Origin of the sequence: Microbulbifer sp. TYP-18, assembly GCF_040932045.1 — a bacterium.
Classification (GTDB): Bacteria; Pseudomonadota; Gammaproteobacteria; order Pseudomonadales; family Cellvibrionaceae; genus Microbulbifer.
On the sequence record NZ_JBFRBC010000016.1, the window covers coordinates 1 to 115343 of the forward strand.

The window sequence follows — 115343 nt, forward strand, 5'->3', positions numbered from 1 at the left end:
TGATCCCTTGCCGAACTCAGCAGTGAAACGCAACATCGCCGATGGTAGTGTGGGGTCTCCCCATGTGAGAGTAGGTCATCGTCAGGCTTCTAAACAGAAAGGGTCACCCAACAAGGTGGCCCTTTTTTATTGCAGCTTTACAGCTGCTTTATTGGGGTCATTCCCCTTCGAGTTCTTTTTCCAAAGGGAAAATACACTCACTGTCGGTAAGCGTCCGGCAAACTCATCTACCAAGCCAAATTCTGCGCTGTAATTTAGGTGTCCAGCTATCAACAAGTGGACACCTAAGTTGAATGAAATCTTCATAAGATGCCCAGTGAGCGCCACTACACTGATGGAGGTCATGTGTCGATCCAGAGGCGCTTACTGGGCCAGCTTTAATTGACTTGTTATACGCCCCACTAAGATGGAAAGAATATTGCTCTTCCAACCTCTGTTGATGGCAAAATTGCTATAAAAGCAATTTGCGTAACGATATATATCGGAATGGAAAATTTTAAAACTGGGTGCACGCGCCCAAACTTAAAACGGTCAATAATCAGTGGAACAAGTAGCAAACCATAGGTGCATAGAATAGTAACTGCCGTGCCATCGATAGGGATTATGGGATAATAGGCGACTCGAGTTATAGAAGCGGAAATCATACTTAAAGACGCTAAAAGCATAAAGCGTTTATGCGCATGCAAGTTACCCCTGGAGAACACCCCTAATATATAAAAGGCAGCAAAGAAAATAACCGTATGCAAAACGCCCCAAAATAAACTTTGTTTTACTGGATCCTGACTACCCATAATTCCGACCATCATCTCAATACCACTGATGATTAATAGAACAAAAAAGAAAATACTTGCGTACCCCAGCTTCCTATGAACAGAGCGCTTTCCTGAACTTATCAAATGGATTTGAAAGCAAAACAAAATGTACCAGCCTAAATACAAAACTCCATGAACAATAAGCTCGATAGGTACGCGGCTCGAAGAGCTTGCGATTTGTGAGTAGTGAGGGATCAGTGAGATAAGGATCACACCAAGCAGAACGATAGAGAATTTTCCATAAAGGGGTCTGCGTGTGGACGCCGCAAATTTGTTTGATACTGCTACCTCTTGATACTGCGACTGGCCTGCCTGTTCCATATTATTATCCTTTTTACGGGTTGGGCGCATAACAGTTTATAAAAGAGCCAGTGGCTCACTATCTATATGGCTATCTTTTCCAAAGCGCTATACGCAAATTCTCTATAAAAATCATTATTGCTAATAGTTTAAAGATTTGTATTTATTTTGCAACTCGTGATAGTAAGCTATTGGCTAAAATCACTTGGTTTAACCAATAGCCCTTGAGAGCTTTTCGACCCCAATGAAATCAATAACTTGGAAAAAATTTTCTGTGGATGTAAGCTATGGCTCATTAATTCTGGCCTTGGTAAAACGATTTGCTGTCAATTCTGGTGTTCAATAAACCTGATTAAGCAGCGCTATGGCTGGCTGTTGTCACTTCCTCCCCATCCTTGAATTTCACTCTGGTCATGATCTTGGCAAGGTAGTCAAAGCCCCGGAGCTTTCTCCATTTTCCTGATAAGCAGCCTTTTGAGCGCTTAATCCGGTGCCGTATAGCCCCGAACGTCGACTCGATTGGGTTCCTTGTCCGGATGCTCTGCCAGAGTGCTTTGCCGGGAAGTCGTAAAAGCTCATCAGCTCTTCGTGGTCTTTAAATAGACACCCGGTAGCTTTCGGGTATTTCGCTTCGTGCGTCATTATGAAGCTGTCGAATACCTTCTCCGCATCCGCCCCCTGTCTTTACTTAGCTTCTGATTGGGTTTGTACGACGACTATCCTGACATAAAGAGGCGGTCTTCTCAAAATATACGGAGCCCGCCGCATAAAAGGGAAAGTACAAGTGCGATAGTACCAACCGTTTTCGCTCATATGCCTTTCTCAGATTTTCGATCGGCGGGTGGCGTGCGATAAGAATATAAGGGCCGTGCCTGCGGCGAGAGAAACAAAGCTATGCGCTTAGTTGGCGGCTTTCCGCCACAGGCGATTCGAGGAGCCTATAAAGATGCCTGTCTTTCCCTGTCGACTGTCTCAGCCACTACAACTGGAAGGTTTTTATATCATTGTGGCGGTAGCCATCCACGACGACATCGTGGAGTTGGAAATTGCGCCATACGAAGGCGGCCGGCCCCTATCAGGTTGTTGAAAAAGCCCTCCCTGGCTTTCCTCAACCCGGGTTTGCGGCGCATATCCGCAAACCTTCCACGAAAAATCAAGCAGTTACATGCTTGATTTGCGACCCGACCATCCCTGTTCGGGACAGTAGGCTGCTGAAAAACACGTATTCAACAGCCTGCTATGGCTCAAACGCTTATTTGAGCTGCAGGAGGAGGCCTGGACGCTTGCGGACCACCAGGCCATATTCCCTTCCTCCCACACACCAGCCCAACCCAGACCGACCAGGCGAAAGCGATCCTGATTCCAGGGGCAGGGCGCCTCGAAATACCGGGCGCCCTGAGCTGCACCGAGTGCGATTACCTGCTCCTATAGGCACTGTGGGTGTAGTGGTCTCTATCAAACCTCTTTCCTTAAATGCCTTTGGCCAGCGTTTTGCCTTCCTGTCGATGAATTTTGCAGGTGCACTGTGACTTCTATGTGCTGCCACAGGGGCGCCGGGGCTTTCTGGCGGCCCTTGGCCGCTGGTTGAAAGCTGAGCGTTCTGATCGTTAGACCGGCGGTTTGAGGAGTGCGAAGGCAAATAAGAATTTCCCTCTTACCGCGAGGTTCCCTTCAAAGTGTGAGGTGAGTCACATGGTCGCCAAAAAAGTCCCCGCCCAGGTGAAAAAAAGACTTTTGCGACATGCGGACTGTTTCTCTCACCTTTATTATTCATAGGCTTTATCGCCGCACAGACGGTGAAGCTAGATCTGCCCTTGGTATAGCAAATGGGGCACTCGACCGGCTACCCCCAATACTAATAAGGAGTACAACATGGCAAATGAAGAGCAGGCACCATACGGGGATGAGAATTCCAGCAGCTTTCTCGATGGTTTTATGGACCAAAAAGACTCGGCCAAGCAGGATTCACGTACCAGTGATGACCAGGACAAGTCCGTGATTGGAAAAAACATCAAATTCCGCGGTGAGCTGATTGGTAACGAGAGCCTGCATATTGAAGGTACTATCGAGGGTACTGTAATCATGGAAGGCCACAACCTTTCCATAGGCGCCGGTGGTGAACTCAATGCAAACATTCACGCAAAAAACATCACTGTGGAAGGCGCCCTCACCGGTGACGCACTGGCGGAAGAGTTGATTGAAATCCGCAATACAGCGGTTGTGAAGGGCAATTTGACCGCACCCCGTATTCAACTGGACGACGGCGGTAAGTTCCGGGGCTCCATGGACATGGTAGATACAGATGCGGAGATGAAAGAGCGCGTAACCGAGTTCAAGGAAAAACTGGTTCATCCAAGCCTGCCTCCCCGCGATGCCGCAAGTGAAGAAAAATCCACTAATGGAATGTTCTCTTCTGCCGCCGCAAGCGACTATACCGACAACGCCTTCGAGGCTGAAAATACCTGATCGCGACTTTCCTTGGTGGATTAATTTCGGCGAGTGGCTGTGATGAACAGGCCGCTCCGCCGGGAAGTTGCTGTGGGGTTTGGAGTCGGGATGTATGCAGCATCACTCGTTCGGCCTGGCGGCGCTGAGTCAGGAAATCATTCAGCCGGGGTACCGTATTCTGGACTTGGGGCCGCTGTCCGTGGGAACGACCCAGGCTTTTCTGCAAAGGAACTGCCCCTGTTATATAGAAGACCTGATCGAATTTTTTGCCGACAACCAACAGGCGCCCGACCTTAAAAAAGCGCTCGCCGGGCACCTGGTGCCAAAGCCGGAAAAAATAAAATTAGATGTAATACTCTGCTGGGATTTACTGAATTTTCTCAATAAGGAGTTGATTGCTTACCTGCTGGAATTGTTGGCGCCAAATCTCAAGCGGGGAACCTTGCTGCACGCCATGATGTATACCGGTGCCAATGCGCCGGCGCGCCCGGCAAGGTTCCGCCTGTTGCGGGATTTTACCTACGAGACGGCCGATGACCCAGGGTACCCAAAGGTGGTGTATCAAAAACATGCCACCGTGACTTTGATGGAGAGCCTTGGCCGCTTCAGTCTCAGTAATTCCCTGGTGCAGCGCCAGGGAATGCGCAAGGATATGATCGAGTATTTCTTTGAATATGAAAGCGGGAACTCGCTGGGCAAGGTGCGCCCAGGCGGTGCTTCCGGTGTGGCAACCCATTTCCCGGGGGAGGCGTCTGCTGCGGCCTTGACTCTAAAAGGTCTGGACTCGGCGATGGTCCAGGCGCGGAAGTCTCCGGTGAGCAAAGTCATCGACTGTGGTTCCAGAACAGGCAGGAACATCGGTGCGCTGGAAAAGCAGGCGGGTGAGCTGTTTGTCCTGGATCTTCACGCGGTTATTCAGTGGCACAAGAAGCGGGGAAAGGATGGGGAGAAAGCCATAGGGGATGCCTTCAGCAAGTTTTCCCAGCTGGGCCTGTGCGATGCGATTCTCAGCTGGGACCTACTCAGCTTTTACCGCCCTCAGGAGGCATTGGCTCTGTGCCGGCTGCTGATTTCCAAACTAAAACCAAGCGGGCATTTGCATCTGATATTCTGCAAGCGGGAAAGGTTGCCTAAGCGCCCGGCCACATTTGAGATTCAGGCCAATAACCGGGTTCAGGTGAAAGAGTTCCCCCTGTCGGGAGAAGGCAATTTTTACAATAACCTCACTGAGCTGATCAGGGCTCTGCCCCGTATGCAACTGACTGGTCAGGGGCATGGAAAGCTGCCGGGTGGTGTTTTTTACCACGAGCTGGCTCTGCGAAAATTTTCTGAGGCTTAAACGATGTCAGGGTTGCTTAACCAGATATTTTTGTCACTGTCACCCGCTATGGTTACCGATGCGTTCCTGGTAGTCATGTTGGCTATCTTTGCAATGGCGGTGATATTTCGTTTTGTCGGTGTCGGGCGCAGCTTCCTGGAACAAGCTGCAGGCTTTCTGACTTCCCTGGGTATCCTGGGTACCTTTGTCGGCATCATTATTGGCCTGTACGGATTTTCTCTCGACGACATAGACCGCAGTATCGCCGACCTGATGGCGGGGCTGAAAACGGCATTTATCACCAGCGTCATCGGGCTGGCGCTCTCCCTGCTACTGCGTGCCTTTACCACAATGCTGCGCCTGCCTTCCGATCCGGCACATGAAACAGCCACAATTGACGATCTGAACCGGAACCTGGTCGCCCTGCAGGAAAGTCTCGCAAGCTTTTCCAGGAGCGCCGGTGAGGAGATGGTATCCAGTCTTGAGCGTGTGGTCGATGGGTTCAACCTGCGGCTTCAGGCCCAGTTTGGTGACAACCTGCGGGACTTTTGCGCGCAACTGGAAGGGCTGCGGCCAGCCTTGAATGCAGTGGCGTCGGAGTATATGGCGCACGCCAAAAGGGTGGAATCCTGGAGCCGGAGCTGTGACAGAAGCCAGCGCGCGCTCACCAAACAGCAGGATACACTGGCGCAGATGTTCGACAGGGTTGCACAGTTACCGCAGGTCTACCGTGGACTTGATCAGTTGTTGGCCAGGCAGGCGCAGCAGACAGAACGGCTGGAGCGCCTGTTGCGCGGGCAGAGTGAAGCGGTAGGGCAGCTGGCGGAATTGTTGCCGCAGTTGCCGCAAAATCTTGAATTGTTGTCGCGGGGTCTGGTGTCGGCACAGGGGAGTGTTGACGATAACCTCGCGGCCATCAACAGTTTGCTGGGCGAGCACTCCCGCGCTTTGACCGAACAGTTCCGGCAGCTTTCAGTCACGCTTGGCGATCTGCAGGCCCTGAATCCCGAAATGCTGCACAACCTGGTGGGTGATTCAGTACAGGTGCACCGGGACTCCATGCGTGAACTGGCGCAGGTGATGGCAACCAATCATCGCGAAATGTCACAGGCGTTGACGGAGGTGATTCGCAAAGAGCTGCGCGAGGCCGATATTTCCATCCGCCGGCAGTATGAGCAGATGGATCGGGTGATGGCTCACCAGGTGGATCAGGTGTTGTCCGCCATGGGGGAGGCTCTGGCGACCCTCAGTGGTAGCTTTACCCGGGACTACCGGCAGCTGGTGACGCAGATGCAGCGCCTGAAAGCCCGGGAGCCGGAATATGCCGACTAATCTCTCCCGGCGGCGGAGAGCCTCGGAGGATGGCGAGTGGCTCAGTGTCTCGGACCTGATGGCCGGGCTGATGATGGTATTCCTTTGCATTGCCATAGTGATGATGCGTTCTGTCATGGAGGAGCGGGAAAAGATACGGGCGCTGGCGCAGTCTTTTCGCGATAACCAGCTGGCGATTTACCAGTCGTTGGAGAGAGAGTTTGGTCCGGATCTGCCGCTTTGGGGGGCGACCCTTGACAAGGACCGGCTGACCATCGCATTCAATAATTCCGATGCGATGTTTCAAACCGGCAAGGCAGAGATGAATCTGCAGGCACGGCAAATTATGGAGGACTTCTTCCCGCGCTATATCGCTGTGCTGAAGCCCTACCTGGGTTCTATTCTGGCGATTCACATAGAGGGACATACCAGCTCGGAGTGGGCCGGTGGCAGCGGGCCCAGGGAGAATTACTTTAACAACTTGCGCCTTTCACAGAATCGTTCGCGGGAGGTTTTGCGCTTTGTACAGGGGCAGATGCCGAGAGAGGAGGTTCCCGGCATGCTGGCGCTGGTGGCGGCGGTGGGTTATTCATCCGCCCGTCCCGTCCTGCGCGCTGACGGTACTGAGGACCCCGAAAAATCCAAGCGGGTGGCGTTTCGGGTGATCACCAACTCGGAGGCGCAAATCCACCGAATACTAGAGGAGGCCTTGTAGTGGCACTGTGGAAACAGGCTCTGGCAAAATTGCGCGGCCCGGCCGCGGCCAAATCGTCCGGAGAGACGGCGGCAATTGCGAATAGCGACGGGACGGGGTCGCCGGAAGGCACTGATGGAGCCGGTGTGGCCGGCGAAACACCAATACCGGGGGACGGTCAGGTGGCCCTGGCGCAGGAGCTGCGGGTCGGCATTGAGGTGAGCATCGGCGACCTGGAGCCGCACCCTGCGGGTTGGCGCTATAGGGGGCACCCGGTGATGGTTTTCGGCGTCGATGGGCCGGAACTCACCGATGGAGACAAGCGCCGTGAATTTTTTTCCCTGGTGCACCTTCACCCCTGCTGCGCCGCGCTCAGGAGTGACGGGCGCAGCGCCTGGGTGGGCACGGACCTGGCCGCCATAGACAGTTCCCACGGTGCCGGCCCCTTCAAACTTTGCCGGGCCTGTCTCGAGGCGGCTGGGGGGCGCGGTGCCGATCCGGACGTTTTTGATTTTTCCACCCATGTCAGCAGCCAGGGTGACAGCTATTTCGCCGAGAACGCCTGTTTCTGGCAGTCCGGGCACAAGGTCCGGCCGCTCCAAGCGCCGCCTGCGGCAGCAACGGGTGCGTGTCCTGACTGTGGTTGCGGTTCCGCAGCGCCCGGCTGGCAACTGGACGCCGAAGACGCCCGCCACCTGGAACTGCCCGAAGGGATCTGCGTGCTGTGTGCAGAGCGCAAGGGAGAGGGCTGCCTGCATCTGGGCGGCCAGCTCGCCCTAGAGGCGGCATCGGCCCGCTACCGCGATCTTGTAGACCGGGCTGCAAAAGCGCCGGTGTCATCCTGGAAACTGGTGGAGGCGGTATTGCCCCTGGGGTGGCGGCCGTTGTTGCGCAGCCTCCAGCGGCAACTCCCCCCGCCGGAGCCTTTCTATCAATATGCGGAGTCTGCGCCGCCGGCGATACTGGCCTGGCCATCCCTGCGCCGGGGTATAGTGGCAAAGCCGCAGGGGCCAGATGCGAGCGGCGGGGACTGGCGTCTCTGGACCCGCTCCCAGATTGAAGCGGAGTTGGGATTCAGGCCCCGCTGACAGCGAATTTCGCTGTAGGCGTCATGGCAAGGTTTGTACGCTGAATTACTCTAAGGACGTAATTTGGCTCGATATCTGGTCAAGATGCCCACCGTTAAGAGTAACTAACGCTGCGGTTTGAGGCTGCTTATAGTTGTGGACATTGTGCAATTATGGCGAAGCCATGCACAAAAGGCCACAGCTGCAAGCTGTCCTAGCCACGTAGTGGCGACCAACACCTCCTTGTTAGGTTTGTACTATTTGTCTTGCCCTCGTTTATCAAAGACTGACAATAAAGCAGCACATGCGATAGCAAGTATATGTGCCACCATGAAGCCTATGGCAACGTATAAGAATACTATTATTTCGCCTTTTTCAAGACCCTTTATATATAGGGCGCCGAACAACAAGCCCGCACAGATTAAAGTTATTGGAACAGCGGTGGAATCGGCACTGAAAGAGCAATGGCCTCCGCAAGTATTTTCATAGTAGTGACAGCAAACGTAGCAAATAGCTAACGGCAATGAAATATACCAATATTCGTATGAAGTGTTGAGCAATGGGAACGTCAGCCATGACATGAAATAGACGAACAGCGCCACTATTTCAACATAATCTTCTTTGAGGGAAAGTCTCTGGTATTTCATGGGTAACTCGGACTGCTACCGCCTTGCTTAGTGGCCGTAGTGTAGCGACAGCGAAACGGAGGTCCGAACGCAGAGACTACAGCAATTTGTCAGATTTGGTCTGAACTAATGCAATTTAGACACATTAAGTGGGTATTGTCCATTTTCGTGCCAAGTCAAAATATATCTTGCACAATTACCCAATGTAAACTCACTTGGCTTTATATAATGTGATGATATTACATTTCTAAGTGGTGCCACAGGAAGCTCGCTACTTGCCAACTCTTGTAAAATTACAACTTCAGATACCTTAAGTGGTTCAATTGTATAGCCATGCTTGCCACTGCTATCAATAATCACTTCTTTGTTTTGGATGAGCAATTGCAAAAGTTCTAACGCATTGATTTCTTCTGCGCTTGAGTTTAGTGATAATGTTGCAAGAACCACAAATAACAATCTCATTTGAATATATTCATCCTACTCTTAACACATGGTGAAATTCATAACGTCCCGCACAGGGGCAGACAAATAAGCGCAGTATTTGGCTGTTTCAGCGACCAACGGGAGCGATTGCTGCGGCTTGTTATGTGTTTGACTACAAAGCAGCTTCATATTCTTTTATGTGGTGGTCAATATCGTGGGTTGTTCCCGTGTGGGAAAGTTCACCGGTTTTACGATTAACAATTATTGGAGAATTACCTCCAAGCATTTCTCGGAAATCGCCAGTTTCACCGTAATATTTGCTTTGGTAGAAAAACACCCAGCCCCACGATTTTTCTATAGTTTCTTCAGTAAGAACGACACAATCAATCGGATTGTATTTGTTCTTTTTTCTTTCTAGTTCGGCTTCAACCAAATTTTGTGCTTCTTACTTATTCATATTGGTAAGACATAACGCTTCAACCAGGGACGGCCGGTAGGTCGTCCTCGCTGCCTTGGCTTGTTATATCTTGATGCTGGTACTGCTCCAAAGGTAGCAGTCTGGAGTCCTCCAGCGAAGCGGTACGATGCCCAATTCCAGCGAGGTAAGCTTCATTTGTGGCGAATGCAATGAAGCTATTGAGCGAATCTTGCCGAATCAGCATCACGAGATCCCACCGCTCGTCTTGCGGACCGACAAAAAATTTGCCGCCTTCGCCTAGAAACTCAATACCCCCGCCTGTGTCATTCAAAAAAGGTAGCGTATGATCTATGTACTTTTGGAATGCTTCACGGCCGGATATATGCTGTTCTGGGGCCAGGTCCGGAAAGGCAGAGTAATCTGCCACCTCACGAAACCTAAGCAGGTTTAGCATCACTACCTGACCTGTGATGTTTCTGGAAAAAAACTGCACTGCGGATTCATCCGTCGCGTCAATATAACTCTCTCTCATAATGAGCCAACTCTCTTAAAAACTGATTGATCCTACCCACGAAAAGTAGACACGATTTTATGCGTACTTCGCGTAGTAATTCTGTTCATACTGCTCCGGGCTGATATTCCCACTTGCATACTTTTTGCACTTAATTGCGCGAAAATGTGAGCGCAGAAACCGCGCAATTAAGTGCACAAAGTAAGCCGTCGCCTTGCAGCGCATTGTTATGGCCTGCTCTGTCGCTCAGGTACAGAGTATGCAACACCTCGACACTCCATGTGCTGATTGCATATTCCACTGGCAGTTTTAGCACAGGCCTCTACAACGACACCATTGCCTCCCAAGCTGTGAGTTCTTACTTTTAGCTTGTTTACCAAAGCACGCTTGTTCGGTTTTGGTTCATCTATACGCTCTTGGCAATATGAAGCCTCAACAAAACCCAATGTCATAGCATCATACTTAGAAATTTCAATGGGCGAGTACTCTTTTACGGCAGTGGTTATCACTTTATTTTTTGCGTACGGTCCTAAGTTTGTATTGAGCGTCATTCCGCTGCATGCAGCTACGAGCGCAGTAAAAATTATTAGAACTATCTTCATTCTTGGCTCCTGCCATAAACGCCCCACACAGGGGCAGAAAAATAAGCGCAGCGTTTGGCTGTCCCAGCGACCCACTGGAGTGATTGCCGCGGCTTGTTAAATATTGTTGCGTTATTTAACAACTTCATATTTCCAACGATAAGAGCTGTATAAGTATTCGCCGCCACCTTCTCGATCAGTGAGTTTGGTTTGCAGCATGAACTTTGTGTCTACGGGATAATCTCGACTTAGCTTTTTGACACACTCGACTGCTAATTTTGGCGGAATATTTTCCGCCAGCAACTGGTCGAATGTCAACCTTACCATGCTTGCCAGATGGGTCACTGGGGATAAAGCTCACCACCAATACCATTTCATATGGATTATTTTGACCCATGCGTTGAATCCTCCATAATATTTAACGCCCGCAGCAGGGGCGCCTTTGGAGAAGCGAAGTTTCGGAAAAGGCGTCCAGCGCACGTAGTGTGCGTGCCTGCCTGCGTTGGTTATGCGCTACTGCCGATGTCACTATCGATCACCCTTTTAACCTTTTGTTTTGATTACTATTTTTCACTCTTCTTGCTTCCAGCTTTTCCTTACGCCGCTTCAATATCGCTCGTTTTCTTCGGTAGTAATCTCGGTCGATATTTCGGATCAAGAGATACAGTATAAACGCCAAACCGATTCCGTAAATGTACCAGCGTCCGTAGTTCATAGAGCAATAGCCTAAAGTTCCTTAGTCGCATAACGCCAAGCGAATGGGCAGGCGCTGCGTAGCAGTGGCTGTCCAGGCCAAGGTTCCCTTGGTCAAGCATTGCGCGCCTTGTTAAGTGTTTTCATTGTTCGAACCCTGGCTAATTATTAGCTTGCTACCGGCAATGCCAGTTAAACCTGCGCTAAACATATAGAATATATTTGCCGATTCGTTAGACGCAATAAAGGGCAAAATAAACATAGAACAGCTAAGGCAAAAAAGTACGTAGCCAGTATACCTAATTGCTTTTGGAGTTAGCTTCTTTCGCTTTAAAAACGCTGAGCGAACAAATAAAACTAACGCCCCCATAAACAAAATTAGAACAACAATAAATGATGAAAACGAAGCTTCGCCTTCAAGTAGCATAGAGATGTTTACGTACAGGCCTAACGATGTAAACATCAATAGGATAAAGGAAATTATGGCCGCTGAGATTTTTTCTCGTTTGGTTGGCTTTCTGCTGAGATCCCACTTATCCATGTTGCTCATTTGGTAGTAGTGAGGTGTCTACTTTTCATGGGTAACTCGGTCGCATAACGCCGCCATTAAAGGCGAGCAACTTGTTGCGAGTCCAGTGCGCTTGCACACGATTTACATGGCTTTGTTAGCTATTAATAGCTCTAATTTATTTCATCTATAATAAATAACTGGAAATTATTTTTGATATTTCCACCATGGATGACTTACCGGTAAACTCAAATTTAACTTTGCCGACCGCCGAAAAGTATATCTCTAATTCAGAATCGAGATCAAAAGTGCCTGATGTTTCGATCGAATAGGCAACGATATTTTTGTAGGGTAAAGATGTAAAATCCTTTTTGCTTCCAGTAAGGCCTTGAACATTAACTGCAATTATTCTTTTACTTGTGAATACAACTCCGTCTCGCATTGATTTGTATGAATCAATTATGTGCTCGTCACTTAAAAGTAAATCACTTACTTTTTCTGAAAAATTAGAATTCTGTTTTAACTTGAAAAAACCTTTATTATTGAAATCTATCATTGAATATCCTTTTATAGCTAACAGTTTATTGTGCGGAATTCCGTCTATACCGCCCGGTTCGTCGGAATTGATCGAATAAAAAACCTATAAAAATCATAAGGTTACAACTTGGTAGTGGTCGCGGCATGCCGCGGATAGCAAGCCGCGGTACTCATGAGACCTCCGGGGGGTCTTCTATAGCATCCGTTATCTCTGCAACTATCCTATAAAATCAGCCAGATAGCCAATATAAATTGGGCTTTTCGAGCCTCGGGTATATCGGTACTCGTGAGGCCCGCTACTGGGAAATGGCGTTAACTTACGTATAAATAGATATATACAGCATTCAATGAGATGAGCTCGTGTCCCGATCTCCATTTCCTGAGTCAGTCCGCTGTGAGCCTCGTTCGCGCCACTACAGTCTGCGAAGCGAAAAAACCTGCCTCTATACACTCACGTAGTCGGTCAGCGTCGGGCGGGAACCCATAGCCCCGTGGATTCAATTCTGCTGCCAATGTCTTCGGCGTGAACGCCACCAGAGCCCAGGGAATCGACTGCGCCAGGCGCTCACAAAAGAGCGATTTAGGCGAAAAGGTGAATAGAGGAGACGGCCTTCATGCTGTTTTGCAATTAGATTGCTGTAGTATTTCCCTTAGCAGGCTGTTGAAATTCGAAGAATTTCGACGCCTGCTACCGGAATATGGAGGTTCCGGCAAAATCGGCGACGACTGAGTCGTTGATTTTGGGAGAAAAGTGAAAATCACATTTTTCGCTTTTCGTGTGTTGAAAAAGGCAGGATGCCTTTTTCAACAACCTGTTAGAGCGTACAAACCTTGCGATGACGCTTGTAGGTGTTGAAGATACCCCGCGGTGGTGGGGTATCTTCTAAGAGCTTTTAGACCTTGACGGTGCTGGCACCATCATCGGCGTTGCGCCCGCGCCGCCACAGCCAAAAGGCGGCCACCAGGATGGCGAACTGCAGCCCCACACCCTGCCAGGTGGGATAAATACCGAGCCAGTCGAAAGAGAAGGCCACAGGCAGCGGGCTAATATTCAGCAGCGCCGCCTCCTGCAGCGCGGCCACCGCCTTGCCCGCCAGGACGAAGGACAGGCCCAGTAGGAAATAGGTTGTGATGGTGAAGAATTTGCCAATCGGCAGTCGCGCCGAGTAGCGCACCATGGCCCAGCCGGTCAGCAACAGCAGGCCGGCCGCGGCGAGGGTGCCGGACCAGAGGGCGCCGTAACCAGCCCCGGATGTCTGTGTCATCAAGGCCTGATAAAACAGGATGGTTTCGAAAATCTCCCGATAAACCGCTAGAAATGCCAGTGCCGCTATACCCCATAGTGTCCCTTTGCCGAGGCTGCGGTCGATATTGCTCTGGATATATTTCTGCCATTCCTGAGCGTCGGTTTTGCTGTGCATCCAGTAGCCCACATAAAACAGTACGGCGGCCGCCAGCGCAGCCGCTACACCCTCCATGACTTCGCGGCTGGCGCCACTGATGGTGATCAGTTGCTGTGCCGCCAGCCAGGTGGCGGTGCCGGCTGCCAGCGCGGTGACCCACCCCAGGTGCACATATTTGATGGCGTCGTTGCGCTTGGATTTGATCAGTATGGTTACCAGCGCAATGACGATCAGCAGTGCCTCCAGCCCCTCCCGCAGTAAAATGAGCAGGCTGGCAAAAAATACCGCGGTGCCCGAGAGGGTGTTTTCCTGCATCAGTGATTCCGCGGTTTCCAGGCTCGTCAGCAGCTGCTGAACCTGCTCCTGCACCGCCTGGGGATCGCCGGATGCGTTCAGCTTTGCGCGCAGGGCCAACAATTCGCGCTCTATGCTCAGTCGCAGCGCCTTGTCGTGGGAATCGAGCGAAGTTTCGGCCAGTTCAAATCCATCCAGGTAGGCGCTGATGGCCAGGCTCTGGGCGTGGCTATAGTCGCCGCGCTGGTAGGCGGCGAAAGCCTGTTCGAGATGGGAGCGCGCTATCTGCAGGGGCGGTTGGTCCGGTGTGTTGTCGGCGGCAAAGAGCGGCGAAGGATCGGCGCGCAGTGCGGCGATAGCCTGGGGTGAAGTCTGGGGCTGGTCGCGCAGCAACACCTTGGGGCTGTACATCACCAGGTCCTGTAGACCCAGTTTGTTTGTGGTTTGTTGTTCCGCCCCGGCGCTGCCTTTGAAGGCCAGGCCGCCGACGTAAAAAGCCAGCGACCACCGCTGTTGATCCGTAAGGTTGGCAAAGGCTGCCATGGCGGTGCCATCGATGCCGTTGCTGATGGCATCGTAAAGCCCCAGCAGTGAGCGATTTTCGGCCCGGGCCACATCGTGGAAGTCAGTGGGGGCCGGTTCCAATTGGGCGGAGAGTGGGCCATCCCCCCTGCCCGCATTGCCGTGACAGGTGGCGCATTGCGCCTGGTAGAGTGCTGCGCTTTGCTCCACTTGGAGGAGGGATTGGGGCAGGGACAGCTGGGGTGAAATGGATACCAGACCCTGGCGCAGGGCGGCGGTGAGGGTCTGGACTTCAGCCAGGCTGGCTTTGTTGCGAATCGCGGCCTGCAGTGCCGCGGCACTGTCGTGAATTTTCCGCGTCTCGCCCTCTGCCTCCAGCCCTGTAACACGATCCACCAGCAGTTGGGCGAACTCTTCCATCTCAGAATATTCGTCCCCATTGATGATCTGTCCGTCGCGCACTGCCTCGGCATAGTCGACACCGATATACTCCGCCAGCTGCATCAATTGGCGCAGGTCCGCCGGCGCCTGTGGTTCCGCCTGGCCATGGGCTCCGGCGGCCAGCATGAGCAACAGCAGTGATTTGTAAAAGAACAGGGACAGGCTGCGCATTGACGGAAGACTCCTTACCGGTGAGAATCGAGGGGCAATAATATTGATAATTATTCTCATAATAAAGTCTTGTGTGCCTTTCGTTGCTTATTGTTTTCGTGCGCAATCTCAAATGCACCAAAGGAGCTGATGATGGATGACCTGCTTTCTATTTCTGTAAAAGCCGGAGATGGCCGTGACACATCTCTCGCCGAGCACCGGGGCCAGGTGCTGCTCATTGTCAACACCGCCAGCAAATGCGGCTTTACTCCACAGTACAAAGGCCTGGAGGCCATTTACCAAAAGTACCGGGAACGGGGTTTTGCGGTGCTGGGCTTTCCGTGCAACCAGTTTGGTGCCCAGGAACCCGGCTCTGATGAGGAGATCAAAGAGTTTTGCACACTGAACTTTGGCGTCACTTTCCCTCTGTATGCCAAGCTCAATGTCAATGGACCCGATGCGCACCCGCTTTTTGCCGCGCTGAAGCGCAGTGCACCGGGCATTCTGGGAACAGAGGCAATCAAGTGGAATTTCACCAAGTTCCTGCTGGATCGGGACGGCAAGGTGGTGCAGCGCTTCGCACCGAAGGACAGACCGGAGGCGATTGAGTCCGCGATAGCCCCGTTGCTGTGATGCCTTACAAGGCGAACAGAGGGCCCGGGGTGTCCCGGGCTCATAGTGGGCCTCCGCTTTGCAGTCCGCGATTCGGGCGGGGTCATTCACAGGACTTGGCAGTCTGGGCCCCGGCTGTACGGGAGGGGTACGCTAAACCTGGCTCAAAGGGGTGGAAATTTAGGATTTTAATCCTTTTCTGCTCGATGATTTTATCGATTTTTGGTGTTTTATATCTGATTTCAATGATTTTTAGGATATACATTGATTTCAGCCTGGCCTGAAGGTATAGTGCCCGACAACCCTCTGCTGCCAGTAGCAAGCCAACATGTGCAACCAGCCACTACCATGTTCGGGCCGCTCAGGCGCCCTAATATTTTCGTTGCGACTATCGCGCGGCGGTAGATAATTTTACTCCGCCACCCTTCAACAGGATTCCACACTGTATTTGAGTCGCGCGTAGACAGCCGCCACGCTGCTGTTTAGCCTCGGCGCCGACGAGGAGGTTAGCCAGTATGAACACCAATAAAGAAAAACTAGTCATATTCGACACGACGCTGCGCGACGGCGAGCAGAGCCCCGGCGCGTCCATGACCAGGGACGAGAAGGTTCGCATAGCGCGTATGCTCGAGCGTATGCGGGTGGATGTGATTGAGGCCGGATTCGCAATTGCCAGTCAGGGAGATTTTGAGGCGGTGCGGGCGGTGGCGGAAACTGTGAAGGATTCCCGCGTGTGCAGCCTGGCGCGCGCTGTGAGCCCGGACATTGCCCGCGCCGGGGAAGCGCTGCAAAAAGCCAATGCTTCACGTATTCATACTTTTATCGCCACCTCCCCTATCCATATGCAATACAAGCTGCAGATGGAGCCGGAGAAGGTGTTGGAACAGGCGGTTGCGGCAGTCAGACAGGCGCGCCAGTTCACCGACGACGTGGAGTTCTCGCTGGAGGACGGCAGTCGTTCCGAGCCGGACTTCATGTACCGCATCATCGAAGCGGTGATCGACGCCGGCGCCGGCACCATCAATATCCCGGATACGGTGGGTTACGGTGAGCCGGAAGAGTATGGTGCTATGTTCAAACGTGTGATTGAGCATGTGCCCAACTCCGACAAGGCGATTTTCTCCACTCACTGCCACAATGACCTGGGCCTTGCGGTGGCCAACTCACTGGCGGCGGTAATGAATGGCGTGCGTCAGGTGGAGTGCACCATCAACGGCCTGGGTGAAAGAGCGGGTAACGCATCGCTGGAGGAAATCGTGATGGCGGTCCGCACCCGCCAGGATCTCTACCCGGTGGAAACGCGCATCGACGCCTCCCATATAGTGCCCACTTCCCGACTGGTATCTTCCATTACCGGTTTTCCGGTACAGCCCAACAAGGCCATTGTCGGTGCCAACGCCTTCGCCCACGAGTCCGGTATCCACCAGGACGGAGTGCTCAAGCACCGTGAAACCTACGAAATCATGAGTGCCGAAGATGTGGGTTGGGGGCAGAACCGCCTGGTGCTGGGCAAGCACTCCGGCCGCGCCGCGGTGAAGGCACGCTACGAGGAGTTGGGGATTCTGTTTGCGGAAGCGGATGAATTCCAGCAGGTGTTCCAGCGATTTAAGGACCTGGCCGACAAGAAACACGAAATCTTCGACGAGGACCTGCAATCCATCGCCACGGGTGCCGAGGCCCCTATAGAGCGTTTTCGCCTCGAATCCCTGGATGTGCACAGCCGCAGCGGCAACCGTCCGCGGGCCCAGTTGCAATTGATGATAGACGGCAGTGGGGTGGCCGCAGAGGCGGAGGGAAGTGGCCCGGTGGATGCGACCTTCAAGGCGATCGAAACCGTTGCCAACAGCGATGCCGACCTGAAGCTCTATTCGGTCAACGCGGTCACCCAGGGCACCGACTCCCAGGGCACAGTGACGGTGCGCCTGGAAAGGGATGGCCGTCTGGTCAATGGAGTGGGGGCCGATACCGACATTCTCGTGGCTTCCGCACAGGCTTACCTGGACGCTCTCAATCTGCTGGCCAGTGGCGAAAGCAAGCGACAGGGTGTCTGATGCACGAACTCCACCGCGCGGAATACTTGCAGGCGCTGGGGGTTAGCAGTTACAGGCCGCGATTTTTGCTGCCGTTGGCGCCCACACCCCAGCAGGCCACGCTGCCACCGCCGCCAGAGGATGTCCCGGCCAGCGACCCGCTGCCGCAGGCGGTGGCGCAGGTGATGTCCGAAGTTTCGGTACCGCCATCTCCGCCGGCTGAGGCGGGCACAGCGCAGGAAGAGCGGGGGCGCGAAACCAGTGCCTCTGGCCAGAGCGCCGATGTGACCCCATCCGCGGGGCCGGCGGTCGAGCCGTTTGTGCTGAGTTGCTGGTGGCTCGGTGACACCCTGCTGGCGGTGGATGGCCATCAACCGGGTGCCGCACTGCCGGTACAGTCCCTGTTTGACAACATTGTCCGCGCCCTGGGTTGGCACCAGCTGCCCCGGGACCGGGAGCAGTTGCGCTGGCCCTTGACGGAAAACCGCTTTGCCGCCGCGGCGGCGGAATCCGACGCGAGGGATACCTGCTCCAGCTGGCTGGAAGCGGCCAGTGCGCGGCGGCCGGTAAATTCCATCTGGTTGATGGGGCGGCAGGCGCAGGCATACTGCTCCCCGGTGCGCCTGGACGGGCCGGTGACAGAATGGAAGGGTACTCGCATTCTCGCCACGCCCGGTCTCAGCGAACTGCTGCAGGCTCCGGAGCGCAAACGCGATCTGTGGCTGTTGCTGCGGCAGACCTATCCGCAGCAGTGCCAGGCCTGATGCCCAGTGACTGCCCTCTGTCGGGCCTGCAGTTACTGCGGGCGGGGGTCGCGGACTGCGCCCTGCTGGCGGAGATAGCGGCGGCGGCCACCGATCACCCCTGGAGTCGCAGCCAGTATCGGGACAGTGTGCGCGCTGGCCACCAGTGCTGGCTGTTGCGTCGCGATCAGGCGGCGGAAAACATCGCTGCCTGTGTGTTGTTGCAGCGGTTCGATCAGGCGGAGATCCTGGATCTGGCGGTAGTGCCCGCCTGGCGGCGGCGCGGAATCGCACAGGCACTGCTGCACAGGCTGCTGGGGCAGTTACCGGCGGAAGTCGGGCGTGTGCTGCTTGAAGTCCGCGCGTCCAATGCTCCCGCGCGCCACCTGTATCAGGCGCTCGGATTCGCGCAGGACGGCGTGCGCAAACGCTATTACCCAACTGCAGATGGTGATCGCGAGGACGCGGTGCTGATGAGCCTGTTCCTTTAGCGATGCCAATCCCCCATTGCCCTCACCACACGCGAATAACTGTTAGCATTACCTCTTTGAGTAAGCCCCTGCGTTGCCGGATCGCGCAGGCACAGTGGCGACGAAATTTTTCCAGAGTTCTTCATGACACCAGGCAGTAGAAATCCCTCCCTGATCGAAGGTTCGGTGTCCGGGCACCTGCAACGCCTGGCGCTGCCCATGGTTTGGGGCATCCTCGCCACTATGTCGTTTAACGCCGTGGACACCTATTTTGTCGCCCAGCTGGGCAGTGCCCCGCTGGCGGCGATGAGCTTTAGCTTCCCGGTGGTGATGGTGATCAATAGTTTTGCCATCGGCCTGGGGGCGGGCGTGTCTTCGGCTGTGGCGCGCGCCTATGGTGCCGGCGACTATGGGCAGGTGCGGCGCCTGGTGACCGATGCCTCGCTTCTGGCGGTGCTGTTCGCACTGCTGATCACCGTGGTCGGCCTCGCTACCATAGAGCCGCTGTTCCGGTTGCTGGGGGCGCGGGAGGAAATGCTGCCGTTGATCGCCGACTATATGGTGCTCTGGTACCTGGGTGCCACTTTTGCCGTAGTGCCTATGGTGGCGCTGGCAGCGCTGCGGGCGATCGGCAACAGTGCCATTGCCGGCCGCGTTCTGATCGCGGTTGCGCTGCTGAACCTGATTCTCGATCCGCTGTTGATTTTCGGCCTGTTCGGCTTCCCCCGCCTGGAACTGCGCGGGGCGGCCCTGGCCACGGTGATTGCGCGTGCCGTGAGCTGTGCGGTGGCCTGTTATTTTCTTGTGTACCGGGAAAAACTGCTGGCGCCGCCGCAGTGGCGGCTCTCTGCGCTGCTGAACTCCTGGCGCAGTGTACTGGTGGTGGGATTACCGGCGATTGCCACCAATGTCATTATTCCCATGGCCGGCGGCGTGGTAGTGGCGCTGGTGGCGGTTCACGGCGCCGATGCGGTAGCTGGCCTGGGGGTGGCCCTGCGTATTGAGCCCATGGCGCTGATCGTGTTTTATGCCCTGTCGTCGGTGGTGGGACCATTCATGGGCCAGAATGCGGGGGCGGGCAAGCTGGAGCGAATGGGACAAACGGTGTCGGTACTGGCCCGCTTTTGCATCGGTTTTGGTATCGCCCTGGGGCTGTTGCTGTACTTTGCGGGGCCCGCCCTGGTGCGGCTGTTCAGCGATTCTCCGGACGTGCTGGCGGTGGCGGTGGCCTATCTGACACTGGTTCCCTTCAGTTACGCCGGTTACGGTTTTGTCATGTGTGCCAACGCGGCCTTCAACGGTCTCGGGAGGCCGCTGCCGGCAACGCTGATCTCTTTCCTGCGGGTGCTGGGCGTCTACCTGCCGCTGGCGTGGGTCGGCAATCGCTACTGGGGGGTGACGGGCTTGTTCCTGGCTACCGCCACCGCCAACCTTTTACTGGGCGGCCTGGCCTGGTGGTGGCTGCGGCGCACGGTGCGCAGCCGGGACAGGGCCCCGCATCGAGCTTGTACTGCCTGATTTGCGCCCCGAGCATCCCTGTTCGGAACAACAGACTGTTGAAAAATACTTTTTCTTCAACGTCCTGCTAAATACTGGCAGTGGCGGCTACCAGCCAATCCCGGGTTTTTGCGTTGACCAGTGGCATCAGTGTTTCGCGCACGCGCTGGTGGTAGCTGTTAACCCAGTCCAGCTCTTGCTGGGTCAGCAATTCCGGGTCCATCAGTTGGCGGTCTATGGGCGCCAAAGTCAGTGCCTCAAACTCCAGAAACCCGTTGTATCCGGGTGATTCCCTGACGAACACCAGGTTTTCGATGCGAATACCATACTGGCCGGTAAGGTAGTAACCGGGTTCGTTGGAGAGGATCATGCCGGGTTCCAGCGCCACTTGGGTGCTGACTTTGCCGATGCGCTGCGGCCCCTCGTGCACGCTGAGAAAACTGCCCACACCGTGACCCGTCCCGTGGGCATAGTCCAACCCCGCGTCCCACAGCGCCTTGCGCGCAAAGGCATCGATCTGCTCGCCACAGGTGCCGGCGGGGAAGCGCAGGGTGGCGATGGCGATATGCCCCTTGAGCACCCGGGTGAAATGGTCGCGGGCGTGGGCGGGGAAGGCACCCAGGGCCACAGTGCGGGTGACATCGGTGGTGCCGTCCGGATATTGACCGCCGGAATCGATCAGGTAGAGCCCTTCGGGCTTCAGGCTAAGGCTGGTTTCGGGACTGACCCGGTAGTGCACTATGGCGCCATTGGGGCCGTAGCCGGAAATGGAGTCGAAGCTGTCGTCGCTGAAACCCTCGCGCTGTTCGCGCTTGTCGCGCAACAAATGCACCGCCTCCAGTTCGCCGAAGTTGCCAGCGGCCACCGCCGCCGGCAGTTCCGCCAGAAATTCACAGAGGGCAGCGCCGTCCCGTTCATGGGCGGCCTGGGCCCCCGCCAGCTCCACCGGATTCTTGCACGCTTTGGCGCGGGTGATGGGGTCGCGCTCCACCAGCAACTCAATCTCCAGCAGGCGCAGCCGCTGCAGTGTCCAGCAGTTGGTGATCAGCGGGTCCACCCAAACCCTGGCCACGTGGCGGCGTTTGGCTGCTTCGAACAGCGCCTCCTTGTCATTGACGAGGGTGACCTCTCTGTCCAGGTGCTGGATCAGCGCGTCTGTGACCGCCTCCGCGGCCATATACAGGGTGGCGCTGCCATCCCGGTAAAGGAGCCCGCTGGTCAGGGCGACGGGCAGATGTGGCACGTCGGTACCGCGAATATTGAACAGCCAGGCGCACACTTCCGGGTTGGGCAGCCACAGGGCATCAGCGCGTTTGTCCGCCAGCAGGGCGGAGATCCGCAGACGCTTCTCCGCCGAGTGCTCGCCGGTGAAGGTGTGGGGGTGGGGGCGTGCCGGGCCAGAGGGTGCGGTCGGTCGGTCGCTCCAGATAGCATCGATGGGGTTCTGTTCCAGCGGGTGCAGGAGGATATCCCGCTCCTGCAGCCGCTTGCGCAGCGGTGCCAGGCCCGGTTCCGTATGCAGGCGTGGATCGTAACCCAGGGCATCCCCGGACTTGAGCTGTTCACACAGCCAGCTCGCAATGGCGCTGTTGTTCAGGTTTTCCTGCTCGATGGCTCTATGGCCCAGTTGTTGCTGGGCCTGCAGTGTATAGCGACCATCCACGAACAGCGCCGCACTGTCGGCGCTGACCGCGGCCAGGCCGGCGGAACCGGTAAAACCTGTGAGCCAGGCGAGTCGCTCGTCGGAGGCGGGCACATATTCATTCTGGTATTCGTCTCCACGGGGGACCAGAAACCCCTGCACCTGCTGGCGCTTCAGCTCTTCCCGCAATGCCTCTAGCCTGTCGCTGCTCATGGAACCTTCCCGACCTCTCAATTGACGATAGGGTGCAGTGTAACAGCCGGGGTGCCCAGTGACTGTCACTGGTTAAATTTGCACCGCGGGGTGCCCGCTTGACGTGTATAATGCTGCGCTCCTTTTCGCCGCAGCACAGAGCTACCGAAGCACAAGCACTATGGGTCAGAGCCACTCCCCGGCGGGCATCGCCGGCCGCCGCACTTTCGCTATCATTTCCCACCCGGATGCGGGCAAGACCACTGTTACTGAAAAGCTGTTGCTGTTCGGTAACGCCATCCAGCTGGCCGGCTCCGTAAAAGGCAAGCGGGGACCCCATGCGCGCTCCGACTGGATGACCATGGAGCAGGAACGCGGCATCTCTGTGACCTCTTCGGTCATGCAGTTCCCCTACCGGGAGCGGGTGGTAAACCTGCTGGATACTCCGGGCCACGAGGATTTTTCCGAGGACACCTACCGGGTGCTCACTGCGGTGGACTCTGCATTGATGGTGATCGACGGCGCCAAGGGTGTAGAGGACCGCACCATCAAGCTGATGAATGTGTGCCGCCTGCGCACCACGCCGATACTGTCGTTTATCAATAAGCTGGACCGCGATATCCGCGACCCTATCGAAGTGATGGACGAGATAGAGGCGGTGCTGGACATTCAGGCAGCGCCGATCAACTGGCCGCTGGGTTCCGGCAAGGAATTCAAGGGCGTCTATAACCTCTATACGGACACCATCCATGTATACCGCCAGGGGCAGGGTCACACCATCCCCGAAGATGTGCAGATCCGGGGTCTGGACTCCGACGAAGCCACTGCTCTGCTGGGGGAGTACGCCGATGACATTCGCGAGGAGATAGAGCTGGTGCGGGGCGCCACCCACAGGTTCGACCTGCCCGCCTATCTCGCCGGGGAGCTGACGCCGGTATTTTTTGGCACTGCTCTGGGGAATTTCGGTGTGCGCGAATTCCTCGACGGATTTGTAGAGTGGGCACCGGGTCCGCAGCCCCGCGAAACACAGCAGCGTGTCGTGCAGCCGGACGAGGAAAAATTCAGCGGCTTCGTGTTTAAGATTCAGGCGAACATGGACCCGAAGCACCGCGACCGTATTGCCTTTATGCGCGTCTGTTCCGGTACCTACAGTCGCGGTATGAAAATGAAGCATGTGCGCATCGGCAAAGAGGTGAAGATTGCCGATGCGGTGACCTTTATGGCCGGTGACCGCACGCACGTGGAGGAGGCCATAGCCGGCGATATTATCGGCCTGCACAACCATGGCACCATTCAGATAGGGGATACTTTTACCGAGGGGGAATCGCTCAAGTTTTCCGGTATCCCCAATTTTGCGCCGGAACTGTTTCGCCGTATCCGCCTCCGGGATCCATTGAAACTCAAGCAGTTGCAAAAGGGCCTGCAACAGCTTTCCGAGGAGGGTTCCACCCAGGTGTTTTTCCCTCTGGACAACAACGACATCATTGTGGGTGCAGTGGGCGTACTCCAGTTCGAGGTGGTGGCCTATCGTCTCAAGGACGAATACAAGGTGGATGCAATCTACGAAAACGTGAATGTGCACACAGCCCGCTGGGTTGATAGTGACAGCGCCAGGGAGCTGGATGCATTCAAGCGCAAGGCCAGCACCAATCTGGCCCTGGATGGCTCCGGCCACCTGACCTATCTGGCGCCGACGCGGGTAAATCTGCAGCTGGCACAGGAGCGTTACGGGGATATCCGTTTTTACGCCACCCGCGAACACTGATCTGAACGGCAGAAGCCTGCAGGAGAGAAAATCAGAATGCCTACAATTCCCAAGCAACTGCCGGCGGAGGTGCCGCGTATAAAGAGCCGCCTGGTGGGCGCCCTGGGCCTGCTGATTGTGAAGCTGCTGGGCTGGCGCTTCGACGGCCAGTTGCCGGCGCAGAAAAAGGTCATGGTGGCCCTGGCCCCGCACACTTCCAACTGGGATTTTGTGGTGGCCATGCCGTTTATCATGGCGCTGCGGGTGAGGGTGTTTTTCATGATGAAGAAGGAGGCCTTCTTCTTCCCGTTCAAATCGCTGTTTATGGCCCTGGGGGGGCTGCCCACCGATCGCAAGGCGCCGGGGGGCATTGCCCAGCAGATGGCCAATGCCTATCGCCAGAATGACAAAATGTGGGTGGCGATCACCCCTGAGGGCACGCGCAATAAGGTGGACAAATGGAAGAACGGCTTTCTGCGCATCGCCTATGCAGCGGATGTGCCGATCCTTCTGGTTGCCTGGGATTTTGCCAACAAGCGTATTTGCGTGGACTCCCTGTACCACCCTGTTGGCAATCTCGACCAGGATATGATGGAGATTCAGCGACGTTTCAGCCGCTACCGGGGGTGCAACCCGGACAAGCAGACTGACTTCACCGGGGGAGAATGATTCTGCGGGCCTATTGTGGTGGAATTGGACGGTAACGGTTTTCCTAGCGTTTACCTGGTGCTGGTCGCAGTGGCCGGCACTGCGGGGTTTATCAGTTCCATCGCCGGCGCCGGCGGAATGATCACCCTGCCGGCGCTGCTGTGGGCCGGCATTCCGCCACTGGATGCGCTGGGAACCAACAAGTTTCAGAGTGTGTTCGGCACACTGTCATCGGCGGTCAATTATTTTCGCAGTGGCCACCTGGATCTGCGCCCCCTGTGGCCGGGGCTGCTGGCGGCGGTCTGCGGCGCTGCACTGGGTACCTGGGTGGTCACGCAGATCGGCGGCGAGCAGCTGCAGACATTGTTGCCGCTGCTGCTGATCGCCGTTGCGCTGTATTTTGTGTTTTCGCCGCGGATCACGGACGCGGATACGCAGCCGCGCATAAGCAACCGGCGGTTCAATCTGTTGGTGGGCGGTGGTGTGGGGTTTTACGGCGGATTTTTCGGGCCGGGTATGGGCTCCTTTTGCGCCCTGGCGTTCGTCGCGCTGCTGGGGTACAACATGAGGCGGGCCACCGCCCATACCAAACCGCTGGTACTCGCCACCAATCTCACATCCATGGTGATTTTTATTGCCGGTGGCCACATACTGCTTTGGTTGGCTATCAGCATGTCCCTGGCGCAGGCCATAGGTGCGCGCCTGGGATCGAATCTGGTGATAGTGCAGGGTGCGCGGCTGGTGCGGCCGGTGATCATCCTGGCCACCATCGCCGTGGCGATAAAATTGCTGACAGATGCCTGGGGGCAGCACCTGTGGCCATAATCCTGACCATCGTCATTTCTTTCTGCGTCTTCGCCCTGATAATCTGGACGTTGATGCAACTGCGAACGCCGCGCTTTCGCATGGAGCGGGCGCAGTTTGTGCGCGGGCTGGAAGATGTGATCGCGGGCCAGGCGGACGACAATGAGTGGCGGGTACTGACCGGCTATCCAATGCGCCACGACCCGGAGCTGGAGCGGATGCGCCTGCGCTGCCTCGAAATCGAGGAGGCGGAATACACGGGTAAGATGCCCTATCTGTTCACCGAGGCCGGCATCGAGCGTTTGCGCTCGGTACGTGAACAGCTGCTGACCGGCGGTAACCAAAATAACTCCACTGACAACTGACCTATTTAACCAAGGACAAGCAAATGTTGAGACCACTGCTCTCGTTGACCGGGGGACTGATTGCAACGCTGCTGGCCGGCGCCCTATCCGCGGAGCCGCTCAGCCAGGAGGACCTCTCGGTGGCCGAAGTGCTGCGCGACCGCGCACTGGAGTCCTCCGACGCCTACAGTATTGTCGAGTCGCTGACCGTGGAGGTGGGCCCGCGCCCCGCCGGTTCGGAGGGCGACCGGCGCGCCGTGGCCTGGGCTCAGGAAAAAATGAAGGCGCTGGGTTTCGACCGCGTCTACACCGAGCAGATCGAAGTGCCCCGCTGGGCACGGGGCCACGCCCACGCGCGGGTGGTGGGGCCTTTTCCCCAGCCGCTGGTAGTCACGTCCCTGGGCTATGGGATCGGCACCCCCGAGGGTGGTGTCACTGCGGAGGTGGTTGAGTTCGCGGATGTGGATGCGCTGATGAAGGCGCCGGCGCGCAAGGTTAGAGGTAAAATCGCTTTTATCAATAAGCGCATGGAGCGCACCCGCACCGGTGAGGGCTATGGCCCCGTGGTTTCAGGCCGCAGCAAGGGTATGACCGCCGCTGCGGAGAAGGGTGCCGCGGCCCTGCTGATCCGCTCCGTAGGTACCGATTCCGACCGTTTCGCCCACACTGGGATGATGTCCATCGACGGGATTGAAAAGCCGGTACCGGCCCTGGCCCTGTCGGCCCCGGACGCCAATTTGCTGGAGGCGATGCTCAGTCGCGGCAAGCCGGTGGAGGTGAATCTGGATGTGCACAACCAGCGCCTGGAGGACGGCCCCTCTTTCAACGTGATCGGCGAGATCACCGGCCGTGAAAAGCCCGAGGAAGTGGTCATTATCGGCGCCCACCTGGACTCCTGGGACGAGGGCACCGGCGCCCTCGATGACGGCGCCGGGGTGGCCATCGTAATGGAAACCGCGCGCCTGATCGGCGAGCTGCCCCAGCGCCCGCGGCGGACCCTGCGGGTTATTTTGTACGGTGCCGAGGAGATCGGCCTGGTGGGAGCCAAGCAGTATCTGGCCGCTCACCAGAGCGAGTTGGACCAGATCGTCGCCGTATCCGAATCCGATTTTGGGGCCGGCAAGATCTGGCGCTTCGACACCCGGCTGCCGGAGACCAAGTTCGACATTGCCGATCAGATGATGCGCCTGTTGGCGCCACTGGGTATCGAGCGCGGCCACAACAAGTCTTCCGGCGGTCCGGACAGCAGCGTCTTCGTCGCCAGGGGCGTACCCGCCTTTGGCCTCTACCAGGACGGCACCGACTATTTCGATTACCACCACACCCCCAACGACACGCTGGACAAGGTGGACCCGGAGATCCTCAAGCAGAATGTGGCCGCCTGGATAGTGATGTCATTTCTGGCGGTGGAAATGGAAGGGGACCTGGGCCGGGTGCCCGTTGCGCAATAGTTCCGGCCCTTTTGGGGCGCTGCGGGTAGCCTGCGACGGCTGTATTGAAGTGGGCCCCGGGCGAAACTATTCCTGCAGGCGGGTGGCCTGGAACGAAGTTCGCTGTTCCAGGTCATCCGCCAGCCTTACCAGCGCCCCGTGGGCGTTGCGCCAGTTGATTTCCGGATGCCGGAAGTTCAGATAATCAAGCGCGCAGGCCAGATTGATATGCGCGAGGGACAGGGTATCGCCCAGTCGCTGGCTGTGCCGGTTCAGATATTCCAGCGTGCGGCTTATGGCATTCTGATAACGCTGCCACCAAAAATCGGAGCGCAGTTCCTGCTGCTCGCGCACCTTTTCCTGGCGCAACAGCACCAGTGTGTCGATGAGCCCGGAACAGACGCCGTAATAAGTCCTCAGGGCCCAGTCCGACTCTAATATCCCCCCAAGCCGACCGCTGCCCATGACCCGGTCCAGGTAGGCGCAGATGACCTCGCTGTCAACAATTGCCTGGCCGTCGTCGAGGGTCAGGCAGGGTACCTTGCCCAGTGGATTGCTGGCCAAAAATTCCGGTGCATCATCAAATGGATGGGAGATGGTCTCCCCGACCCGCTCCTCCAGACCGTACTCGCGCAACACTATGCGCACACTGCGCGCGTAGGGCGAGGCGTTGGTATAGAACAATTTCATAGTGGCGGGCTCCGCTATGCCGGGCAGGATCCCGGCAGTGTGCAAAAGGGGCGCGCTGATGTCCAGTAGGTGGCCGGCGAGCCGGGGTGGCTCAGCGGGCAGTCCACCTGGATCAAAGATCTGTGCGGTTGCCTGTCAATTCATGTCCGTCGGCACTGTCGGTGATGCGGCGGTACAGCTGGTCCTTCATGCGCGCCCGCTGGATCTTTAGGGTGTTGAAATGGTTATCATCGGTGCCGACACCCCGCTGCTCCAGCCCTCGAATCTGTTTGTCCAGTTTGTTGTAGGTAGCACTCTCGGACCTGAATTGGAAATCCTCCTGAATCAGTCTTTTGATGGTCGCCCTGTATGCCGGAAAATCTTTCTCGAGGGTATGTGGGGCGATTGACATCCGGGGCTCCTGGCTGGTTGGCTATAAAAACAAGTGTAGTCGCTTGTCATAAATTGGTGCAATAACCGTGCTCCAGTTCACAAAATTTGCATGGCTCGTTGAAGTGCAAGTCAGTGCGTGCGGGTTTATCGCAGTGGTCCAATTAAATTCAGGCGTTGGAACGGACTTCCGGCGGGTGCGGGGACAGGTGGGGGGGCAAATTTTTACAGGTTATGGCATAGGGCTGCGGTTAGCCGCTCAGGACAGTGCCTGTGCCTCCAGCCGGCGTGTCAGGGTTTCGCCCAGATAAAGCCGCAGATAGGCCAGGGCGGCGCGCTTGCTTTCCTGGTTGGCCTGTTCCGTAATCTGATGATCGCGGCTAAAAGACAGGGACCAGAAAGAGTCGACAATGGTGATGGCCATGAGAAAGCGTTCGCGCCAGCTGTGAGACGATGGCAGTATAAAGTGCTCCTGCATGTGGCGATACAGAAGGTTGGCCAGAGCCCGGTTGTACTCCACCAGCAGTTCGCGCGTCGCCCAACAGGGCGTTGGGCCGAGTTTGAGTTTTTGCATGGGAATATTGTGCGAAAACTGACTTAGGAGGCGATCCAGAAACTGGCTGAACAAATCCTGCCAGCGCAACCAGGTCTTCCCAGCTGGAATAAATTGTTCCGCGCTGGGTGGAGCGGAAAAATAGCGTTGTGTCAGGGCCGCGAGTGCGGCGGAGCGACTGGGGAAAAAATGGTATACGGACGCGGTGGGCACGCCGGCGGTCTCACTCAGACCGGCAAGCGTGATTTCGCTGGCTTCCCGAAACTGTAGCAGCTGTTCAAGGTTGTCCAGGAGCTTTTCGAACTTCTTGCGTCCGTTGCGGCGCTGGGGTGTGCGCGGCAACTCCGCATGGCGTCCTCTTGTTATTGCTCGTTCAGATTCTGTCAAAGCTGCATTTACTCTCTATCGGTTCTGCGTCGGTAGAAAGCACTCCCTGCCGGGCCCGACAAGTCGATACCGGATTCAGATGCTTCCCTGCTCTCATGGCGGTTTGGCTTTTCATGACATGGATTATCGAGAGTGGCAGTCTCTTCTGCAAGAGGCAAGACTGCCCATATGTGAACAAAAACACTCGTACAGAGAGATAATTTTTACCTTTCTTTTAATAAGCCGAAAATTTTTAATTATTGTTATATCCATGATATCTAGCTGCTTGCTGTCTTCCGGGAGCGGATTAATATTTGGCCGGGCTTCGCCCCTTAGTTATTTCTTGTCATTATTGTTTTTTGAGACAAGAATGCGGGCAGGGACTGTAATACAGTCACTGCTCGTTGCTAATCGCTCTAATGGCCCTCGGCCCGGGGTTAATCGGGAGGCAGGCCTACAAAGTTATAAAACCAAAGCGGTTGCAGACTTTGGTGTGGGGCGGGCGCATGGGGCGAGCAATACCAGGCGGTTTGCAGGAAAAGGTCTTCGCAGATTGTTTACAACCTCTGCACATGGGGCAGACCCGCAGGACCTCCGCAAGGATTCGGGTAGTTACAGTCTGGATTTACATCCCGAACATCCCTGTTCGGGGCAGCAGGCTGCTGAAAAACACTTTTTCAACAGCCCGCTAGTGATAATTCAGGTCGGTTGTCTTGCCGAAAAATACATAGTAGGAGAAGGCCGTATAGGCGAGGATAACCGGAACTACGATCACTGCCCCGACGAGGATAAATGCCAGTGACTCGGGTGCACTGGCCGCTGCCCAGATATCCAGTTTGCCCGGCACTATGTCTGGGAAAAAGCTGAATGCTAGGCCGGTAAAACACAGCAGAAAGATGCCGGCGGTGAGAAGAAAGGGGGTGCGGCAATAGCGGTCGTTTTCCTTCGGCAGGCGTTTTAGCAGTCGGTCGTTGGCTACAAAGGCGGCGAAGCACAGTGTCGGGATCAGCAATACGAACATCACCAGTGGGTAGGTAAACCAGCGGTCGAAGACGTCCGGGTTTACCAGTGGATTGATCGCTGACACCGCCACCACACCCAGCAGGGTGGAGCGGCCTGCGCGCCGGGCCCACCGGACTGCCCGCACCTGCAGTTCCCCCTCGGTCTTCATTACCAGCCAGGCGGCGCCGATGTAGGTGTAGGCGGCGGTGACCCCCAGTGCACTGAGGCCGGAAAACAGCAGTGCCTGCCAGCTGTGGTTGAAGCCCATTACATACTGGCCCAGCATGTAGCCCTGGGTGAGTGCGGTCAGCAGCGAGCCCGCCTTAAAAACCCTGTCCCAGGTGAGCTTGCGATCAACCGCCGCCTTGGCGCGAAAATCAAAGGCAACACCGCGCATGATCAGGCCGATCAACATAATGGCAACCGGGATATACAGCTTCATCAGGATCAGATTGTGGGCACTGGGAAAGGCGATCAGCAGGATACCGATGGCCAGTACCAGCCAGGTTTCGTTGGCGTCCCAGAAGGGGCCGATGGAGGCGATCATGGTGTCCCTTTGGGGCTCGTCCTGTGTCTGCATGGGCAGCAGTATCCCCACACCCAGATCATAGCCGTCCAGAATCGCATAGATGAGCACCGCCAGGCCCATCAGGCCGATAAAGATAACCGGCAGCCAGTCGGCGAAGGTCATGGTTTCGATAGTCATACCGCGCCCTCCTGAGCCGATTCCGGGAGATTGGTGAGACTGCCGGTCACCTGGGGAGGCTCGGTCTCGAACTCCTCCACCTTGACCGCTTTCAATGCCATCACTCTCAGCGTGTGGATATAGGCCCACATGAGGAGTACATAGACAATGAGATACATGCTCAGGGACAGGCCTACATTGCCAGGGGCGACCGGGGTCACCGCGTCAGCGGTTGCCAGTATTCCGGTGACCAGCCAGGGTTGGCGGCCGATTTCTGTGACATACCAGCCCGCCAGGGTCGCGACCCAGCCGGAGAAAGTCATTGCCACCAGGGTTTTCAGCATCCATCTGGGTGGGTCCCCGGGTTTGCGCAGGAAAAAGCAGCCGACCCAGGCCACCAGCAACATCAGCAGCCCCATGCCCACCATGATGCGAAAAGCGAAAAAGATTGGCTTTACCGGTGGGTGGTTTCCCTTGAATTCATTCAGACCTCGGATTTCACCGTCCGCATCGTGGGTGAGGATCAGGCTCGCCAATTTTGGAATGGCGATTTCGAAGTGATTGGTGCGCTGCTTTTCATCGGGGATGGCGAACAGCAGCAGTGGTGCGCCGCGCTCGGTTTCCCAGACGCCTTCCACCGCGGCAATTTTCTGCGGCTGGTGTGCGAAGGTATTGAGGCCGTGCAAGTCGCCGACATAGGCCTGCACAGGGGTCAGCACTGCCGCTACAAACAGGCCCGTTTTGAGCGCCAGGCGCGGTGCCTGCTTTTGGTCGCCGCGGAGAATTCTGTAGGCGGACAGGCCAGCGACGAAGAAAGACGCCGTCAGGCCCGAGGCCAGTAGCATATGTGTCAGGCGGTAGGGAAAAGAGGGATTGAAAATCACTTCGGTCCAACTGGTGGCGTGAACCACACCTTCCCGTATTTCAAACCCGCTGGGTGTCTGCATCCAGGAGTTGAGGGCGAGAATCCAGAAGGCGGACAGGGTGGTGCCCACGGCCACCAGAAAGGCCGACAGCGTATGCACTTTGCTGGGCACCTTGTTGATGCCGAACAACATGATGCCCAGGAAAGTCGCCTCGAGAAAAAATGCCGTCAACACCTCGTAACCCAGCAGTGGCCCGGCGATATTGCCGACGGTCTCCATAAAACCCGGCCAGTTGGTGCCAAACTGGAATGACATGGTAATGCCGCTCACCACACCCAGGGCAAAGGTGAGTGCGAACACCTTGACCCAGAAACGGTAGGCGCGCATCCATACGGGATTCCCGGTCTGGTCGTAGCGGAGCTTGAAAAAGAGCAGTATCCAGCAGAGTGCGATGGTGATGGTGGGGAAGAGGATATGAAAGCTGATGTTGGCAGCGAACTGTATCCTCGACAGTATCAGTGTATCTGGCATGCTAATCTCGGCTGATCAATGACGCTTCGAGGCAAAGGATAGATGCTCCGGCGCGTCCGGGTTTTGCTTTCTTCAGCGTGGGGCAGGGTGCAGGTTGTTGAAAAAGGCAGCCTGCTAGTCCCCCGAGCGCTGTGTCCCTCCTTTCACTTTGCCGCGCAGTTCCAGCAGCTTGTGCAGACTGGAGCCCAACTTCATCAGCCGCCGCAGGTCCTTTTCACTGAGCTGGTTGAGCGTGTTGGCAAACTGGTCCAGCAGCTCCAGCAGCTGGTAGATTTCGCGCATCTTATCCTGGGATTTGGCCTCCTCCTTATCCTGCGGGTCGTTTAGCAATAATTGGCGCAACAGCGACAGTGTCGGGTCCAGCTCTCTCCTGCGCCGCTCGTTAAAGACGGTGCGGGCCATGTCCCAGATGGAGCCGGCGGCGGTAAAGTAATCCTTCCGGTCTCCCGGCAGGTGGCGCAATTCGATCAGGCGCCAGGACTGCAGTTCCTTGAGCCCCATGCTGACATTGCCGCGGCTGATTTTCAGCGCTTCGGCCAGCTGCTCCGCGTGCAGCGGCTCCGGACTGATAGTCAACAGGGCCAGCATCTGTCCCACCGTGCGGTTAAAACCCCAGCGGCTGCCCATTTCCCCAAAGTGCAGCACGAATGCCTGCACCTGACTGGATGGTTTCATCAACTTTCGAACTTTCAGAAATTTTTGAAAATTATAACCGGGAAACCCCTGGTGTCAATCGGGTTGCGTGATTGTGGCGACTGGACCGCTTAGGGCCTGTTGACACTAACGGAGTTGGCCCTGTTGTGACAGAAAAGGGGCCAATCGAGGCAAGAGGAGCGCGGTTTGGTTGTTCCAAATGAGCGACGAGCAACGAAGAGTGGCGCCTTTTCCGGCACAACCCGAAGGGCTGCCCCTGGTTTCGCGCCCAGCGGCGTTAGAAATTGCTTATGTGGACCCACCACACAGCGCAATTCCTGCCTTGCAGGCCACAAAACCAGTGGCAGCAGGGCTATCTCAGTTAGTGTCAACAGGCCCTAAGTGGAGCCTGCCGGATCCGCACACGCGGAAAGCGCGCGCCGGGCCCAGTCGTCAGGGACCAGGAAGCCCCGGGTCTGCTCCCCGCTGGGAGTAATGCCCGCCAGGCATATGGGTGTCGTCGGTGTCAGCAACGGGGTTTGTTCAGCGGACTCATAGTCTGCACCGGTCAGTGGCGCCAGCCAGCAGCTGCGGGGCAGCTGTAACCAGCGGCAGTCCCGCTGCAGTGACCAGGCGGAAAAAGCCTCTTCATCACACCACCAGAAATCGGCGCAGTCGGGGTTGATGAATGACGCCGGCGCCCCCGCACCGCGGTTGAGCGGTCGGAACAGGCGGCCGGGCAGCAGTGCCCACTGGCGGTCGATCGCCAACTGGTGGCGGCTGAAAAATCTGTCGGCTGCGCTGTGTCGGGCGACCGGTAACTGGTGCTCCCGCATCCGCTTCAGCTTGGCATCGAGCCGGTCCTGCAGGCCCGGCCCCAGCCAGTGTTCGGTGCTCACCTGCAAGTAGAACTTTACCGCCACCTCCCAGTGCTCTACGGCGTTGTCGGGCAGGTATTGCACTACAAAATCCAACTCCCCCAGTGTCTGGCCGCCGACACGCAGAGGCAGGTTGCGATACAGCAATGCGTAGTCCGGGTGATGGCTGAAAGTGAAGGCCCACAGGTGTTCGAAGTAGATACCCAGACGCCGGCTGGGCGAATCGGCAAGGAAGCGCTCCAGCTCAGGCCGGAGGCGCAGGCGGGTTTCCGGTGCGTTGAAATAATGCCAGAGCGCGCGGCGGCGCGAATCCTCCAGCAGTGGCAGACCGCAGTCGCGGACTATGTGCGGTGAGCCCATAGACCAGAGCAGATTGCTCCAGTGGTCCGGTACCGCTTGGGGCAGGTCCGGCGACACCGGCATTTATTTCCCCCGCTCGAACAAGGCGATGGATTCCACATGGGCGGTTTGCGGAAACATGTCCACCACCCCCGCTTTTGTCAGGCTGTAGCCCAGCTTGCTGAACAGTGCCGCATCGCGTGCCAGCGTGGCCGGATTACAGGATACGTAGACCACCCTGCTCGCTCCGAAACGCGCCAGCTGATCCACTATTTGGTGGGCGCCGGTGCGGGGCGGGTCCAGCAGGATCTTGTCGAACCCCTGTCTGGCCCAGGGTTCCCGCGTAATGTCCCGAGTGAGGTCGGCGGTGTGGAAGTGCGCATTCCCCAGGCCATTGTAGTCAGCGTTGCCAATACCCCTCTGCACCAGAGCATTGGCACCTTCCACACCCACTACTTCCCGGGCGCGGCGCGCCAGCGGCAGGGTAAAATTGCCGAGACCGCAGAACAGGTCCAGCAAGCGTTCGTCCGCCTGCGGGTCCAGCAGGGTTAGAGCCAGCCCTACCAGTTTGCGATTGATAGGGAAATTTACCTGGATAAAATCCAGCGGGTGGAAGCGCATCGCCAGATCAAATTGCGGCAGAGTGTACTGCAGCAGCATATCGCCATCCTGGGGCCACAGCTTGCGCACACTCTGGTCGTCGCCGGGTTGAAGATAGATATGAAGCCCGGTATTGCCGCTGAAAGTGCGCCAGCGCTCCAGGTCCGCCTCGGGCAGGGGCTCCAGGTGGCGCAGAACCGCCGCAGCGGTATCCTCACCCAGGGCCAGCTCGATATGGGATATGTGGGACCGCCCCGCGCAGTCTTCCAGTGTGCGGCGCAGTTGCGCCAGATGCCGGTCGAAGTTCTGCGCCAGTATGGGACACTCCTCGATAGGAACCAGTTTATTGGAGCGCTTCTCGCGAAACCCCACAATCACCCCTGTGCGGCGCGAAGCGCGCACGCCCAGTCGCGCCCGGCGCCGGTAGCCAAAATCCTCCCCCACCAGGGGTGGCAGTATTTCCGCCACCTCCAGTCCGCCGATGCGCCGCAGCTGATCCTGCAGAATCTCCTGCTTCGCGCGGATCTGCGCGTCGGACTGCATATGTTGCAGGGCGCAGCCGCCGCAGACATCTGCATGGCGGCAGAGGGGCTCGCACCGGTGCGGCGACGCCTGTTGGACTTCCACCGCCACTGCTTCATCAAACTTCGAGCGGCTGGAAGTGTACTGAACCTTGACCGTCTCGCCCGGCAGGGCATTGTCGACAAACAGGGTCTTGCCTTCGTGTCGCGCTATGCCGCGCACTTCGTGGCTTAGTTTTTCAATCGTCACACTGGGCTTTCGCACCGGTGGTCGGCGGTTTTTCGGTTTCATTCCTGCTACCGGGAGGATGGGTGCTGCGGGGTGGGCAATGATAGATAGCCGCGCCGGCGCTGTCATCCAGCTGCGGTTATCGGGGTTCGGTGGCGGGCACCCGCGCCAGCACCACCGCCCCTGCAATGAACAGCACAATCACGGACAGCATCGAGTAGCGCACATCCCCGAACCAGGTACCCATCAGGCCAAACAGCGGCGGCCCGATCAAGGCGGCAAATTTTCCCATCAGATTGTAGAAGCCGAAGAACTCGCCACTTTTTTCCGCCGGGATCAACTGGGCATAGAAGGAGCGGCTCAGTGCCTGCACCCCTCCCTGGACCAGGCCGATCAACACGGCGATGGCGTAAAATTCCCAGGGGGCGCGGATGAAAGCGCCCCAAACGCAGACGATGGTATAGATCGCCAGGCCTATGTAGATACCCCGCTTGGGGCCTATCCACTCGCCCAGGCGGCCGAATAGCACTGCCGCGGGAAAGCCGACAAACTGCACCAGCAGCAGTGCCAGAATCAAATGGGAGCGCTCAAATCCCAGTGCCCGGCCATAGGCCACCGCCATGCGTATGATGGTGCCCACACCGTCGATATACAGCCAGTAGGCGATCAGGAACACCAGTACAGTGCGATGGCGGGGCAGCAGTCTGAGGGTGTGGCCCACCTCGCTCAGTACCTGTCGCAGCAGGCCGCCGCTGTTCCCGCTGGTGGACGGCGCTGGTTCCCTCACCCGTCGCAGCAGCGGTATCGAGAAAAACCCCCACCACAGGGCTGTGAGCAGAAATGCAGCCAGTACCGCATTGGTGCTGGTGCTGAAACCAAAAGTGGCGGGATTGAGGGCGGCGATCACACAGATCAGATACAGCAGGCCGCCGCCCAGGTAGCCCAGGCCGAAGCCGAGACCGGACACCCGGTGCCAGAGGTTGCGTGGCGCGACGCTGACCAACAGTGCATCGTAGAGCTGGTTGGCGGCCTGAAAGCCGATAGTGGCGATCACAAACAGGCAGGACGCGTAGAGCCAGGCCCCCTGCGGCACACCCATCATCAGTCCGGTGGCGATCATACCGGGCAGGGCAAAGGCAAACAGCAGCCGCTTGCGGGCCCCCAGACGGTCCGCGAAGGCGCCGATCAATGGCGCGCTCAGCGCTATAACCAGCGAAGCAGCCGCATTGGTCCAGCCGAGGCGCAAATTGGACACTTCCGGCGTGGTGTCCGCACTCCAGAAATCCTGGTACAAGAGCGGGAAGAAACCTGCCAATACCACTGTGGCAAATGCGGAGTTGGCCCAATCGTACAGGGCCCAACTCCAGATTTCGCGCTTGTTGTTTGGTGTGTCCCCGTTTGGGCGGGCTTGTGTCTCGTTTGTCATCTTATTGGGGGTGCTGTCAAAGAGGGCGTTTGCGTACGGCCGGGAGTTGGGCAGCACCGTCGGCGCAAACTGTTACCCGGATCGCTGGAGCCGCGTCGACAGCCGCTGTGGGTTTTGAAATAGCGATGGCGGTTCACGATTATTCCCATTTATCGGGTACACAGAATTAATCAGGGGTTCCCTAGCAGATTGTTGAAAAAGCCTTGCATGGATTTCCACAACCCGGGCTTGCGGTGTATGCCCGCAAACCCTCCACGACAAATGAAGCAGTTACACGCTTGATTTGCGACTCGAACATTCTTGCCCTTGGCAGCGGGCTGTTAGATACATCGCAATCAAACACCAAAACCGCGGGTGAGGACAAGGGGATTGTTCATTAACCGCCCGGTGGGCCAAATGGATGTGAAGGAAGAACTGGTTCCCTGGCAGATTGTTGAAAAGACTTCCCTGCTTTTTCCCCAACCTGGGTTTGGGGCGTATGTCCGCAAACCCTCCACGACAAATCAAGCAAATACACACTTGATTTGCGACCTGGACATCCCTGCTAGTCCGCGCTGGATTGCTTCGGGGCAGCACTGTCGGGCTTCACATCGTTATCCACCTCTGTGCCCTGCCACATGGGGCTCTTCACCCTGAAGGCGGCGCGCGCGATCATATGGGCGCCCAGGGGAACCGTCAGGAGCAGAAACAGGATTGCCGCCAGTGCCCGGGCGGTTACCTGCGGATCCCGGAACAGGGTGGCTACGGCCGCCAACAGCAAACCGCAGCAGAAGGTTGCCGCCTTGCCCGAAGTGCTCATGCGCGTGTAGATATCGGGCATGCGCAGCAGGCCGAGGGCCGCGGTAAAACCAAAAAAACTGCCACCCAGAATCAGCAGAGCCACCAGTGCTTCAGTCATCGGCATCGCCAGCCACCTCCCGTTCCCGGTTCACCTGTACGCCGCTGTACTCGATATACCGCGCAAAGGCCACCGTAACCAGAAAGGCCACCAGCGCCAGTGCGATGGCCACGTCCAGGTAAACAGCTCGCCCGGAGGCGATTGCTAACAGTGCACAGTAGGCGACTGCGATGATGTTCAGCACATCCAGCGCTACCACCCGGTCGGCTAGTGTAGGGCCGCGGGCGACACGGATAAAGGACAGCCCCAGTGCGGTCAACAGCAACCATGACGCCGCTTTGACCGCGTATGCCAGCATCAGCGGGTTTGTATCTGCGATGGTCATTACGACATCACCTCCCGCACCCTGCGTTCGAACCCTCGCTGCAGTTCCACTCGGAATGCTTCCGCATCTTGCGCAAACAGTGTGTGAACATAGATAGCATCCTTGCCGCGGGCCACATCCAGAACAAGCGTGCCCGGCGTTAGCAACAGCAAATAAGTGAGTGTCAGTATCTGCCGGTTGTCGCGGATTTCCAGGGGCACCCGGATAATGCGCGGTTTGCTGTTGGGAGGTGGCGACAATACTTCGTAGACAGTGCGCAGGCTCGATACCAGTAACTCGCGCAGAAACAACGCGGCCAGTCCCAGGGCGCGCGGCAAGCGGCGAAAATACTCCCGGTCGCGTCCGTATCGGTGGGAAATCGCAAGCGCCAGATATCCCAGCAGAAAACCGGTGACAAAATTCAGTAGAGTCGCGCTGGCGGTCAGTGCCGTCCAGGCGATTGCCAACAGGATATTGAGCAGAAAAAGTCGCATCGCAATGCACCTCCGGATTGTCTGTCGTGGCACCGCACTCTCACTCATACATCAGCTGAGTGGGCCGATTGCAAGGCGGGTGATCACTAGCAGGTTGTTGAAAAAGGCATCCTGCCTTTTGCAACACACGAAAAGCGAAAAATGTGATTTTCACTTTTCTCCCAAAATCAACGACTTAGGCGTCGCCGATTTTGCCGGAACATCCATATTCCGGTACCAGGCGTCGAAATTCTTCGAATTTCAACAGCCTGCTAGGTTCCCGATGTCAGTACCGCCGTCAAATAGTCACCCGGGTCCAGCAGTTCCTGGGCGGCGGCCAGACAGAAGCGGATAAAAGGTTCTGGTACCAGACCCAGTAACAGCGTGATCAGGGCCAGGGCGATTGCCGGTGTCAGCCGCTGCACACGTTCCCCAAAGCCCAGTGCGCCAACCCCCTGGCAGTTGCCGGCGGGATGGTTCTTCCAAAACCCTTCGGCCCAGATTTTGCTCATGGAAAAAAGTGTCAGCGCTCCGGTAATCAGCGCCACCGCCGTCACCCAGTAAGCCGCCTGATCCAGGCTGGCTTTCAGTAGCAGAAATTTAGCCCAAAAGCCGGATAGTGGGGGGAAGCCGGCGAGGCTGAAGGCGGCGATAAAAAACAGTGTCGCCAGCAGCGGTGCGGCCCGGTAGAGGCCGCCGATCTGCGCCAGTTCATAACTCCCGGTCAGGCGACTGGCGGTACCGCTGATTAGAAACAGGTTGGTTTTCGCCACTATGTTGTGAACCATATAGAAAATCGCCCCTGCCAGGGCCAGGGGATTGTTCAAGGCCAGCCCCAATACGATAAAACCGATTTGGCTGACAATGTGAAACGACAGAATTTTGCGGAATTCGTTCTGCGCCGCAGCGCCCAGGACCCCGGTCAACATGGTGGCTAGAGCTGTCGCCAGCAGCAGCTGGTGCCCGAAGCCATCCCCCTGGGGGAAAATCAGAGTAAAAGTACGGATAAGCGCATAGACGCCCACTTTGGTAAGCAGGCCGGCAAACACTGCGGTCACCACCAAGGGCGGCGCGTGATAGGAAGCGGGAAGCCAGAAAAACAGCGGGAAAAGCGCCGCTTTGATGCCAAATGCACAGATAAACAGCACACGCAGAAGATCCGTGGTCATCTGGTTGTCGACCTGCGCGAGCTGCAGGTGCAAATCCGCCATATTGAGCGTGCCGCAAACGCCGTAGAGCAGGCCTATGGCGGTCAACATTAGTAATGTGGAGACAAGGTTCATCGCCACGTACTTGATTCCCCCATCCAGTTGAACTCCCTCGCTACCCAGTACCAGTAGCGCAAAGGACGCGATCAACATCACCTCAAACCACACGTACAGATTAAACAGGTCACCGGTCGCGAAGCTGCCGCACACTCCGGCCAGCAACAGCTGGAAAAAGCAGTGGTAACCGAGTTTTTCCCGACCACTGTCGATATCCGACAGTGCGTATATGGCCACTGCCAGACCCACTACAGCTGTTATCAACAGCATTGTGGCGCTCAGACGGTCCACTACCAGGGTGATGCCGAAGGGCGCCGGCCAGTCGCCCAATTGCGCGCTGCGCACGCCTCCGGATTCCACCAGGGCGAACAGGGTCAGGGCTGCGCCCAGCAGGACAGTGCAGCTGCACACAGACACAACTCGATTCACACTGGGTTGGCCACGCGTGAGATAAGTGATCAGCGCGGCGATGATCGGTGCCAAAAATGGCAGGGATAGCAGCCAGCTCACCCGTCTCGATTCTCTTTAGAGTTCACTGGTTCGGCCACCCGCATGCGATCCGAATTCAGGGTTCCAAAGCGGGCGTAGCTCCGTGCGATCAGTGCCAGGGCGAAGGCCAGCAGACCAAAGCCGATCACAATGGCAGTAAGGATCAGGGCCTGGGACAGAGGGTTCGCCACCGGCTGCGGTGGCTCCGTCATCCCCGCTGGTACCAGTGGCGGAGTCGCCCGGGCCAGCCGGCCGGCGGTGAATATCACCAGGTTGGCGGCGTTGCTGAGTAATACCAGGCCAAACAGGTATTGCAGTAGGGAGCGCTCCAGCATCAGGTAGACACCTGTCGCCACCAAGATTCCGATCACCAGAGCGACTGCTGTTTCCATGGCTAGGGTTTCTCCTCCAGAGCAAAAATCAATACAAGTGCTGCTCCCAGCACCGCCAGATAAATGCCGATGTCAAACGCCAGCACACTGTTCAGAGCCACTTTTTTGTCGCCGTCCGCACCGCCAAGGAACAACCACTGGCCGGTAAATAACGGCTCGCCGGCGAAGCCCGCCACCATCCCCGAGGTCCCTGCCAGCAGAACGCCCAGCGCCGCCAGTGTGCCCGGTTGAATACGCAGTGCGCTTCGGGCGGCGGCTGTCCCCCAAGCCAGGGTGAACAGAGTGAAAGCGGCTGCCGCTATCAATCCGGCGATAAAGCCTCCGCCGGGCTGGTTGTGCCCCCGTATCAGCATGTACACGGAAAACATCAGCAACAGTGCTACCAGGGCGCGGGTAGCGGTTTGCAGGACCACGGAGTTCATTTGCCCGACTCCCGGCTGCGGGCGCCCACCAGGGTTGCAGCGGCGATCGCTGCAGTGAATATCACAACCACCTCACCAAAAGTGTCCAGAGCGCGGAAGTCCACCAGTATTACGTTGACAATATTGCGGCCCATAGCCTCTGGTACCGCCTTGGCGATGAAGTACTCGCTCACGTCGCTGCGGAAAGGTGTCTGGATCACTGCCAATGTCGTGACCGTGAAAGCTGCACCCACCGCGGCAGCCAATAGTCCGTCAAATGGCCGCAGGAGCCGCCTGCGGGCGCTGGAGACTACCGGCAGCTGGCGCAGGGCCGCCACAGCCAGTACCAGAAACAGGGTCTCTACCAGTAACTGGGTAATGGCCAGGTCCGGTGCACCAAAAAACAGGTACAGAAGGGCCATGCCCACGCCCAGGGCACCCAGCGCGCAAATGGCAGCCAGCGGCGTCCTGGCGGCAGCGGTTAATACCGCCGCCGCCGCAACCAGTGCCAAAGCGGTCCACTCCTTGACGTTGAGCCCCGGTGGTGCCAGCCCCGGCATCAGATCTGCATTGCGCCACAGGGCAAGCGCCAGGGCGATCGCAACGGCTGTGAAGATCACGAACAGATAACGTCGCAACAGGCCCGATTGCAGCAGGTGTGTCTGCGCCGCAGCGCACCGCCTCAGAGCCGAGAGCCCGGCATCCCACAGAAGGTCGGATGTTGTCGGCAGCCGCTGCAGCAATCGCGCGATTCCCGCTCGCAGTGGCTGCTGGGCCACAAAGACTGCGGTGCCGAAAACCAGCGTGAGTATGCTTAGCAGTAGCGGCACATTGATGCCATGCCACAGCTTGAACTGCACTACTTCCGGCCGCCCCAGGATGGTGGCCACCGCCGGCTGTACCAGGCCCTCGGCAATAAGGGGGGTAAAAAGTCCAAATGCCACACCCAGGGCGCTCAGCACCAGCGGCCCCAGCCAGAGTGCCGGGGAGCCGTCGGTGATATGGACCCACTGTGTCCGGCGCGGACCGAGAAATGGCTTTAGTGCCAGAGTGGCTGCCACCGCCACCATCAGTACATTGGTAAATACCGCCGCGCCCACCACCAAAACGGGTTCCGTGGCGATAGCCAGGGCACCCTCGTACTTCAGCTCCTTGCCGATGAACCCCAGGAAGGGGGGGAATCCAGCCATCGACAGAGCCGCGGCCATGGCGCAGAACCAGCAGATCGGCATAGCCAGCCCCAGCCCGCCCAGTTTTCTCAGATCCCGGGTGCCGGTCTGGTGATCGATGATGCCCACAACCATAAATAGCCCGGCCTTGTAACAGGAATGCACCAGAACGAAAGTGATTGCCGCGGCGATGGCCACCGAATCATCGGAGCCGAGAAACATGGTCAGCAGGCCCAGGGCCACTACCGTGGAATAAGCCAGGGCCAGTTTCAGGTCTGTCTGTCGCAGCGCCAGTATTGCTGCTATGACACCGGTGGTGGAGCCCACCAGGGTCAGCGTCCACTCCCACAATTCCGTGGGGGCCAGCAGAGGGTGTACACGGGCCAGCAGATAAATGCCCGCCTTGACCATGGTCGCAGAGTGCAGATAGGCACTCACTGGCGTTGGCGCTGCCATCGCATTAGGCAGCCAGAAGTGCCAGGGAAACTGCGCCGACTTACTGAATGCCCCTAGTAATAGCAGAGCCAGAATCGGTATATAGAGCGGGTGCTGGCTGAGGTGGCCGGTGTTGGCGAGAATGTCCACCCAGTTAAAACTGCCGGCCGCACCACCCAGTAGTATCAGCCCGGCCAGCAGACAGAGTCCTCCCAGTGTGGTCAAAAGCAGGGCCTGCAGGGCGGCGCGGCGCGCAACCTTAGCTTCGTGATTGAAGCCGATTAGAAGATAGCTCGCGATCGTCGTCAGTTCCCAGAATACGAACAGCGTAATCAGATCGGCGGCCAGCACCAGTCCCAGCATGCTCACCATGAATAGCAGTAAATAGAGGTAGAAGCGTCGCAACAGCGGGTGTCCGCGCAGATAGCCAGCGGCGTAAATGGCAACGAAAAAGCCAATCCCGCTGATGAGCAGCGCGAACAGCAGATTCAACCCGTCGATAAAGAAGCCCGCGCTGATGCCCAGGCTGGGCACCCAGGGGACACCAAAGGTGATGGTTTCGCCCGCCGCAGTCTTGGGCAGCTGTGACAACAGGCCCAGGAAAGCTCCCACGGCCAGCAAAGGGACAAGAAGTCCCAGCAGACCTGCGGCTGAACCGCCTGTGAAACTGGAGCCATCCTTATGGGAAGCAGCTGCCATTGACTCCTTTCCTTTGTATCTGCTGCAAAACCCGCACCTCAACCGGACAGGAAGAGGCTGATCCCTCCGTGTCTTTAACCGCCCATGCCCACTTTATTAACGCGGCAATCACGGGGCGTGGAGTACCTTTTGGGACTGCGGCACAGACAGCCACCTGGCTATCGGCATCACTCAGCCACAACTATAGTTAGTGCTGTCCACTGCGGGGGCTATTAAAGGGGAAGAAACCGTCTAGTGGTTGATTCTGGCGCAGCAGTAGCTGCTTCTCCAGGGGGCCGTTGAACCAGCTTTCCCTGGTTTTCTCAACATGGGCTTGCGGCAAAAAGCAGATGACAGTGTTTTTGCGGAATGAATGGCTGCTAATCTGGCAACCTATTTGGTTGCCAGATTAAACAAAGGCAGCTGGAGGAGGTGATCCGTTATCCTAATTTAGCTTAGAGTACTTCCTTGCACACACGATCAAGTAGTTACTGCTTCCGATTCCTGCTGTGATATCTTGGGGAGGCTGAACTGCAAAATCACATAACCCGCCATGGCTGACAAGATGGAACCTATCAATATGCCCAGGCGATCGCGACTAAAGTAGTCGCCACTACCATGCTCAAATGCCAATCCAGCAATAAAGAGGCTCATAGTAAACCCAATGCCACAGGCCATTGCTACGCCCAGTAGCTGTGACCATGTAACTCTGTCGGGTAGTCGGGCAATACCCAGCGCTACCGCAGCTCCGACAAAACCGAGAATTCCAATAGGCTTGCCAACCACCAGGCCCAGAATAATCCCTAGGGTGACCGGGTGTGCTAATTCATCAAGTGAGATACCGCTGAGAGAAAGTCCAGCGTTGGCAAAGGCGAATATTGGCAGAATAACCAAGGCGACAGGAGCATGAAGTCGATGTTCCAGGATTTGCAGAGGTGAATGACCCCGGTCATCACGCATGGGGACACAAAAAGCAATCAATACGCCAGCCAGTGTCGCATGAACGCCAGACTTAAGGACCGCAACCCAGAGTATAACTCCCAACAGAACATAGGCGGAAATGCGTTTCACACCCTGGCGGTTCATTACAGTGCCGACCAGCAGTAACATAGCACCCAGTGCGAGCGCCGTCAGGGAAAGGTCTGCGGAGTAAAATACTGCGATAATGGAGATCGCTGCCAAGTCATCAAAAATCGCCAATGTCAATAAAAAAACCTTCAGTGAGACAGGCACACGTTGGCCGAATACTGTCAATAGTGCCAGAGCGAAGGCGATGTCAGTAGCAACTGGTATCGCCCAGCCATCCAAGGCCACCCCGTCGCCCCAGTTAAGCCAGGCATAGATTGCCGCAGGAATCAGCATGCCGCCCAGGGCGCCTGCCCCGGGTAAAGCAATTTGTGAAAAGGAGGACAGTTCTCCTTCGAGTATTTCACGCTTGATTTCCAGCCCAATCAGAAAGAAAAAAACAGCCATTAGCCCATCATTGATCAACAGCAGTAGAGATTTATTGATCTCGAAGGCTCCGATCTGAACAGCGATAGGCGTATCCAAAAAAGCCGCATAAAGATCAGACAAAGGAGAATTAGCGATGACCAACGCTATAATCGCTGCGCATAGTAGTAGGATTCCCCCGGCGGATTCAAGCCGGATAAACTGTTGAACAGCGTTGGCTAGTGGCGATTTCGGTTGTGTCTGGTCCATTCTCTTTCTCTTAAGATCCCGCTGTTGTATCTCGGGCAGGCTGCACTGGCAGGTTGCCAAAAATTGTTTTGCCAATCACCCGCCATCCCAAATATGGGTGTTTAGGTCGCAAACCAGGGACTAAAAAGCCGGGAAAGGATTTTTCGGCGACCTGCTAATAGACGGTAAAACTCTATTCCGGTTTGCATGGATAATGCTTTTTCAGCGACAGATAAACCATCTCACGCGCTGATATGTCTGAGCTTGGAGTATCAATTTCTTTCAAATCCTTGACAATATTTTCAACCACCTCCCTGAGTGGCACAGGGTCCCCAAGGCAGAATTCAGCATAACGCGCGGCGCGGAGGTATTCACTACGGCTTGGCAGGCGGGTACGCAATGCGCGTTCGGAAAAAGTCTGTTTGTGCTTATAGTCGGCTTCTATGTTTAACATAACCCGTGCATCGGTCGCCACTGCACCATCGATAAACCCCTGAATATATCGAGTGCAAAACTCTCCATGGGGACTTTTACTTTTTTGGGAAAGGCCACTACAATGCGATGAGAGATCCTCTGCCGAAAGTACTTCGATAGATAATGCATAACTCGAATGGATTAGTAATGGCGCTGAGGATATAGTGGCAACAACGAATTGTCTCATAATTTGGATTCTCCGACTGCAAGAGCTGTTGGGTAATAAATACCATCTGCCTGTGGCTGCCTAAAATTTCTTCTTGCAACTCACAAGAATCAGCATGGATTAGAATAGTTCATGTTGAATCCTTACTGAATACTAAAGTTTTAGGCGTGAGTCACGTTGCTTCGCCTCGTATAGCATTTGCTTTGTGTTCTCTATTGTGTTGATTAGATTGGACAACATCCTTTCTGACCAGGGGTCCGGTGTTCCGAAGCGTATCCTATGGCTGAAATTACGTTTCTGTTGATAGCTTTCAAGGTCAAACAACAGGTGTAGTACGTTGTCACGAGAATCATCGGCTGCAAAAATACCATCCAAAACCGATAGATGCACAGATTTGTCTGTTCTGTCCGATTCATAAGTCGTACTGTCAAGTGTAGATCTATGCATAAACTATCCCTAATTTTAGCGGATTTTTTATTTTTCCAATACAAACTTATTGCTGCCCATATTGCAGATAGTCTTTGTTCAACTATTTCAGCATTTGTACGAGTTCTGTCGTGCTAGAGGATGCTGATGGAATGCAGGTCATAGACAGCCGGTTTTTAACTTGCGTGCTAACCCCTTCCCAGATGAAGCGACCGCATCTGCTGCAGCAGACTGTGATAATCCTCACTAAGGATATTAATATGACCGAGCTTGCGGCCAGGGCGTACGATCTTGTCGTACCAATGCAAGCTTGATTCAATCGTCAATGCATTCAGTGGTGGCTTCTCGGTGCCGATTAAATTCACCATGCCGGTTATTCCGAGGCTTTTAGTGGAGCCCAGAGGCAGCTCGCTAATGGCCCTGAGATGGTTTTCAAATTGACAAGTTGCGCTTCCAGACTGGGTCCAGTGACCACTGTTGTGTACGCGCGGCGCCAATTCATTGACTAATAGCCTGTCATTTAGAGCAAAGCACTCCATTGCCATGACACCAACATAATCCAGTTCAGCGAGAATCCGGCTGATATAATCATGTGCAGCAGATATGATTTTCTCGGGAATTTCTATCGCCGGTGCCATTGATTGTCTTAGTATTCCCTGTTGATGTTGATTTTCAGTTAGTGGGTAATGGAAAATGGTTCCATTGATATCTCGCACAGATATTTGGGAAACCTCCCTGTCAAAGGGGACCCATTGTTCAACAATATAGTGCTCTCTATTGGCCTGGCGCATAAAACTCTCGACATCCTGCCTCCGTTTTAACACCCACTGTTTTTTTCCGTCATAGCCACCACGGCAGGATTTGGCTACTGCCGAGAGAGACAGCTTGTCCAGATGTGAATCGTTACCTTGGCAAACAATATAGTCAGCACAGGGAATGTCGAGACTTTCGAGCAACTGCTTTTCCCGGTGGCGATCCTGACAGATAGAAAACGCCTGTGGATTCGGGTGTATTGGGCAATAAGCCTGCAGGCCATTCAGCAGAGATGTATTGGCCTGCTCATTCTCGGCAGTTATCCGGTCCGGTCGCCCCAACTCATGGTATAAACACTCTGTGGACTTGCCCGGCTGCCACCGCACGATCGAACCGAGCCCTTCGACACAGCGGCTGTCTTCTTCTGCCTGGGCGATAAAACTGAATTTTAAACCCATGGGTATGCCAGCCAGCGCCAGCATCCGGGCCAATTGGCCACAGCCGATAATCGCTATATGCATTACGCTACCTCGCCAAGCACTGCGTCGCTTTGTTCTTTTCGCCAGGCCAGAAGTTGCGATTGCAGCTCGGGATCCTTGCTTGCGAGGATTTGTGCGGCCATCAAGCCAGCGTTATAGGCGCCCGGTTCACCAATTGCCTGGGTTGCTACCGCAACCCCCTTTGGCATTTGTACAATGGATAGTAGGCTGTCGATGCCGTTGAGGGCTTTACTGGTAACCGGAACAGCGATTACAGGCAGACATGTTAGGGCGGCAGTCATTCCGGGCAAATGCGCGGCTCCGCCGGCACCGGCGATGATCGCATTGTAGTGATCCGCTGCCCTGCTGGCGAATTCGTATAAGCGATCGGGTGTGCGGTGTGCGGACACCACTGCCGTGTCATAGCTGATAGCGAATTCTTTTAATACTGTGGTTGCGTGCCGCATCACGGGCCAGTCCGATTGTGAGCCCATAATAATTGCAACTCTTTGCTGGTTCATATCATCTATCTCGCGATCCATTGAGTAAGGACGGTAATTGTCGGAATGCCAATCAAGACGTTGAAGGGGAAAGTAATACCGAGCGACGCGCCAATTGATAGGCTTTGGTTTGCCTGAGGTAGTGCCACCTGCATTGCGGCTGGTACGGCAATATAGGAAGCACTGGCACCTAATACGGCCAGTAGTATGGTGCCGCCGGTCGACAAACCAATGGCCAGCCCTATCAGGCAGCCGAGTGCCCCTCCGACGATCGGCATTGCCACACCGAACGCCAGCATAAAGCTACTCAACCGTTTGATATCACTTAACCGGCCGGCAGCCATCATGCCCATCTTCAGTAAGAACAGGGCCAGCACGCCGTTAAACAGCTCAAAGAAAAATGGTGTTACACGCTCGATACGCTCACCGACCACCATTCCAATTGCGAGACCTCCCACCATCAACACCATACCCTGGTTAAAAAAGACTTCATGGAATAGTTTTCCCGAATTGGGTGGATCGACCGTGTCAGTGGAGCCGGTAGCTGCTGTCCTGCGCCTGGCCAGCGCAATACCCACCGCTATTGCGGGCATTTCCAGCAGTACCACAAACAGGGGAATATAGGATTCGTAGGCAATGCCTTGGGCCTCCAGAAAGGCCACGGCAACCGCATAGGTGCCCACACTCACCGATCCATAGTGGGCGGCAATAGAGGCGGCATCAAAGCGCTTCAGTTCGCCGATATAAAAAAGTACCGGAAATGCAATCAGCGGCAATAGCACACCGAGCAGTATGACAACTATCGATTGGTTGATTAATTGCCATGATGCGTGTTCCGCCAGAGCCACGCCGCCCTTCAGGCCAATCGCGACCATAAGAAACAGGATCAGTGATTGATACAAACCCTTGGGAAACTGGATGTCAGAACGAACCAGTGCGGCGAAGGCGCCGAGTATAAAGAATGCAATTCCGGCATCGAGTTGCATACTCTATCGTCCCTTGCTCGTCGATTCGGACTTTTGCTGTTCTTCTATTGCGATAGGGAGCAGCAGTAAGCGCTGGCGTTCCCCATGCTGTCCTGCATTGCGGGCCAGTACAGCTAGTGTTGCGATCACCAGGCCCAGGCCTACCAGACTGACGCCAATACTGGCTTCCATGGTCAGGATGGCACCCAAAGTTACTAACATGCCGCCGACAATCAGGCTGAATTTGAATTGCTTGTCTGTCATGGATTAGGCTCCTGGAACTCGGTCATGGACAAAGCCGGCTGATCGCCCCTTTGGATTCAGTACCTATTATGGGGATATGGAAAATAGATGGAAATAGATGTTATCTATATCTAAAATAGATAAATATCTATATACGTTGGCAGTAGCTGTCGGCTGAAATTGATGGGAGCATTATGAAATCGCGACTACACGCCCATGTGGGTACCCTGCGACAATTAGAGATTCTGCTGGCTGTACACGATCACGGCAGCATCAATGGGGCAGCTAAAGCGCTGCACCTGACACAGCCCACAGTCTCGATGCAAATGAAAAAGTTGGTGCAGGCGATCGGTACCCCGCTCTACGATATCTCACAGCGGCAATTGGTATTCACCGATGCCGGACTGGCACTAGTCAAGACGGCCGTCGATGTGCTGGATAGTTTTGCCCGTTTGGACCAGTCGCTAAACAGTATGCGCGAACTCAAATCCGGTACTCTGCGCTTGGCGGTAGTCAATACCTCGCAGTACTTTATTCCGCACCTGCTTGGCCCCTTTTGCGAACGGTATTCGGGCATAGATATACAATTGAAAGTCGGAAACCGTAAACAGACCATTGAACGCTTGAAGCAGGGTGTAGACGATTTCTATGTGTTCAGCCACCCGCCGCAGGACATCGAAACCGAAAGTATTGAATTTCTGGACAATCCGCTGGTTGCCATTGCCTATGAGGATCATCCACTGGCTAAGCGAAGCCGGTTGTCTCTGAAGCATTTGCTCGAAGAACCTTTTTTGATTCGCGAGCAGGGATCGGGTACTCGACACGCAGTGGAGGAGTTTTTACGTCAGCATAAAATACAGCTGAATATAAAAATGACCATCGAGAGCAATGAGGCCATTAAACATCTGGTTATGTCAAAATTAGGAATTTCTATCCTTTCCGCCCATACTCTGGCTTACGGTGGACAATCTGGTCTGGTGAAATTGCCTGTGCGTGAACTCCCCATTGATTCCCACTGGTTTTTTGTCTGGTCAAAAGCAAAGCGCCAAACTGTGATAGCGGCAGAATTCCTGCGATACGTTGAAGAGGAGGGCAGGAGCCTATTGCACGGTGAGCTTGCCAGGAGCTGACTGTAAAAAAGCAGCTGAAACATCAAATGCTACCCCCTTACTGGGCGATTTCTGGTTAAGCGATTAATGATGCTTTCTGGCAGCAATTTCCTTTGAGTGTGACGGTGGTATTTCTGGCGACAGCGGCTATTGGGACTTAAAGTCACAACCGGAATCAGTGATCGTTAGCTGCGTCGGGAAGTTGCCTCTATATCTAACGCTCCTGGGTACTGGGTATGGATGGAGGGGTGAAGGCAAGAAAAAGGCGCATAAATCAACGCAAGTTACCTGATAGTCAAGCTCCCGGATAAAAAATGATCAGCGTTGATGGTGGGATTGGATTAGAATCCGGAGGTCCTGACAGGGTAATAGGCTACCGATTGAGGTGTAAAGCATGGGGAACCACGCTGCGAATGAGAGCCGCTCTCATGAAGAGAGAGGGCACTACCTGACGAGCGAAATGACAATTCCCATTTGTTCCGCACATATCGCCAATTTTTTCCTGGACAGAGCCAAAAACGCCGGAGAATCGCTAACCATGCTCAAGCTGATGAAGCTGGTTGCGATAGCCTACGGCTGGGCTTTGGCAGCTTTGGGACGGGATATTTTAGATGGCGAAGGACTTGAAGCCTGGAAGTTTGGCCCTGTGGTGGCTTCCCTCTACCATGAATTCAAAGGATATGGTCCGCGCCCAATAACCCATAGGGCGGTTGAGTTTGAGTTGATGGAGATGGAAGATGGCTCTCTGGCATCTAAAATGCTCACTCCAAGTATCCCTGATGATGACGAGGATCTACTGTTTATTTTAAATTACGTTTGGGAGGTATATAGACAGTATTCCGCCTTTGATCTGGTAGATATGACGCATCAGCCGGAAACTCCATGGGCGGTTACCTACAAACCCAATAGTAAATACAAAAAAATTCCTGATGATTTGATTAAAGAACATTATAAAAAATTTATACGAGACGTCATTGTCAAGGAAGATAACAGTGCAGGAGCTAGACCAGCGGCATGAATTAGTCGATGACCTGAGGAATAAAGGAGCAGAACAGGCATCTGAAGCAGTCAGGGAACGATTTCCACCCAGCCAGAAAGATATCACAGATTTAAACCGATTGCGGGAAGAAGACGACTATGGTTTGTCCAAGACCGTAGTTAATGTGAAGCGCCATATTTATTGGATGGCGGGATATACAGCAATTTTTCTAATTGTATTGGCGACCTTGTTCGTGTCCTTTTTATTGCTGAATTATGGAGTTTATCTGTTGGATAATCCTGATAAGGTGATTGCCCTGATCAAGGATATTTGGAAGATCGCGAGTGGGGCCTTCGCTACTATAGCAATACAACACTTTATCTGGAAAGCGAGGGCACGCGGGAGCAGCTAAGTTTCTTCACAGGCCAATGAAGTCGGTTACTCACCTCATACTAAAACACAGTTCAGTGCAAAATTTACACCGTTTTACGGTCATAAGGGCGATACACCAGCTTTGATGGGGTATAGGGGTAAATTTGCAACCAATTGAGCCTTTCCCCGAAATTAGTCCGTACATATTTCTTGCTAGTGCATCAGATGCTCGCGGTCCAATAAATTATACTTATCAAGGGTTTTAAGCCTGATCTCCGTGATAACCACTACATGATACAGTTTCATGACGGGGAGTAGAGGGGACGTTTCGCTTAGATGTACTTGGCAGTTGTTGAGTGTTTTGATTTTTAGGAGAAATAATGAAGAAAATGCAAGGAAAATGCCTGTGTGAGGCTGTGCAGTATGAGATATCTGGTAAATTGGGCGCAGTATTCAATTGTCACTGCTCCAAGTGCCGGCGATGGCATGGGGCTCCATTTCGTTCCCGGGCTTCAATAGACGTTTCCCAATTTAAATTATTATCTGGAAAGGAATTGCTAAGTACATTTAAGTCGTCGGATAATGTGACCAAGTATTTCTGCAAAGTCTGTGGGTCACCGCTGCATAGTACCTATGAAAATAATCCCGATGTGATAGGTGTTGCACTGGGCCCTTTGGAAGGCGTGGAGTCAAAGCCGGAGGCGAATATCTTTACCGCCTCAAAAGCGTCCTGGTATGAAATATGTGATGGATTGCCACAGTATGAATCCTGGCCGGGGAGTGAGGGTCGGGTGAGGGAAACAAATCTATAATCGGACTAAAATATAACCGATGGTCCTTAGGTAGGATAGGCCCAGTATATTTGCAGACCCTTTGTCCGCAATTACATCTATAGAGAGTGTTGTATTTAGAACAAGCCAGGCGTGAAGTCATGCCTTTGTAGCTTTTAAGGGCGCCGCTTTGAGCTGTGGATTTGACAGATTTTTAACCCGACAGCTAAATAGGCCGCCGGATTGGTGCAGTACAAGGATGTGCCCTCGCCGGGTAGCGGTCGACGCAAGCCAATTGGCCTAATTACGCAGGTTTTTAAGGGCGACAATCCAATCGCGAGGGATAGTCTATTGGATTGCTGAGTTAGCAGTTGGAATATTAATATGAAATATCTTGAGTTAAAAATTCCACCGGTTCTATTGGTATTTTTATTTTCGGTGTTTATGTGGGTTGTCTCTTTGGCGTTACCACAGATTGATTTGCATAGGTACTTTAAAAACATCGTTTTCGGATTGCTTAGTGCCATATCCGCACTAATCGTGATACTCGGCGTTGTCAGTTTTAGGCGGGCAGATACCACTGTCAATCCAATAAATCCGGGCTCCTCCTCAAGTTTGGTCCAAACAGGTATTTACAAATACACCAGAAATCCAATGTATCTGGGCTTCGTGCTGTTTCTAGTAGGTTTGTCCGTATTTTTACAAAGCATATTTTCCATGTTTCTGATACCACTTTTTATTGTCTATATGAATGTTTTTCAAATAAAGCCTGAAGAGGAGGCTCTGGTCAAACTTTTTGGAGAAGAGTTTACAAGCTACCAGAAAAATGTGCGCAGATGGATTTAATCGTTGTGATTTTATGTAGTCGATGAGTAACCGCAAAATTTGCAATCATTTGTTGCTTCGCCCCGTTCATGAATGCGCTTAAATTGCGAGTCGGGAAAATTATACCTCTGTTGGTTCGTGCCCTTTACTTTCTATTTTGACTTTTTACCCATGGGCTGTATAGATTCGCTGGGCTACTTTGTCACTCAGTATACTACTCCAACTTGGTAATCGCGGGGGGAAGGCAGAAAACTTCTGCTATCCTTCGCTACTTCCTGGTGGCGGGTTCCCGGCCGTATAGCTTGCCCTCCCTTGCCTTTATATGTCCATATCCCAGTTCCACAATCTGTGGATCAGAGACTTCACTGACAGGCTATCACCTGGATGCGCGAGGGGTGACAGCCCTATGGTGATGAAAAAGGTGTCGATGCCAGTCCAGGGTCTTGGGGCTCTTTTAGCCGTTATGCGCCCTCTTTAGGAGGTTGTTGGGGGGGGTGAGACATCTTGCCATGGGCGCAAGCAGCCAATGCGGGAACGGTCGTGGGATTCAGGGGCGGGGTTTGTGTCATAGCCGAATATGGCTTGTTCTATAGTAGATGAATGATCGATTGCGGTGAGACCAAGTTCCAGGGCTGGACAATACTACCGCGTGAGGCCATGCTCCGCCCGCCAGGTAAATTGCCCCTCAGTATCCACACCTGTCAGCGTCAGGCGAGGGGCATACGGTGGTCAAAGAAGTGAGGTGGATCGGTGATAGGCCGATCAATTTGGGGTGCCAGTCACCCTTGGCTTCAGGCCCGGGGCTCTTCACCATCTTGGGCTGAAGCGCAGTATGTAGCAATTTGTAAGAGGCTTTGGAGAGGTACATTGACAAAGAATTTCGCAAAAATTATCGACAAGCCTACTTTTTTTGGTTCATTGGCATTGTTACTATTGGTCACGGTACCTTTGATTTTGTTTCCCGAGGCGGGAGCGGAACAGGTCTCCGCCGCAAAGAATTTCGTCACCGATAAACTTGGAGTCTTTTATCTGCTGCTGGGTGTCGGGGCAATATTGTTTATGATCTATATCATATTCAGCGACATTGGCCAGATAAAGTTGGGGACCCCGGAGGAGGACCCTGAATTCTCCACTCTCTCCTGGGCTTCGATGCTATTCTGCTCCGGTATCGGGGCATCCATCCTCTACTGGTCGATGGTGGAGTGGATTTATTATTACCAGACTCCGCCTTTTCAAGTTGAGGGCGGTACACCTGATGCGGTGCGCTGGGCGGTGGCCTACGGAATATTTCACTGGGGCCCGCTGGCCTGGTCCATTTATCTGATACCAGCCCTGCCCATTGCTTATTTTTACTATGTGAGAAACCGCAGTGTCCTCAAGATCAGTGAGGCACTGATGCCGGTTCTGGGTGAGGAGCGGGCCAAGGGCGGTATAGGCAAGTTGATCGATGTACTCTTCGTTTTCGGTATGTTGGGAGGGGGCGCCACTACCCTGGGAATCGCTGCGCCCCTGATTACTGAGGGGGCTCACGAGCTGCTGGGCGTGCCCAATGGCCTGGGCACGCGAATCCTGGTGCTGATGATATGTACCCTTATTTTTGGCTACAGCGCCTTTGTGGGCTTAAAAAACGGCATTCGCGCATTGTCCAACATCAATATGTGGCTTTCAGTGGTGTTGCTTGTTTTTGTATTCACCGTGGGGCCCACACTCTTCATGCTGAATACCGGCCTGGATGCCCTGGGTAGAGTACTGGACAACATCTTTCACATGGCATCCTGGACCGAGCCCTTCTCTCAGTTCGAACAGTTCCCGGATACGCATTTTCCGCAGGACTGGACCATTTTTTACTGGGCCTGGTGGTTGGTTTTTGCACCTAGTGTCGGTCTGTTTATTGCGCGGATATCCCGTGGCCGAACAATCAGGGCCATGGTGGTGGGATCTATATTCTTTGGGACTCTGGGCTGTTTTCTGTTTTTTATGGTTCTCGGAAATTACGGTGTATACCTGCAGTTTTCCGGAGAACTGGATGTGGTGCGGATGCTCAATGAGCAGGGGGCCACAGCGACCATATTCGCAATATTACAGACGCTACCGGTCAGCAGGCTGGTTATCCTGGTTTACACTGTGCTCGCGTTGATCTTTACTGCGACGACTTTTGATTCTATCTCCTACATTCTGGCCGCCGTGGTGCAAAAGGAGGTGGATGAGGAACCTGCGCGCTGGAATCGGGTATTTTGGGCATTTGCCCTGTCTGTGATGCCGATTACCCTGATGTTCCTCGGCGGTCTGGAGACGCTGCAGACCGCCAGTGTCATAGGTGGTGTTCCCCTGCTTGTGGTGGCACTCCTGCTGTGTGTATCGATTGTCAAGGCCGGAAACTACGATGTGCGCTACCAGCCGGATTACGAGGAGAAGGAAATCTACATAGAGGATTTCCCCGAGGACGATCCCTGGAGCAAAGAGGGCGACTGGGAAATACCCGGCCCGTCCGAGCATGGTGTGTCACATGATGATAAGCCCCATATAGAGGGTGATCCCGGCAGCCACCCCTCCCGCCTTTAGCCCAGGTCAATTCCTGTTCAATGGGGCGGGGTGCCGATGGTACCCTGTAGTCCCCCTAATTCCCGAGCTTCGGCGATACGCAGCGCTTGTGGACCTTTCCGTTGGGGAAGGCCTAAGTCAAGTCCACATCCCTGCGATGTCCTAGATTTGACCTGACGCACATTTAACAACTGGCTTACTGTATACAATTCCGCCTGTTCAGAACCCGCTCACTGGAGCCATTGCCGCGCTTGCGGTAAATGCTCCCAATCGGGCGGTGTCTGTTTGTTAGAGGTGGGGTCAGGGGTAGATCACATGTGCAGAATTCTACAGTTAACAGTATTTGCGCTGTTCGCAACGGTCGGTTTGGCACAGAATATCGATCGCAACGACATTCGCGGCCTGGACGAACAGGTTCAGGATGTGAAAAAGGATGTGATCGACCTGACTTCCGAGTTGACCCGTCTGGAGGAGAAGCTGCTCTTTCCCTCCAGCACCCAGGCTTCATTCTTCGTCTCTCTGCAGGGGCCCGACGGGTTCGACCTGGAGTCGGTGGAAGTCAAGTTGAACGGTGAGGTGGTTGCGCACCACCTCTACACTTTCCGGGAGATTGAGGCTTTGCACAAGGGAGGTGTGCAGCGCATTTACACCGCCAATGTCCAGGCCGGCAATCACCCACTGGAAGTGAGCTATATCGGCAAGTCCGGGTCCGGCAGGGACTACCGGGCTACGGCGAGTTATGCCGTCCACAAGGAGGTGGGGCCCAAGTTCGTGGAGATCAAGATCGCTGGTACCGAGTCCAAGATCGACTTCAAGGACTGGTAAGCATGTCTTCCCGCCCGGTCTCCGCTCTGGCAGGCGCACTCGCGCCCCTGATCGCCGCCGCAACGCTGGCCGCACCCACCGCGGTGGCTGCCGTTGATACTGAGGATCAGTTGAAGGACCTGTTTTTTGGTGAGGCCATGTTCGAGGCCTATCAGGAAAACTACTTCGACGCGATCGCAGAATTGGATACCGAACTCAACCAGTATCTGTCTCTGGATGAGCCGGAGCTGGACCCTTTCACCGCCCACTTCAGCCAGGCGGCATTTTCCGTCGGTGATTTCGAGCTTTCCTACCGTATGCACCGCGAGGCGGGGCGCGCCGTGCAGGCGGTGCTGAAGGGCAATGTGCCGCAACCGGTGCGCAACGAGGCCGCCTACCGGCTGGCAAAGATACACTACCACAAGCAGCAGCCGCGCAATGCCCTGCATGCCTTGGAATTGATCGAGGGACGGGTGCCCGAGCGGGTGCGCGCGGATGAGCAGTTTTTGCGTGCGCGGGTGTATATGGAGCTGGGGCGTTTTGAGGAGGCGATCACACTGCTGCAGGGCCTGAAGGGGGAGGCTGGCCTTGATGGCTTCGTTGAATTCAATCTGGGTATTGCGTTGCTGAAATCGGGCCAGCCCCAGCGGGGTGTGGTCGAGCTGACGGCGCTGGGACGGCGGCGCAGTGACGATCCGGTGCAGCAGGCCCTGTACGACAAGACCAATCTCCTGCTCGGCTCACACCTGATGGAGACCGGTGAACTGGCACTGGCACGGCCCTATTTCGACCGGGTAAATCTCGAGGGCCCCTTTTCCAACCGGGCCCTGCTCGGCGCCGGCTGGGTAGAGGCCCGCTCTGAACACTACGACCGGGCGCTGGTGCCCTGGAAAATTTTGCAGGGGCGCAAAGGCACCGATGAATCTGTGCAGGAAGCCATGCTTGCGGTGCCCTATGCCTACGGCAAACTGGATGTGCACAGTACCGCGGCCATTAATTACGGCCGCGCGCTGGATGCCTTTGGCGGTGAGGTGGATACCCTGACCGCTTCCATCAACAGCATCCGCCAGGGAAAATTTTTACAAGCGCTGCGCCGCAAAGAGGCCGCCCAGGTACAGAACTGGGTGGTGGCACTGCGGGACATTCCCGGTGCCCCCGAGACCCATTATCTCCTGGACCTGATGGCGTCCAATGATTACCAGGAATTCCTACACAACTACCGCGACCTCAACGATTTGTTCGAGCGCAATCAGGACTGGCTCAACAGTCTCGATGCCTACGTCAACCTCATTGCCCTGCGCCGCGCCTACTATGAACCGCTGTTACCGCAGCTCGACGGGCAGTTTCGCCAGTTGGACGCGCGTATCAAGCTGCGCACCGAGCAACGGGACAAGTTTGCCGCGCGGATCGAGCAGATGCTTGTCACCCGCCGGCCGGAATTCCTCGCCAATACGGGGGAACAGGAAGCGAGGCTGGAGTTGCAGCGCCTGCGCCGGGTCATTGAGCGCAACCCGGCCGGCTACGGGGCTGGGATCGAGGCGCGCCTGGCCCGCCTCGAGGGGCTATTGCAGTGGCGCCTGGCCACTGAGTACGACGCGCGTCTCACCCAGGCCTACAAGCACTTGCAGCAACTGAATACAGAGATCGCCAAATTGCAAACGGTGTATCGGTCATTCGTGCGCAGCCGCCAGGCGGCCACCCACAGTTATGTGGGTTACGGCGGAACCATCACCGGGTTGCGGGGGCGCCTGCAGCGGGCCCAGGAGCGGCTGGAGCTGTTGATGGCGCGGCAGGGCAATATGCTGGAAACGCTGGCTATCCGCGAGTTGGAGCGGCGCCGCAGCCAGTTGGAGAGCTACCAGATCAAAGCGCGTTTTGCGCTGGCAGACAGTTACGACCGTGCCAACGAACTACAGGAGCGCAACGCAGATCAGCGCAAGATAGAGCAGCACCGCAAAGAGGATGGTGAGCCTCTGCCCGGCGATACACCGCCGGAATTGACGCCGCCGCAGGCAGGCGGGGAGGACGGGGAATGAGAGCCTGCAGGAAAAAAATATTGGGCGACGCCCTGGGTGATTATCGCGCGCTGGCAATGGTTTCGGCAGCGGTGTTACTGGGCGGTTGTGCCACCAGCGACAGCGGTACTATCGGCAGCCTGCACAGCGTCGATATTGAAATCAAGGAAGAGTATATCGATGGCAGTCTCGAAAAAGCCCTGGCCAGCTACCAGCGCTATCTGCAGGAAACCCCGGAATCCGGTCTGACGCCCGAGGCCATGCGCCGTATTGCCGACCTGAAAATCAAACAGGCCCATAGGGCGGAGGAGAGTGACATAGATGCGGCGGCGGGCGCGACCGGTACATCGGGTGAAGTGGTATCCATCGATGCGGCGCAGCCTGCCGGCCCTGCTGGCACCCCGCTGGAAGCGCCAAAGGGGGTCAATGCCTCGGTGGTGGTTGCGAGCGCCGGCAGCCCCCCTGTTGCGCCGCCGGTAAATACCGGTGGTGAGTCGGACAGTGAATTCGAGGCCCGCGTCTCAGCCGGTATCGAGGTGGCGACGGATGCTGCACCACTGCAGGTACCCGGGGCCGATACGGATGCGCTGCTGGCGGCGAACACCCGCGATGCCATAGCGCTGTACCGCGATCTGCTGGCCAAATACCCCCTGTACGACCGCAATGACCAGGTGATCTACCAACTCTCGCGAGCCTACGAGGAGAGTGGGCAGATAGAGGAGGCGGTGGCAGTGTTGCGCCAGCTGGTGGCGCAATACCCGGATTCGCGGCATCTCGATGAAGCCTGGTTTCGCCTCGGTGAATACTATTTTACCCGCAGGAAATACCTGGACGCGGAGGAGGCTTACGGCCGCGTGGTGGGGATGGGGGTTGTCTCCAGTTTCTATGAGCTGGCGCTGTACAAGCGCGGCTGGGCGCTGTTCAAGCAGGATATGTACGAGATGGCGCTGGACGATTATGTCACCATGCTGGACTACAAGCTGGCGCAGGGGTACGACCTGGAACAGCAGACCAATGAGGTCGAACGCAAACATGTCGAGGACACATTCCGCGTTATCAGTCTGAGTTTTTCCTACCTGGGCGGCGCGGAATCCGTAGTGGATTACTTTTCCCGCAGGGGGGAGCGCAAATACGAATCCTATGTGTACAGCCACCTGGGCGAATACTATCTGAACAAGCGGCGCTACCAGGATGCGGCGAAAGCCTATGACACCTTTGTCCAGCGCAACCCATTGCACAGGGTCGCGCCGGATTTTTCCATCCGCATCATCGAGATCTACCAGCAGGGCGGCTTCCCGAAACTGGTGCTGGACGCCAAGAAGGAATTCGCCACAACCTATGCGCTGCAGGCGCCCTACTGGGAAGTGTTCGATATTGGCGAGTACGGTCTGGTGGTTGAATTCTTGCAGAGCAACCTGATCGACCTCGCCGGCCACTATCATGCTGCGTATCAGAACAAGCGCCTGAAAGACAAAAAGGGCGAGCACTACCGCGAGGCAATTCACTGGTATCGCGCTTATCTCGCCTCTTTCGGCGACAAGCCGCGCGCCGCGGACATGAACTATCAGCTCGCGGGCCTGATGCTGGAAAACGGGGACTTTCACCAGGCCGCGCAGGAGTATGAGCGCACCGCTTATGATTATCCCGCCCACAAGGACTCCAGCGAGGCGGGTTATGCGGCGGTCTACGCCTATCGCCAGCACATGGATGTCGCCCTGAAGGATGCTCCGGCGGCCACGCGGGAACCTTTCAGCCGCGAGATTATCCGTTCGTCGCTGGCTTTTGCGGATAGCTTCCCGCAACAAGAAAAGGCGCCGCAGGTGCTCCTAGGCGCGGTCGAGGACCTCTACGGACTAAAGGATTTTACTCCCGCCATCGCCAACGGCCGATTGCTGCTGGAGCGATTTCCCGCGGCCGACAGCAGCATTCGCCGTTCCGCCTGGATTACGGTGGCCCACGCTTCGTTTGAAACCGGGGCCTTCGCCGACGCAGAGGGGGCCTATGGCGAGGCTATCGCTATGACCGGTGTCGATGCAGAGGACCGGGCCGGTCTGATCGACAACCTGGCCGCTTCTATTTACCAGCAGGGCGACCGCGCCCGCGGGCAGGAGGACTATGCGGCGGCAGCGCAGCACTTCCTGCGCATCCGCAGTGCTGCGCCGGGGGCCTCCATTCTGGCGACGGCGGAATACGATGCGGCGGCCGCGCTGATTGCGGTGCAGGACTGGCAGCAGGCGGCGGGGGTGTTGCGGGCGTTTCGGCAAAATTTCCCCGACCACGAGCTGATCAAAGAGGTAACCAAGAAGCTGGCGGTGGTTTACCAGGAGGCCGGCGAACTGCTGCTGGCCGCGGCGGAGTTCGAGCGCATCGAGCGCGAGTCCGGGGATGAAGCAGTGCGCCGCGAAGCCCTGACTCAGGCGGCGGATCTCTACCAGGCGGCCGACAGCGGTGACAGGGCAATGGCCGTTTGGCAGCGCTATGTCCAATTGTTTCCCAGTCCGCTGGAGCCGGCACTGGAAACACGGCAGAAAATTGCCGACCTGCTCCGCAGCAGAGGCAATACCAACGCCTATCTGGCCGAGTTGAGGTCCATGGTCGCCGAGGAACTGGAGGCTGGCGATCAGCGCACCGAACGCACCCGCTACCTCGCCGGTCACGGGGCTTTGGTGTTGGCGGAACCCAGCTTCGAGGCGTTCACCGGGATTCGGCTGGTGAACCCCATCGAGCAGAACCTGAATCTCAAGCGCACCCGTATGAAGGCGGCAGTCGGCGCTTTCTCAGCCCTGATCGACTACCAGGTGGCCGACGTGACCGCGGCCGCAACCTATTACCTGGGGGAAATTTACCTGCATTTCAGCCTGGCCCTGAAGGACTCCGAACGGCCCGGCAACCTCAGCCCGCTGGAGCTGGAGGAGTACGAGCTGGCACTGGAGGAACAGATTTATCCGTTTGAGGAAAGAGCCATTTCCGTGCACGAGAAAAACGTCCAGCTGCTGGGTTTCGGTATCTATAACGACTGGATCGAAAAGAGTATCGCCGAGCTGGCGGCGTTGGTGCCGGCCCGCTACGCGCGACTGGAACAGGTGGGAGACTATATGCAGACGCTGGTGCCTGGGCCGGTGACACAGGAGCAGCCGCAGGAGACCACTCCGGCCCTGAGTGCGGCGCCCGCCGCGGACGAGGTGAGCGCGGACCTCTCCCGGACCGGTGCGGAGCCGCAGGGGTGATGGTTATGGTCGCGAAATTCTCATCGCTGAGCGCCGCACTGCTGTGCGTCATGCTGCTCGCATCCTGCGCCTCGGCCCCATCCCCGGGGGGCAGGGTGGACGATTATGCCTCAGTCCGGGTCGCCGCCGGCGTAACGAGGGATTTTCAGAGGTCGCTGGAGTATTTGCGCGCGCAGGACTATGCAGAGGCGATAGAGCTTCTGCAAAGCGTCGTCGACCGCGAACAGCGGCTGCCGGCACCCTATGTCAACCTGGGTATCGCCTATTACAAATCCGGTCAGCGGGAAAATGCGCAGGAGGCTTTCCTGCGGGCACTGGAAATAGAGCCGCAACATCCAGTGGCCACAAATGAACTGGCTGTGCTTTATCGCAAGCAGGGCGAGTTTGAACAGGCCCGATCGCTTTATGTGAGCGCTTTGGCAAAACATCCGGATTATGGTCCGCTAATTAAAAATTTAGGAATATTGTGTGATCTCTATCTGCAGGATGTGCCTTGCGCTTTGGCACAATTCCAGCACTACCTGCAGTTGCAGCCCGAGGATAAGGACGTGACTATCTGGGTAGCGGATCTGAACAGGAGGGCAGGCCAATGAGATGTATCGGTGCAATGGGAAGCTGTGTTTGCCTGGCGATGTCGCTGGCTTTCGGTGCCGCTGCCCAGGAGCAGGTGTCCGACGGGGATAAAAAGGTCGATAAGGAGGTCAAGGAGCTTTCCGGTATATCGATCATCGGCAACAAGGAAGCGCCAAAATCGCTGTACATAGTGCCGTGGAAAAGTTCCGAGGTGGGTGTCGAGAGCGATCTGGTCTCCAGTTTGATGGACGGAGAACTTAAACCTCTGGACAAGGAGGTTTTTTCCCGGGAGCTGGTATTTTATCAGTTGAGCCTGGAGCAAAAATAATCAGCTTGGCGAGCAAATTTCGCGGGCGGGAACGCCGAAGTTACTGCAGTGTATTTTAAGAGGGTTTGCAATGAATTTTTTCAATAGCGTTATCGCGTTCTTCCAGACTGGCGGTGCCTTCATGTACCCCATTCTCGTGGTGCTCGCGCTTGGCGGAGCGGTGGCCATAGAACGCTATATTCGCCTGCTTTATGAACGCCACACCAATCGCGCCATGTGGGACAAATTGCAGCCGATTCTCACTTCCGGGGATTTTGATCGCGCGCGCAACCTGGTCAAACAGGACAATTCCGGTGTGAGCAAGCTGCTGAGCATGGGGCTGGCCCGCCAGGGCGCCGTTCGCCGCCGCGAGGATATAGAAATCGCGATGGAAGAGAGCATGATGGAAATCATTCCGCAGCTGGAGAAGCGCACCCCCTACGTTGCACTCTTTTCCAACATCGCCACGCTGCTGGGCCTGCTGGGTACCATTATGGGTCTGATCGAAGCCTTTACCGCGGTGGCCAATGCCAACCCGGCGGAAAAGGCGGACCTGCTTTCCGCCAGTATCTCGGTGGCGATGAACACCACTGCGTTTGGTCTGATGGTGGGTATTACGCTGCTGATCCTACATGCCCTGCTCAACTCCCTAACCGGTGAAATCATCGACAGCCTGGAAATGGTGTCCGTCAAGGCGCTGAATATCATCAGTGTCTCCTCACGCCGCCGCGGCGACGTACAGGCGGGTGGCGGTGAGACCGCTGCCCCGCGGCCTGTGCAGAAGCACCAGGCCGCGAAGCCGGACAGCGCGGTCAAAGATCAAGCGACGGAAAAAGTGTGATGAGAAGGCGGCGCCACGGGAGAAGCAAAGAGGCTCCCGAGCTGGATATCACTGCCTTCCTCAACCTGATGGTGGTACTGGTGCCCTTTCTGCTGGTATCGGCGGTATTTTCCCGGGTCACAATTCTGGAGCTGAATATGCCCAGCGGCGCCGGCGGCGGCGCCCCGGACGATCCCACCGTGACGGTGGAAGTGGTGGTGCGCAAGTCGGCGCTGGAAATCAGCGATGGCGAAAAGGTGATCGCGCGGTTTCCCAACCTGATAGACCTGTCGGCAGAAGCGGAGGCTGGAGAGGATACGGCTTTGGCCGGCACTGGCGGTGACCAGCCGCAGGCATTGCCCTTCACCGACGAGGTTTACGACCTGCGTCGGCTGCGGGAATTCCTGCTGGAGGTAAAAGCCAGTTATCCGGACAAGACCGACAGCATTCTGTTGATGGAAGAGGACATCGCCTACGAATACCTGGTGGGCATCATGGATACCGTGCGCAGCGCCGACGTTCGCGCGGAAGGCAGTGATCCGGATGACCCGGATGCGGTGGAGCGAGTGGCGCTCTTCCCGGATATTTCCATAGGAGATGCGCCGTGAGACGTGAAAGCCGACGCATGAAGCGCATGGCGCGCAGCCACAAGCGCAAGAAAACCGCCGCTATGAACCTGACATCCCTGATGGACGTGTTCACCATCCTGGTGTTTTTCCTCTTGACCAACACCTCCAGCAACGAGGCGCTGGAGCCCCCTAAGGTGATCACCCTGCCGGATTCGGTGGTGGAATCCAAGCCGCGGGAAACGGTAACCCTGATGGTGACCGATGAGGAAATCCTGATTGAAGCCAAGCCGGTGATTGCCACTGCGGAGGTGATCGACAGCGAGGGCATCATTATAGAGGCGATCAAGGAAGCCATGATTGCGGAGATGGACAAGGCGATTCTGGTGGCGACATCCAGTGCCGGCGATGCACAGGCGGGGGAGGGCGACGGTGCGACACCGGACGCCGGGCTGGAAGTGCCGCCGCCGGAGGTGAATATTCTCGCGGATCGCGGCATACCCTTCAGCTTACTCAAGAAAGTCATGTCCAGCTGTACCGAGGCCGGTTATACCAAGGTCTCATTGGCGGTTATCCAGAAAGCGGCACAAGGTTAACGGAAGTCTGTGAGTAATTTTTTGCAACAGAGGCGGGTGCTCAGCGATGAGCAGGAAGAGGTTCGCCGCCGCGTTGATAAATTTGCGCAAGAGCAACGGCAGCTCGATGCCAGGCTGGCGGAACTGGAACAGGACGGGGAGAAGCAGCAGCTGCTGGGTGAAATCTCCGCGCGGCTTTCCAGGCTTGAGGATATCGGTGCCGGTGAACTCTTCTGGGGCCCGGATTACCGCGACGGTGCTTCGCGACAACTGCTGCAGCGCTTGCAGCACACAGTAGAGGGCTACCAGGACAGTATCGGGGCTCTGCGGGAGCGGCGCCAGTGGCTGCGGGACGCGATCGCCGCGGGCGAGGAAGACCTTTTCGACCTGGATGAGCAGGCGCAAAAGCTCCAGCAGGAAGAGCAGGAGGCGCAGTTCGAGTTCGAGGTCACCCGCGAGCTGAAACTCTCCGACGGCCGCATCTCGGTACTGCCCTGGCACACCCAGGGCGACGATGAGCGCCGATTCCGCCGCTGTCTGCTGGCCTCGCTGCTGGTGGCCTTGCTGCTGGGCTGGACTGTGCCCATGTGGACCCTGCCGGAACCTGAGGATCAGGTGATAGAGATTCCCGAGCGTTTGGCAAAGCTGGTGATCGAAAAGAAAACCAAGCCGAAGCCACCCCCAAAACCTGAGCAGGCCAAGCCCAAGCAGGAGGAGAAAAAGCCCCAGCCCGAGCCGGAGCAGAAAGTGGCCAAGCAGGATCCGAAGCCCGCCCAGGAGGAAAAGAAGCAGGCGCGGAAGAAAGCGGAGCGCGCCGGAGTCCTGGCGTTCAAGGACAATTTCCAGGACCTGATCGAGGACGATCTCGACTACCGCCTCGGCCAGCAAACCCAGCTGAGCACCGCCGGCAAGCGGGAAAACCGCAGTCAGCGCTCACTGATCACCGCCGCCGCCACCGCTGGCAGCGGTGGTATCAACACCGCCAAGCTGAGCCGCAATGTGGGCGGCAGCGGCACCGCGCTGGAGGGGGTTGCGTTTGCGCGGGTGGAAAGCGCCATCGGCAGCGAGGGGGATTTTGCCGGCGAGGACCGGCCGCTCAGCGACGGCGTCGGCCCATCCCGCACCGACGAGGAAATCCAGATTGTTTTCGACCGCTACAAGGCTGCGCTGTATCGCATCTACAACCGCGAGCTGCGCAACAATCCCGCCCTGCAGGGTAAGATGGTGCTGAAGATCACCATCGAACCGGACGGCTCCGTATCCCTGGCGCAAGTGGACTCCAGCGATATGGACTCGCCGGCGCTCAACGCCAAAATTGTGGCGCGGGTGAAGCGGTTTAATTTCGGCGAAAAGGCCGGTGTGCCCACTATCACCATTCTTTTCCCGATCGATTTTCTGCCCAACAGCTGACCATCGGGCAGCCTTTTCCCGCGTGGAAAAAGGCTGCCGGCCGACGGCGCTGCTGTCTTTCCTTTGCCGGGGCCCGGGGTGAACAGCCCCGGCAAAGCCCTCCCGGAACCACTTGGCAATCCCGCAAAATTGTGCCCGCCGACCAGTTATTTATGACCTGCTTCACGGCCATTTTTTTCATTTGTAATTAAAGTTGCCGCACCGGGCAGTGTCTGCCCGGTGGCATGGTGCGGACACTTTGCCAATGGGATTTTAATCGAGAGCGACGGCTAATCAGTGATCATGATGTTGGATGCAACTGGGCACAAATCCTGGAAACAAGCGCTGCTGGGGCTGCTTCTGGCCGGCTGCTGGGCACTGTTGTCCGCACCCTATGCCCGGGCCGATCACAACTGCCCCACTTTTTCCGATAACCCGGCAGGCTTCAATATTCTGGATCACCGCATAAGTGAAAGCTGGTGTGTGCTGTGTGGCGATGGTCAGGTGACCCTTGAAATCCGCGTGCCCGGTATTCGCAGTGGCGGTCAGGGAATCCAGCATATCGAAAACATCGTGGTCAGCGAAAACCTGGGTACTTCGGAGCTGGAATATATTCCCGGTTCCACTTCCGTGAGCGCCGGGGTAGTGCTGGGCGAACCCACCATCAGCGGCACTACCATTCGCTGGGATCGCACGGACCTGTCCGCGCTGGCCGCGCGCAACGAAAACACCACCATGACCATCACCTTCGGTGTGCGCAGCCGGGTCAACCGGGAGGAGGAGCTGGTGGTCAACAACCGCACCCTGAACGCCAGTGCATCCTTCGACTACTGCAGCTATCCCACCACCACGGATACGGACAGTATGGAGCTGGCTATCCGCGAGCCGCTGCCGTCCATGGACAAGCGCGGGCGGAATGTGGATGCGGCCCAGAGCAACTACACCAATAACGTCTACGGCAATATCAATGATGATGTTATCTGGCGTATCCGCATCTCCAACAGTGGCCTCGCGGATATGCAGGATGCGCGCTTCGATGATTTGATGACCAACCCGAATATGGACATCAACTATGCCTGCCCCAGTAACGCCGCCGCGCTCGCAGTTGCCAATAACAATGGTAACAATCCCGGCGGTACCGGCTGTGTGGCGGCGGGCAATAACATCAATGATTTCGAATTGCGCGGCAACTTTGCCAGTGGGCCCGGACGTACCGATGTGCCGGCGGGAGGCAGTCGCGACATCTACCTGGTGGGCAAGGTGAACAGTTCCTGCAGCGACGGCACCAATCGGGTTTCGGATCTGCAGTGGGGCTGTGAAATTGATGCGGATACCGGCGTTGGTGGTATCTCCTCTCCAGCCACCGGAAGTGCGCCGGGCGCCGATACGGAGACACTGTTTGCCCGGGTGGCAACGGATCTCACTGTTACCCAGGCGATAACCGGTACCAACCTCAATCAACCACTGGGCGCCGCCGGGTTTGTGACCATTACCCTCAACAACCGGACGCGGGGATCGGTCAGGGATATCCAGTTTGTCAGCGACCTGCCCGATGAGTATGTGGTGGACACCACCTATACGCCGCGGATCACCCGCCAGCGGCGGGGTATTGACGGCCACGGGGCCAACTACGGCGCAAACTACCCGGGCATGGCGGACACACTGCAGTGGCGTGTGGGGAGTAACTGGAATCAGTGGGACCCCAACCCGCTCAACAACAACCGCCCGGAGTTTCGTCTGCTGAGCAGCGGTGCGCATCCGGACTATGCCGACCAGCGCAATATGATGCGCTTTGGTGATGAAATCCAGATCCGTTTTCGCATCGTCACCACCGAGCCGGACTTTTACGACAAGACCGCCGACCTGGATGTCGAGGAGGAGACGGCGGCCAATGGCCTGGACCCCGACAGCAATCTGCGCCTGGCCGACAATGTGCTCAGCATCGATTACGAGGATTTTTGTCCCGGCACCAATCCGCCCACGCAGATCGAGCAGCAGCCGGTCACACCGGACCCGGAAGATCTGGATATCAGCACCGTCTACCCCCTGTATATCGTGCGCGACAGCGGCACTTCGGAACTGACCGTGGACGTCACCAACAACGGCGGCCACGACGCGGACAATTACGCGGTGTATGTCACCTTCGGCGAGGCCATGCGGGTGCTGTCCAATAACCGCGCCTGTACCGCTGTGGGAAATCCAAACCCCGGCACAGTGCCCGCACACCCGCTGTGGAACCAGCCGGATTACCTGCCCGCCTCCGCAACCGTGTATCGCTGTAACAACCTGGGTGGTGTGATCGAACCGGGCACCACCGAGCGCATTTTATTCCAGGTGGAAAAAAATCACTCCGCCACCGATGACGATCTCACCTTTCGCGCGGATGTGGTGGGGGAAATTGCGCTGTCTGATGGCACTCCGCTGACCTTTCCCGAGCCGGCCACCCTGGCGCAGACAACCCCCAGCAAGCAGCTGGCCAACAACTATACCCTCGACGGTATGCGCGCGCGGGTGATGGGCTTCAATCTGCGCAAAGACCGCGCCGACGCCTGCAACGAACTGACCGGCGAGGCCGCTTTCCCCAACAGCAGTGTCCTGATCGGCGAGGAGTGTCGCTTCGAAATCCAGGCCGGTGGCTGGTTTGGTTTTGACACGCCGGGATTTACCCTGATCGAAGTGCGCGATATCGATGTGCGCGACGACCTGCCGGACGGCCAGGGCTATATTGCCGATACACTGCTCAACTGTGCCGACGTCACTCTGCCGCACCCGGTCTCCCAGGCCAACTGTGTGGTGATTCCCGGCAGCGATATCGTCGAGAGCGGCGGCCTGAATATTCCCCTCAGCGAAACGGACCTGCTCTGGGATATCAGTGCCAGCATCAGCGCGCGGGACCGCTGGTTTCTCTCGGACATGACCACCCGCTTGCTCAATGATCCCGTGGACACGGAAAACGTCGACCCCAACCAGCACGCCAACCCCAGCACCGACTATGGGCGGGCCCGGTTCACCGCGGTGTTCGATAGCGAAACCCTGGTAGTGGACAATTACAACACCAGCGGCATCCTGACCAATATCGACGGCGTGCCCACCACAGTGCCGGGCTTTCCGGATATCAGCGAGTGGTCGGAGTCCGTGACCGTTACCGAGCCCCGCATCGAGGTGGATAAAAAAGTCTGTAACGAAAACCTCTACGGTGCAGGGGTCAGCTGTAGCAATTTTGTCGACTTCACCAACGAGGGCCACCGGGACCAGACCTATATCTTCCGCCTGACCCTGACCAACCGCGCCGCCGACAGTGGCGTCAACCGCGCACCGGCCTACGACCTGGTGGTGACCGACACCCTGGATGCCAGTGGGCAGATGTGTGTGCAGCCGCTGGATAGCGACGGCCTGGACAACGACGGCGACGGTGCTGCGGAAACTGCCCCTGGCGATGACGGCCTGGTGGGCATCACCGCCGGCGCGAATGATTATGCCATCGCCAGCCACTGCAGCGATGGCGGCACCCCGGCCATTGTCACCTTTACCTATGAGCACTCCTCCGCCCTGGAGCGCATCAATCCCGGCGACTCGGTGACCCTCTACTACCGGGTGAAACCCCATCCTTCCGTAGCGCCACTGCAGACCTTTAACAACAGCTTCTTCGCCCGCTACGACAGCCTGCAGGGGGATTTCGGCAACCAGAGTGCGCCGCAGATCGACAGTGACGGGGATAACGATGGAGTCGGTGACGGCACCCCCGCCGCCGGGCGCGCGCGCCACTACCGGTCCGCGGATGCGAATGCGCAGATGCAGATTATCCCCGTGCAGGCGGAGCCGAAACAGGCTGTGGCATTGTCCAATGGCACTGCCAGTGGCAGCGGCAGTGATACCGCCGTGGTGGGTGAGGAAGTCCGCTACCGGCTCACCGCAAAAATACCCGCGGCCAAATTGCGCAATTTCGTTATCCGCGATGAGCTGCCGGCGGGCATGCGCTGTATCGAGGGGCAGACGGTCAATCTCGATGCGCCCCCCTATGATGTGGCGGGATTCGTACCCGGTGGCACTGTGAGCGCGACCTGTACCAATACCGGTAGCGCCGACTATGTGGCGTGGGACTTTGGCGATCAGGAAGTCACCATGGTGACTGGCAGCCTGTTTGATTTCCCGGTGGAATTTATCGCCCGCATCGACAACAGCAGCAATACCAATGACGGCGACCTGCTGCGCAACGGCGGCAGCTATACCACTGCCCAGTTGCGTTACGTGGACGAGGCGGGGTCAACCGTGGTGGTGCCTTTCGATGCCCACGAGATCAGGGTGCAGGAGCCGCAGATCCGCTTGAGCAAGGCATTTGCAGTCGCCAACAGCGATGCGGACGATATCCTGACCGTCACCGTAACAGCGGAAAATACCGGCACCGCGGCCGCCTATAACCTGCAAGTGCTGGACGATCTCACCGGTTCCAAGCTGATTTATGCGGGTAATATCGGCGGCGCCGACCCGCCCCAGAATGTGGATGTCACGACCCTCGGGGCCAATGCCCCGATTTTCAGCTGGAACCGCGGCCATGGGGATTACACCATCGCCACCGGCGAGAGTAGATCCTTTACCTTCGATGTCCGCGTCGGGCAGGGCGTAGAGCCCCACGAGATTCTGGACAACACCCTCCAGGCCCGCTGGCAGTCCCTGCCGGGCACGGACGTGGCTTTGAACAGCACCAACCGCATTGGCCCCGATGGGGCGGCCGACGGTATGCGCATCGGTGTATTGCCCAACGCCGGCGACGCCATCAACGATTATGAAACCGCCGCCGGGGCCCAGACCCAAGTGCCGCCCCTGCAACTGGTCAAATCCGATCTCGAACCCACTGTCATTCCCACCATCGGTGCGCACAAACAGTTCCAGCTGGAAATCCGTCTGCCGGAGGGCGTCAGCCGGGACCTGGTCATCGCCGACCAGCTGGGCAGCCCGGAAGGCTATGTGCTCAGTCACAATGCCGACTACGACATCACCTATGCGTTTGTGGGTATCGAGAGCATCAATGGCAGCGCGCCCGCCGAGGCGGCATTCAACAGCTTCCCCGCAGATAACACCGCCGGCAATGCCACCTGGAACATTGGCACTGTCGACACCGCCAGTGAAAATGATACCGCCGGCAACGCACTGCAGCCGCTGATCCGCATCACCTATTTTGCCCGCGTCGACAATGACCTGGCCACCAATAGCGGCGACAGCCGCCAGAACGGTGCCGCGCTGAGTTACCGCAACGGCGAATCCGGGGCGACGGAAAGCCGCAATGACGATACGCCCCCAGTTACGGTGGTGGAGCCGCAGCTCGCGGTGAGTAAAACAGTGCGCAACGCCACCAACCCGGGCAATCTGCCGGTGGGCGGCGATGTGCTGGAATATGTGATTACCGTCACCCACGACGCCGGCTCCAGCGCCGCCGCATTCGATCTCAACCTGGTGGACACGCTGCCCCCAGAGCTGCGTTATGACAGCGGCTTTACCCCCACGGCAAGCATTGACGGCACCGCCGTTGCCGGCTTTGTGGCGACGCCGGCGGGGGCCCCCAGCGGGCCCCTGGTTTGGGGCCGGGGCAATGGCGACAACAGCCTGGACCTGCCCCTGGGCCAGACGCTGGTGGTCACCTACCGCACCCAGGTGGCCGGGGTATTCGGCTCCCCCATCAGCAACAGTGTACTGCTGGACTGGACCTCCCTGGACAACAGCCACATCAACGATCTGGCCTACGAGCGCGACGGCGCCGGCTGCCCGGCCATTGCCGCACCGGATGATTACTGTGTGGGTCCGGCGGAGGCCAGTATCGATACGGTGGACAACACCAGTATTGCCAAAACCGTTATCGCGGACACGGATACCGCTTCCCCGGTGGGGACCCTGCGGATCGGCGACAGGGTCACCTATCGACTGACCCTCAACCTGCAGCCGGGCACCACGCCGGCGGTTACCGTGAGCGATGCGCTGCCGGCGGGGCTGGCGTTCGATGCCATTGTCAGTGTCAATGGCGATACCAGCGCCCCCTTTGATGCCAACCTGAATGGCTTTACCTATTCCGCCATCGCGCTTCCCACCGCGGGAGCCACCGGTACCGTTAGTTGGAACCTGGGGGATATCCGCAGCGATTTTGGCAACAGCAATCCCTTTGTGATCGAGTACACCGCCGAAGTGGTGGCGGGTGCCGGTATCGCCGCGCCCAGCGCGACTTTGACCAATACCGCCGTACTCAATTACACCGGCGCCGCCGCCAGTCTGCAGGACAGCGCCACTATCACGGTATTACAGCCGCTGATCGACGGCCTGACCAAAACCGATGCCACCTGGCCCAACTCCCACCTGAATGTGGATCCGGCCAACGACCTGATGCGGTTTACCCTGCACGCCTGCAACTCCGGGTTGGCGCCGGCCTACAACCTGTCCCTCACCGATGACCTGGCCACCCAGATGGACGAAGGTTCCATCGCCAATCTGCAGGTCACTGCCGGCGGCACATTGCTGACCCAGGGCAGCGACTACACCTATATCCCGCCGGCCAGTCGCGGCGACGCTATGGGGTTCAGCTTCCAGGCACCCATCGCGCCGGGAAGCTGCCTGGATATTGATTACGAGATCGGTTTTTACACCGATATCGGCGGCGGCGAAAACTGGATAAACACCTTTGCCGTCGACGAATTCTGGTCACTGCCGGCTAACACTGGCGAGCGGTATGCACCGGTTCCCCTCGGTACGCCTTACCCCATGGGCACTGTGGCCACTGCGGTTACCGCGCCGCAGAAAACCTTGCAGACTGCCGCTACCGCCGCAGTGGGGGAGGAGGTGGTGTACCGCATCCAGGTGCCCGGCAGTGCCACCACGGCGGCCATTTACGATGTGGACATAACCGATGTCCTCGACCCCGCCCTGGAACTGGTGCAGCTGCGGGAGATCAACGGCCTGGCCTTTACGGATAACAGCAGCGGCAACAATATCGCCCTGGGCCTGGAACTGATTCCCGCCGGCACAGTGGCTGTGTTCGAACTGCGCGCCCGGGTCGCCAACAACGCCACCGCCCAGGCGGGCTACAGTGTCGACAACCGGGTCGCCTATACCTATGCCGTCAGCAGAGGGGGAGCGCCACAGGCCGGCGGCAGTGGCACTGCGCCCACTCTCACCATTGTGGAACCGGAGTTGTCCGTAACGGCAACTGTTGCCAACCAGACCAGTCCCGGCAGCGACCCGGATGCGGGCGATATTCTGCGCTTTACCCTCGATATCGCCGCCGCCGGCGATCCACAGAATGCCGATGCCTACGACCTTTCCATCCGCCAACAGCTGGCCCTGAGCCTCGCCTTTGTGCCGGGCAGTGCCGCCTTTGGCGGTGCCCCCCAGGCCGATCCCATCCTCAGCGGGGATGGTGTCGCCGCGGCACAGTCACTGGCGTGGGACCGCAGCAACAGCGATCTGGATATCGCCGCCGGCGGCAGCAGCCAGCTGGTGTTCGACGTGGTGGTACTGGACAGCGTACTGGCCTCAGCTTCCCTGTCCGCTGCAAGCCGTATCGAGTGGACCAGCCTGAATGAAGACAACAGCAGCCCCTATGAGCGCGACGGCGCCGACGGTGCCGGCGGCCTGAACGACTATGTGCTGGAAAATATTGCCGCACAGCTCACCGCCGCCAATAACAGCGCATTGAGCAAAACCCGTATCGATGACAGCTACGGCAGCGGCGATGCCCAGTTGCGTGTAGGCGACCTGGTGGACTATGAGTTGCGCCTGTCGCTGCCGGAAGGCAGCGCCCCCGGGGCGGCCATTGTAGATACTCTGCCCCGGGGCATGGTGTTCGAGGGCACACTCGCCGTCAACGGCGTGACCACAGCACCCTTCGCCGCCACAGCGCCCTTTGTGCACGGCGATATCGCCGAGCCCGTCCAGAGCGGCGACCCCGCCACCGGGCCCACGACCCTGCGCTGGTCCATCCCGGACCTGCGCAACAGCGGTGACAACAATGCCGCCAACGATGTGTTTGTACTGCGCTACCGGGCGCGGGTGCTGAACCGGGATGTGCATCCCTGGCCCGCCGACAGTACCCCCCTGACCAATCAGGTGCAGTTCAGCTTCGACACCGCGACTGGCACCGAGACCCGCGCCGACAGTGACAGCCTGGATCTGCGCCAGCCGGAACTGGTGGTGGGCATCAGCTCCAGCCCCGCGGACGGCAGTACCCTCGCCGTGGGGGACAGCATCGATTACACCGTTACCCTGACCAACAGCGGCTCGGCGCCGGCTTATGATCCGGTGTTCCGGGATAGCATCCCTGCCGGACTGCGCCAGGGCGGTATTAATGTGCAGTCCATTCTGGTCAATGGCGCCGCGGCCCCGCTGCTCGCCCCCGGTTTCGACAGCGCCACCGGTGCGGCGGTGTGGGATTTCTCCGCCGGCACCGGCTACGCCATTCAACCGGGCCAGGTACTGCAGATGGTGTATCGGGTGCAGGCGGATGCCAATCTGGGGGCGGGCCTCAATCTGCAAAACGCCGCTTTCGTGGAGGTCTATTACTCCCTGGACGACGACAACCTGCCGTCTTTGGGCGCCACTGCGGTGAGCCAGGCCATGCGCGAGGACTATGGCCCCACCGCGCCGGTCAGTGTGCAGTTCAATACCCCCAATGCGGCGCCGCTGTCGATTGCCAACACCCAGTCCAGCGCGGCTATCGGCGAACCGTTCAATTACCGCATCACCATTCCGGAAACTCCGCAGCCCACCGCCCTGCACGATGTCAGCGTACTGATGGACCTGGGCGCCTCTGCCGGGGAACTGGAATTTGTCGGCGCCGCAAGGGTGTCCGGCGGCAACCCGTTTACGCCGCAAAACACCGGATCGGCCACAGCACTGGTAATTGCCGATACCGGCGACGGTATCGATGTGCCGGCGGGGCAGCAGGTGGTGATGGATGTGACCCTGCGCCTGCGGGACAGCAATCCGCCCAACCTGGACGGCCTCACCTTCACCAACAGTGCCAGTTACCGCTACAACTATGACAATGACAACCCGGCCGCGGGGCAGGGCACCGGTGCCGGAAACACCACCCCGGCCATGAGGGTGGTGGAGCCCACCGCGATTACCCTCACCAAAAGCGGGCCCGCCAGCGTGCAGTCGGGCCTGTCGGGCCGCTTTACCCTGGACCTGCACAATATCGGCACAGGTCCCGCCTGGGATATGCACGTGTCCGACAGGCTGCCGGACAACAGTCCCGGCGGCATGTGCGCGACCCCGCCGGATAACTTTGCCGCGCAGATTACCGACGGCGCGGGCAATGGGATTGCCACACTGGCCGAGGGCACCGATTTTGATGTCGCCTTCGACCCGGCCAGCTGCACCCTCAGCCTGACCACCCGGGGGGCAGCGGCGATGCTGGCCGCGGATCACCACCTGCTGCTGAGCTACGACGCCTATCTGGATGCGGATACCCGCGACGGCGATACCCTGACCAACATAGCCGGTGTGACACTCTGGCACAGCTGGGACAGCACCATGCCGGAAGTGCGCCAGTACACGCGCCCGGCACCCACCGATGGCACCCCCGGTGTCCTCGACCATGAGGATGCCTTTACGGTCAGCGCCTCGGTGCCCAGGGTGACCTTCTATAAAACGGTGGAAAATATTACCCGCGGGGACAATCCGGCCAACCTGGCCAGCCCCGCGGAGGTTTTGCGCTATACCCTCACCCTCGCCAACCTCAGCGGGGTCGCGGTCAGCGGTATTGCAATCACCGACGACCTCGGCCGCCTCAACAGCCTGCCCCTGTTCCGCTCGGGTTCACTGCAACTGATCTCGGTGCCGGCGGGCGCTGACAGCAGCGGCACCAGTGCCACCGGTGGTACCCATGGCAGCGGCCTGCTGCAGGTGAACAGCCTGGACCTGGCGGCGGCGGGCAGCGCCGGTGACAGCCTCCAACTGGTCTACGAGGTAACCCTGGCAGATGTGATCGACAGTGGCACCCAGGTGCTCAACCAGGCCCAGGCGCAGCTGCCCGGCCAGTTGCTGCGGGACAGTGACGACCCCAATATCAACGGCGTCGACGACCCCGACCTGGCCGGGGATGAAGACCCCACCCGAGTGGTGATCGAGTCGGGACCGCTGCTGCTGGTGCACAAAACCTCGGCGGACTTAACCGGCGACCCGGACCTGCTGATGGTGGGGGATACCCTGCGCTACACCCTGCGGGTGGAAAATACCGGCAACGAAAACAGTGTCGATGCGCTGCTGCGTGACCAGGTACCCGCCAACACTACCTATGTCGCCGGCTCCACCACCATGAACGGCACAGCGCTTGCGGATGTTGGGGGCACTTCGCCCCTCGTCGCCGGCCTGCAGATCAACACCGCCGGCGAGGCAGCCGGCGTTGTCCTCGCCGCGGCCAGTGGCGCGACGGCGGCGGTGATTACCTTTGATGTCACCATCAACGACGTCAGCGATGGCACCATTATCTCCAACCAGGGTTTTTTGAATGGCGAAGGCGCGGGCAGCGGTCCCTTCGCGGAAGTGCCCTCCGACGACCCCGACACCAGTGTGCCCAATGACCCCACCATCGATATTGTGGGCGATGTGCCATTGCTGGTCGCCCACAAGACCGTGGCCATTGCCGTGGACAACCTGTCCCCCGGGATAGTGGACCCCGGCGACGTGCTCCGCTACACCATTGCCATTCGCAATACCGGCGGCGTCGATGCCACCCGGGTGACACTCAGGGACCAGGTGCCCGCCAATACCACATATGTGGCCGGCAGTACCCGCCTCAACGGTATCGCCGTGGCCGACAGCGGCGGCGCACCGCTGGAATCCGGGCTGCCGGTTTCCTCCGCCGACCTGACGCCGCCACTGCCAGCGGCGGACGGCGGCGTGATCACTGCCGCCCGCAGCGCCACAGTGACCTTCGAGGTGACGGTCGATAGCGGCACCGCCACCGGTACCGTGATCAGCAACCAGGGCAGCGTCACTGCAGCGGAACCGCCTTTGACCCTCACCGATGCGGACGGCAACCCTGCCAATGGCGCCCAGCCCACCCAGGTGGTGGTGGGCGATGCGCAGCTGCTGTCCATCGTCAAGGAAGTGACGGTGGTGGGCGGCGGTGCCGCCGAGGCCGGCGCGGACCTGGAATACCTGGTGACCATTGCCAATATCGGTGCCGTGCCGGCGACCCGGGTGCGCATCAGCGACGACCTGGCCACTGCCGGCGACGGCGTTCTCAGCTACGTTGTAAATTCCGCCACGCTCAACGGCCGGGTTGACGGCATCAGTGTGAGTGGCACGGTGATCAGTGCGGATTACGCTGCGGTTTACGGCGACCTTCCCCCGGGCCAAAGTGCCAGCCTGCGCTTTCAGGCCAGGCTCTCGGACAGCCTGCCCATCGGCTACCGGGTGCTCAACACCGCCGAGGTGCAGTGGAACAATCCCGCCTCCAGCAACCGGGCCAGTGTCGCCATCGATGTGGGCGGCACCCCGGGTATCGCCAATCTGGCCGGCTACCTGTGGCACGACGTGAATTTCAATAGTCGAGCGGATGCGGACGAGCGCCTGCTGTTGAACTGGAGTGTGGATCTCTATTTCAATGACGCCCTGCTGGAGACGGTGCAGAGCGATGACAGCGGTTATTTCCAGTTTCGCGGGCTGGCGCCCAACGGCGCCGCCGGTCCCGGCTATGAGATACGCTACCGGGCCCCGGATGCCGGGGAGAACACCGCCTCCCTGGGCAATGCCAGTTCCAACTTCACCAATGGCCCGCAGCGCATTGGCGATATAGTGGCCGGGTCCGGCGCCAATCCGCAAAACCTCAACCTGCCCATCACCCCCAATGGTGTGATCTACAACTCGGTGCTGCGCCAGCCTATCGCCGGCGCCACCCTGACCCTGCTGCGCGCCAGTTCCGGTCAGGCGCTGCCGGATCGCTGTTTCGACGACGACAGGCAGCAGGGCCAGGTGACCCGCGCGGGCGGCTACTACAAATTCGACATCAACTTCAGCGATGCCGCCTGTCCGGCGCGGACGGATTACCTGATTCGGGTGAACATTGCCGATGACAACTATGTAGGTGGCGAATCCCTGATCATCCCCGCGCAGACCCATGGCGAAACGGCCGGTTTCGACGTGGGTGCCTGTCTCGGCAGCAGCGCCGACCGGATACCGGGCACCACGGATCACTGCGAGGTGCAGCTGTCCGCCCAGCTTCCGCCGCTGGATGTGGCGGCCCGCGATGCGGCCACCGATTACTACCTGCGCCTGACCCTGGACGACGACCGGATTCCGGGGGAGAGCCAGTTGTTCAACAACCATATTCCCATGGACCCCCAACTGGAGGGCGCGCTCTCCATTACCAAAACCGCCGCACTGTTGAACGTGACCCGCAGCCAGCTGGTGCCCTATACCATTACCTTCGGCAACACCCTGTCGATACCGCTCACCGACCTGCAGCTGGTGGATTTCTTCCCCGCCGGCTTCAAGTATGTGGCCGGCTCGGCGCGCCTGGACGGCGAGCCGGTGGAGCCGGTGATGAACGGCCTGCAGCTGATCTGGCCGGACCTGCGTGTGGAGGCCGAGCAGACCCGCGAACTGAAACTGCTGCTGGTGGTGGGCTCCGGTGTGGGGGAAGGCAAATATATCAACCGCGCGCGCCTGTTCAACCAGCTCTCCGGGCAGCTTGCCTCCGGCGAGGCCTCCGCCACGGTGCGCGTGGTGCCGGACCCCACCTTCGACTGCACCGACGTGATCGGCAAGGTATTCGACGATAAAAACAGGAACGGCTACCAGGATGCCGGCGAGGGTGGCCTGGCCGGCGCGCGGGTGGTGAGCGTCACCGGCCTCAATGCCACCGCGGATGCCCACGGGCGCTTTCATATCACCTGCGCGGTGGTGCCCAATGCCGACCGCGGTTCCAATTTTGTGCTCAAGCTCGACGACCGCAGCCTACCCAGCGGCTATCGACTCACCACGGAAAATCCGCGGGTGATGCGGGCCACCCGGGGCAAGATGGTGAAGTTTAACTTCGGTGCCAGCCTGCACCGGGTGGTGCGCCTGGATATGGCCGAGGCGGTGTTCGAGCCGGACAGCACCGGCTTGCGCCCCCAGTGGCGGTCTCGCATCGACCTGCTGCTGGAAAAGCTCGGTGAGGCGCCCTCCGTATTGCGCCTGTCCTACCTGGCGGAAAATGAGGACCCGGACCTGGTGGAAGCGCGTTTGCAGGCCATCAAGGCGGAGATTGCCGCTGACTGGGCGCGCGCGCATGGGGACTACGAACTGACGATTGAAACTGAAGTCTTCTGGCGGCGCGGCGCGCCGCCCGGTAAGGGGGGGTTGCAGTGATGTCCTCTGCAATAGGCAATAAAACCGCCAGGTCCGGGGTGTTCAGTGGCCTCAAAGCCTGCGTCCGCAGGGGTCCACACCACTGTCTCGCCAGTGCTGTCGCCCTCGCCCTGGCCCTGTCCCTGCCGGCTCAGGGCCGCGCCGCGGACGCGCAACCCCAGCCGGAGGAGTCCAGCTGGTGGCAGTTGTGGCAGAAAATTCCCGGCCTGGCGCCGGAGGTGGAGGAGCCAGAGGCCGCATTCGAGGAAAAACCCATCGGCAGCAACACCGAAGGCATGTTGCTGCGCGCCCCCGAGCACCAGTGGCTGCAGGATGCCACCAGCTTTATTGCCGCCGCCGATCCCGTCGTGGTGGAGGACTTTATCCAGCCGCTGACCTTTACCGGGGTTGAGGACAGGCTTGCCGACGGTGCCGTGGCATCACTGCGGGAAAAACTGCGCGAGCTGGGTCCACAGCCCAACTTCAAGCTGCACTTTATCGGCCACACGGACGCCGACCCCCTGGATCCGGCACTGGTGGCGGAATACCGGAGCAAGGAGGCATTGACCCTGGCCCGCGCCCGCTTTGTGGCGGACTTTTTCCAGCGCGCCCTGGCACTGCCCGGGCAGATGATTGCGGTTGAGGGCCGCGGTGATAAGGAGCCGGTCGCCGACAACATCACCACCGCGGGGCGGCAACTGAACCGCCGCGTCCAGGTGCTGGCCACCTATGACGCCCTGGACGAGGAAGCCATGGCCGAACGCGCCCGCGCCCAGGCGCTGGCATTGAACCGCGTCCAGGTGTGCCGCCAGGAAACCGTGTGCAGGCTCAGTTACACCGCTGGCAGCGAGCAGCGCGCGCGCTTGAAAAACCTGCTGACCCCCCTGCGCCTGGCGCCGGGGCAGGTGGACCTGCCCGACGGCTTTGTGCGCCGCCTGCGCGAGGTGCGCGCCAACCTGGCGGACAAGCACAACCTGGTGATGCACTTTGTCGGCCATACGGACGGGGCTCCCCTGCCGGAGGGTCCTGCGCAGCTCTACCGGGACGCCGCGGCGCTGTCGCTGGCGGAGGCCCGCCGGGTGGCCCTGGCGGTGCGCGACAGCCTGGGATTGCCCGATAGTGCCGTCACCTACAGCGGCAAGGGCGCCAGCCAGCCCATCGCCGCCAACGACACCCCCAAGGGGCGCGCCCTCAATCGCCGTGTGGCAGTGGAATTCTGGTACGACGACCCCCTGGAGATTCAGACCGACGGCGTGCAGGCCTGCCCCGAAGCGGCGGCCGCGGAAACCATCACCATCGCCCACGAATCCCCCTCCGGGCCACTGCCGCCTATCCGCTTTCGCGATGGCGACCCGGAGATTACCGCAACCCAGTTGCAGCGGATGCGCAGTGTCATGGCCGAAGTGGCCGGCAAAGCCAATGTGCGCCTGAGCTTTATCGGTTACAGCGACAACCAGCGCATGGAGCGTCGCGAGGCCATGGTGTATGGCGATGATGTCGGCCTGTCCCGCGCCCGCGCCCGCCGCGCCATGGCCCGGGTACAGCAACAGCTGGGGCTGGACGACACCCAGGTGACCTTCGACGGGCGCGGCTATGTGCAGTCCGACGATGTGGTGCGCGACGGTTTTGTGCAACTGGACGACGCGCGGGTGGAAGTACAGGTGCTCTACGATGAGCTGGCTGTGCTGGCCGACAGCGACCGCCTGGCAATAGAGCGCATCAACCGCGAGGCCCTGGCCAACAATCCCTATGCCCTCAACCTGATGCGCATCACCGTGGATGGCAGCCCGGAATATGACCCCTACAAAAACTCCGCCGACCTGCAGCGCTGTACCGACGTGGCCCTGGACCATGCCAATATCCAGTTCCGTTTCGACAACAAGACCATGCAGCCGCGCCTCAATGTCACCGCCTGGCCCAACAGCATCCGCTACGCGGACAATCCGGATACCGAAATGGCGGATAACCGGGTCCAGTTCCGCAGCTATACCAACTACCCGTCCTTTATCGAGCGGGCCGAAGTGCGCCTGTTCGAGGCCGCTCAGTCCCCCCGCGATACCCCTGTCGCCGTGGTGCCCCTGGACAGCAATGGACGCGGGGCCTGGCAGGCGGAGTTCAGCGCTTTTCAGGCGCCGCTGAAAAAACTGCACTACCTGCTGCGGGTGTACGACCAACAGGGCCGCTACGACGAAACCGACGCACAGACACTGTGGCTGGTGGACACCATCGAAGCCCCCGCAGAGGCGGTGGATGTGGGCCGGGAACTGCTGGTGGGCTACGGCGAAAACCGCCTCGCCCGGCGCAATATCCCCCTGGACGGCAACAGCGTGCTGGTCAACGGCGCCCAGGTGCCACCGGGCCACAGTGTCTGGCTGGCGGGCAACCCGGTGCCGGTCAATCCGCGGGGGGAGTTTGTTGCCGAACAGATATTCGCGCCGGGTACCCACACGGTGGAAGTGGCGGTTCTGGATGGGGGCGGCAATGGCGAACTGTTCTTGCGCGATCTGGAATTTGCCCGCAGCGACTGGTTTACCGTGGGGATTGCCGACCTCACCATCGGCTATGACAAAACCAATGGCCCGGCGGCACTGGTCACCGGCGATGAAACCCACTATGACAATGCCGTCAGCTATGACGGGCGCCTGGCGTTTTACACCAGCGGCGGTTTCGGCGAAGGCTGGCGTCTCGCCGCCAGTGCCGATACCGAAGAGGGGCCGGTGGACGACCTGTTTTCCAACTTTATGGAAAAATCCCCCGATGCGCTGTTTCGCCGCCTGGACAGCGACCTCTACTACCCCACTTTCGGCGACGATGCCACCGTGGTGGAGGACGCGCCCACCTCCGGCAAATTTTATCTGAAACTGTCCAAGTACGATGACTATGGCCTCTGGGGCAATTTCAAGGCCACCTATGCCGACAACGAACTGGCACAGATCGACCGCGCCCTCTACGGTGCCAACGGCCATTTTGAAAGCGACGGTGTGACCAGTTTTGGGGAAAAACGCTTGCAGGTGGATGCCTTTGGCGCCGAGCCCGGTACCGTCGCCGGCCGCGACGAATATCGCGGCACCGGCGGTTCCCTATATTTTCTCCGCCACCAGGATATTCTGAGCGGCTCCGAGCGGCTGCGTATCGAAGTGCGGGACAAGGATTCCGACCTGGTGCTGGGGGTGAAAAACCTCTCCCCGGTGATCGATTACGATATCGACTACCTCCAGGGGCGGGTGCTGCTGAACAAGCCCCTGTCCGCCCTCGCCAACGACAACCTGCTGATCCAGGACGGCTCCTACAACGGCAACCCCCAGTACCTGGTGGCCCGCTACGAATACACCCCCGGTTTCGAGGAAATCGATACCCTGGCCTTTGGTGGCCGCGCCCATTACTGGTTGGGGGACAGCGTCAAGCTGGGTATCAGTGGCACCCGGCAGGACGAAGAGGGCAACGAGAGTGCCCTGCAGGGATTCGATCTCACCCTGCGCAAAAGCGCCGGCAGTTGGCTGAAAGTCGAAGTGGCGGACAGCACAGGGGGCAACCTGGACAGTACCAGTTCCCTGGACGGTGGTTTCAGCTTTGACAATGGACAGAGCTTCGATCCCGAAGCCAGTGCGGGCGCGACTAAACTGGAGGGTAGCCTGCAACTGGGCGACCTGTTCGAAAACCTGCCCGGTTCCGCCAACTTCTATCACCAGGAGCGCCAAGCCGGCTTCTCCGGCCCGGGCCAGTTTGTACAGGGCGACACACTGCAGTACGGGGCCGGTGTCAATCTGCCCTTGGGCGAGCGCTTTGATATGGGCCTCAAGGCCGACAGTAGGGAAGAGGAGTTCGGGTTGCAAACCCGAGCCCTGGACCTGGCCCTGGGCTACCGCCTCAACGACCGCTGGCGCCTCAGCTCCGGGGTGCGCAGGGACCGCCGCGAGGACTTCTCCACCGCGGTTCCCGCCACCCAGACCCAGGGGGAGCGCACCGATATGGCGGTGGAGGCGCGCTACGATTCCGGAGAAGACTGGAGCGCTTTCGGCTTTGTGCAAAACACCCTGGAAGTGACCGGTAGCCGCGAGGACAACAATCGCATCGGCGTCGGCGGTGCCTACCGGGTCAGCGAGCGCCTGGCCCTGGACAGCGAGATTTCCGGCGGCGATACCGGTATGGCGGCGCGCCTGGGGTCCGATTTTCTGGTCAGTGACAGGACCAGCCTCTACCTGAATTACACCCTGGATAACGAGCGCAGTGATACCGGCGTGAGGGCGCGCAAGGGCAATATGAGCACCGGCTTCCGCAGCCGCTACTCCGACAGCCTCAGCATTTACGGCGAGGAGCGCTACAGCCACGGCGATGTATCCACCGGCCTGACCCACGCCCTGGGGGTGGACCTGGCCCCCAGCGACCGCTGGACCTACGGCACCACCCTGGAGGCGGGTACCCTGGAAGATCCGCGCACCGGTGCCAAAACCGAGCGCAACGCACTGGGCTTCAACATGGGCTACAGCCTGGAGACAGTTCGCCTCGCCGCCGCAGTCGAGTACCGCACCGACACCATGGAAACCGCACTGGATGAAGCTACCGTGACGGAATCCCAGCGGGACACCTGGCTGCTGAAAAACACCCTCAGCTACCAACTCAATCCCGACTGGCGCCTAGTGGGTAAACTCAATTATTCCGACAGCCGCAGTTCCCAGGGGGAGTTCTACGATGGCAGGTTTACCGAAGCGGTGATGGGCTACGCCTACCGCCCGGTGCATCACGACCGCCTCAACACCCTGATGAAGTACACCTACTTCTACAATGTGCCGACCCGGGACCAGGTCACGGTGCAGAACACCTCCGCGGAGTTTATCCAGAAAAGCCATATTTTCTCCGTGGACGCCAGCTACGACCTCACCCGCCGCTGGACCCTGGGGGGCAAGTACGCCTACCGCCTCGGCCAGCTCAGTCTTGACAGGCAGGACCCGGAGTTCTTCGACAGCCGCGCCAGCCTGTATGTGCTGCGCGCCGACTGGCACTTCGTGAACCGCTGGGATCTCCTGATCGAAGCCCGCCTGCTGGACCTGCCCGATGCCCAGGACAGCCGAAGCGGTGCCCTCGTCGGTTTGTACCGGCACCTGGGGGAGCAATTGAAACTGGGGGTTGGCTATAACTTTACCGACTTCTCCGATGACCTTACCCAGCTGGATTACGACAGCCAGGGGGTGTTTGTGAATATGATCGGGAAGTGGTGATTACAGACAGGGAACCCCTGATTAATTCGGTGCAACCTCAGGCTTTGCTCGAGTTCGCCAGTAAGGCGCACCCTGCAGGCCACGTCCACGCTGGAGTAGGAGGGTCTGCTGCGAATACGCATTTTGCGCGTGCTGATGGACGTGATTTTGCAGAGAAGGTTGCGGCCTATAATTCCCACCGAACGCCGACTGACGGTCGGCTCCCAGTTTTACGAGTATCCGGGCCACTGGCCCCCGCGACCCTCGAAGCAAGTACCCTGGCTGCGGATGGGCGGCCACTGGCTCGCCGCCGCCGGGTTCAACATACAAGCCCCGGTGCATGTGCGGGTGATGCAAGGCTGTCTGGTGTTGACCGTGGGTCAACCCGAGCAGGAAAGCGGTGAGTCTTCCAGAACAATAAAGCCCCGGCAGCTTGTCCCTGCCGGGGCTTTGGTTATGGGGTCGGAAGAAAAAAAGCGTCCCCTTTTCCCTTGGGGCTTCAGTGGGTTTTCGTGCTAAAACTGTAATGTCAAGACTTGACCCCTACGCCTTTAGTGGCGCTCTACAGCGGTGAAGAACAACTCGGGTTTGACTTTGACGATCAGATTCCATTTTAAGCCGAATATCCGCCAGCCTCAATAATCAACTAGGGGCCGAAAGGCTCCGCCTTTGTATCCGGTTTTTTTTGAGCTGGCTGGCCAATATCATCGCACCGACCACCAACCTCGATATCCACCTCACAAGCAAGCGATTCTGTCGTAGCGACGATACGGATTGGGGAATCCTAAGATAGGAGGCTGGTAAAAACAATAATGAAACCTGGGAAATACTACGGTAGAAATTTGGCAAAAGCATCGTTACGCTACGATCAAAAGTGGGAAAACAAGCGAAAAATTTTGAAATCCTACGCTCTCTGATTTGGCACAAACTACGATCGTGGCGTGGCGCTCTACAGATATGGGCCTGACTCCGAGCCCCTCAATCACAAATATCCGAGCAATTCGAAACGAACACTACGATATCTTCAACTGTTCTTACTGGATTCATATTTTCCACTTCAGATGACCTGGGAATTGTTATATTGCATGTATTTAAAACAGAAACAATAAATTCGTCTAAATCTTCATCTGCTAATCCAAACATGAAAGAAACTTCATCTTTAGGGCAAGGCTTGAATCCTTTAATGCTTTCCTCCTTAACTAGCTTGTCCCAGACAATAGATGGAATGTCGCTTCTGCAATCAAAATAATTAATAAAATCCTTTTTTTGATATTTTTCCCTTGAAGGGATAGTAGCTTTTTGCCGATCATCGAAAGGACCCTCAACGATCAAATGAAATATTTTTTTTATTCTATCTATAAAGCTACTCTTTACCTCATTCACAATTGCCTTCCTCTTCACATTTCGACAAGCAATTTGCTAGTAACGTGGCATCAGCAGCTAATAAAATCCATCCAATATAAGGAACCCCGCGAGCAACAAATCTAGAAACAGACCTAGTTCGGGTAATTCTCCACTTAGAACCAGTTCCAGGACCTCCACTGATAGTCCTGACTCCTCGTGGGTATCTAGTACGTGAAAACTTCCTGTTTCCAAACACTCTATCAGTTACGCGCCCAGCAGCAGAAGTCCCTGAAGAAGAGTTAGGAGTTCTAAACCTTTTTGAATCTGGGAGCGGTTGACCTGCTGCGATTATCGCGACTGGGCCTGCTGCACCATAGAGAAAGGCCCCACAGCCGCAAGGGTCTTCAACACCTTCACCGGAAAAGTCATAGCCGGCGGAGTAATTCCCATTTCGATAATTTGCATAATCAATATCCCACCGATCTAGCCCAGTCGGATCAAAGTACCTAACTGGATTCTGCCCAACGTAACCGTAGGTATTTATGCCACCATCAAGACCGATGGGGTCGCTCTGTAAATACCTTCCAAGACTCGGATCATAATCCCTAAAGTAGTTGTAGTACCGCCCTGTCTCCTGATCATAGTACTGCCCCGGGAAACGCAGGTTTATGGTAAAGTGCACCCCGTCCCCGTCCGGATTTTCGTCCGGTGATGCTGTACCAAAGGGCTCTCCTTGAAGGTCCCAGCTCCAGACGGCTGCTTGCTGTGCAGTATCAATCACTGCTCTCGGTGTACCCAGGTGGTCCGTCTCTATGGCGTAGTGGGTTGTCGATTCAAGTATTGCCAGCGGTAGGTTATCCACCCAAACGTACTCTTTGATCAATTCTCCATTGGCGGTGTATTCGCCCAACAGTTGCCCCGCCGGGTTGTAGGTGAACAGCCGGGTATCGCTTGCCGTGATTTTGGCCACTCGTTCACCAATACCGTTGTATTGGTTGTTCAGCACGGTGGTGTCGTCGTTCCTGGCTTCCACCAGGCGATTGCGGTCATCGTAAATAAACTTCTGTCCGCCACCGGTGTCCAGGGTGTTGCCGTTGGCATCATAACCGCGGCTGGTGCCATCTATGGCGCTTAGGCGATGGCTGTCGGCCGCGTAACTGTAGGCCTCTGTTGTTGTGTCGCTGGTTTTGCTGAGGCGGTTGCCGCTTTTGTCGTAGCTGTAGCCATAGAGGCTTAGGGCCTGGGCGTCCTGGACTTCAGTCAGCCGGTACAGGCTGTCGTACTCGAGGCTGCGCTCGGCTGCGCTCGGGCTATTGCCGATCTGGGTGATATTGCCCATATCGTCCAAAGTAAAGTGTAACTGGAGGCCGGTGGCCAGGCTACTCTGGATAGCCGTTGGCCGGTAGTCCTGGTCCAGGGTTCTGTCCTGGGTGTGGCCGTTGCCGTAGTCCAGTCGCGTAGCCGGACCGAAGGGGGTATAGCCGATATTCGCAATAAGGTGTTCGGGTCCCTGCCCCTCCACATCGAGGCTGAGTGCGGCGATTCTGCCCTGAGTATCCCGAGCGTAGCTTATCTGTTTGCCACTGGGATAGGTAATGCCGGTCAGTTGATCAGCCAGGTTGTATTGGTAGCGGGTGGTCAGGGTGATGCCGCCGGTGATCTGTTTTTTTTGCGTGAGGTTGCCGCGGTTGTCGTAACAATAGCGAGAGGTGCCGCTGGCATCCGCCATGGTGGTGAGGCGACCTGTCGGGCTTGAGTTCTGGCAACCGGTCTCGCTGTCGGGCTGGTCGTACTGGTAGCTTTCGTCCAGGCTGCTGTCCGGATACTGAACGCCGGTAGGGCGGTTGATGGCATCGTAGGTGTATTGGCTGGTGACACCCCGGGCGTCGGTCTGGCTGCGGCGATTACCGGCCGGGTCATAGGTGTAGGTGGTGATGCCGGTGTCGGGGCTGTCCCGTTGAGTGAGCTGGCTCCAGGTGTTGTAGCTATAGACGGTGTTCAGGCTGTTGGGGTCGGTGACCTGGATCAGGTTGCCGACGGCATCATAGCTGAGGCGTGTTTCGGCGGCAATGTCGTCGCTGTCTCGAATGGTTTTAACCAAGCGACCCAGGGCATCATAACCGCGCTGGGTGTTGCTGCTCAGGGCGTCGGTGGTTTGGATCAATCGGCCGGCAGCGTCATAGCGATAGAGAGTGCTTTGCTGTTGCGCGCCGAGAGTTTCCTCAAGGCGGTTCAGTTGGTCGAAGGTGCGGCTGAGGCTCGATTTGAGCGTGCCGCTGACATCGACGATTTCCTCTTTGCGACGGTTGCCCTGGGAATCCAGGGTGTACTGGACCTTGCCGCCGTCGGCATCCTCAATCTGGATCAGGCGGTTGCGTTCGTCATAGGTGAAGATCAGGAAGCTGTCATCCGGTGCGGTGATCCGGGTGAGATTGCCCCGGTTGTCATACTGATAACGGGAAACGGCGTCGTCTTCGCTGCTCTGGTTATCCGGACCAAGAACCGTTTGTTCCAGCAGCCAGCCTCGAGAATGGTAGCTGTACTCGAGTATGGTGCCGTTTTCGTCCTGGACTTTGGTGAGACGACCGCTTGAATCGTAGTTCAGGTAGTCGATGGTGTGACCGAGAGCATTTTCGATCTGTTTCAGGTCACCGATTCTATGGCAGGTACCACCGCTGGCACAGCCGCTCTGGTCTGTGGTGGCGTAGTAGCGGTAGGTGGTGATGTCCCCCACGTCGGTTCTGGGGCCATCCGCGGTACGCACCAGGGCGGAATCCGGACAGTCGGCTTCACCTTTGCAGTAGGTAAAACGGGTGGTGGCGAAGGTGCCGTCCTCTTTTTTACGCTTGACGGTGGCTACATTGACGGGATTGTTTTGCGCGTCACGCACAAACTCATATTCGGTGCGGAAGATTTTTTGCGGGTCGCTGCTGGAAACGGTTTCTTCGCTGGCGATCCAGCTGCCGTCGTAGGTCCAGCTTGTGCTGATGGTTTCGCCGGTTTCCAAAGTAACACTTTCGCTGGTTCTTTGCGCCAGGCCGTTGTAGGTGTAGTCGGTGGCGGTAAGCAGGGCCAGGCTGCCATCGGCTTGCTTTTGCCAGACTTCGCTGCGCAGGCGGTCTTTGCTGTCGTTGTAGATATAGCGCAGCTGGTTGCCGAGGGGATCGGTGCGCTCGGTGAGGTAGCCGACTTCGTCGAATACGAAGGTACTGCTGCGGCTGTCGAGCACCGCTCCCGCGGCATCGCGGACGGTTTCGGTGATCTGGGTGGTGCCGGTTTCCACATAGGAGAGGGCGATGGTGTTGCGGCCCTCTTCCTGCTTTGCCACCCGCCCCTCGTTGTCGTAGGTGTTGGTGACCCAGACACCACCCTGTCCTTTTTGCAGGCCGGTAAGGCGGTGGGCGTCGGCGGCGTCTTCATATTTGAAGTTGTGCTGGTAGTTGTCCAGGCCGCTGACCTGGATCAGATTGCCCCGAGTAGCGCCGTTCCAATCGTCGTGGGTGTAGTCGATACGGCGGCCGTCGCTGGCGATAATATGGGTGAGGCGGCCGGTTTCCTCGTTGTAGTAAAAATCCAGCGCGGCGCCGCTCAGAGCGCCATCGGCGCCTCTCTCCTGAATACGGCTCAGGCGGGGCTGATAGGCCACGACCATGGGGTTGTCCGGGTCGATGCTGTTGGGCGAGGTGCCGACCAGCGGCAGGCGACCGCGCTCGTCGTAGATCAGTTGGTGGCTCTGCCCTTGTTGGTTTTGCACCGACACCAGACGCCCGTCGGCGTCAAAGCGGTCGGTGCGGCCCAGGGCATAGGCATAGGTGTAGCTGCCGTCCTGGTGTTCGCTGAGGGTGCCCTGGGGGGCATCGCGGGGGGTGACATAGGCGCCGCCGGTAAACACGAAGGTATGGCGCATACCGCAACCGGTGCGCAGCAGTACCGAGCCGTCGGGGTATTCGAACAGGCGGCGGTCGAGATCGAAGGCCCAGCCGTAGCCGAGGGCGGTATCGAAGCGGGAGCGGCTGTCGAAGCGGCGAACCAGGCGGATGGGATAGTTGCTACCGATGGTGAGGTCGGTGTCTTTTAAATAAAAACCGCCATCGAAAGCGTAAATGGGGTCGCCCATGGAGCCGTCGCCACTACCACCAGCGCCTCCAGAACCACCGGCACCGCCACCACCACCATCACCGCCACCACCACCGCGGCACTGGCAGGCGTCTAGACAAGGTGGGGGAGGCTCTTGCGGCGGTGGGGGAGGGGGGCCACCGGCGGAGCTGCCGCCGAAGTCGTGGGCGCTGGTATTGGCATTGAGTAACAGGCTTAGCAACAGGGTGGTGGAGGCCGTGCTGATGATTCCCCGAATGTTCATGGTCGTTCCTGCAGGTGTGTATTTTTTGTCGTTTGCTTATGCGTGGTGGCGGCTCTCGCTGAGCCGGCCCCGAAGTTTTTTACACCCCGGCCAGGGCCCGATATTGGGCGTAGGCTTTGTCGGCTGCCTTTTCGTCTCCCAGTTCCGACAGGGCCTGCCCCCGGCGCAGATGAATTGCCGCTCTCTGGGGGCTCAGCCTGGCCGCCTGGTCGTAGGCTTCCAGAGCCTGTTGCCACTGGCCCCATTCGCGCCAGATATCGCCTATGATCAACCAGCCGTCGACACTGCGGGGCTTCTGCTGCAAAAACAGGTCCGCCTGTTGGTAGGCGGGTTCCAGCTTGCGTGCGCGATAGTAGTGCTGGGCCAGCTCCAGCCGCTGTTCGGCGCTGCGCTCTGTGGAGTGGATTTTTTCCAGTTCCTGTAAGCGCTGGTGGTGATTGTTTTCGGCCGCCGACAGCGCCAGGGGCGACCCCAGGGACAACAGTGCGGCGATAAGGCCTGTTAGTAGGTGTGTTTTTAGTATGTCTGTTTTCATTGTTCCAATCCTTTACTGGTCGGGTTTTATATCGCCGATCACTGATGCTCCACCCAGACTTTTAGGGTGGCGGTACCAAAGTTGCCCTCATAGCCGCGGATATTGACCGTGATATAGTGCTCGCCCTCGTTGACTGTGCTGCTGTCCCATTGCCAGGTGATGGGGATAAAGCCCACTTCGTTTTCAAAGGCGAAGGTGCCGTCGACAAAGAACACGGGCTCGAAGCGACGGGCCAGGAGCCGGGCGCGGTCTTTCTTCGCCACGTCCAGGCGGATGGGCACCTTGCCGGAAACAACCCAGCGCCCTTCTTTATCCCGCTTCGCATCGGTGGCGAGTTTCAGCGTGGTTTCGAAGTCTCCCCGGCTCTCCAGCGGTTGGTCCGTGTGGTAGTACATGCGTTTTGTTTGCAGCTGAGTGGCCGTTTTTTTACGAATATCGTCCGCGGGCACGTCGGCAAAGACTATCTGGCTGGGCCCGGGACCAAGCAGCAGGGTGTTGTCGCTGAGACTGTAGGCGGTGACGGCCAGATTTAGTTTGGGGTGTTTGCCGATATTCAGGGCACGGGAAATATCCCAACCGTCCCAGGGTTCGGTCTGCACACCGCTGTTGCGCGGAACCCAGTCGAGCAGGGTACGCAGCAGGGGGCCGCCCTCTTTGAGACCCAGGCGGATACTGACGCGGGCGGGTTTTTCAAGATAATAACGCACAAGGCCCCGCTCCCTGTCCCAGCTTACATCTTTGACCGCGAGTGCCTCGTCTCCGCTCAGATCGGTGAGATCGTGGGTAACTTCCTCCCCATTGCTTTGCGCGGTCAGGGTGTAGCTATAGGCCTCCGGGGGCAGTAAAACGCCCTTTAGATCCCTGCCATCCCACTGCAGCTGTTGATCACCAGCGGCGAGTTGGCCACTGGCGATCCGTTTGACCAGGCGATCCCGGCCGTCGTAGATGTTCAGGGTCACTTGCGCCGCCTGGTCGAGGTTGAAGTGGATAACGGCTTTTTCCTGCTGCGCCGGGTTGAAGCTGCGCTTTTCCGCACTTACCCGGGTAATTTCAACGCCCTGCGCCAGGCTGGATAGCAGGGACAGCGCCAGTAGCCATACTGCTCTTCTCATTGGCTGTTCTCCTGCACTGGCGCCCACACCGGCTGCCGCGCACCGTCCTCGCTGTTGGTCAGGGGGCGTAGGCTATTGGCGGCGATATCCAGCAGCCAGAGGTTTATATTGCCATCGCGAGTGGATTGAAAGGCCAGTTGGTCGCCGGCGGGGGACCAGGCGGGGCGGGCGTCCAGTGCCGGGTTTTGTGTCAATTGCCGCGTCTCGCCGTCCGCCTGGCGCAGCCAGAGTTCGTAATTGCCCGATTGGTTGCCGGAATAGGCGAGGGCGCCGTCTTTGCGCACGGCCAAATCAAAGTGATACAGGGCGTTGACGGTCAACTGTTCGGTACTGCGGCTGGCGAGGTCCACTTTCCAGATATCGTGCGCCTGGCCGCCGTCACCAGAGAGGAAGTAGAGGGATTGTCCATCCGCGGACCAGGTGGGTTCGTGCTGGAGCCTCGGCATGGAGGTCAGTTTGTGCAGTTTGCGGCTGTGGAAATAAAACACATAAATATCGTTGTCGTCGATACTGCCGGAGGTACTCAGGGAAAAGGCGAAGCTGCCGCCTTTGGGGCTGAGCACGGCATCGAGAATATTGGGCATCGGCGCGGCGATGGTTTTTGTGTCTCCGCTTTGGGTATCCAGGCGGTAGAGCCGGCCATCGTGCCGGTTGACCAGCAGGTGCCGGCCATCGGGATACCAGGAGATACGGGAAACGTCACTGCCGAAGCGGGTGAGTTGTGTGGATGGCCGCTTATCGGCGTCTGTGAGCCAGACTTCCCAGTAGCCGTCGGCAACGCCCAGATAGGCGATGTCGTCCGCAACAGCCATAGAGGAGCCCCCGGACAGCAGTAAGGTGGATAACAGTGTTGATACGACTTTGTGTTTCATAATGTCTCTTATGGCTATTGGCGCTGACGTCTAGCGATATAAATTGACCACACCCCGGTACAGGGTGCTTTCCCCGGTTTCCGTTGAGCGCGCCTGGATGGCGAAGGTGTAGGCACCTTCCTCTCCCACTAGCACCGCATTGGGATCGGCCAGGTCGTAGCCGCGCCATTCCACTTCGTGCTGGATGGGTTCGCCACTTCCATCCTGCGCCTGTTGCAGAACGTCATCCACCAGCACAATGGCCGAGGGGTCCTGCGGATCTACGATACCCGGCGGCAGGAGGCTGAAGGTGACGTGGGCATCGTTGCTGATCCGGTAGGCCATACGAGTCAGTTGCTCGTAGCTGTGGCTGACCAGATAGGGATCGGATTTCACTTCGATATTGGGTGCTACGGCGGCGCCGCTGATGAGTGGTGCGGTGCCCGCTAGGTAGATGGCGGTGCTGCGCAGTGACTTTGGCACTGGGTAATAAATAGAAACGGGGGATTCGACGATACGGCCACTGGGATCACGCCCATCCCAGTAGAGCCAGTGCTGGCCCTTGGAATAAAACACGTCTTCGAACGCATAGAAGGCAGATTCGCCATCCGGGGTGACTTGCATACTCACCAGGCTCGGACTCGCCACATTCACCGAAATCTTATAAAAGTCATTGGCATAAGTGTTGTAGCGGTTGGGCATGGAGCCGCTCACACTGCCCTCTCCTCCGGGTTGCGGCACGTTGTAGACAAAATCGTCGAGTCCGTTGTTGACGCGCAGCATGACGTAATACAAGCCCTCGGCCTGCAGTGTGTTCTCATTGTCACGCCCATTCCAGAAGATCGGATACTCACCGGCCTGGGGATAGCTCTCATCCGCTTGGTAAACGAGCGTATTGTCAACATCCCTGCGGATCTCGATGGTGACATTGGCGGCTCTGCTTAGAGTGAAACTGCCCAGCGCCTGTTCCCCTTTCAGTGGATAGAACTTTGCTACTGTGAGATGTACCACAGTCCGGCCGAAGGCCCCTACCCAGTAATTACTGAAATCCACCTGCGGTGAAGTACTCGTAGCGGTGTAGATTTGCGTTCCTATTACCGCCTCATCCACTGTGCCCCACCAGTTACCAGTGGCATCCAAAGTGGTATTTTCGGGATCGCCAAAATTGGTGGTATAGAAGTCGTACTGCGTGTTGCCGTAAAGGTTATTGCCGGTGACTACCGGTTGGGGATTATTGGCCGCACTACCATCCCCTCTGACAAAGAGTCCGTAGTCGTTTGAGGTGATTTCATTCCCATCGCCGATCAGGGGGTTGCTGCCGGCGTCCACGTAGATGCCGTAGGTATTAAAGCGGAACAGGGAATTGCGCACCCTGCCTTGCCCGCCGTTAAAGTGGAGGCCGTACTCGGCCCCCTCAACCCGGGCATAGTTGAAATCGACGCTGCCGCCGGCAATCACTTCAATACCGTACCACTGCCCACGGGCGCTTGTCCCTGAGAGCGGGGCAAAGACCACTTCCGAGTCCACGGTGCCCTGGGCTAGCAGAGTGCCCGCTACCTGTAGTTTTTGATCGGGGTCAGCTAGCAGACTAGCGCCGGCCTCCAGGGTCAGGGTGACTCCGGGCTCTACCACTGAGTTCTCCAATAGCAGATAGCGACCGGCGGGCAAAACGGTATCTTCGTCAATCGACCCGGACAGAGGGAGACCATTATAAGCGGGCTGGCCATTAAAGCTATCGAGATAGCCGCCGTAGTTCACCAGTGGCGAGCTTGAATTGTCATTTCTGTCGTAAATGGAAGAGGCGATAACCGCTGGCTCTGTACTGCCCCACCAGTTACCAGTGGCATCCAGGGTGGTATTTTCGGGATCGCCAAAATGGGTGGTATAGAAGTCGTAATACGTGTTGTTGTAAAGGTTATTGCCGGTAGCTACCGGTCGGGGATCATTGGCCGCACTACCATCCCCTGTGACAACGAGTCCCCAGCTGTTTAAGGTAATTTCATTGCCAGCGCTGATCAGAGGGTTGCTGCCGGCGCGCACAGAAACGCCGGTATTATTAAAGCGGAACAGGGAATGGCGAACAGTACCTTGGCCACCGTTAAACTCAAGGCCGAACCGGGCCCCCTCAACCCGGGCATAGTTGAAATCGACGCTGCCGCCGGCAACCACTTCAATACCGTACCACTGCCCACGGGTGCTTGTCCCTGAGAGCGGGGCAAAGGCCACTTCCGAGTCCGCGGTGCCCTGGGCTAGCAGAGTGCCCGCTACCTGTAGTTTTTGATCGGCGTCAGCTAGCAGACTAGCGCCGGCCTCCAGGGTCAGGGTGACTCCGGGCTCTACCACTGAACTCTCCAATAGCAGATGGCGACCGGCGGGCAAAACGGTATCTTCGTCAATCGATCCGAACAGAGGGAGGCCATTATAAGCGGGCTGGCCATTTAAGCTATCGAGATAGCCGCCGTAGTTCACCAGTGGCGAGCTTGAATCGTCATTTTTGTCGTAAATGGAAGAGGCGATAACCCCTGGCTCTGTACTACCCCACCAGTTACCAGTGGCATCCAGGGCGGTATTTTCGGGATCGCCAAAATCGCTGGTATAGAAGTCGTACCGCGTGTTGCCGTAAAGGTTATTGCCGGTGACTACCGGTTGGGGATTATTGGCCACACTACCATCCCCTCTGACAAAGAGCCCGTAGGAGTTTGAGGTAATTTCATTACCAGCGCTGATCAGGGGGTTGCTGCCGGCGTCCACGTAGATGCCATAGGTATTAAAGCGGAACAGGGAATTGCGCACCCTGCCTTGCCCACCGTTAAAAAAGAGGCCGAGCCAGGCCCCCTCAACCCGGGCATAGTCGAGATCGACGCTGCCGCCGGCAATCACTTCAATACCGTACCACTGCCCACGAGTGCTTGTCCCTGAGAGCGGGGCAAAGACCACTTCCGAGTCCGCGGTGCCCTGGGCTAGCAGAGTGCCCGCTACCTGTAGTTTTTGATCGGGGCCAACCCGCAGACTAGCGCCGGCCTCCAGGGTCAGGGTGACTCCGGGCTCTACTACTGAGCTCTCCAGCATCAGATGGTGACCGGCGGGCAAAACGGTATCTTCGTCAATCGATCCGGACAGAAAGAGACCAGCGGGCTGGCCATTTAAGCTATCGAGATAGCTGCCGTAGTGCACCAGTGGCGAGCTTGAATCGTCATTTCTGTCGTAAATGGAAGAGGCGATAACCCATACCTCTGTACTACCCCACCAGTTACCAGTGGCATCCAGGGCGGTATTTTCGGGATCGCCAAAATCGCTGGTATAGAAGTCGTACTGTGTGTTGCCGTAAAGGTTATTGCCGGTGACTACCGGTTGGGGATTATTAGCCACACTACCATCCCCTATGACAAGGATGCCCCAGTCGTTTAAGGTAATTTCATTGCCAGCGCTGATCAGGGGATTGCTGCCGGCGCGCACATCAACACCGGTATTATTAAAGCGGAACAGGGAATTACGCACCCTGCCTTGCCCGCCGTTAAAGAGGAGGCCGAACCGGGCCCCCTCAACCCAGGTATAGTTGAAATCGACGCTGCCGCCGGCAATCACTTCAATACCGAGCCACTGCCCACGGGTGCTTGTCCCTGAGAGTGGGGCAAAGACCACTTCTGAGTCCGCGGTGCCTTGGGCTAGCAGAGTGCCCGCTACCTGTAGTTTTTGATCGGGGTCAGCTAGCAGACTAGCGCCGGCCTCCAGGGTCAGGGTGACTCCGGGCTCTACCACTGAACTCTCCAGCAGCAGATGCTGACCGGCGGGCAAAACGGTATCTTCGTCAATCGATCCGGACAGAAAGAAACCAGCGGGCTGGCCATTTAAGCTATCGAGATAGCTGCCGTAGTTCACCAGTGGCGAGCTTGAATCGTCATTTTTGTCGTAAATGGAAGAGGCGATAACCCATAGCTCTGTACTACCCCACCAGTTACCAGTGGCATCCAGGGTGGTATTTTCGGGATCGCCAAAATCGCTGGTATAGAAGTCGTAATACGTGTTGTCGTAAAGGTTATTGCCGGTGACTACCGGTTGGGGATTATTGGTCACACTGCCATCCCCTGTGACAACAAGTCCCCAGCCGTTTAAGGTAATTTCATTACCACCGCTAATCTGCGGGTCGCTGTTGAGATAGATAGCTACCCCGGACCAGCTGCCGCGAATAGTATTGCCGGCAATCTCTGGGGCGATGCGGGCCTCAGCGAAAGCGCCCACTGTCCGAATACCGACGGCATTGTTTAAAAACTCGGAATTGCGCACCGAGCCATCACCACCATTAAAGTGAATACCGTTCTGCGCACAGTGCACCTCGGCGTGTTCCAGGGCTGCGCTGGCCCCTGCAACCACTTCAATACCCGGCCAGTCCGATCGTCTGCTATTGATACCATTACAGTCCGCTGCCGTCGGCTTGAACAGCACTGGATTCTCGATAAGCCCAGCCACCTTAAAATAACCGGAAACACTCATCCGGTAATTACCATTTACCAGGACCTCAACACCCGGCTGAATCCAGAGGGTTACGTTTTCAAGGACGTTCAGATCGCCTTTGAGGATATAGGGAGAGCCATCCCCCTTAGTCCACACAAGGGTGTTTGATATATCTCCGGACCACTCTCGTTCGAGCGTATTGGTGTAGCTGCTAGCCACACTGTTCGAGGCAACAGTTTGCCAGGCATCCGTCGCAGAAATCGCATAGATGGAGTTGTCACCATCCTGCAGAGGGACCCAGGCTGAGAAGACACCGCTTTCATCAGCAACGATACTTCTTGTTAGCCGACCATTGACAAAAAAACTGACCGTTGAGCCCGGCGCCGCAGAGCCAGTTAGTGTTGCCGGGTTGGTATCGCTCTGGGCATTTATCGCATCTAGTACCGGGGCCCCTATGTCACTGCGAACCTCCCTTTGCGCCTCAGTTTGGCCTTCATCTCTGGCAGGAGCATATTGAATGCTTTGGAATTCGGAGGAGTCTGCAGAGATCGCGCTCAAAGCGCGGATACGATTGTCGCCGGCAGTCAGTGCCACAATCACGGTAAATTCGCCGGTAGCATTGCTCCGGGTTTGCACCACCGTTGAATTATTGAGTTCGATATCAATGGCTTCATTGGGTTGGCCGGAAAGCCCACTAATATACAAATCGGGTGAATAGACTCTTTCCGATACGGGATAAAGCAGGACTTCTGCCTGGGCGCCTACGGAAAATGCTGCAATAGATATCCAGATTACTGCCAGCAGGCCAGCTTTCGCGTGCTGTGTAACTCTGGCAAAAGGGCTCTGCCATTTGACCACGCTTAATCGACCCTTCATTCCATTAACCTTTTAATGTTGGTATAACGCATCGATAGAAACCGGGAAATACCCCGACCGATTTATGAAGCGGCCCCAGTTTGAGTTTCATAATGTCCCTTATGGCTATTGGCGCTGACGTCTAGCGATACAAATTGACCACACCCCGGTATAGGGTGGTTTCCCCGGTTTCCGTTGAGCGCGCCTGGATGGCGAAGGTGTAGGCACCTTCCTCTCCCACCAGCACCGCATTGGGATCGGCCAGGTCGTAGCCGCGCCATTCCACTTCGTGCTGGATGGATTCGCCACTTCCGTCCTCTGTCTGTTGCAGAACGTTATCCACCAGCACAATGGCCGAGGGGTCCTGCGGATCTACGATACCCGGCGGCAGGAGGCTGAAGGTGACGTAGGCATCGTTGCTGATCCGGTAGGCCATACGAGTCAGTTGTTCATAGCTGTGGCTGACCAGATAGGGATCGGATTTAACCTCGATATTGGGCGCGGCCCCCGGGCCGGTGATATCCGGTGCGGCAGCGGCCACATAAATGGCGGTGGGCCTAACCCGCAGGGGCGCCGGATAGAAGACGGAGACTGGTACGTCGATAATATCGCCATTGGGATCTCTGCCGTCCCAGTAGAGCCAGTGCTGACCCTCGGGATAGAAGGCTTCCCTGAAGACATAGAAAGCCGGGCCGCCATCCGGGGTGACCTGCATACTCACCAAGCTCGGACTCGCCACATTTACCGAAATCTTGTAAAAGTCATTGGCATAGGCGTTGTAGCGGCTGGGCACCGCGCCGGAGACACTGCCGGCACCACTGGGATTGGGCGCGTCGTAGACGAAGTCATCGACGCCGTCATTGGCCAGTAGGACCACCCGGTAGAGATCCTCGGGCATCAGCCCACCCTGGTTGTCGCGGCCGTTCCATAGGAAGGGATATTCACCGGCGGCTGGGTGGTTTTCAGTGGCTTGATACACCACCGTATTGTCGGACTCCCGGCGAATCTCCACAGTGACCGTGGCTGCCCGGTTAAGCGTAAACAGACCCTGGGCCGATTCTCCGGCGAGGAGATGGAGTACCTGCGATTGCAGACTCACACCGCTAATGGTGACTGCCGGCAATCCGATCACCGCCTCCAGGTAATTGCTGAAATCCACCTGGGGCGAGGAAGTGGCGGCCGTGTAGATCCTCGCTTCGATGGCGGCCGGATCGGCGCTACCCCACCAGTTGCCGGTGATATCCAGGGTGACGGACTGGGGATCACCAAAGCCGGTAGTGTAGAGATCGTAACTACGGTTGCCGTACAGGTTATTGCCGGTAATCACCGGCATAGGGTTCTCCGCGGAGATACCGTTGCCGATAATATAAACCCCATAGTCGTTCAGGGTGATCTCGTTGCCATCGGCAATCAGCGGATCGCTATTGGCGCGGATATAGATAGCGTGGGTATTGAAGCGGAACAGGGAGTTGCGCACCGTGCCCTGGCCGCCATTGAAGTCGAGGCCGTAGACGGCGTGCTCGATACGGGCATAGTCCAGATCCACAGTGCCACCGGTGACTACTTCGATGCCGTACCAGTCACCGGGCTGGGGTGTTGGCGCGGCGGAGGAAAATGCCACTCGCTGCTCTCCGGCAATACCCCGTGCTACCAGATTGCCGGCAATTTGCAGTTTCAAGTCCGGTGCGGACTTCAGGCTGGCACCGGGTTGCAAAGTCAGCGTTACCCCAGATTCCACAACAGTATTTTGCAACATCCGATGGTCGCCACTGGGGAGGGTCAGATCTTCGCTTATCGAGCCGAGGAGAGTCTGACCGTCGTAGACCGGTTGGCCTCCAGGGGCAGCCAGGTAATTAGCGTAATTTACAAAGGGAGAGCTGCTGTTATTTTTATGGTCATAAATCGTAACAATAATTTTAGCCGGATCAGCACTCCCCCACCAGTTGCCGCTCGCATCCAGTACCGTCAGCGCAGGGTTGCCAAAGCTGCCGGCGTTATAGTTGTGGCTGGTGTTTGCATAAATACTGTTGCCAGTCACCACCGGGGTGGGGTTCTGTGCTTCGTTATTGTTGCCCCTCACATACAGGCCGTAATAGTTGCCGGTAATTTCGTTGTCGCCGCTAATCAGCGGCGCGCTGTTGCGTTGCACAGAGATGCCATAGAAACCGCCGCGAATTTCATTGGCGAGCAATTCCGGCGCTATAGCAGTCTCCGGCGAGGTGGCGATCATCTCGACCGCGGCATGGTTGTTTAGCAGCCGTGTATGCCGGATTGCGCCGTCTCCACCATTAAAATGCACTCCTTTGGAGGCGCAGTGGATCTCGGCGTATTCAATGGTGGCGCTGGCAGCGGCCAACACTTCAATGCCCCGCCAGTCCTGGCGCTGGGTATTCGTACCGTCACAAGCAGCCGCAGTGGGTTTGAAGACAACCGGCGATTCCCCGCTGCCGGCGATCAGTAGGGCTCCCTGTACCTGCAGTTTGGCATTGACCGCGATATTCAGTTGTGTAGCGGGATCAATGGTTAAGGTGGTGCCCTGGGCTATCGTGACATTGCCCTGTATCTGATATTCGCCGGCGCTTAGGGTGGTGTCCGCGGCGATAGGACCGTTCAGAAATTCTCCGCTATACACCGGTTCACCAGCGACGCCATCCAGGTAGCCACTGTAGTTGACTACCGGCGCCGAAGTCGGACTGTCGCTCCAGTCGTAGATCTTGGCGGCAATCTGTGCCGGATTCGTTGTTCCCCACCAGTTATCGGTCGCATCCAGTACCGTCAGCGCAGCGTTGCCAAAGCTGCTGGCGTAATAGTTGTAACCGGTGTTTGCATCAATACTGTTGCCAGTCACCACTGGAACGGGGTTCTGGGCTTGGTTAAAGTAGCCTGTCACATACAGGCCGTAATAGTTGCCGGTAATTTCGTTGCCGCCGCTAATCAGCGGCGCGCTGTTGCGTTGCACAGAGATGCCATAGAAACCGCCGCGAATTTCATTGGCGAGCAATTCCGGCGCTATAGCAGTCTCCGGCGAGGTGGCGATCATCTCGACCGCGGCATGGTTGTTTAGCAGCCGTGTATGCCGGATTGCGCCGTCTCCACCATTAAAATGCACTCCTTTGGAGGCGCAGTGGATCTCGGCGTATTCAATGGTGGCGCTGGCAGCGGCCAACACTTCAATGCCCCGCCAGTCCTGGCGCCAGGTATTAGTACCATCACAAGCTGCTGCAGTGGGTTTGAGGACAACCGGGGAGGCTTCGTCGCCAGCTACGACCAACTCGCCTTGCACTAACAACTTATAGTCTGCGGCTATATCCACACGAGTACCAGGTTGAAGCCACAGAGTTGCACCCTCTGCAATAGTCAGATTACCAATTAGCTGATAAGGGGTGCCATCCCCTGGCGTCCATACCAAAGTTTCTGAAAGTGTGCCACTCCACTCTCTCTGGGTACTGTTGCCATATTCCGTATTGATCGTATTTGAGGCCGGACTTTGCCCGTTTTCATTCTCTGCAATTGCGTAAATGCTATTGGCATTGTCTTCCAGCGGCACCCAGGTAGAGAAAACACCGCTGGCATCGATATCGATACTGCGGGTATAGCGTCCATTTACAAAGAAACTGACGCTGGTTTCAGGCGGCGCCGTGCCTGTTACGGTAGTGGGATTGTCTGAGGTGGTGGCGGGCAAGGGGTCCAGCGATGGAAAATCCGGCGCTTCACTGGTGCCTGTAACCTTCCATATCCCGGAGCCCGCGGCCGTTGGCAGATACCCTATTGTATGGATGGCAGACTGCGCAGTAGTACCGATAATACGCAGCTGGTTGTCGCCCGCTTGCAAAGGGATTCTTAGCGCAAAGTCGCCGGTCTCGTTGCTGAGGGTCTCGGCTACAAGTTCGCCGTTCACTTCGGCCTGCAGGATTTCTCTACTCAGGCTGGCAAGACCAGTCACATAGAGACTGGGTTGGTAGTGCTTTTCGGGCAACGGGTAGAGAACGATGTCTTCAGCGGCGGCGGCTTGAGAAAATATCTGGGCAAAAAACAGCAAAATTATCGCAACAACTTGTCGATTCAGCATCGGCGTAGGTTTTTTACGCTTTTTGAGCCTGCTGTTTATCCCGCCTGCAATCGGATCTTGTACATCCTGTATCTTTTGCCTGGACATGCCGTCTCCTGGATAACCTGGATGATTATCGATTTGTTCAAATTTTCTGCTATGCCTGGTCAATGGATCTCCGCGCAGCCAGTGGGATCTGTTTTCTTGCCCGCAGTGCAAAACTCCACCTGGATAGCGCAATCGCCGTCAGACTGGTGACCATCAGCAGAAATACATAGCGCATGGCGCCATAGCGGGATTCGCTGCCGATGGCAAAGGCGTGCCAAAATACCAGTGCGAACACCGCAAACCAGGCCATATGTACTTTTCGCCACCCCCTTTTGCCGCGGTAGGTCTGCCATCCTGCGAAAATGGCCAGTAACAACAGCCACAGTCCGACCAGGCCGAGGCTTACATGGAGCTGGTAGTAACCCTGGCTGAATTGCGGCAATAGCAGACCCCAGGCGGGGGCGCCGGTGCGCAGACTGACGGCGGTAAAGAAGAGTCCCAGGTGGGCGAGAACAAGGCCGAGCGTGCTCAGTCCGAGGCGGATATGTCCCTTGGTTGTAAGAGAGGGCATGCTGTTTCGCAGCACCGGCGCACCCTTGGCCAGTGCCAACAGGCATTGTACCCAGAAGCAGGAAAAGGCCAGCAGGCCGGTAAGTTTGGAAAACAAATAGGGCAGCTGGCCGGGTGGGAGTTCTCGGGTAAAGTACAGAACAGGGTTGCCGGCGGAGAGGTGCCAGACGGCGATGGGAAAAGCGAAAGCCAGGCCGCATACGAAGGTCAATATGATTGTTTGCTGTCTTGTGGACGGTGTCACTGATGCTTCCTAGTTTTTTCTTGCTGTTTTTTCGGACTGATGTGGCCGATTGTTGTAGCGTCTGCGAGTGGTGACTACGTTTCGCTTACCCACCCTAGAAGTTCACCGCTGGCTCTTATCGTTCAAATTCCCGCCTATAGTGCGCGACTTGCCATCGAGGCAATATGAGTGGACAGCTGTGCCTGCGCCTCCTTATTGCTCAATGCCTTGCTGCCGGCAGTGGGCAGGCCACTGGATACCCAGCCTTTGATACCGTAGGGCTTGAGGATGACAGATTGTTGAATGCCAGCTTGTTTTATGGCCTTTGCCATTTCGAAGCCGCGGAAGTCTTTTACGCAGTAGCTCACCACATAATCCGCGCCTTTCAGGCGCTGGATCGCCTCTGAATCGAGATCGCGCAACGTAATGTTGTGCGCACCGGGAATATGGCCTTCCTCGAACTCTCCTGGCTCGCGCACATCCACAAACTCAACCCGCTTTCCGCGGTACATTTCCGTAAGCAGATGGGAGATGGAAACTTCGGCTATTAAGGAGGCGGAAGCCGGCGATAGCGGGCTGCTACAGTCGATATGCAAATCTTCAAATGCAAGAGAGACGCCCGTCTGGAGGTTGTTGCGCAGGGCCCGGTGAACACTGTCGAAAAAGGTAAGATAACAGTCCGGCGCAACAGCATCGCGCCGATGCCGCAACTGCAGTTCCCGGTAGCCGTGTTCCACTACCGCGGCTTCAGCAGTGTTGTTGTGCGCCCAAAAATTGACCTCTATATCGTGGACTATGTCGGCCAGTTTCTGCAGCGCGGGGTCATCCAGGGAATAGGATTCCAGCGCAACTTCAAAACCCGACCGGTTACCCTGACGGCGAATAGAAGAATCAGGGAGGTCAAAAAGACGGCCTGAAGGGAGGGGTTGCCCCGGCTCAACGATCAGCAACCCGGCTTGCGGCTCGATCCTGCGACTCAATAACCACGCAGTGGCCCACTTGTCCGGTCCCAAGCCATACTCGGTAACGAAGGGTTCTGGATGCTTTGCCTGCTCCGGGGTGCAACCGGCAAAGGTGAGAATTACGAACGCCGCGAATACATGCGGTAATTTCCTTGCTAGTGGCATTCCTTGCCTTTCCTTAATTGCAAAAATTGTTTACTGCAAGATCCGCCACTGGTCTTGACCGGCACTTGCAGCGATAGCTATACCCTTTTTATTTCCACCTGAGGCTTTTATCACAATGGCAGCGGGTTAATCAATCAGAAGGGTATTCAAAAATGTGAACAAAGTCACAAAGCAGATATTCTGTCAAACTCCATCGATAACTGTTTCAGCGCAGCAACGCTCCGCTGATAAATTGAACTGGGGACGGGTTACTCTAGCGTCTGCAGGTGGGCCTTGGTGGGATAGTCTTTTCAGTCGCACCCCCGTACCAGGTTTAACTGAGGTATATCCAAAGCGGGTGCCAGAGGGACAGACTTTCTCAGTAAGCCGAAACCGTGAGCGTGGCTATTGATGAAGATGATACTGGTAGCGAATGAACCTCAACAGACTGAGATGCTCTAGAAGCACGCGAGAGGTGTACTTGAGCCATGGCACTGAACGATAAGCAAAAGGCGTACGTCGCCGAATACCTGATTGATCTAAACGCCACAGAGTCGACAATCCGGGCCAGGTACAGTGGAAAGAATGCGAAATCACAAGGCCAGCGCATGTTGCCAAATGTTGACATTGAAAGCGTCATAGCGGAAGCGCAGCAAGAGCGCTCAGAGCGCGCCCAGATCGGTGCTGACTATGTGTGCAGGCTGCATCCAGGCCATAGGTGTATTTCGGGCACACGAGAAGTTTGCGACAGAACCAAAGGAGGGCCCGAAGGCCCCCCAGATGGGTGCTGTTACTCTAAACGAGTCAGACTTTCGCCAGTATTATAGTAGCCCCATTGGAAGGTTACAGCGCTGGGTTTGCTCCAGTCGCCCGTCATATCTAGGAAGGATTTGGTTTTTATGTTGCCGCTCGGAAACACCGCTGTAACCTCAACGGATTGGAGGAGCCTTTGCGTATCGTGGCTAGGGTATTGGTGCCGATTAAACCCGGTAATATTGAGCTGGTAATAAACGTGCTTGGCCACAGAGAAATGCGTGGTGTATCCGTTATAGTGCACTCGTTCTAAAAAGACAGAATCTGCGGGACATTCATCCCCCGAGTAAAGGCTTGCTGGTATTAGATCGGTGTCTTCCAGGGTAACTCGAAATTTTGTAGGGCTAACGGGGTCTGTGTACTTAGCGTGCACCCATACACCCACCGAAGAAGAACCCCGAGCTTTAACCCGCATCCTACTAGCGTGGATGCTACTGTCTTCTTCATAATCTAAAAGGCCGGCTACTGATAGCTCGCATTTTGAGTCTACATTGTGGAGGAAATCCTCGGCCTCCAGTCTGACGCTCCACAAGTTCATATCCTCAAAAGATGACGAAGTAGCAGAAGAAATAGAGCCAAGGGAAACGGCAACCGCGAAAGCTAAACTTAATACTGATTTCATAATTTAAAAATCCCTATATAAATTTATTATTCCCAATAAAATTGTTACTTCTCTTAACGGTTTCCATTTTGGTAATCGGTATATCTCCTCCTTCTATATGGTAGTGTTTAGAATTTTGTGTCATTTCTTTATCATTAGCAAAAAGGAGATAACCTACAGCCAAACCATAGCTTCGATATGGATGCAGTTGTCAAGGCGCTGCGTGAGGGCAAAGATGGCATCGTGACGCCTCTGATCAAACAGCATATTGAAGTAGCCATGAGTGCGGAGCTGTAGGAGCACCTCGCGGGCGAGGACAAACCCAATCGCAAAAATAGCCGTGCATCCAAGACAATGAAAACTCCCGACGGGCAGCTTCGAACTACAAACACCGGGGGATCGCGCTGGAACCTGCGAGCCACAGATCGTCAGGAAGCATCAAGCCCAGCTTATCGACGAGTTGGAGCGCACGATTATCGCCCTGGGCAACCGCTATCAGGACATTCGCACGCAACGCCCGCCGCAAAGGCAAGCAGCTTATTGCGAACCCATAGCGTGAAGCAAGCTTATGTGTCGGTGCTTGTTATTAGTTGCGTAAATTCGCATCAGCAACGCCTGAAGTAATTAATGTGTAGATGGAACCACCCAACAGAAATAGTGTTGGGATCATTGTATGCGAAATAAGTCCAACTTTTGAAGTTTCTTTCAATTTTTTAATGCCGCTACTTGTGTAAATTAGTGCCAAGAAGATCCCTGCAGCGCCAATTGCCAAATGAGTTTGATATCCTGGTTTTAGCAGATTGTTGAAAAAGGCATCCCGCCTGTTTCAAAACACGAAAAGCGAAAAATTTGATTTTCATTTTTCTCCCAAAATCAACGACGTAAGCGTCGCCGATTTTGTCGGAATATCTATATTCCGGTATCAGGCGTCGAAATTTTTCGAATTTCAATAGCCTGCTAAGGGTTGTCTACACTAAGTCTGATAAAATTTGCGTATGGAGATACCAAAATCGCAGTTTAAAATCATCGAACACTTACTTCCAGTTCAACGAGGCAACATAAAAATACCTAATATACAGGTCATCAATGCCCTCTTGTATGTGGCCGAACACGGCTGCAAGTGGCAAAGTCTTTCTGATTGGCTCGGCAAGTGGTATAGCATTTACATGCAAGCCTATCAATGGGCCAAGAAAGGTGTTTTGGACCATATTTTTGGTGTCCTGCAGGATGCGGATGTCATCAACATTCTGGTTGACACTATTTGTCTGGTTAGCACTGCGATAAAAGTGTATCCAGATGACACAGGGGCGTTAAAAAACGGCTCACTAACCGTGGGAAATCAAGAGCTGGATGGGCAGCTAAAATTCATATGGTAGCTGCTGATGATAGAACGGCTGTAACCTTTGTATTCTCAGCCGGCCAGTGCAGAGATGTACCAGAAGGTCGGAGTCTCTTGAAAGCGTTGGAAAACTGTGGCTGGAAAGGTATCAGACTCCTGATGGACAAAGTCTATGACGGCGATGAAACACGCCAATTGGCATTGGACTTGGTACGATTCCTGTTGTTCCTCCTAAGGTCAATCGCATCACTCCGTGGGAGTATGATCGCGAATTCTACAAAAAGCGAAACGAGGTAGAGCGCCTCTTTAGACGATTGAAAGGGCCCCGAAGAATCTTTAGTCGCTTTGACAAGTTGGGCATAGTATTCAGGTTTGTTATCAACTTTTCACTCATCTACTTCGTCAAAGTCGCTTGGGGGGAGGTCAAGGAAAATCCTGACCCCTCCTAGTATTGGTTTTCAAGATTTGATCCTTATGCTTCCCTTTTTATATTGTTCAACAATCGTATAGGGCAGGACCACAGTATCTGTTATCGTACATGCGGCTATATCCAATACGTAGAAGCCAAGAGCCCAGTCAAAGTGTGGATTTCCGGGATTTGAATTTAATTTGCAGAGATTGTATGAAATTCCGCCATAGGCCCGTGATGTCTCCTCACATTGGGTTTTTTGACGTTTCAGATTACTTGCAATTTTGTTATCCGGTCTGGATAGGGAGGTAAAAGTTCCACAGCCGGAAACAACCAATGCAAAAACAAAAATATAGAGTTTGTTCGCTTTTTATTCTCCAGTTCTAGCAAAGCTACTGGCGGTGGGATTAGAGTGCTTGGTCGAGGGCTAGGTTCCAAAGGAGCTGCATTTATTGCTTTTGTAAATTAGTTTGCGGACTTATATGCTTTCCCTGAAATGCGCCCATGGTACTGCGGGGTGTTATTGTTGTCGAGGCTCCAAAGCCGATAACACCTGTTTGACCACCGGGCTCTGTTTTATCCGGTTGGCGCTTTTGGAAGGTGCATTTTAGTTTTTATGGCTGACTGGCGTGCTTTAAAGAGCTTCTGTGTCATCGGCAAGCCGAGCTGGGCCAAACGGTGGGGCTCATGTTCAGCGCTATTCTATAAGGTGGGGACTATTCCAGTGTATTCGGTTATGAGTCCCGTTTCGAAATGATGGATAATGCTGATCCATCACTTGAGATAGGTTATGGACTGCTTATGATTGAGTTCGGCAATTGCCTTGCCAAATACCGGTATGCAGCCGGCAGGGGGAGAGTTTCATTGACTCACTCATTTACGCCTTCGGTTTTGGCAGCCACTTAAAACTACACGGTCGGGATAACTATGTTATGATGGCCGGGCTGAATTCGCTTCAGCAGCGTCATCTGTAGGCCGGCAAGCCGCTGGCACCCTCCCTGGAATTCTTTCCCAAGTATCCCCGGAAACCCTACTGAATGCCGCACCGGCCACTGGCTGCTGTCAGATTGGCCAATCGACGGCGCTGCGGACCCCGAGGTTCGCAATCTCCGATTTTTGTTTGCCTCACACTTGTGAGGTGAAGCCCATTTGTCAATTGCGTCGCTGGCGCAATTAGAGGTTATTTATGTTGTTTGAAGATCTGGGCCTGGCCCAGGAATTGGCTCGAGCAGTCGCGGAGCAGGGCTACGATCAGCCCACCCCAATTCAGGCGCAGGCGATTCCCGCCGTTATGAAAGGCGGCGATATCATGGCCGCGGCGCAGACGGGTACGGGTAAGACGGCCGGCTTTACGTTGCCGCTGCTACACCGCCTGTCCAAGGGGGCTGCGGCACGCAACAACCAGGTGCGTGCGCTGGTTCTGACCCCCACCCGCGAACTGGCCGCGCAGGTATTCGATAATGTGCAAAGCTACAGCAAGTACCTGCCCCTTCGCCATTCGGTAGTGTTCGGGGGAGTGAAAATCAACCCTCAGATGATGCGCCTGCGCGGCGGTGCAGACATTCTGGTGGCGACACCGGGGCGTCTGCTGGATCTGTATAACCAACGCGCTATCCGCTTCGATAAGATGGAAGCACTGGTGCTGGATGAGGCGGACCGCATGCTGGATATGGGTTTTATCCACGATATCAAGCGAATCCTGAAGCTGTTGCCTGCTAAGCGTCAGAACCTGCTGTTTTCGGCCACTTTTTCACCGGAGATACGCCAGCTGGCAAAAGGACTGGTGAAAGATCCACTGGAAATCGATGTGAGCCCGCGCAATACCACTACCCAGACGGTGAAGCAGAAGCTGCACCCGGTGGATAAGGCCCGCAAGCCGGCGCTGCTCAGCCACTTGATCCGTGAGAATAACTGGCAGCAGGCGCTGGTTTTCAGCCGCACCAAGCACGGCGCCAACCGCCTGGTGAAACAGTTGGGTGCGGATAATGTCCGCGCGGCGGCCATCCATGGCAACAAGAGTCAGAATCAGCGCACCAAGGCACTGGCAGATTTCAAAAGCGGCAAGGTGCAAATCCTGGTGGCAACGGATATCGCCGCACGGGGTATCGATATCGATCAATTGCCTCAGGTAGTGAATTTTGATCTGCCAAATGTGCCCGAGGACTATGTGCATCGGATCGGTCGTACTGGTCGCGCCGGTGCCAGCGGTCGTGCCGTGTCTCTGGTGAGTGCGGATGAAATCAAGCAGCTGCGCGATATCGAGCGCCTGATTCAGAAGCCAATCTCCCGGGAGGAAGTCGAGGGCTTCGAACCGGATCACCTGTTGCCGGCGTCCGGCAGGTCTGGGCGCGGCGGTAACCAGGGACAGCGTGCGGCACAGGGCCGAGGCCGTGGCAGTGCTGGAGGTCAGGGCAATGGACAGAGCAGGGGCCAGGGCCGGGGACGCAGCAAGCAGGTACCGTCAGGGGGTTCTCCGCGGCCCCAACGAAGCCGTCGAACCGAGCGTGGCAGGTCTGCCTAACTCCGCCCGGTGCGGCAGCCTGGAGTCGGTAATAAAGTGCCGGAGCTGAGGGCGACCATAGCCAGACATTAACCCGGCAACCAGATAATTTGCCGGGTTAATGTAGTTATTGGAAACAAAAGATTCATGCGGGTCACTATCCCTAAAGGGGAGCATGACTGGTGAGCCGCTCGTCGGGTTCAGATGGGCCAATATCGGTCACCAATTTGGCAGGCTGCTGAAAACGTCTGTGTCAGTAGTCTCCTGTCACGTGCGGGGTTTTTCGGCTCGTAAAAAGGACCTGTGGTTAATTGGTCGCGGGTTCTCCCGGTCGTCGCGAACTAGCAGGCTGTTGAAATTCGCAGAATTTCGACAGCCTGGTACCGGAATATGGATGTTCCGGCAAAATCGACGACGCCTAAGTCGTTGATTTTGGAAGAAAAGTGAAAATCACATTTTTCGCTTTTCGTGTTTTGAAACAGGCAGGATGCCTTTTTCAACAACCTGCTAGGGCATTAAGGGTTAACAGGGTGGCCTATTGTAGTTGTTACTTCAAAATGGTGACCGATTCCGGGCTGGGAGCCAAATAAAGGCCGGAGGCCGCATAGACCGCGTGTTTGGCACTCATTGAAAATGCAGGGAGCAGAAATGGTACAATGCCCTGAATTTTATCTTCACCGCAACCCGACGATAGCCTATGAATTTGCCTCTACTCGGCCGCCTTGGGGCGGTATTGTCCACTTTGTGCATTGCTACTACAGCTTTGGCTGCAGACCCTCTAAATGTGACTGGAGACAGCTTCCGTCAACTGAATGAGCTCCTGCCGACACCCAACGCTTACCGTACCGCTTCCGGTGCGCCGGGCCACGCCTACTGGCAGCAACAGGCGGACTATGACATCAAGGTTTCTCTCGATGACGATAAACAGCTGATTACCGCTTCGGAGACCATTACCTATACCAATAATTCGCCGGACACTCTGCGTTATCTATGGCTGCAGCTGGATCAAAACCGCTTCAAGCCGAACTCCGCCGGGAATCTGGCAGCGTCTGTGGACCTGGAGTCCATAGCTCCGGACACTGTGCCGTTCGGCAGTTTTCGTCGTGCAGTGGTGTCCAATGAGTTTCCCGGCGGGTATCAAATCACCAAGGTGGCGGACAGCAGGGGTCGGGATCTCCCGCACACCATTGTCGATACCGGTATGCGGATCGATCTGCCGCAGCCACTGGCTCCAGGGGGCAGTATCAGCTTCCAGGTTGCCTGGGCATACAATGTGATTGAACAAAAGGCACTGGGCGGTCGCTCCGGGTATGAGTATTTTGAGCGGGATGATAACTACCTGTACGAAATCGCCCAGTGGTTCCCACGTATGGCCGTTTACAATGATGTGAGCGGCTGGCAGAACAAGCAGTTTCTGGGCCGAGGCGAATTCGCGCTGGAATTCGGTAACTATCGCGTGGCTATCGATGTGCCGGCCGACCATGTAGTCGCTGCCACCGGGGTATTGCAAAATCCGCGTGAGGTGCTGACCCGGACGCAGCGCGAGCGATTGCAACAGGCGCGCACAGCACCCAAGCCGGTGATGATTGTTACCAAGGAGGAGGCGCTGGCGAACGAAAAGCGCCGCTCGCGGGAGCGCAAAACCTGGATTTTCGCGGCGGAAAATGTCCGGGACTTTTCCTGGGCCTCTTCTCGCAAGTTCCTGTGGGATGCGCAGGGCTACAAGAAGGGCGCTACTGACACCATGGCCATGTCTTTCTACCCAGAGGAGGGCACGCCTCTGTGGGACAAATATTCCACCGAAGCGATCATCCATACTATTGATGTCTACAACCGCTACAGCTTTGATTATCCCTATCCGGTATCTATTTCCGTCAATGGGCCGGTAGGCGGGATGGAATATCCCATGATTACCTTCAATGGCCCGCGCCCGGAAATCGATGAAGAGGACCGCAGCAAGCGGACTTATTCGCGCCGCACCAAGTACGGGTTGATTTCGGTGATCATTCACGAGGTGGGTCACAATTACTACCCGATGATCGTGAATTCCGATGAGCGGCAGTGGACCTGGATGGACGAGGGGCTCAATACCTTCGTACAGTTCCTGGCCGAACAGGAGTGGGAGGAGAAATATCCCTCGCGTCGCGGTGACGCACGCAAGATCGTCGAATATATGCAGAGCGAGAACCAGGTTCCGATCATGACTAATTCGGAATCCATTCTTCAGTTCGGTAACAATGCCTACGGCAAGCCGGCGACGGCCCTGAACATACTGCGCGAATCGGTGATGGGTCGCGCGCTGTTCGACTTTGCATTTCGCGAGTATGCACAGCGCTGGAAATTCAAACGCCCGATGCCGGCAGATTTTTTCCGCACCATGGAGGATGCCTCCGGTATGGACCTGGATTGGTTCTGGCGCGGTTGGTTCTACACCACTAACAATGTGGATATCAGTCTCGACCAAGTGCGCCATTACACTGTGGGCACCAAGAATCCGGATCTGGAGGGACCGTGGAAGCGGGAGCAGCACAAGCGCGAGCCGGAGACAGTGACTGCCATTGAGAACCGCGTACGCAAACTGCCGCGTATTGTGGATGCGAAACCGGAGCTGGCGGACTTCTACAACAGGCACGACGAATTTGACGTGTCCAACGCCGATCGCAACAGCTACCAGACTATGTTGGACGGGTTGGAAGATTGGGAAAAGGATCTGCTGGCGGTCGAGAGCAATGTCTATGTGCTGGATTTCAGCAATATTGGCGGCTTGGTTATGCCGTTGTTTCTGCGCCTGGAATACGAGGATGGAAGTGTTGAGAACCTGCGTATTCCCGCTGAAATCTGGGCGCGCAACGCGAAGAAAACTTCCAAGATGCTAGTGCGTGACAAGAGCCGGATGCTCAAGTCCGTAGTGTTGGACCCGCATTGGGAAACTGCGGACGTGGACATGGAAAACAACTACTATCCGCGCCGCATCATCAAGTCGCGGTTGGAATTGTTCAAGGATGAGCAGAAGCGTAACCTGATGAAGGATTGGGAGGCCGAATTGAAGGAGGCGGGCTGATCCCGTGCCGGTATCCCTTCGGTCGCAGGCTTTTTGTGATCGAAGGGAGATCTCTCTAATCTATACCTCAAAGCGTGACAAAATCCGAATTCGCTTGGTGCCCAGCTATGAGAATCCCGTTTTTTTGCTTCGCCGCTGCCCTGCTGCTGATGTTATCCGCGCAGGTGGAGGCGCATCGCTATCATTTCGGTCTGACAGAGCTGTATGTCAATGCGCGAACCCAATCGTTAGAGATTTCCCATCGGTTTTTTGTGGCGGATTTGGAGCGAGCGCTTGCGCTCAGCGCCGGCACCGAGTTTAAGAATGCGCAACGCCAGATGGAAGATTATGTGAACCAGCGCTTTCAGATACGTGGCGAGAATGGTGTACTACTGGTTCCGAAGTGGGTGGGCATGGAGGCGGATGTGCATGATGTGTGGATATACCAGGAGGTTCCACTGGCAAATATCGGTGGCGACAAGCTGGAGGTGCATCAATCCATGCTGATGGAGATAGAGGGAGACCAGGTCAATACGCTGAATATAAAGCGTAATGGGAAAACGGAAAGTTTTACTCTGAAGCCCGGAGCGAGTCGGGTGACGGTGTCTTTGCGATAGAGTCGTTTAAGCGGCATTGCAATAGATAGTGGGGTTTCTCCGCCCTCGCAATCTGATGTCCCATACATTAAGGCTCCCCGGGTCGTAAATCCGGCGTGTGACTGTTTGCTTTGCCGCGGGGGTTGGATTTGTGCTGCAACCCGGGCTGGGAAAGGACGGGGTAGGTTTTCTTAGCAAGCTGATAGCGGCTCGAAGGTCTGCGTGCGCAGAGTGCCGGTTTGGATGTCACAACAATCCGGTAGCGATTTGAATCTCCGGAGCCCGACATCCGTCAGTGGGTGAGCGGATGCTCATACTGTCCCATTCGCTGTATCTGGCTCCCGGTGAGATTAACCTGGGGAGCCAAGTCGGGGTTTTGCTTTGTTCGCCCAAAAAAAGGAGCTTGCAACGCCACTGGCCGCTCGTAGAGTTTTCGTGTCGAGGCTGGCAGGCCGGTGTTCGATAGCCGAATCTGGCGCCTAATCATCTCTATCACCTGCCGCTGGATATTGCCGCGCTGAACAGTGAAGTCTCCCGGCATATAATGGGCACTGGGTTGCCGAAGGGTACCGTGAAAATAAATGCCAGAAGTGGCTTGACTCGTCCCGGCAGCACCCATAGAATGCGCATCCTCTCGAGCGGTTGGAACAACCCACCGCAGGCAGCGAAAGCCACCAGATTTCGATGCCAGAGTTGATGCGGGGTGGAGCAGCCTGGTAGCTCGTCGGGCTCATAACCCGAAGGTCGTAGGTTCAAATCCTGCCCCCGCTACCAAATTGCTTCCAGATGCGGATCATCTGGATGCGCGGTTGAAGCCCCTGTTAGGGGCTTTTTCGTATCTGCACGAAGCGCGGCAGGCGAAATATGAATTATCCGAATGGGCCGGAAGTGGGCGCCGCGGTTTGACATTCGGACCGTGGGGTCGGCTTCTTCGCCCATTTTTTGTTTTTGCGGTTCCCTCGGGCACTTGGCCAGCGGCGTCCGCGGATGGTGCAGACCGGTGCTTGCACCGGCCAGTTGAGGTGACAGAAATGGCGGGCAAGCGCGAGCAGTTGGAGGAGCTTCTGGCACCGGTGGTGGCATCGCTGGGGTGTGAACTGTGGGGTATCGACTATCAGACCCACGGGCGCAACGCACTGCTGCGCATCTATATTGATGCGGACCGGGGGATCGCCGTGGAGGACTGTGAGAAGGTCAGCCGCCAGGCGAGCGCCGTACTGGATGTGGAAGATCCCATTAGCGGCAGGTACACCCTGGAAGTTTCCTCGCCCGGACTCGACCGTCCGCTGTACCGGCTGGAGCACTACCAGCGCTTTGTGGGCTCCCGGATCGAAGTGCGCCTGCGGATGCCCCTGGAGGGGCGGCGCAAATGGCAGGGCCTGCTCGCCGGGGTTGAGGGCGAGGAAGTGGTCCTGCGCATCGACGATGAAAGTGAGTACCTGCTGCCGATAGACAGTATCGAGCGGGCCAACATCATTCCTCAGTTTGACTGACTGCCGCTCGCGGGCGGATAGAAAGAGCTTTAAGTGGCGTTTTTTAAAGAGGCAGCTGCATGAACAAAGAGATCTTGCTGGTAGCCGAGGCGGTTTCCAACGAGAAGGGCGTGGACCAGGAAATTATTTTCCAGGCCATTGAGGCCGCATTGGCGACGGCCACCAAGAAGCGCTACGACGAGGATTCCACCATTGAGGTCATCATCGACCGCAAAACCGGTGATTACGAAACTTTCCGCAGCTGGGAAGTGGTGGATGATGATACCCTGGCGGAGCTCGGCACCCAGTTCACGCTGGAGGAAGCCCACGAAAAAGACCCCCAGCTGAAGGCTGGCGATACCTACCGCGAACAGGTTGAAAATGTGGAGTTCGGCCGTATCGCCGCGCAGACCGCAAAGCAGGTCATAGTGCAGAAGGTGCGCGAGGCCGAACGCGCCAAGGTGGTGGAAGAGTACCGGGACCGTGTCGGCGAATTGGTGAGCGGTACCGTGAAGAAGGTCACGCGCGATTTTATCGCGGTGGACCTGGGCAACAATGCCGAGGCGCGCCTGCCACGGGACCAGTTGGTGG

General features: G+C 56.9%; 81 protein-coding genes, 1 tRNA gene, 1 rRNA gene and 3 pseudogenes (1 of these 86 running past the window's edge). 43 read left to right on the top strand and 43 right to left on the bottom strand.

The window, feature by feature from the left end; all coding sequences use genetic code 11:
* Window positions 1–87, top strand: a 5S ribosomal RNA gene (rrf, locus tag ABVT36_RS12920); the annotation flags it as partial.
* A gap of 314 nt (window positions 88–401) precedes the next feature.
* Here rrf and ABVT36_RS12925 read toward each other — a convergent pair.
* Both ABVT36_RS12925 and ABVT36_RS12930 read right to left on the bottom strand, forming a co-directional pair.
* Window positions 402–1133, bottom strand: a complete 732-nt coding sequence (locus ABVT36_RS12925) for a hypothetical protein (RefSeq protein ID WP_368456939.1) — start codon at window positions 1131–1133, stop codon at window positions 402–404.
* 331 nt (window positions 1134–1464) lie between these two features.
* Window positions 1465–1784: pseudogene (locus tag ABVT36_RS12930) on the bottom strand (transposase); the annotation flags it as partial.
* 1200 nt (window positions 1785–2984) lie between these two features.
* On the opposite strand from ABVT36_RS12930, the gene ABVT36_RS12935 reads away from it, so the two are divergent.
* The 5 genes from ABVT36_RS12935 (at window position 2985) to ABVT36_RS12955 (ending at window position 7971) form a co-directional block, all read left to right on the top strand.
* The gene (locus ABVT36_RS12935; protein ID WP_367149691.1) at window positions 2985–3578 is read left to right on the top strand and encodes a polymer-forming cytoskeletal protein; all 594 of its coding nucleotides are present in this window, start codon (window positions 2985–2987) and stop codon (window positions 3576–3578) included.
* Between the two features lie 94 nt (window positions 3579–3672).
* Entirely contained in the window at window positions 3673–4899 is a 1227-nt protein-coding gene (locus tag ABVT36_RS12940) for a hypothetical protein (protein WP_368456940.1), read from the top strand.
* Between the two features lie 3 nt (window positions 4900–4902).
* On the top strand, window positions 4903–6210 hold the full coding sequence (locus ABVT36_RS12945; RefSeq protein ID WP_368456941.1) for a MotA/TolQ/ExbB proton channel family protein: 1308 nt from the start codon (window positions 4903–4905) through the stop codon (window positions 6208–6210).
* Window positions 6200–6904: a flagellar motor protein MotB gene (locus ABVT36_RS12950; protein WP_368456942.1), complete on the top strand. Its 705-nt coding sequence runs from the start codon at window positions 6200–6202 to the stop codon at window positions 6902–6904. Before ABVT36_RS12945 ends, ABVT36_RS12950 begins: the two co-directional genes overlap by 11 nt.
* Window positions 6904–7971: a hypothetical protein gene (locus tag ABVT36_RS12955; RefSeq protein WP_368456943.1), complete on the top strand. Its 1068-nt coding sequence runs from the start codon at window positions 6904–6906 to the stop codon at window positions 7969–7971. The genes ABVT36_RS12950 and ABVT36_RS12955 overlap by 1 nt, the downstream gene beginning before the upstream one ends.
* Window positions 7972–8207: 236 nt before the next feature.
* Here ABVT36_RS12955 and ABVT36_RS12960 read toward each other — a convergent pair whose 3' ends face one another.
* The 7 genes from ABVT36_RS12960 to ABVT36_RS12990 form a co-directional block, all read right to left on the bottom strand.
* Entirely contained in the window at window positions 8208–8597 is a 390-nt protein-coding gene (locus ABVT36_RS12960) for a hypothetical protein (RefSeq protein ID WP_368456944.1), read from the bottom strand.
* A gap of 105 nt (window positions 8598–8702) precedes the next feature.
* Entirely contained in the window at window positions 8703–9038 is a 336-nt protein-coding gene (locus tag ABVT36_RS12965; protein ID WP_368456945.1) for a hypothetical protein, read from the bottom strand.
* Between the two features lie 133 nt (window positions 9039–9171).
* Window positions 9172–9432 (bottom strand): YrhB domain-containing protein, encoded by a 261-nt coding sequence (locus ABVT36_RS12970; protein ID WP_368456946.1) that lies wholly within the window; start codon window positions 9430–9432, stop codon window positions 9172–9174.
* A 43-nt stretch (window positions 9433–9475) separates the two neighbouring features.
* The gene (locus ABVT36_RS12975) at window positions 9476–9949 is read right to left on the bottom strand and encodes a hypothetical protein (RefSeq protein ID WP_368456947.1); all 474 of its coding nucleotides are present in this window, start codon (window positions 9947–9949) and stop codon (window positions 9476–9478) included.
* A 206-nt stretch (window positions 9950–10155) separates the two neighbouring features.
* Window positions 10156–10530: a hypothetical protein gene (locus tag ABVT36_RS12980; RefSeq protein WP_368456948.1), complete on the bottom strand. Its 375-nt coding sequence runs from the start codon at window positions 10528–10530 to the stop codon at window positions 10156–10158.
* Window positions 10531–11897: 1367 nt separating this feature from the next.
* A complete protein-coding gene (locus ABVT36_RS12985; protein ID WP_368456949.1) occupies window positions 11898–12266 on the bottom strand; it encodes a PH domain-containing protein in 369 nt (122 codons plus the stop codon).
* An 874-nt stretch (window positions 12267–13140) separates the two neighbouring features.
* Entirely contained in the window at window positions 13141–15078 is a 1938-nt protein-coding gene (locus tag ABVT36_RS12990; protein ID WP_368456950.1) for a cytochrome c/FTR1 family iron permease, read from the bottom strand.
* Window positions 15079–15210: 132 nt separating this feature from the next.
* Here ABVT36_RS12990 and ABVT36_RS12995 point away from each other — a divergent pair, with 132 nt between their 5' ends.
* From ABVT36_RS12995 to ABVT36_RS13015, 5 genes are all read left to right on the top strand, one after another.
* Entirely contained in the window at window positions 15211–15690 is a 480-nt protein-coding gene (locus tag ABVT36_RS12995) for a glutathione peroxidase (RefSeq protein ID WP_367150289.1), read from the top strand.
* A 494-nt stretch (window positions 15691–16184) separates the two neighbouring features.
* Window positions 16185–17720, top strand: coding sequence for a 2-isopropylmalate synthase (locus ABVT36_RS13000; RefSeq protein ID WP_368456951.1), 1536 nt, complete (start codon window positions 16185–16187; stop codon window positions 17718–17720).
* Entirely contained in the window at window positions 17720–18463 is a 744-nt protein-coding gene (locus ABVT36_RS13005) for a hypothetical protein (protein WP_368456952.1), read from the top strand. The genes ABVT36_RS13000 and ABVT36_RS13005 overlap by 1 nt, the downstream gene beginning before the upstream one ends.
* Window positions 18463–18933 carry a ribosomal protein S18-alanine N-acetyltransferase gene (gene rimI, locus ABVT36_RS13010; RefSeq protein ID WP_368456953.1) on the top strand — a complete coding sequence of 157 codons (471 nt, stop codon included), beginning with the start codon at window positions 18463–18465 and terminating at the stop codon, window positions 18931–18933. Before ABVT36_RS13005 ends, rimI begins: the two co-directional genes overlap by 1 nt.
* Before the next feature lie 123 nt (window positions 18934–19056).
* Complete coding sequence (locus ABVT36_RS13015; RefSeq protein WP_368456954.1) at window positions 19057–20430, top strand: MATE family efflux transporter; 1374 nt, start codon at window positions 19057–19059, stop codon at window positions 20428–20430.
* 67 nt (window positions 20431–20497) lie between these two features.
* Here ABVT36_RS13015 and ABVT36_RS13020 read toward each other — a convergent pair whose 3' ends face one another.
* A complete protein-coding gene (locus ABVT36_RS13020) occupies window positions 20498–22264 on the bottom strand; it encodes an aminopeptidase P family protein (protein ID WP_368456955.1) in 1767 nt (588 codons plus the stop codon).
* A 160-nt stretch (window positions 22265–22424) separates the two neighbouring features.
* Here ABVT36_RS13020 and ABVT36_RS13025 point away from each other — a divergent pair, with 160 nt between their 5' ends.
* From ABVT36_RS13025 to ABVT36_RS13045, 5 genes are read left to right on the top strand one after another with little or no spacing between them, the layout of a single operon-like run.
* Window positions 22425–24008, top strand: a complete 1584-nt coding sequence (locus ABVT36_RS13025) for a peptide chain release factor 3 (RefSeq protein ID WP_368456956.1) — start codon at window positions 22425–22427, stop codon at window positions 24006–24008.
* A 36-nt stretch (window positions 24009–24044) separates the two neighbouring features.
* A complete protein-coding gene (locus tag ABVT36_RS13030; RefSeq protein WP_368456957.1) occupies window positions 24045–24656 on the top strand; it encodes a 1-acyl-sn-glycerol-3-phosphate acyltransferase in 612 nt (203 codons plus the stop codon).
* Between the two features lie 15 nt (window positions 24657–24671).
* Window positions 24672–25460: a TSUP family transporter gene (locus ABVT36_RS13035; RefSeq protein ID WP_368456958.1), complete on the top strand. Its 789-nt coding sequence runs from the start codon at window positions 24672–24674 to the stop codon at window positions 25458–25460.
* Window positions 25451–25804, top strand: a complete 354-nt coding sequence (locus ABVT36_RS13040; protein WP_368456959.1) for a hypothetical protein — start codon at window positions 25451–25453, stop codon at window positions 25802–25804. Before ABVT36_RS13035 ends, ABVT36_RS13040 begins: the two co-directional genes overlap by 10 nt.
* 23 nt (window positions 25805–25827) lie before the next feature.
* The gene (locus tag ABVT36_RS13045; protein ID WP_368456960.1) at window positions 25828–27234 is read left to right on the top strand and encodes a M20/M25/M40 family metallo-hydrolase; all 1407 of its coding nucleotides are present in this window, start codon (window positions 25828–25830) and stop codon (window positions 27232–27234) included.
* 66 nt (window positions 27235–27300) lie between these two features.
* Here ABVT36_RS13045 and ABVT36_RS13050 read toward each other — a convergent pair whose 3' ends face one another.
* From ABVT36_RS13050 to ABVT36_RS13155, 22 genes are all read right to left on the bottom strand, one after another.
* Complete coding sequence (locus ABVT36_RS13050) at window positions 27301–27903, bottom strand: glutathione S-transferase (protein WP_368456961.1); 603 nt, start codon at window positions 27901–27903, stop codon at window positions 27301–27303.
* Window positions 27904–28015: 112 nt separating this feature from the next.
* A complete protein-coding gene (locus ABVT36_RS13055) occupies window positions 28016–28294 on the bottom strand; it encodes a YdcH family protein (RefSeq protein ID WP_367150276.1) in 279 nt (92 codons plus the stop codon).
* A 237-nt stretch (window positions 28295–28531) separates the two neighbouring features.
* Window positions 28532–29167 carry a TetR/AcrR family transcriptional regulator gene (locus ABVT36_RS13060; protein ID WP_368456962.1) on the bottom strand — a complete coding sequence of 212 codons (636 nt, stop codon included), beginning with the start codon at window positions 29165–29167 and terminating at the stop codon, window positions 28532–28534.
* 712 nt (window positions 29168–29879) lie between these two features.
* Complete coding sequence (cydB, locus tag ABVT36_RS13065) at window positions 29880–30884, bottom strand: cytochrome d ubiquinol oxidase subunit II (protein ID WP_367150298.1); 1005 nt, start codon at window positions 30882–30884, stop codon at window positions 29880–29882.
* An 11-nt stretch (window positions 30885–30895) separates the two neighbouring features.
* Window positions 30896–32275, bottom strand: a complete 1380-nt coding sequence (locus ABVT36_RS13070; RefSeq protein ID WP_368456963.1) for a cytochrome ubiquinol oxidase subunit I — start codon at window positions 32273–32275, stop codon at window positions 30896–30898.
* 114 nt (window positions 32276–32389) lie between these two features.
* On the bottom strand, window positions 32390–32950 hold the full coding sequence (locus ABVT36_RS13075) for a GbsR/MarR family transcriptional regulator (protein WP_367150272.1): 561 nt from the start codon (window positions 32948–32950) through the stop codon (window positions 32390–32392).
* Window positions 32951–33306: 356 nt separating this feature from the next.
* Complete coding sequence (locus ABVT36_RS13080; RefSeq protein WP_368456964.1) at window positions 33307–34209, bottom strand: DUF1853 family protein; 903 nt, start codon at window positions 34207–34209, stop codon at window positions 33307–33309.
* Window positions 34210–35538, bottom strand: a complete 1329-nt coding sequence (rlmD, locus tag ABVT36_RS13085) for a 23S rRNA (uracil(1939)-C(5))-methyltransferase RlmD (protein WP_368456965.1) — start codon at window positions 35536–35538, stop codon at window positions 34210–34212.
* Window positions 35539–35614: 76 nt separating this feature from the next.
* A complete protein-coding gene (locus tag ABVT36_RS13090; protein ID WP_367150269.1) occupies window positions 35615–36901 on the bottom strand; it encodes an MFS transporter in 1287 nt (428 codons plus the stop codon).
* A gap of 544 nt (window positions 36902–37445) precedes the next feature.
* Entirely contained in the window at window positions 37446–37805 is a 360-nt protein-coding gene (gene mnhG / locus ABVT36_RS13095) for a monovalent cation/H(+) antiporter subunit G (protein ID WP_368456966.1), read from the bottom strand.
* Complete coding sequence (locus ABVT36_RS13100) at window positions 37792–38124, bottom strand: monovalent cation/H+ antiporter complex subunit F (protein WP_368456967.1); 333 nt, start codon at window positions 38122–38124, stop codon at window positions 37792–37794. Before ABVT36_RS13100 ends, mnhG begins: the two co-directional genes overlap by 14 nt.
* The gene (locus ABVT36_RS13105; RefSeq protein ID WP_368456968.1) at window positions 38124–38597 is read right to left on the bottom strand and encodes a Na+/H+ antiporter subunit E; all 474 of its coding nucleotides are present in this window, start codon (window positions 38595–38597) and stop codon (window positions 38124–38126) included. The genes ABVT36_RS13100 and ABVT36_RS13105 overlap by 1 nt, the downstream gene beginning before the upstream one ends.
* A gap of 251 nt (window positions 38598–38848) precedes the next feature.
* Window positions 38849–40351, bottom strand: a complete 1503-nt coding sequence (locus ABVT36_RS13110) for a Na+/H+ antiporter subunit D (RefSeq protein ID WP_368456969.1) — start codon at window positions 40349–40351, stop codon at window positions 38849–38851.
* Complete coding sequence (locus ABVT36_RS13115; protein ID WP_368456970.1) at window positions 40348–40722, bottom strand: Na+/H+ antiporter subunit C; 375 nt, start codon at window positions 40720–40722, stop codon at window positions 40348–40350. Before ABVT36_RS13115 ends, ABVT36_RS13110 begins: the two co-directional genes overlap by 4 nt.
* A gap of 2 nt (window positions 40723–40724) precedes the next feature.
* Window positions 40725–41144: a Na+/H+ antiporter subunit B gene (locus ABVT36_RS13120; protein ID WP_368456971.1), complete on the bottom strand. Its 420-nt coding sequence runs from the start codon at window positions 41142–41144 to the stop codon at window positions 40725–40727.
* Window positions 41141–43426 carry a hydrogen gas-evolving membrane-bound hydrogenase subunit E gene (gene mbhE / locus ABVT36_RS13125; protein WP_368456972.1) on the bottom strand — a complete coding sequence of 762 codons (2286 nt, stop codon included), beginning with the start codon at window positions 43424–43426 and terminating at the stop codon, window positions 41141–41143. The genes ABVT36_RS13120 and mbhE overlap by 4 nt, the downstream gene beginning before the upstream one ends.
* Before the next feature lie 459 nt (window positions 43427–43885).
* Complete coding sequence (gene nhaA / locus ABVT36_RS13130) at window positions 43886–45106, bottom strand: Na+/H+ antiporter NhaA (protein ID WP_368457035.1); 1221 nt, start codon at window positions 45104–45106, stop codon at window positions 43886–43888.
* A 172-nt stretch (window positions 45107–45278) separates the two neighbouring features.
* Window positions 45279–45746, bottom strand: a complete 468-nt coding sequence (locus ABVT36_RS13135) for a Rap1a/Tai family immunity protein (RefSeq protein ID WP_368456973.1) — start codon at window positions 45744–45746, stop codon at window positions 45279–45281.
* Between the two features lie 593 nt (window positions 45747–46339).
* Window positions 46340–47425 (bottom strand): 5-(carboxyamino)imidazole ribonucleotide synthase, encoded by a 1086-nt coding sequence (locus ABVT36_RS13140; RefSeq protein WP_368456974.1) that lies wholly within the window; start codon window positions 47423–47425, stop codon window positions 46340–46342.
* Complete coding sequence (gene purE / locus ABVT36_RS13145) at window positions 47425–47904, bottom strand: 5-(carboxyamino)imidazole ribonucleotide mutase (protein WP_368456975.1); 480 nt, start codon at window positions 47902–47904, stop codon at window positions 47425–47427. The genes ABVT36_RS13140 and purE overlap by 1 nt, the downstream gene beginning before the upstream one ends.
* A gap of 5 nt (window positions 47905–47909) precedes the next feature.
* Window positions 47910–48869, bottom strand: coding sequence for a sodium-dependent bicarbonate transport family permease (locus ABVT36_RS13150; protein WP_368456976.1), 960 nt, complete (start codon window positions 48867–48869; stop codon window positions 47910–47912).
* Window positions 48870–48872: 3 nt separating this feature from the next.
* Complete coding sequence (locus ABVT36_RS13155; protein WP_368456977.1) at window positions 48873–49112, bottom strand: hypothetical protein; 240 nt, start codon at window positions 49110–49112, stop codon at window positions 48873–48875.
* Between the two features lie 173 nt (window positions 49113–49285).
* On the opposite strand from ABVT36_RS13155, the gene ABVT36_RS13160 reads away from it, so the two are divergent.
* The 18 genes from ABVT36_RS13160 (at window position 49286) to ABVT36_RS13245 (ending at window position 84997) form a co-directional block, all read left to right on the top strand.
* On the top strand, window positions 49286–50221 hold the full coding sequence (locus ABVT36_RS13160; RefSeq protein ID WP_368456978.1) for a LysR family transcriptional regulator: 936 nt from the start codon (window positions 49286–49288) through the stop codon (window positions 50219–50221).
* A gap of 373 nt (window positions 50222–50594) precedes the next feature.
* Complete coding sequence (locus ABVT36_RS13165; RefSeq protein WP_368456979.1) at window positions 50595–51218, top strand: Panacea domain-containing protein; 624 nt, start codon at window positions 50595–50597, stop codon at window positions 51216–51218.
* Window positions 51193–51591, top strand: a complete 399-nt coding sequence (locus ABVT36_RS13170; RefSeq protein WP_368456980.1) for a hypothetical protein — start codon at window positions 51193–51195, stop codon at window positions 51589–51591. Before ABVT36_RS13165 ends, ABVT36_RS13170 begins: the two co-directional genes overlap by 26 nt.
* Window positions 51592–51940: 349 nt before the next feature.
* A complete protein-coding gene (locus tag ABVT36_RS13175; protein ID WP_368457036.1) occupies window positions 51941–52363 on the top strand; it encodes a GFA family protein in 423 nt (140 codons plus the stop codon).
* Window positions 52364–52705: 342 nt separating this feature from the next.
* Window positions 52706–53167 (top strand): isoprenylcysteine carboxylmethyltransferase family protein, encoded by a 462-nt coding sequence (locus tag ABVT36_RS13180; protein WP_368456981.1) that lies wholly within the window; start codon window positions 52706–52708, stop codon window positions 53165–53167.
* Window positions 53168–54013: 846 nt separating this feature from the next.
* On the top strand, window positions 54014–55708 hold the full coding sequence (locus ABVT36_RS13185) for a BCCT family transporter (protein WP_368456982.1): 1695 nt from the start codon (window positions 54014–54016) through the stop codon (window positions 55706–55708).
* 294 nt (window positions 55709–56002) lie between these two features.
* A complete protein-coding gene (locus ABVT36_RS13190; RefSeq protein WP_368456983.1) occupies window positions 56003–56512 on the top strand; it encodes a hypothetical protein in 510 nt (169 codons plus the stop codon).
* A 2-nt stretch (window positions 56513–56514) separates the two neighbouring features.
* On the top strand, window positions 56515–58527 hold the full coding sequence (locus ABVT36_RS13195) for a hypothetical protein (RefSeq protein ID WP_368456984.1): 2013 nt from the start codon (window positions 56515–56517) through the stop codon (window positions 58525–58527).
* Window positions 58524–61733, top strand: a complete 3210-nt coding sequence (locus ABVT36_RS13200; RefSeq protein WP_368456985.1) for a tetratricopeptide repeat protein — start codon at window positions 58524–58526, stop codon at window positions 61731–61733. The genes ABVT36_RS13195 and ABVT36_RS13200 overlap by 4 nt, the downstream gene beginning before the upstream one ends.
* 5 nt (window positions 61734–61738) lie before the next feature.
* The gene (locus ABVT36_RS13205; protein WP_368456986.1) at window positions 61739–62326 is read left to right on the top strand and encodes a tetratricopeptide repeat protein; all 588 of its coding nucleotides are present in this window, start codon (window positions 61739–61741) and stop codon (window positions 62324–62326) included.
* On the top strand, window positions 62323–62634 hold the full coding sequence (locus tag ABVT36_RS13210; protein ID WP_368456987.1) for a hypothetical protein: 312 nt from the start codon (window positions 62323–62325) through the stop codon (window positions 62632–62634). The genes ABVT36_RS13205 and ABVT36_RS13210 overlap by 4 nt, the downstream gene beginning before the upstream one ends.
* 70 nt (window positions 62635–62704) lie before the next feature.
* Window positions 62705–63454: a MotA/TolQ/ExbB proton channel family protein gene (locus ABVT36_RS13215; RefSeq protein WP_368456988.1), complete on the top strand. Its 750-nt coding sequence runs from the start codon at window positions 62705–62707 to the stop codon at window positions 63452–63454.
* A complete protein-coding gene (locus tag ABVT36_RS13220; RefSeq protein ID WP_368456989.1) occupies window positions 63454–64041 on the top strand; it encodes an ExbD/TolR family protein in 588 nt (195 codons plus the stop codon). The genes ABVT36_RS13215 and ABVT36_RS13220 overlap by 1 nt, the downstream gene beginning before the upstream one ends.
* The gene (locus ABVT36_RS13225) at window positions 64038–64595 is read left to right on the top strand and encodes an ExbD/TolR family protein (RefSeq protein WP_368456990.1); all 558 of its coding nucleotides are present in this window, start codon (window positions 64038–64040) and stop codon (window positions 64593–64595) included. The genes ABVT36_RS13220 and ABVT36_RS13225 overlap by 4 nt, the downstream gene beginning before the upstream one ends.
* Before the next feature lie 9 nt (window positions 64596–64604).
* Window positions 64605–65984, top strand: coding sequence for an AgmX/PglI C-terminal domain-containing protein (locus ABVT36_RS13230; RefSeq protein ID WP_368456991.1), 1380 nt, complete (start codon window positions 64605–64607; stop codon window positions 65982–65984).
* 285 nt (window positions 65985–66269) lie between these two features.
* Window positions 66270–79304 (top strand): isopeptide-forming domain-containing fimbrial protein, encoded by a 13035-nt coding sequence (locus tag ABVT36_RS13235; RefSeq protein ID WP_368456992.1) that lies wholly within the window; start codon window positions 66270–66272, stop codon window positions 79302–79304.
* The gene (locus tag ABVT36_RS13240) at window positions 79304–84499 is read left to right on the top strand and encodes a flagellar motor protein MotB (RefSeq protein WP_368456993.1); all 5196 of its coding nucleotides are present in this window, start codon (window positions 79304–79306) and stop codon (window positions 84497–84499) included. The genes ABVT36_RS13235 and ABVT36_RS13240 overlap by 1 nt, the downstream gene beginning before the upstream one ends.
* A gap of 135 nt (window positions 84500–84634) precedes the next feature.
* Entirely contained in the window at window positions 84635–84997 is a 363-nt protein-coding gene (locus tag ABVT36_RS13245; RefSeq protein WP_368457037.1) for a SymE family type I addiction module toxin, read from the top strand.
* Window positions 84998–85456: 459 nt separating this feature from the next.
* On the opposite strand, the gene ABVT36_RS13250 is transcribed toward ABVT36_RS13245, so the two are convergent.
* The 9 genes from ABVT36_RS13250 to ABVT36_RS13290 all read right to left on the bottom strand — a co-directional run bounded on the left by ABVT36_RS13250 (window position 85457) and on the right by ABVT36_RS13290 (window position 104003).
* A complete protein-coding gene (locus ABVT36_RS13250) occupies window positions 85457–85861 on the bottom strand; it encodes a hypothetical protein (protein WP_368456994.1) in 405 nt (134 codons plus the stop codon).
* Window positions 85854–90182, bottom strand: coding sequence for an RHS repeat-associated core domain-containing protein (locus tag ABVT36_RS13255; RefSeq protein WP_368456995.1), 4329 nt, complete (start codon window positions 90180–90182; stop codon window positions 85854–85856). Before ABVT36_RS13255 ends, ABVT36_RS13250 begins: the two co-directional genes overlap by 8 nt.
* A gap of 79 nt (window positions 90183–90261) precedes the next feature.
* Window positions 90262–90717: a tetratricopeptide repeat protein gene (locus tag ABVT36_RS13260; protein ID WP_368456996.1), complete on the bottom strand. Its 456-nt coding sequence runs from the start codon at window positions 90715–90717 to the stop codon at window positions 90262–90264.
* A 38-nt stretch (window positions 90718–90755) separates the two neighbouring features.
* Window positions 90756–91829: a FlgD immunoglobulin-like domain containing protein gene (locus tag ABVT36_RS13265; RefSeq protein ID WP_368456997.1), complete on the bottom strand. Its 1074-nt coding sequence runs from the start codon at window positions 91827–91829 to the stop codon at window positions 90756–90758.
* Window positions 91826–92701 carry a TolB family protein gene (locus tag ABVT36_RS13270; protein ID WP_368456998.1) on the bottom strand — a complete coding sequence of 292 codons (876 nt, stop codon included), beginning with the start codon at window positions 92699–92701 and terminating at the stop codon, window positions 91826–91828. The genes ABVT36_RS13265 and ABVT36_RS13270 overlap by 4 nt, the downstream gene beginning before the upstream one ends.
* Before the next feature lie 30 nt (window positions 92702–92731).
* Entirely contained in the window at window positions 92732–98008 is a 5277-nt protein-coding gene (locus ABVT36_RS13275) for a right-handed parallel beta-helix repeat-containing protein (protein WP_368456999.1), read from the bottom strand.
* A gap of 121 nt (window positions 98009–98129) precedes the next feature.
* Window positions 98130–102143: a FlgD immunoglobulin-like domain containing protein gene (locus ABVT36_RS13280; protein ID WP_368457000.1), complete on the bottom strand. Its 4014-nt coding sequence runs from the start codon at window positions 102141–102143 to the stop codon at window positions 98130–98132.
* A gap of 49 nt (window positions 102144–102192) precedes the next feature.
* The gene (locus ABVT36_RS13285; RefSeq protein ID WP_368457001.1) at window positions 102193–102897 is read right to left on the bottom strand and encodes a hypothetical protein; all 705 of its coding nucleotides are present in this window, start codon (window positions 102895–102897) and stop codon (window positions 102193–102195) included.
* Between the two features lie 134 nt (window positions 102898–103031).
* The gene (locus tag ABVT36_RS13290; protein ID WP_368457002.1) at window positions 103032–104003 is read right to left on the bottom strand and encodes a chromate resistance protein ChrB domain-containing protein; all 972 of its coding nucleotides are present in this window, start codon (window positions 104001–104003) and stop codon (window positions 103032–103034) included.
* 467 nt (window positions 104004–104470) lie between these two features.
* Here ABVT36_RS13290 and ABVT36_RS13295 point away from each other — a divergent pair, with 467 nt between their 5' ends.
* On the top strand, window positions 104471–104809 hold the full coding sequence (locus tag ABVT36_RS13295; RefSeq protein WP_368457003.1) for a terminase small subunit: 339 nt from the start codon (window positions 104471–104473) through the stop codon (window positions 104807–104809).
* On the opposite strand, the gene ABVT36_RS13300 is transcribed toward ABVT36_RS13295, so the two are convergent.
* Window positions 104773–105417 (bottom strand): hypothetical protein, encoded by a 645-nt coding sequence (locus ABVT36_RS13300; RefSeq protein WP_368457004.1) that lies wholly within the window; start codon window positions 105415–105417, stop codon window positions 104773–104775. The two genes, ABVT36_RS13295 and ABVT36_RS13300, sit on opposite strands and share 37 nt — an antisense overlap.
* 177 nt (window positions 105418–105594) lie before the next feature.
* Between ABVT36_RS13300 and ABVT36_RS13305 the strand changes: the two are divergent.
* A pseudogene (locus ABVT36_RS13305) lies at window positions 105595–105904 on the top strand (transposase); the annotation flags it as partial.
* A 487-nt stretch (window positions 105905–106391) separates the two neighbouring features.
* Window positions 106392–107184: pseudogene (locus ABVT36_RS13310) on the top strand (IS5 family transposase).
* A 9-nt stretch (window positions 107185–107193) separates the two neighbouring features.
* Here ABVT36_RS13310 and ABVT36_RS13315 read toward each other — a convergent pair.
* Window positions 107194–107481, bottom strand: a complete 288-nt coding sequence (locus tag ABVT36_RS13315; RefSeq protein WP_368457005.1) for a YceK/YidQ family lipoprotein — start codon at window positions 107479–107481, stop codon at window positions 107194–107196.
* A gap of 849 nt (window positions 107482–108330) precedes the next feature.
* On the opposite strand from ABVT36_RS13315, the gene ABVT36_RS13320 reads away from it, so the two are divergent.
* From ABVT36_RS13320 to nusA, 6 genes are all read left to right on the top strand, one after another.
* Window positions 108331–109665, top strand: a complete 1335-nt coding sequence (locus ABVT36_RS13320) for a DEAD/DEAH box helicase (protein WP_368457006.1) — start codon at window positions 108331–108333, stop codon at window positions 109663–109665.
* Between the two features lie 763 nt (window positions 109666–110428).
* The gene (locus tag ABVT36_RS13325; RefSeq protein WP_368457007.1) at window positions 110429–112705 is read left to right on the top strand and encodes a M1 family metallopeptidase; all 2277 of its coding nucleotides are present in this window, start codon (window positions 110429–110431) and stop codon (window positions 112703–112705) included.
* Window positions 112706–112812: 107 nt separating this feature from the next.
* Window positions 112813–113301 carry a DUF6702 family protein gene (locus ABVT36_RS13330; RefSeq protein WP_368457008.1) on the top strand — a complete coding sequence of 163 codons (489 nt, stop codon included), beginning with the start codon at window positions 112813–112815 and terminating at the stop codon, window positions 113299–113301.
* 676 nt (window positions 113302–113977) lie between these two features.
* Window positions 113978–114054, top strand: a tRNA-Met gene (locus ABVT36_RS13335).
* 257 nt (window positions 114055–114311) lie between these two features.
* Entirely contained in the window at window positions 114312–114773 is a 462-nt protein-coding gene (gene rimP / locus ABVT36_RS13340) for a ribosome maturation factor RimP (protein ID WP_368457009.1), read from the top strand.
* Between the two features lie 59 nt (window positions 114774–114832).
* Window positions 114833–115343, top strand: the 5' end (the start) of a protein-coding gene (gene nusA, locus ABVT36_RS13345) for a transcription termination factor NusA (protein WP_367150690.1). The gene runs 992 nt beyond the window's last position; 511 of the gene's 1503 nt are visible here — the first part of the coding sequence; its start codon is at window positions 114833–114835; the stop codon falls past the right edge of the window.

What these genes read in the sequence shown, in the direction of transcription:
- ABVT36_RS13320 (WP_368457006.1), top strand. Translation starts at nt 108,331, where the DNA reads ATGTTGTTTGAAGATCTGGGCCTGGCCCAGGAATTGGCTCGAGCAGTC.
- ABVT36_RS13245 (WP_368457037.1), top strand. Translation starts at nt 84,635, where the DNA reads ATGGACGTGATTTTGCAGAGAAGGTTGCGGCCTATAATTCCCACCGAA.
- ABVT36_RS13175 (WP_368457036.1), top strand. Translation starts at nt 51,941, where the DNA reads ATGCAAGGAAAATGCCTGTGTGAGGCTGTGCAGTATGAGATATCTGGT.
- ABVT36_RS13270 (WP_368456998.1), bottom strand. Translation starts at nt 92,701, where the DNA reads ATGAAACACAAAGTCGTATCAACACTGTTATCCACCTTACTGCTGTCC.
- ABVT36_RS12950 (WP_368456942.1), top strand. Translation starts at nt 6,200, where the DNA reads ATGCCGACTAATCTCTCCCGGCGGCGGAGAGCCTCGGAGGATGGCGAG.
- purE (WP_368456975.1), bottom strand. Translation starts at nt 47,904, where the DNA reads ATGAACCAGCAAAGAGTTGCAATTATTATGGGCTCACAATCGGACTGG.
- ABVT36_RS13210 (WP_368456987.1), top strand. Translation starts at nt 62,323, where the DNA reads ATGAGATGTATCGGTGCAATGGGAAGCTGTGTTTGCCTGGCGATGTCG.
- ABVT36_RS13295 (WP_368457003.1), top strand. Translation starts at nt 104,471, where the DNA reads ATGGCACTGAACGATAAGCAAAAGGCGTACGTCGCCGAATACCTGATT.
- ABVT36_RS12935 (WP_367149691.1), top strand. Translation starts at nt 2,985, where the DNA reads ATGGCAAATGAAGAGCAGGCACCATACGGGGATGAGAATTCCAGCAGC.
- ABVT36_RS13200 (WP_368456985.1), top strand. Translation starts at nt 58,524, where the DNA reads ATGAGAGCCTGCAGGAAAAAAATATTGGGCGACGCCCTGGGTGATTAT.
- rlmD (WP_368456965.1), bottom strand. Translation starts at nt 35,538, where the DNA reads ATGAAACCGAAAAACCGCCGACCACCGGTGCGAAAGCCCAGTGTGACG.
- ABVT36_RS12985 (WP_368456949.1), bottom strand. Translation starts at nt 12,266, where the DNA reads ATGATAGATTTCAATAATAAAGGTTTTTTCAAGTTAAAACAGAATTCT.
- ABVT36_RS12980 (WP_368456948.1), bottom strand. Translation starts at nt 10,530, where the DNA reads ATGAAGATAGTTCTAATAATTTTTACTGCGCTCGTAGCTGCATGCAGC.
- rimP (WP_368457009.1), top strand. Translation starts at nt 114,312, where the DNA reads ATGGCGGGCAAGCGCGAGCAGTTGGAGGAGCTTCTGGCACCGGTGGTG.
- mbhE (WP_368456972.1), bottom strand. Translation starts at nt 43,426, where the DNA reads ATGGCAGCTGCTTCCCATAAGGATGGCTCCAGTTTCACAGGCGGTTCA.
- mnhG (WP_368456966.1), bottom strand. Translation starts at nt 37,805, where the DNA reads ATGCCGATGACTGAAGCACTGGTGGCTCTGCTGATTCTGGGTGGCAGT.
- ABVT36_RS13220 (WP_368456989.1), top strand. Translation starts at nt 63,454, where the DNA reads ATGAGAAGGCGGCGCCACGGGAGAAGCAAAGAGGCTCCCGAGCTGGAT.
- ABVT36_RS13070 (WP_368456963.1), bottom strand. Translation starts at nt 32,275, where the DNA reads ATGCCAGATACACTGATACTGTCGAGGATACAGTTCGCTGCCAACATC.
- ABVT36_RS13080 (WP_368456964.1), bottom strand. Translation starts at nt 34,209, where the DNA reads ATGCCGGTGTCGCCGGACCTGCCCCAAGCGGTACCGGACCACTGGAGC.
- ABVT36_RS13260 (WP_368456996.1), bottom strand. Translation starts at nt 90,717, where the DNA reads ATGAAAACAGACATACTAAAAACACACCTACTAACAGGCCTTATCGCC.
- ABVT36_RS12995 (WP_367150289.1), top strand. Translation starts at nt 15,211, where the DNA reads ATGGATGACCTGCTTTCTATTTCTGTAAAAGCCGGAGATGGCCGTGAC.
- ABVT36_RS13120 (WP_368456971.1), bottom strand. Translation starts at nt 41,144, where the DNA reads ATGAACTCCGTGGTCCTGCAAACCGCTACCCGCGCCCTGGTAGCACTG.
- ABVT36_RS13205 (WP_368456986.1), top strand. Translation starts at nt 61,739, where the DNA reads ATGGTCGCGAAATTCTCATCGCTGAGCGCCGCACTGCTGTGCGTCATG.
- ABVT36_RS12965 (WP_368456945.1), bottom strand. Translation starts at nt 9,038, where the DNA reads ATGAGATTGTTATTTGTGGTTCTTGCAACATTATCACTAAACTCAAGC.
- ABVT36_RS13280 (WP_368457000.1), bottom strand. Translation starts at nt 102,143, where the DNA reads ATGTCCAGGCAAAAGATACAGGATGTACAAGATCCGATTGCAGGCGGG.
- ABVT36_RS13025 (WP_368456956.1), top strand. Translation starts at nt 22,425, where the DNA reads ATGGGTCAGAGCCACTCCCCGGCGGGCATCGCCGGCCGCCGCACTTTC.
- ABVT36_RS12990 (WP_368456950.1), bottom strand. Translation starts at nt 15,078, where the DNA reads ATGCGCAGCCTGTCCCTGTTCTTTTACAAATCACTGCTGTTGCTCATG.
- ABVT36_RS13165 (WP_368456979.1), top strand. Translation starts at nt 50,595, where the DNA reads ATGGGGAACCACGCTGCGAATGAGAGCCGCTCTCATGAAGAGAGAGGG.
- ABVT36_RS12975 (WP_368456947.1), bottom strand. Translation starts at nt 9,949, where the DNA reads ATGAGAGAGAGTTATATTGACGCGACGGATGAATCCGCAGTGCAGTTT.
- ABVT36_RS13115 (WP_368456970.1), bottom strand. Translation starts at nt 40,722, where the DNA reads ATGGAAACAGCAGTCGCTCTGGTGATCGGAATCTTGGTGGCGACAGGT.
- ABVT36_RS13290 (WP_368457002.1), bottom strand. Translation starts at nt 104,003, where the DNA reads ATGCCACTAGCAAGGAAATTACCGCATGTATTCGCGGCGTTCGTAATT.
- ABVT36_RS13045 (WP_368456960.1), top strand. Translation starts at nt 25,828, where the DNA reads ATGTTGAGACCACTGCTCTCGTTGACCGGGGGACTGATTGCAACGCTG.
- cydB (WP_367150298.1), bottom strand. Translation starts at nt 30,884, where the DNA reads ATGACCTTCGCCGACTGGCTGCCGGTTATCTTTATCGGCCTGATGGGC.
- ABVT36_RS12925 (WP_368456939.1), bottom strand. Translation starts at nt 1,133, where the DNA reads ATGGAACAGGCAGGCCAGTCGCAGTATCAAGAGGTAGCAGTATCAAAC.
- ABVT36_RS13050 (WP_368456961.1), bottom strand. Translation starts at nt 27,903, where the DNA reads ATGAAATTGTTCTATACCAACGCCTCGCCCTACGCGCGCAGTGTGCGC.
- ABVT36_RS12960 (WP_368456944.1), bottom strand. Translation starts at nt 8,597, where the DNA reads ATGAAATACCAGAGACTTTCCCTCAAAGAAGATTATGTTGAAATAGTG.
- ABVT36_RS12945 (WP_368456941.1), top strand. Translation starts at nt 4,903, where the DNA reads ATGTCAGGGTTGCTTAACCAGATATTTTTGTCACTGTCACCCGCTATG.
- ABVT36_RS13255 (WP_368456995.1), bottom strand. Translation starts at nt 90,182, where the DNA reads ATGAACATTCGGGGAATCATCAGCACGGCCTCCACCACCCTGTTGCTA.
- ABVT36_RS13160 (WP_368456978.1), top strand. Translation starts at nt 49,286, where the DNA reads ATGAAATCGCGACTACACGCCCATGTGGGTACCCTGCGACAATTAGAG.
- ABVT36_RS13300 (WP_368457004.1), bottom strand. Translation starts at nt 105,417, where the DNA reads ATGAAATCAGTATTAAGTTTAGCTTTCGCGGTTGCCGTTTCCCTTGGC.
- ABVT36_RS13265 (WP_368456997.1), bottom strand. Translation starts at nt 91,829, where the DNA reads ATGAGAAGAGCAGTATGGCTACTGGCGCTGTCCCTGCTATCCAGCCTG.
- ABVT36_RS13195 (WP_368456984.1), top strand. Translation starts at nt 56,515, where the DNA reads ATGTCTTCCCGCCCGGTCTCCGCTCTGGCAGGCGCACTCGCGCCCCTG.
- ABVT36_RS13090 (WP_367150269.1), bottom strand. Translation starts at nt 36,901, where the DNA reads ATGACAAACGAGACACAAGCCCGCCCAAACGGGGACACACCAAACAAC.
- ABVT36_RS13100 (WP_368456967.1), bottom strand. Translation starts at nt 38,124, where the DNA reads ATGACCATCGCAGATACAAACCCGCTGATGCTGGCATACGCGGTCAAA.
- ABVT36_RS13155 (WP_368456977.1), bottom strand. Translation starts at nt 49,112, where the DNA reads ATGACAGACAAGCAATTCAAATTCAGCCTGATTGTCGGCGGCATGTTA.
- ABVT36_RS13330 (WP_368457008.1), top strand. Translation starts at nt 112,813, where the DNA reads ATGAGAATCCCGTTTTTTTGCTTCGCCGCTGCCCTGCTGCTGATGTTA.
- ABVT36_RS13275 (WP_368456999.1), bottom strand. Translation starts at nt 98,008, where the DNA reads ATGAAGGGTCGATTAAGCGTGGTCAAATGGCAGAGCCCTTTTGCCAGA.
- ABVT36_RS13000 (WP_368456951.1), top strand. Translation starts at nt 16,185, where the DNA reads ATGAACACCAATAAAGAAAAACTAGTCATATTCGACACGACGCTGCGC.
- ABVT36_RS13190 (WP_368456983.1), top strand. Translation starts at nt 56,003, where the DNA reads ATGTGCAGAATTCTACAGTTAACAGTATTTGCGCTGTTCGCAACGGTC.
- ABVT36_RS13150 (WP_368456976.1), bottom strand. Translation starts at nt 48,869, where the DNA reads ATGCAACTCGATGCCGGAATTGCATTCTTTATACTCGGCGCCTTCGCC.
- rimI (WP_368456953.1), top strand. Translation starts at nt 18,463, where the DNA reads ATGCCCAGTGACTGCCCTCTGTCGGGCCTGCAGTTACTGCGGGCGGGG.
- ABVT36_RS13020 (WP_368456955.1), bottom strand. Translation starts at nt 22,264, where the DNA reads ATGAGCAGCGACAGGCTAGAGGCATTGCGGGAAGAGCTGAAGCGCCAG.
- ABVT36_RS13240 (WP_368456993.1), top strand. Translation starts at nt 79,304, where the DNA reads ATGTCCTCTGCAATAGGCAATAAAACCGCCAGGTCCGGGGTGTTCAGT.
- ABVT36_RS13015 (WP_368456954.1), top strand. Translation starts at nt 19,057, where the DNA reads ATGACACCAGGCAGTAGAAATCCCTCCCTGATCGAAGGTTCGGTGTCC.
- ABVT36_RS13235 (WP_368456992.1), top strand. Translation starts at nt 66,270, where the DNA reads ATGTTGGATGCAACTGGGCACAAATCCTGGAAACAAGCGCTGCTGGGG.
- ABVT36_RS13180 (WP_368456981.1), top strand. Translation starts at nt 52,706, where the DNA reads ATGAAATATCTTGAGTTAAAAATTCCACCGGTTCTATTGGTATTTTTA.
- ABVT36_RS13140 (WP_368456974.1), bottom strand. Translation starts at nt 47,425, where the DNA reads ATGCATATAGCGATTATCGGCTGTGGCCAATTGGCCCGGATGCTGGCG.
- ABVT36_RS13135 (WP_368456973.1), bottom strand. Translation starts at nt 45,746, where the DNA reads ATGAGACAATTCGTTGTTGCCACTATATCCTCAGCGCCATTACTAATC.
- ABVT36_RS13215 (WP_368456988.1), top strand. Translation starts at nt 62,705, where the DNA reads ATGAATTTTTTCAATAGCGTTATCGCGTTCTTCCAGACTGGCGGTGCC.
- ABVT36_RS13055 (WP_367150276.1), bottom strand. Translation starts at nt 28,294, where the DNA reads ATGTCAATCGCCCCACATACCCTCGAGAAAGATTTTCCGGCATACAGG.
- nhaA (WP_368457035.1), bottom strand. Translation starts at nt 45,106, where the DNA reads ATGGACCAGACACAACCGAAATCGCCACTAGCCAACGCTGTTCAACAG.
- ABVT36_RS13105 (WP_368456968.1), bottom strand. Translation starts at nt 38,597, where the DNA reads ATGCGACTTTTTCTGCTCAATATCCTGTTGGCAATCGCCTGGACGGCA.
- ABVT36_RS12940 (WP_368456940.1), top strand. Translation starts at nt 3,673, where the DNA reads ATGCAGCATCACTCGTTCGGCCTGGCGGCGCTGAGTCAGGAAATCATT.
- ABVT36_RS13075 (WP_367150272.1), bottom strand. Translation starts at nt 32,950, where the DNA reads ATGAAACCATCCAGTCAGGTGCAGGCATTCGTGCTGCACTTTGGGGAA.
- ABVT36_RS13005 (WP_368456952.1), top strand. Translation starts at nt 17,720, where the DNA reads ATGCACGAACTCCACCGCGCGGAATACTTGCAGGCGCTGGGGGTTAGC.
- ABVT36_RS13030 (WP_368456957.1), top strand. Translation starts at nt 24,045, where the DNA reads ATGCCTACAATTCCCAAGCAACTGCCGGCGGAGGTGCCGCGTATAAAG.